The sequence below is a fragment of the Paenibacillus sp. Y859 genome (assembly GCF_056786405.1).
The window spans coordinates 1-114,262 of the sequence record NZ_JBXCIZ010000014.1; the positions used below are offsets into that span (position 1 = coordinate 1).

105 protein-coding genes and 1 pseudogene are annotated in these 114,262 nt (G+C 40.5%); 7 read left to right on the plus strand and 99 right to left on the minus strand.

All coding sequences use genetic code 11. From position 1 onward, the window contains the following. From AC1TO8_RS20265 to AC1TO8_RS20330, 14 genes are all read right to left on the minus strand, one after another. The coding region (locus AC1TO8_RS20265; RefSeq protein WP_482057437.1) for a helix-turn-helix domain-containing protein at positions 1-320 on the minus strand (320 nt) is incomplete at its 3' end. Positions 321-750: 430 nt separating this feature from the next. Then, entirely contained in the window at positions 751-1,539 is a 789-nt protein-coding gene (locus AC1TO8_RS20270) for a sugar phosphate isomerase/epimerase family protein (protein ID WP_482057438.1), read from the minus strand. Positions 1,540-1,799: 260 nt separating this feature from the next. Next, positions 1,800-2,798 (minus strand): NADP-dependent oxidoreductase, encoded by a 999-nt coding sequence (locus AC1TO8_RS20275; RefSeq protein WP_482057439.1) that lies wholly within the window; start codon positions 2,796-2,798, stop codon positions 1,800-1,802. Positions 2,799-2,914: 116 nt separating this feature from the next. After that, entirely contained in the window at positions 2,915-3,988 is a 1,074-nt protein-coding gene (locus tag AC1TO8_RS20280; protein ID WP_482057440.1) for an alkene reductase, read from the minus strand. A 38-nt stretch (positions 3,989-4,026) separates the two neighbouring features. Then, complete coding sequence (locus AC1TO8_RS20285) at positions 4,027-4,725, minus strand: SDR family oxidoreductase (RefSeq protein ID WP_482057441.1); 699 nt, start codon at positions 4,723-4,725, stop codon at positions 4,027-4,029. A 260-nt stretch (positions 4,726-4,985) separates the two neighbouring features. Further along, positions 4,986-5,564 carry a TetR/AcrR family transcriptional regulator gene (locus tag AC1TO8_RS20290; protein WP_482057442.1) on the minus strand — a complete coding sequence of 193 codons (579 nt, stop codon included), beginning with the start codon at positions 5,562-5,564 and terminating at the stop codon, positions 4,986-4,988. Positions 5,565-5,781: 217 nt separating this feature from the next. Then, positions 5,782-6,675 (minus strand): hypothetical protein, encoded by an 894-nt coding sequence (locus AC1TO8_RS20295; protein WP_482057443.1) that lies wholly within the window; start codon positions 6,673-6,675, stop codon positions 5,782-5,784. Between the two features lie 188 nt (positions 6,676-6,863). Continuing rightward, positions 6,864-8,174: an MFS transporter gene (locus tag AC1TO8_RS20300; protein ID WP_482057444.1), complete on the minus strand. Its 1,311-nt coding sequence runs from the start codon at positions 8,172-8,174 to the stop codon at positions 6,864-6,866. Between the two features lie 205 nt (positions 8,175-8,379). Beyond that, positions 8,380-9,561 (minus strand): MFS transporter, encoded by a 1,182-nt coding sequence (locus AC1TO8_RS20305; RefSeq protein ID WP_482057445.1) that lies wholly within the window; start codon positions 9,559-9,561, stop codon positions 8,380-8,382. Between the two features lie 300 nt (positions 9,562-9,861). After that, positions 9,862-10,953 carry a phosphotransferase enzyme family protein gene (locus AC1TO8_RS20310; protein ID WP_482057446.1) on the minus strand — a complete coding sequence of 364 codons (1,092 nt, stop codon included), beginning with the start codon at positions 10,951-10,953 and terminating at the stop codon, positions 9,862-9,864. 344 nt (positions 10,954-11,297) lie between these two features. Next, positions 11,298-11,888 carry a hypothetical protein gene (locus AC1TO8_RS20315; protein ID WP_482057447.1) on the minus strand — a complete coding sequence of 197 codons (591 nt, stop codon included), beginning with the start codon at positions 11,886-11,888 and terminating at the stop codon, positions 11,298-11,300. 319 nt (positions 11,889-12,207) lie between these two features. Continuing rightward, positions 12,208-12,780: a DUF305 domain-containing protein gene (locus tag AC1TO8_RS20320; protein WP_482057448.1), complete on the minus strand. Its 573-nt coding sequence runs from the start codon at positions 12,778-12,780 to the stop codon at positions 12,208-12,210. 143 nt (positions 12,781-12,923) lie between these two features. Continuing rightward, positions 12,924-13,631: a DNA alkylation repair protein gene (locus AC1TO8_RS20325; RefSeq protein WP_482057449.1), complete on the minus strand. Its 708-nt coding sequence runs from the start codon at positions 13,629-13,631 to the stop codon at positions 12,924-12,926. A 2-nt stretch (positions 13,632-13,633) separates the two neighbouring features. Beyond that, the gene (locus AC1TO8_RS20330; RefSeq protein ID WP_482057450.1) at positions 13,634-14,596 is read right to left on the minus strand and encodes an ArsR/SmtB family transcription factor; all 963 of its coding nucleotides are present in this window, start codon (positions 14,594-14,596) and stop codon (positions 13,634-13,636) included. Between the two features lie 454 nt (positions 14,597-15,050). Here AC1TO8_RS20330 and AC1TO8_RS20335 point away from each other — a divergent pair, with 454 nt between their 5' ends. Further along, the gene (locus AC1TO8_RS20335; RefSeq protein WP_482057451.1) at positions 15,051-20,027 is read left to right on the plus strand and encodes an endo-1,4-beta-xylanase; all 4,977 of its coding nucleotides are present in this window, start codon (positions 15,051-15,053) and stop codon (positions 20,025-20,027) included. 611 nt (positions 20,028-20,638) lie between these two features. Here AC1TO8_RS20335 and AC1TO8_RS20340 read toward each other — a convergent pair. Continuing rightward, entirely contained in the window at positions 20,639-20,857 is a 219-nt protein-coding gene (locus AC1TO8_RS20340; protein ID WP_482057452.1) for a hypothetical protein, read from the minus strand. Between the two features lie 150 nt (positions 20,858-21,007). Next, positions 21,008-22,711: an ABC transporter substrate-binding protein gene (locus tag AC1TO8_RS20345; RefSeq protein ID WP_482057453.1), complete on the minus strand. Its 1,704-nt coding sequence runs from the start codon at positions 22,709-22,711 to the stop codon at positions 21,008-21,010. 188 nt (positions 22,712-22,899) lie between these two features. On the opposite strand from AC1TO8_RS20345, the gene AC1TO8_RS20350 reads away from it, so the two are divergent. After that, positions 22,900-23,760 (plus strand): helix-turn-helix domain-containing protein, encoded by an 861-nt coding sequence (locus tag AC1TO8_RS20350; RefSeq protein WP_482057454.1) that lies wholly within the window; start codon positions 22,900-22,902, stop codon positions 23,758-23,760. 78 nt (positions 23,761-23,838) lie between these two features. Here AC1TO8_RS20350 and AC1TO8_RS20355 read toward each other — a convergent pair whose 3' ends face one another. Further along, positions 23,839-25,362, minus strand: coding sequence for a glycoside hydrolase family 43 protein (locus tag AC1TO8_RS20355; protein WP_482057455.1), 1,524 nt, complete (start codon positions 25,360-25,362; stop codon positions 23,839-23,841). A gap of 696 nt (positions 25,363-26,058) precedes the next feature. On the opposite strand from AC1TO8_RS20355, the gene AC1TO8_RS20360 reads away from it, so the two are divergent. Beyond that, positions 26,059-27,555, plus strand: coding sequence for a glycoside hydrolase family 43 protein (locus AC1TO8_RS20360; RefSeq protein WP_482057456.1), 1,497 nt, complete (start codon positions 26,059-26,061; stop codon positions 27,553-27,555). A gap of 280 nt (positions 27,556-27,835) precedes the next feature. On the opposite strand, the gene AC1TO8_RS20365 is transcribed toward AC1TO8_RS20360, so the two are convergent. From AC1TO8_RS20365 to AC1TO8_RS20455, 19 genes are all read right to left on the minus strand, one after another. Next, positions 27,836-28,288, minus strand: a complete 453-nt coding sequence (locus tag AC1TO8_RS20365) for a hypothetical protein (RefSeq protein WP_482057457.1) — start codon at positions 28,286-28,288, stop codon at positions 27,836-27,838. A 230-nt stretch (positions 28,289-28,518) separates the two neighbouring features. Further along, entirely contained in the window at positions 28,519-28,653 is a 135-nt protein-coding gene (locus AC1TO8_RS20370; protein WP_482057458.1) for a hypothetical protein, read from the minus strand. Between the two features lie 143 nt (positions 28,654-28,796). Beyond that, positions 28,797-30,854: an iron ABC transporter permease gene (locus AC1TO8_RS20375; RefSeq protein WP_482057459.1), complete on the minus strand. Its 2,058-nt coding sequence runs from the start codon at positions 30,852-30,854 to the stop codon at positions 28,797-28,799. Positions 30,855-30,862: 8 nt separating this feature from the next. Next, the gene (locus AC1TO8_RS20380) at positions 30,863-31,885 is read right to left on the minus strand and encodes an ABC transporter substrate-binding protein (RefSeq protein WP_482057460.1); all 1,023 of its coding nucleotides are present in this window, start codon (positions 31,883-31,885) and stop codon (positions 30,863-30,865) included. A 152-nt stretch (positions 31,886-32,037) separates the two neighbouring features. Then, the gene (locus AC1TO8_RS20385; protein ID WP_482057539.1) at positions 32,038-32,625 is read right to left on the minus strand and encodes a sugar O-acetyltransferase; all 588 of its coding nucleotides are present in this window, start codon (positions 32,623-32,625) and stop codon (positions 32,038-32,040) included. A 36-nt stretch (positions 32,626-32,661) separates the two neighbouring features. Beyond that, on the minus strand, positions 32,662-33,219 hold the full coding sequence (locus AC1TO8_RS20390; protein ID WP_482057461.1) for a CueP family metal-binding protein: 558 nt from the start codon (positions 33,217-33,219) through the stop codon (positions 32,662-32,664). Positions 33,220-33,290: 71 nt separating this feature from the next. Beyond that, a complete protein-coding gene (locus AC1TO8_RS20395) occupies positions 33,291-35,681 on the minus strand; it encodes a polyprenyl synthetase family protein (RefSeq protein WP_482057462.1) in 2,391 nt (796 codons plus the stop codon). An 81-nt stretch (positions 35,682-35,762) separates the two neighbouring features. Then, positions 35,763-36,083, minus strand: a complete 321-nt coding sequence (locus tag AC1TO8_RS20400) for a CHY zinc finger protein (protein WP_482057463.1) — start codon at positions 36,081-36,083, stop codon at positions 35,763-35,765. Next, on the minus strand, positions 36,084-36,887 hold the full coding sequence (locus AC1TO8_RS20405) for an energy-coupling factor transporter transmembrane component T family protein (RefSeq protein WP_482057464.1): 804 nt from the start codon (positions 36,885-36,887) through the stop codon (positions 36,084-36,086). Further along, positions 36,888-37,736: an ATP-binding cassette domain-containing protein gene (locus AC1TO8_RS20410; protein ID WP_482057465.1), complete on the minus strand. Its 849-nt coding sequence runs from the start codon at positions 37,734-37,736 to the stop codon at positions 36,888-36,890. It lies immediately after the preceding gene. Continuing rightward, the gene (locus AC1TO8_RS20415) at positions 37,721-38,521 is read right to left on the minus strand and encodes an energy-coupling factor transporter ATPase (RefSeq protein WP_482057466.1); all 801 of its coding nucleotides are present in this window, start codon (positions 38,519-38,521) and stop codon (positions 37,721-37,723) included. Before AC1TO8_RS20415 ends, AC1TO8_RS20410 begins: the two co-directional genes overlap by 16 nt. A gap of 27 nt (positions 38,522-38,548) precedes the next feature. Beyond that, a complete protein-coding gene (locus AC1TO8_RS20420) occupies positions 38,549-39,103 on the minus strand; it encodes a biotin transporter BioY (RefSeq protein ID WP_482057467.1) in 555 nt (184 codons plus the stop codon). Between the two features lie 357 nt (positions 39,104-39,460). After that, entirely contained in the window at positions 39,461-42,262 is a 2,802-nt protein-coding gene (locus AC1TO8_RS20425; protein ID WP_482057468.1) for a glycoside hydrolase family 2 TIM barrel-domain containing protein, read from the minus strand. After that, positions 42,240-43,391, minus strand: a complete 1,152-nt coding sequence (locus AC1TO8_RS20430) for an NAD(P)/FAD-dependent oxidoreductase (RefSeq protein ID WP_482057469.1) — start codon at positions 43,389-43,391, stop codon at positions 42,240-42,242. Before AC1TO8_RS20430 ends, AC1TO8_RS20425 begins: the two co-directional genes overlap by 23 nt. Before the next feature lie 92 nt (positions 43,392-43,483). Beyond that, the gene (gene metE, locus AC1TO8_RS20435; protein ID WP_482057470.1) at positions 43,484-45,772 is read right to left on the minus strand and encodes a 5-methyltetrahydropteroyltriglutamate--homocysteine S-methyltransferase; all 2,289 of its coding nucleotides are present in this window, start codon (positions 45,770-45,772) and stop codon (positions 43,484-43,486) included. Positions 45,773-46,312: 540 nt separating this feature from the next. Continuing rightward, a complete protein-coding gene (locus AC1TO8_RS20440; RefSeq protein ID WP_482057471.1) occupies positions 46,313-48,382 on the minus strand; it encodes a serine hydrolase domain-containing protein in 2,070 nt (689 codons plus the stop codon). Between the two features lie 149 nt (positions 48,383-48,531). Then, a complete protein-coding gene (locus AC1TO8_RS20445; protein WP_482057472.1) occupies positions 48,532-49,671 on the minus strand; it encodes a toxic anion resistance protein in 1,140 nt (379 codons plus the stop codon). Positions 49,672-49,695: 24 nt separating this feature from the next. Beyond that, positions 49,696-51,384: a vWA domain-containing protein gene (locus AC1TO8_RS20450; RefSeq protein ID WP_482057473.1), complete on the minus strand. Its 1,689-nt coding sequence runs from the start codon at positions 51,382-51,384 to the stop codon at positions 49,696-49,698. 12 nt (positions 51,385-51,396) lie between these two features. Beyond that, positions 51,397-52,134: a hypothetical protein gene (locus tag AC1TO8_RS20455; protein WP_482057474.1), complete on the minus strand. Its 738-nt coding sequence runs from the start codon at positions 52,132-52,134 to the stop codon at positions 51,397-51,399. 365 nt (positions 52,135-52,499) lie between these two features. On the opposite strand from AC1TO8_RS20455, the gene AC1TO8_RS20460 reads away from it, so the two are divergent. Further along, positions 52,500-53,303 carry an alpha/beta fold hydrolase gene (locus AC1TO8_RS20460; RefSeq protein WP_482057475.1) on the plus strand — a complete coding sequence of 268 codons (804 nt, stop codon included), beginning with the start codon at positions 52,500-52,502 and terminating at the stop codon, positions 53,301-53,303. A 170-nt stretch (positions 53,304-53,473) separates the two neighbouring features. Here the strand turns inward: AC1TO8_RS20460 and gshAB are convergent, their stop codons facing one another. The 19 genes from gshAB to AC1TO8_RS20555 all read right to left on the minus strand — a co-directional run bounded on the left by gshAB (position 53,474) and on the right by AC1TO8_RS20555 (position 73,581). After that, positions 53,474-55,801, minus strand: a complete 2,328-nt coding sequence (gene gshAB / locus AC1TO8_RS20465; RefSeq protein WP_482057476.1) for a bifunctional glutamate--cysteine ligase GshA/glutathione synthetase GshB — start codon at positions 55,799-55,801, stop codon at positions 53,474-53,476. After that, positions 55,801-57,129 (minus strand): MATE family efflux transporter, encoded by a 1,329-nt coding sequence (locus AC1TO8_RS20470; protein WP_482057477.1) that lies wholly within the window; start codon positions 57,127-57,129, stop codon positions 55,801-55,803. Before AC1TO8_RS20470 ends, gshAB begins: the two co-directional genes overlap by 1 nt. A gap of 293 nt (positions 57,130-57,422) precedes the next feature. Beyond that, positions 57,423-58,472 carry a 16S rRNA (cytosine(1402)-N(4))-methyltransferase RsmH gene (gene rsmH / locus AC1TO8_RS20475; RefSeq protein WP_482057478.1) on the minus strand — a complete coding sequence of 350 codons (1,050 nt, stop codon included), beginning with the start codon at positions 58,470-58,472 and terminating at the stop codon, positions 57,423-57,425. Between the two features lie 35 nt (positions 58,473-58,507). Then, the gene (locus AC1TO8_RS20480) at positions 58,508-58,732 is read right to left on the minus strand and encodes a type II toxin-antitoxin system Phd/YefM family antitoxin (RefSeq protein ID WP_482057479.1); all 225 of its coding nucleotides are present in this window, start codon (positions 58,730-58,732) and stop codon (positions 58,508-58,510) included. 93 nt (positions 58,733-58,825) lie between these two features. Then, a complete protein-coding gene (locus AC1TO8_RS20485) occupies positions 58,826-59,392 on the minus strand; it encodes an NADPH-dependent FMN reductase (protein ID WP_482057480.1) in 567 nt (188 codons plus the stop codon). A 66-nt stretch (positions 59,393-59,458) separates the two neighbouring features. Then, positions 59,459-60,514 (minus strand): LLM class flavin-dependent oxidoreductase, encoded by a 1,056-nt coding sequence (locus AC1TO8_RS20490; RefSeq protein WP_482057481.1) that lies wholly within the window; start codon positions 60,512-60,514, stop codon positions 59,459-59,461. Positions 60,515-60,540: 26 nt separating this feature from the next. Then, entirely contained in the window at positions 60,541-61,482 is a 942-nt protein-coding gene (locus tag AC1TO8_RS20495; RefSeq protein ID WP_482057482.1) for a ring-cleaving dioxygenase, read from the minus strand. A 52-nt stretch (positions 61,483-61,534) separates the two neighbouring features. Continuing rightward, the gene (locus tag AC1TO8_RS20500; RefSeq protein ID WP_482057483.1) at positions 61,535-61,978 is read right to left on the minus strand and encodes a MarR family winged helix-turn-helix transcriptional regulator; all 444 of its coding nucleotides are present in this window, start codon (positions 61,976-61,978) and stop codon (positions 61,535-61,537) included. A 136-nt stretch (positions 61,979-62,114) separates the two neighbouring features. Then, positions 62,115-63,335, minus strand: coding sequence for a VWA domain-containing protein (locus tag AC1TO8_RS20505; protein WP_482057540.1), 1,221 nt, complete (start codon positions 63,333-63,335; stop codon positions 62,115-62,117). 2 nt (positions 63,336-63,337) lie between these two features. Further along, entirely contained in the window at positions 63,338-65,713 is a 2,376-nt protein-coding gene (locus tag AC1TO8_RS20510; protein ID WP_482057484.1) for a DUF5682 family protein, read from the minus strand. Then, on the minus strand, positions 65,671-66,774 hold the full coding sequence (locus AC1TO8_RS20515; RefSeq protein ID WP_482057485.1) for an AAA family ATPase: 1,104 nt from the start codon (positions 66,772-66,774) through the stop codon (positions 65,671-65,673). Before AC1TO8_RS20515 ends, AC1TO8_RS20510 begins: the two co-directional genes overlap by 43 nt. A gap of 14 nt (positions 66,775-66,788) precedes the next feature. Continuing rightward, positions 66,789-68,636 (minus strand): HEAT repeat domain-containing protein, encoded by a 1,848-nt coding sequence (locus tag AC1TO8_RS20520; protein ID WP_482057486.1) that lies wholly within the window; start codon positions 68,634-68,636, stop codon positions 66,789-66,791. Positions 68,637-68,654: 18 nt separating this feature from the next. After that, positions 68,655-70,094 (minus strand): SWIM zinc finger family protein, encoded by a 1,440-nt coding sequence (locus AC1TO8_RS20525; protein WP_482057487.1) that lies wholly within the window; start codon positions 70,092-70,094, stop codon positions 68,655-68,657. 6 nt (positions 70,095-70,100) lie between these two features. Then, positions 70,101-70,286, minus strand: coding sequence for a hypothetical protein (locus AC1TO8_RS20530; RefSeq protein WP_482057488.1), 186 nt, complete (start codon positions 70,284-70,286; stop codon positions 70,101-70,103). Next, positions 70,279-71,169 carry a PhzF family phenazine biosynthesis isomerase gene (locus AC1TO8_RS20535; protein ID WP_482057489.1) on the minus strand — a complete coding sequence of 297 codons (891 nt, stop codon included), beginning with the start codon at positions 71,167-71,169 and terminating at the stop codon, positions 70,279-70,281. The genes AC1TO8_RS20530 and AC1TO8_RS20535 overlap by 8 nt, the downstream gene beginning before the upstream one ends. A gap of 406 nt (positions 71,170-71,575) precedes the next feature. Then, positions 71,576-71,668, minus strand: a complete 93-nt coding sequence (gene comI / locus AC1TO8_RS20540; RefSeq protein WP_482057490.1) for a competence inhibitor ComI — start codon at positions 71,666-71,668, stop codon at positions 71,576-71,578. Between the two features lie 169 nt (positions 71,669-71,837). Beyond that, the gene (locus AC1TO8_RS20545; protein WP_482057491.1) at positions 71,838-72,641 is read right to left on the minus strand and encodes a GNAT family N-acetyltransferase; all 804 of its coding nucleotides are present in this window, start codon (positions 72,639-72,641) and stop codon (positions 71,838-71,840) included. Positions 72,642-72,717: 76 nt separating this feature from the next. Next, positions 72,718-72,879 carry a hypothetical protein gene (locus AC1TO8_RS20550; RefSeq protein WP_482057492.1) on the minus strand — a complete coding sequence of 54 codons (162 nt, stop codon included), beginning with the start codon at positions 72,877-72,879 and terminating at the stop codon, positions 72,718-72,720. Between the two features lie 123 nt (positions 72,880-73,002). Then, positions 73,003-73,581, minus strand: coding sequence for a GNAT family N-acetyltransferase (locus AC1TO8_RS20555; RefSeq protein ID WP_482057493.1), 579 nt, complete (start codon positions 73,579-73,581; stop codon positions 73,003-73,005). 186 nt (positions 73,582-73,767) lie between these two features. Between AC1TO8_RS20555 and AC1TO8_RS20560 the strand changes: the two genes are divergently transcribed. Beyond that, on the plus strand, positions 73,768-74,496 hold the full coding sequence (locus tag AC1TO8_RS20560) for a CAP domain-containing protein (RefSeq protein ID WP_482057494.1): 729 nt from the start codon (positions 73,768-73,770) through the stop codon (positions 74,494-74,496). Positions 74,497-74,614: 118 nt separating this feature from the next. Here AC1TO8_RS20560 and AC1TO8_RS20565 read toward each other — a convergent pair whose 3' ends face one another. The 3 genes from AC1TO8_RS20565 to AC1TO8_RS20575 all read right to left on the minus strand — a co-directional run bounded on the left by AC1TO8_RS20565 (position 74,615) and on the right by AC1TO8_RS20575 (position 76,389). After that, the gene (locus AC1TO8_RS20565) at positions 74,615-75,202 is read right to left on the minus strand and encodes an HAD-IA family hydrolase (protein ID WP_482057495.1); all 588 of its coding nucleotides are present in this window, start codon (positions 75,200-75,202) and stop codon (positions 74,615-74,617) included. Between the two features lie 329 nt (positions 75,203-75,531). Continuing rightward, positions 75,532-75,894 (minus strand): VOC family protein, encoded by a 363-nt coding sequence (locus AC1TO8_RS20570; protein WP_482057496.1) that lies wholly within the window; start codon positions 75,892-75,894, stop codon positions 75,532-75,534. 219 nt (positions 75,895-76,113) lie between these two features. Next, entirely contained in the window at positions 76,114-76,389 is a 276-nt protein-coding gene (locus AC1TO8_RS20575; protein WP_482057497.1) for a hypothetical protein, read from the minus strand. A 110-nt stretch (positions 76,390-76,499) separates the two neighbouring features. On the opposite strand from AC1TO8_RS20575, the gene AC1TO8_RS20580 reads away from it, so the two are divergent. After that, positions 76,500-76,742 carry an NAD-dependent epimerase/dehydratase family protein gene (locus AC1TO8_RS20580; RefSeq protein ID WP_482057498.1) on the plus strand — a complete coding sequence of 81 codons (243 nt, stop codon included), beginning with the start codon at positions 76,500-76,502 and terminating at the stop codon, positions 76,740-76,742. A gap of 33 nt (positions 76,743-76,775) precedes the next feature. Beyond that, on the plus strand, positions 76,776-76,973 hold the full coding sequence (locus AC1TO8_RS20585; RefSeq protein ID WP_482057499.1) for an NUDIX domain-containing protein: 198 nt from the start codon (positions 76,776-76,778) through the stop codon (positions 76,971-76,973). Here the strand turns inward: AC1TO8_RS20585 and AC1TO8_RS20590 are convergent. The 41 genes and pseudogenes from AC1TO8_RS20590 to AC1TO8_RS20790 form a co-directional block, all read right to left on the minus strand. Next, positions 76,956-77,465, minus strand: coding sequence for a GNAT family N-acetyltransferase (locus tag AC1TO8_RS20590; RefSeq protein WP_482057500.1), 510 nt, complete (start codon positions 77,463-77,465; stop codon positions 76,956-76,958). The genes AC1TO8_RS20585 and AC1TO8_RS20590 overlap by 18 nt on opposite strands. 148 nt (positions 77,466-77,613) lie before the next feature. Then, positions 77,614-78,654 carry a phosphotransferase enzyme family protein gene (locus tag AC1TO8_RS20595; protein ID WP_482057501.1) on the minus strand — a complete coding sequence of 347 codons (1,041 nt, stop codon included), beginning with the start codon at positions 78,652-78,654 and terminating at the stop codon, positions 77,614-77,616. A 99-nt stretch (positions 78,655-78,753) separates the two neighbouring features. Continuing rightward, positions 78,754-79,410: a hypothetical protein gene (locus AC1TO8_RS20600; protein WP_482057502.1), complete on the minus strand. Its 657-nt coding sequence runs from the start codon at positions 79,408-79,410 to the stop codon at positions 78,754-78,756. Between the two features lie 121 nt (positions 79,411-79,531). Beyond that, on the minus strand, positions 79,532-79,888 hold the full coding sequence (locus AC1TO8_RS20605) for a ribonuclease E inhibitor RraB (RefSeq protein ID WP_482057541.1): 357 nt from the start codon (positions 79,886-79,888) through the stop codon (positions 79,532-79,534). A 36-nt stretch (positions 79,889-79,924) separates the two neighbouring features. Then, positions 79,925-80,296, minus strand: a pseudogene (locus tag AC1TO8_RS20610) (DUF695 domain-containing protein); the annotation flags it as partial. Positions 80,297-80,418: 122 nt separating this feature from the next. Further along, a complete protein-coding gene (locus tag AC1TO8_RS20615) occupies positions 80,419-80,904 on the minus strand; it encodes an NUDIX domain-containing protein (RefSeq protein WP_482057503.1) in 486 nt (161 codons plus the stop codon). A 343-nt stretch (positions 80,905-81,247) separates the two neighbouring features. Continuing rightward, complete coding sequence (locus tag AC1TO8_RS20620) at positions 81,248-82,063, minus strand: GNAT family N-acetyltransferase (protein ID WP_482057504.1); 816 nt, start codon at positions 82,061-82,063, stop codon at positions 81,248-81,250. A 284-nt stretch (positions 82,064-82,347) separates the two neighbouring features. Beyond that, complete coding sequence (locus AC1TO8_RS20625; protein ID WP_482057505.1) at positions 82,348-82,617, minus strand: hypothetical protein; 270 nt, start codon at positions 82,615-82,617, stop codon at positions 82,348-82,350. Between the two features lie 22 nt (positions 82,618-82,639). Then, on the minus strand, positions 82,640-83,257 hold the full coding sequence (locus tag AC1TO8_RS20630; RefSeq protein ID WP_482057506.1) for a M24 family metallopeptidase: 618 nt from the start codon (positions 83,255-83,257) through the stop codon (positions 82,640-82,642). A 113-nt stretch (positions 83,258-83,370) separates the two neighbouring features. After that, positions 83,371-84,237: a serine/threonine protein kinase gene (locus AC1TO8_RS20635; RefSeq protein ID WP_482057507.1), complete on the minus strand. Its 867-nt coding sequence runs from the start codon at positions 84,235-84,237 to the stop codon at positions 83,371-83,373. Positions 84,238-84,338: 101 nt separating this feature from the next. Next, positions 84,339-85,025, minus strand: coding sequence for an ABC transporter ATP-binding protein (locus AC1TO8_RS20640; RefSeq protein ID WP_482057508.1), 687 nt, complete (start codon positions 85,023-85,025; stop codon positions 84,339-84,341). Positions 85,026-85,038: 13 nt separating this feature from the next. After that, positions 85,039-86,442: an FtsX-like permease family protein gene (locus tag AC1TO8_RS20645; RefSeq protein WP_482057509.1), complete on the minus strand. Its 1,404-nt coding sequence runs from the start codon at positions 86,440-86,442 to the stop codon at positions 85,039-85,041. Positions 86,443-86,474: 32 nt separating this feature from the next. Beyond that, complete coding sequence (locus tag AC1TO8_RS20650) at positions 86,475-87,869, minus strand: ABC transporter permease (protein ID WP_482057510.1); 1,395 nt, start codon at positions 87,867-87,869, stop codon at positions 86,475-86,477. Continuing rightward, positions 87,866-88,009 (minus strand): hypothetical protein, encoded by a 144-nt coding sequence (locus AC1TO8_RS20655; protein WP_482057511.1) that lies wholly within the window; start codon positions 88,007-88,009, stop codon positions 87,866-87,868. The genes AC1TO8_RS20650 and AC1TO8_RS20655 overlap by 4 nt, the downstream gene beginning before the upstream one ends. Positions 88,010-88,142: 133 nt before the next feature. Beyond that, the gene (locus tag AC1TO8_RS20660; RefSeq protein ID WP_482057512.1) at positions 88,143-88,355 is read right to left on the minus strand and encodes a hypothetical protein; all 213 of its coding nucleotides are present in this window, start codon (positions 88,353-88,355) and stop codon (positions 88,143-88,145) included. 190 nt (positions 88,356-88,545) lie between these two features. After that, positions 88,546-89,634, minus strand: a complete 1,089-nt coding sequence (locus tag AC1TO8_RS20665) for a glycoside hydrolase family 11 protein (RefSeq protein WP_482057513.1) — start codon at positions 89,632-89,634, stop codon at positions 88,546-88,548. A 415-nt stretch (positions 89,635-90,049) separates the two neighbouring features. Next, positions 90,050-90,751, minus strand: coding sequence for an HAD hydrolase-like protein (locus AC1TO8_RS20670; RefSeq protein WP_482057514.1), 702 nt, complete (start codon positions 90,749-90,751; stop codon positions 90,050-90,052). A 128-nt stretch (positions 90,752-90,879) separates the two neighbouring features. Further along, entirely contained in the window at positions 90,880-91,671 is a 792-nt protein-coding gene (locus AC1TO8_RS20675) for an aminoglycoside adenylyltransferase domain-containing protein (protein WP_482057515.1), read from the minus strand. A gap of 27 nt (positions 91,672-91,698) precedes the next feature. After that, positions 91,699-91,998 (minus strand): DUF5316 domain-containing protein, encoded by a 300-nt coding sequence (locus AC1TO8_RS20680; RefSeq protein ID WP_482057516.1) that lies wholly within the window; start codon positions 91,996-91,998, stop codon positions 91,699-91,701. 70 nt (positions 91,999-92,068) lie between these two features. After that, a complete protein-coding gene (locus AC1TO8_RS20685; RefSeq protein WP_482057517.1) occupies positions 92,069-93,097 on the minus strand; it encodes a homoserine kinase in 1,029 nt (342 codons plus the stop codon). Beyond that, on the minus strand, positions 93,094-93,615 hold the full coding sequence (locus tag AC1TO8_RS20690; RefSeq protein WP_482057518.1) for a DNA topology modulation protein: 522 nt from the start codon (positions 93,613-93,615) through the stop codon (positions 93,094-93,096). Before AC1TO8_RS20690 ends, AC1TO8_RS20685 begins: the two co-directional genes overlap by 4 nt. Positions 93,616-93,669: 54 nt before the next feature. Then, positions 93,670-94,545 carry an aminopeptidase gene (locus AC1TO8_RS20695; protein ID WP_482057519.1) on the minus strand — a complete coding sequence of 292 codons (876 nt, stop codon included), beginning with the start codon at positions 94,543-94,545 and terminating at the stop codon, positions 93,670-93,672. Between the two features lie 52 nt (positions 94,546-94,597). Beyond that, entirely contained in the window at positions 94,598-95,374 is a 777-nt protein-coding gene (locus AC1TO8_RS20700) for a Cof-type HAD-IIB family hydrolase (RefSeq protein WP_482057520.1), read from the minus strand. A 186-nt stretch (positions 95,375-95,560) separates the two neighbouring features. Beyond that, positions 95,561-96,427 (minus strand): aminoglycoside phosphotransferase family protein, encoded by an 867-nt coding sequence (locus tag AC1TO8_RS20705; protein WP_482057521.1) that lies wholly within the window; start codon positions 96,425-96,427, stop codon positions 95,561-95,563. A gap of 108 nt (positions 96,428-96,535) precedes the next feature. Continuing rightward, on the minus strand, positions 96,536-97,573 hold the full coding sequence (locus tag AC1TO8_RS20710) for a phosphotransferase (RefSeq protein ID WP_482057522.1): 1,038 nt from the start codon (positions 97,571-97,573) through the stop codon (positions 96,536-96,538). A gap of 27 nt (positions 97,574-97,600) precedes the next feature. Then, entirely contained in the window at positions 97,601-98,065 is a 465-nt protein-coding gene (locus AC1TO8_RS20715) for an NUDIX domain-containing protein (protein WP_482057523.1), read from the minus strand. A gap of 169 nt (positions 98,066-98,234) precedes the next feature. Continuing rightward, positions 98,235-98,522, minus strand: a complete 288-nt coding sequence (locus AC1TO8_RS20720; RefSeq protein ID WP_482057524.1) for a hypothetical protein — start codon at positions 98,520-98,522, stop codon at positions 98,235-98,237. A gap of 97 nt (positions 98,523-98,619) precedes the next feature. Further along, complete coding sequence (locus AC1TO8_RS20725; protein ID WP_482057525.1) at positions 98,620-99,057, minus strand: GNAT family N-acetyltransferase; 438 nt, start codon at positions 99,055-99,057, stop codon at positions 98,620-98,622. A gap of 300 nt (positions 99,058-99,357) precedes the next feature. After that, the gene (locus tag AC1TO8_RS20730; RefSeq protein ID WP_482057526.1) at positions 99,358-100,632 is read right to left on the minus strand and encodes an MFS transporter; all 1,275 of its coding nucleotides are present in this window, start codon (positions 100,630-100,632) and stop codon (positions 99,358-99,360) included. A gap of 74 nt (positions 100,633-100,706) precedes the next feature. Then, entirely contained in the window at positions 100,707-101,864 is a 1,158-nt protein-coding gene (locus AC1TO8_RS20735; RefSeq protein WP_482057527.1) for a winged helix-turn-helix domain-containing protein, read from the minus strand. A 190-nt stretch (positions 101,865-102,054) separates the two neighbouring features. After that, positions 102,055-103,041: a phosphotransferase enzyme family protein gene (locus AC1TO8_RS20740; RefSeq protein WP_482057528.1), complete on the minus strand. Its 987-nt coding sequence runs from the start codon at positions 103,039-103,041 to the stop codon at positions 102,055-102,057. A gap of 176 nt (positions 103,042-103,217) precedes the next feature. Then, complete coding sequence (locus AC1TO8_RS20745) at positions 103,218-106,124, minus strand: glycoside hydrolase family 3 C-terminal domain-containing protein (protein ID WP_482057529.1); 2,907 nt, start codon at positions 106,122-106,124, stop codon at positions 103,218-103,220. Positions 106,125-106,318: 194 nt separating this feature from the next. After that, the gene (locus tag AC1TO8_RS20750) at positions 106,319-106,759 is read right to left on the minus strand and encodes an NUDIX hydrolase (RefSeq protein ID WP_482057530.1); all 441 of its coding nucleotides are present in this window, start codon (positions 106,757-106,759) and stop codon (positions 106,319-106,321) included. A 290-nt stretch (positions 106,760-107,049) separates the two neighbouring features. Further along, positions 107,050-107,811 carry a class I SAM-dependent methyltransferase gene (locus AC1TO8_RS20755; protein ID WP_482057531.1) on the minus strand — a complete coding sequence of 254 codons (762 nt, stop codon included), beginning with the start codon at positions 107,809-107,811 and terminating at the stop codon, positions 107,050-107,052. A 484-nt stretch (positions 107,812-108,295) separates the two neighbouring features. Further along, the gene (locus AC1TO8_RS20760; protein ID WP_482057532.1) at positions 108,296-108,727 is read right to left on the minus strand and encodes a GNAT family N-acetyltransferase; all 432 of its coding nucleotides are present in this window, start codon (positions 108,725-108,727) and stop codon (positions 108,296-108,298) included. Positions 108,728-108,928: 201 nt separating this feature from the next. Further along, entirely contained in the window at positions 108,929-109,261 is a 333-nt protein-coding gene (locus tag AC1TO8_RS20765) for a DUF3024 domain-containing protein (protein WP_482057533.1), read from the minus strand. A 251-nt stretch (positions 109,262-109,512) separates the two neighbouring features. Beyond that, positions 109,513-110,094: a hypothetical protein gene (locus AC1TO8_RS20770; protein WP_482057534.1), complete on the minus strand. Its 582-nt coding sequence runs from the start codon at positions 110,092-110,094 to the stop codon at positions 109,513-109,515. Positions 110,095-110,372: 278 nt separating this feature from the next. Continuing rightward, complete coding sequence (locus tag AC1TO8_RS20775) at positions 110,373-111,419, minus strand: serine hydrolase domain-containing protein (protein WP_482057535.1); 1,047 nt, start codon at positions 111,417-111,419, stop codon at positions 110,373-110,375. 113 nt (positions 111,420-111,532) lie between these two features. Further along, the gene (locus tag AC1TO8_RS20780; protein ID WP_482057536.1) at positions 111,533-112,099 is read right to left on the minus strand and encodes a GNAT family N-acetyltransferase; all 567 of its coding nucleotides are present in this window, start codon (positions 112,097-112,099) and stop codon (positions 111,533-111,535) included. A gap of 170 nt (positions 112,100-112,269) precedes the next feature. Then, the gene (locus tag AC1TO8_RS20785) at positions 112,270-112,800 is read right to left on the minus strand and encodes a GNAT family N-acetyltransferase (protein ID WP_482057537.1); all 531 of its coding nucleotides are present in this window, start codon (positions 112,798-112,800) and stop codon (positions 112,270-112,272) included. 199 nt (positions 112,801-112,999) lie between these two features. Continuing rightward, a complete protein-coding gene (locus AC1TO8_RS20790; RefSeq protein ID WP_482057538.1) occupies positions 113,000-113,776 on the minus strand; it encodes an alpha/beta hydrolase in 777 nt (258 codons plus the stop codon). Positions 113,777-114,262: the final 486 nt, after the last annotated feature.

Here is a 114,262-nt window from a genome sequence, read left to right on the forward strand (position 1 = left end):
TGGAATGAATCTGCTAAGTTCTCGACCGATTTTTGAAGGGAAATACTATCTACTTCTTTAAGAAAAGAATAGTGTTTTTTTAATTCACGGACAGCTTTGACAGACTCATATTTATTGAAGAAGGTACCCTTCCAGTTGTTGGATGGTAGTTGACCATTCTGTTTCATTTCTTCAACGATGTACCAATAGGCATCTTTTTCTTTCTGTTTGGCAAGGAAAAAGTTGAAGACGAACCTTGAACAACCGATGGTCTTATGTATGAGTACTGCTTGTTTTCTGTTTGGATAGATACGAAATTTGTATGCTTTATGTACTAACATCAGTCATACCTCCATCATATCGAGAACGTTTGTTCTATTATATCATACGAAGGAAGTATTTGGCTATCGCCAACCGAAATTCATCTCCCACCTACTCATTGAGCTTCGCCCTTCACATTCATTGAGGTGGAAGTCTTCTTTCGGAAAATGATAAATATTAGGAGGGATTTCCGTGCATACGATCTGGAAAGGTGCGATCAGTATATTCGGCTACTGAAGAAAAGGTCGTGAACGAAAACGAGGCCGAGTTCCCCTTTATCCTGTTCCCCGTTTTCGTCAAGGCATTAAGCCTTGACTGGCTGGATAGGCGCAGCGGCCTGAATTACGAGCAATTCTGTACTTGCACCTTCACTTTATAGGAAAAAGGTGAAGATGCTACTAATTACGGTATCCTGCATATATCAATGATTGTTGCGGATTATTTCTGTTTTCATAGATTATAGAGCTTTAATGCTTCCAGCCTTGTTGCTCGCTCAAACGCTTTATGTAAAAATTCTTTAGCCGATAAATCCTCATAATCCCAATTCATGGCCTCTATTGCAGTCGCGCCTGAATAATCCGTTTCCACAATTTTTTTCATGGTTGTAGACCAATCAATCGTACCGTCAAAGGGTAACCCGTGTTCGCCATGACTTCCGTTATTATCATGTAAATGTACTGCCATCAACCGAGAACCGTACTTGGATAATAAATCATTGCCTGGATAGTGGCGGTAGTGATGTCCACAGTCGTAACAGAATCCGATACGCTGGGAATCCACTTGCTCCAGCACATATGCCAAATTGGTAAGGTTCCATAAATTCTCCAGTGCAACATTGACACCAAGCTGTTCAGCTTTTTCAGTGATTCTCTTGATTCTATCCAGTCCCAATGTGTTATATGGATTGTTTTCGTTGGGCAAGTGCACCACCATTGTCGGGATCTCAAATTCGGCGCAATCTGCAACACATTGCAAATAGCAATCAGTTACGGTTTCACCGTCCAGATTGTCAAGCCAAAGGTCGTTTTCGTTTTGGACTGGTGTGTGGATATTTTCTATAAAAAGACCCGCTTCTCGCGCAATTTGCGGTCCGTTGCGGTAATCGTTCCGACCCAAGCAGTCACGACCAAAGCCATCACTCCACCATAATAAAACGCCATCAAATCCAGCTTCTTTTATTAACTGATAACGTTCTTTAATCGGCAATTCATAGCCAAACCAATCATAAATAGTAAGCATAAGCCTCTTCCTTTCTGAATTTTCCCGTTATAGCTTTTGTATAATTCATAGACTTCACCCTAGAAAAGTCTACTAATAACATTTTATACTTATATTGCGGATAAAATCAATTAGATTTCTTAAGCAATCATGCTTACAGGCCGAGGAGCTTCCCCCTCACTACAACCGGCTCTACTTTCTACGTATATTACATAGGCGGTAACATTCTAGCTAGCATAATACCATGCTGAAGTTTTAACTTGTTTATACTGTACACTATTTTAAAAGGTCACAATCACTTTTCCCTGGGAGTGACCCGTCGAGACCTTAACTAACGCCTTATTAATGTCATCCAATGTATACGTTGAATCTATAGAGGGCTTAATATTTTCCTTTTCAATAAGTTTAGTGATTTCCTGTAATTGACTTCCATTGGCTTGCACGAATAAAAAACGATATTCATTTAGATTCTTACGTGCTAATGAATCTAAGCGAGCACCCACTAAACCAAACAATGCTTTTTTCCACATCGGAAAATGATTGTCAACCGCAAAGCGATAATTAGGTCCAGCTTTCAATGACACCAATTTCCCTTGTGGTGTTAAAATACCCAGTTCAGCTTTAATCTCTTTGGTACCTAAGGTGTCGATCACATAATCGATATCGGATAGTATGTCGGCATAGTTCTCTGTCTTATAATTAATGAATTGATCAGCCCCGATGGACAGTGTACGTGATCTGCCTCTTTCACTGCCACTTGTAATTACATATAACCCCATTGATTTGGCAATGGGGATTGCCATAGCACCGAAACCGCCGGTTCCTCCGGGAATGAATAGTTTTTTATTCGGCTGGGCATCGAGTACGACGTGTAACGCTTGATAAGCAGTCAAGGCAGTAAGGGGCACCGCAGCAGCTTCAATGAAAGTTAAATTTTCAGGAATGATAGATAAGGCATCTTCATTCACGGCCGCATATTCAGCAAAAGCACCGATTTTAGCAAGTGGTAACCTCGTATATACAGGGTCACCAACCTTAAAATTCAAAACATCATCACCAACAGCTTCAATAACACCACATAGTTCATTTCCTAAAGTTAATGGCAACTCATAGTCGGCAATCAATCGAACGCTGCCATTCAAATTAAGTATATCGAGTGGATTTACACCGGCAGCTTTTACTTTTACAAGGACTTCGTGGCTATTAATCTCTGGTATTTTAACATCATTCAGTTCCACTTGGATTTTTTTTGAATACTTCTGTATTTGTGCTGCTCTCATGTTTCATCCTCTTTCTTTGTTAATTTTGGGGCTTTTAAAACATTGAGTATTTGTAGATAAAGCATGGCGCACAACTTTTCCGTTGTACGCCATGCTTTAGTGTCTCTATTACTACCTTATTGGGATTCTAATTCTACCATTGTGGGATAATCCGTATAACCTTTACTTCCCAGATCATAGATTGTTGTGGGATCTGCTTCATTCAATGGCGCACCTTTTTGAAGTCGTTCCACTAAATCTGGATTAGCTAATGACCATACACCAACAGGCACCAGATCAGCAAGGCCATTATCAATATCCACGCTGAGATCCTCCAGAGATCGCCCAGCACGATTGACTAACAAAGGATTCGTCCAGATTGAGCGAATGTCTTGGAGCAGTTCTTCGTTTCCAAGATGCATGATATGGAGGTAAGCTAAATCCAATTTAGCTAATTCTTTTACAAGATAACGATAAAGTTCAGGACCTTGTTCACCATCTTGTATCCCACCAAGTGGTGTCCCTGGCGAGATCCGGAAACCTGTTCTTTCTGCTCCAATTTCTTCGACGATGGCTTTCGTTACTTCAATCGCGAAGCGAGTACGATTTTCTATAGATCCCCCATATTCGTCCGTCCGTGTATTCGAATTTTCTCCGATAAATTGATTAATCAGATAACCATTTGCTCCGTGAATTTCAACGCCATCCGCACCTGCTTTAATAGCCGCAGCTGCTGCTTTTCGGAAGTCGGCAATGGTCGTCTGAATATCCTCTTTACTTAACTCACGCGGAACGGGGATGGCCTGCTTACCTTTAGCGGTAAACATTTCTTCACCTGGCGCGATTGCAGATGGTGCAACAGGTTGACGATGATGTGGTGTATTGTCTGGGTGCGACATGCGACCGGCATGCATTAATTGGATATACATATATCCACCTGCTTCATTCACTGCATTGGTAACCTTTTTCCATTCTTCAATATGCTTATCCGTATATATTCCAGGTGACAATAAGTACCCTTGACCATCATCAGAAGGTTGTGTACCTTCTGTAATAATGAGTCCCATTGACGCTCGTTGAGCATAGTAAAGGGCTGTTAATTCTCCCGGTGTACCATCTTCATTCGATCTACTACGTGTCATTGGTGCCATTGCTAAACGATGAGGTAATTCCAAATTCCCAATTTTTGTTTTGCTCCATAATTTATCCATTTTTAACACTCCTCTTTAAAATTCGTTAACATTTTGTATTAGGACATATGTGGATATATCGCAGATACTCCACCGGCAAGAATACTTTGGATATGTCTACTCGTGTCATCCGCAACAATTTCAAAGCTGTCGGATTCTATACCGTCAATAGCAATTTTTGCGATGTCCGCAGGGTTGGACTTGGGAACTTCTAAGCCAGACATCATGTCTGTTTCCATAAAGCCCACGTGTAATCCAGACACTCGCACATTTTGAGGATACAGATTTATTCGCAGGTCGTTCGTCAATGCCCACTCCGCTGCCTTTGCAGCCGTATAAGCGCCGGCAGTTCCTGAACTAACCCAAGATAATGCAGAAAGAATATTCAGAATCGTGCCACCGTTGTTATTTGCTAGAATCGGTGCAAAAGTTCGAACCATTAAAAGTGTGCCAAAGAAATGCGTATTAAACTCCAACTGTATTTGGTCAAGATCACCGTCAAGCAAAGAAGCGCCTGTAGACGATCCTGCATTGTTGATTAAAAGTGTAATATCCTTAGCAACCTTAGAGGCTGCAGCTACCTCTTGAGGGTTCGTAATATCAAGCTTTACAGGTATTACACCGGGAATATCAATGGACTCTGGATTTCTTGCTCCGGCATAAACCTTAGCCCCTCTGGATAGAAGTTCAAGCGTCAGAGCTCGGCCAAAGCCTCTGTTCGCACCGGTGACAAATGCGATTTGTTTAGAAATTTCCATTTTTAGGTATCTCCTTTTGTTATTTGGTATGGGTACAACAAATTCCTTAAAGTATTGGGCGGAGGGAAATCCAAGCATATGGGAATGATCATTCTAGAATAAATATAAGAATGATCCCTTCATGAAGAGAAGTTTGTAGACTCACCATATGAGAACGATCATTCTAAAAACGATATAAGGAATGTTATCCTCTTAGGAGTAAGCTTCACAACACAGCGTATACTTACACCTATAAGAACAATCATTCTAACGATATTCAACTATTTAGTTAAAAGTTTGATGGATATATTAGCTGTACGGTGTAGTTTTTCTTTGGCAATGGAGGTTCTTGTCATTACCCTCAATCCAACACATACGGCATGCATATGCTCTGCCAGCTCTGCGGCATCGTAAGCTGAGGTGAATTCTCCATTCCGCTGCCCCCACAGAATAATATCCATAAACATTTGCTCTGATAGTGTAAACGATTCAGTGGATCTGGAATCTACTTCGGCATCGCGCATTGCCAATTCCACCGCCGAATTCACCATTAAACAACCAGAAGGTGAGTCTTCTTCACCATATATCATGGAATTAATAATCAACTGAAGAGCTTCCTCGGCAGTCTCGGAGCTTTTAATTACTCCTGTAAGTTCCGTATTGATTTTAGCACGAAAACGATCCATTGCTTTAAGAAAGAGCATATGTTTGTCGCCAAACGTGTCATACAAGCTTCTACGATGGATCCCCATATGCTCCACCAGATCAGTCAAGGATGTCTTCTCATAACCTTGTTCCCAAAAGAGCTTCATCGCCTTATCCAGTACGATGCTCTCATCGAATTCTTTGCTTCTTGCCATTCCAATTCCCTCCTGCCATTGTCAATATAACATATTGAGAACGATCAGTAAAGAATAAATAAATCATAATGCTCATTCAAATATTCTCCCGGTAAATATACATCATTTGAATCCATGATAAGCTAGATTCAAGGTAGACTTCTGACTCTTTCCTCGTGAAACAACTTTTTGTATATAACAGTTTACTTGGAGTTCTCCCCCAAGCCGTGAAAATCTTCTATATACTCAACCTCTGTTGAAGTATAACTGCTAGATCTTCAGCCGTTTCCCAAACAATTGAACGGATATCTTTTATTTGTACAAAAAGCTTATCGGCATCTCTACTGTTCACAGTCCATATCACCGGGATGTTCATTCCGAGAGCATATCCCGCCGTAAAATACACTTCAGGGGATTGTCCGGTTAAATCCGCGATAATCAGTTTACTGTCAGCAATAAGCTCTAAGGAATACTTTTCGCGATTATGAGTATTACTATGTGTAAGTAAGCGCGGTTGATAACCGCATTGCTCGATTTTAGGCAATAGCTTGTCCAGCCAGACTGTGCGCAAATCCTCCTCATCTGAGATGAGAACGAAGCATGGCTTCAATTTTTTTCTTCCGGTGCTTGCGGCGGCTTCACGCCATCCCTTTTCCGTTAGTTTAAAGGTCATACCTTCCCTGATGAGCAGTTGCTCGTTACTCAGTTTATCAATGATATATACCAGCTCTTGCAGATTGAGAGAATACGTCAGGTTATAACTTCTGGAGAGTGGTTTAATAACAACCGGTTCCCCAGAGCCTTCGGAATGTCTGTACAAATATTGCAGTAGACGGTTTCCCTTATCTTCAATGGTCATAGGAATGTTCGGAGAATTTGTAATAGATTCCAAATCGTCAGCCGATAGGGTGACCTTTTCATCACAATCTGTCAGCTCCCGAATATAAGCCGATACTAAATGAAACATGTTACGTTTCTTTTGGTGCGGGAACGAATGAATAGGTTCGTAGCTGTCTCTCAGTAGGCAATAGAACCCTTCGGGTGAACAGGAACAGCCTATATATCTATCGTAATCGCCTTCCGATTGAATGGAGACAATCTCATCGCAGAACAAACAAGCTTTCTTAATCATGACAACTCATCACCTCTTAATCAATTGATATCCACTACCTTAACAATATTTTTTTGAAAAGTAGACAAGAAGATATTTCCTTAAGTAAGGAACATATGTCATTCCAGACGAGGGAATTGATTTTTTCGTTACCTAACGACAATGATAATATTTAAGCAGATAACATATAGAATTTGCAATACCGTTGATTAGTTAAACGGAATATTTTGCGATGCTGTTACATTTCGTTTGCTTAGAGACCATATAACGATTGGAATAAGTAACAGTGCAAGTCCACCCCCAGCAAGTGAAAGGGTTGCATAACTTGAATATGATACAACCATACCGGACAGTGCTCCACCTGAGGCCCCAGCAAGTGCAATTAACACATCGATGGTACCTTGAGTTTTTGCACGAGTTGTTGGATCAGTTGCATCTACAATGATTGCGGTACCGCTGATTAAGCCGAAATTCCAACCGATTCCCAGTAAAGAAAGAGCGACGATGAGTACCAGCATCGAATCTGGAGGAGCTATTGCCGCCACAATACCTGCAAGTAATAGAACCACTCCAGAAGTAATTGACATGGCAGTACGACCAAACTTATCTACTAAAACGCCAGTTATAAGTGAGGGTAAATACATCGAACCTATATGGATGCCGATAACTAGTCCGATGTCTCCTAGGCTATGACCATGATGTTTCATATGTATCGGCGTCATTGTCATAATCGCGACCATGACGATTTGAGTCAATACCATTACTGCTGCCCCTACAACCAGTCCACTGTTGTTATTAATAGACGTTTTCTTATTGTCGACTGCCGGTGCACGATGTACGTTATCTTTGGCTAGCTCTCTGGCGACAAGCAATGGATCGGGACGGAGAAATATTAATAAAACTAACCCCGCCAAGATGAAAGCTAAGGCAGCTAAAAGAAACGGGCCAGTAAGTGCTGGAAAACCAATTGCTGTGGCAAATCGGCCAGTAACTTCCACTGTATTTGGACCCGCAACTGCGCCGAATGTAGTCGAAACCATCGCAATACTAATTGCTTTGGCTCGTTGGTTCGGCATTGCCAAGTCTGTTCCTGCATATCGCGATTGCAAGTTCGCTGCCGTCCCTGCTCCATAGATAAGCAACGATACGAACAAAAGCGCTACACTATTCACTTGTGCGGCCGCTATGACGCCGATCGCTCCAAGTCCTCCGGTTATAAATCCTCCGGCAAGTCCCAACCGGCGCCCATGTCGTTGTGACAGTCGTCCTATCAGTAAAGAAGCTACAGCAGAACCAAGAGTAAGCAATGCGGTAGGAATACCTGCATAGCTTTCTGAGCCTAACATATCCTGCGCAAGCAGCGCTCCTACCGTAACCCCGGCTGCAAGTCCTGCACCTCCAAAAATTTGTGAAAGGACAATGATGAGTAAGGATCTTTTATATAGCTTCCGTTGCATATCTGTGGAATCGACGTATGTACGATTACTACTGTTTGTTGTACTCTGGGGTTCATGCGTCATCGCTTAGAACCACCTTTCTAGTTATTGTTAATATCTTACTATGTACGTTATTAGATCATTATAACAGCTTATCTACATGGGGGAAGAATTACAAAAGTGAAATACTTTCCGCTGAAGTTTCGGAGAGTGGATCTTAGTTGAACAAAACACAAAGCTGCCTCTTAGATGCTGATGAGGCAGCATTGTTATTAAGCCTTCTGCCATTTTACAGATTCAATCGAATCTTACGGTTATAAGCTACGTTAACCATTTCAGAAGATATCAACATGATACTAAAAAGGATGAGCAGAATAATAGGTACCATAAACATTCCAAATTGGCTTGCTATAATGCCCATACATAATGGAATTAGTGTTGAACCCGTATAAGCGCTTGCCATCTCAAGCCCAATGACACTTGAGGAAGCTTTTTCGCCAAAACGTTCTGGAGTTGAATGAACAATACTTGGATAGATGGGTGCTCCGCCCAAACCCACAATTAATAGGGCTCCCGCAGAAACCCAGTACGGAACTGGCAAAACAAGAATCAAAAGTCCAAAACAGCCAACGATTCCACCATATCTTATCAGGTTTTTACTAGATACGTTAGTCGAAAGAAATCCTGAGATCATTCGTCCAATGATGATTCCAATAAAGAATAAGGAAGAAAAAGCTGCTGCTGTCCCAGGAGAAACCCCTTTATTTCCTATAAAAAAGGATGCCATCCATAAACCAGCGGCTGTTTCCGAACCATTGTAACAGAGCATGGTAACCATGGACATCTTAACGCCTGGGATTCTTAAAGCCTCCCTGTTGCTGATCAGTTTCTTTTCGTCGCTTCCTTCTTGCATTCTCCCCTTCTCGAAGATCTTCCATAAAGACAACGACGCCAATAAGATCACCGCTATAGTAAGCATAATTAAACCTACTGTAACGTAACCTGCACGCCAATTGTTATCTTTGTTCAGCCAAAATGACATTGCCATTGGACCCGTAACCGCTCCAACTCCCCAAAAACAATGCAACCAACTCATATGCTTGGCTTTGAAATGCAGAGCTACATAGTTGCTCAATGCAGCATCCACGGAACCTGCACCTACGCCCAAAGGAATAGCTAGCAGAATTAAAAATATGAAATCTTCTGAAATAGAGAATCCAAACAAAGCAATCGTCGTAGAGAGTATACTGAACAATGTTACCTTTCCCGTGCCGTATCTGTGCAATAATCTGCTAGCAAATAAACTCGATATCACCGTACAGAATGAGACGATTAACGATATGTAACCTGCCATTTCTGCTGTGGCACCAATATCATGTTGCATAATGGGCCAAGCGCTTCCTAGCAAAGCGTCTGGCAATCCTAGACCTACAAATGCGAGATAAATAATTAGTAGTAGTAACGTAACCATCTTGCTTCTCTCCTCAATTTATGTAACTTTATTACATTATTTATGTCATCTATTGGAATTCACTTCTGATTCCAACTTAGAATTGAAACACAAATATAATAATATTGATATTTTATTGTAGAATCTTGCTATATTTTGATTGAATACTACACTATTATGATATTCTTGATTAAATAAAGTATGGGGTCTTGGGCGAGGATAGATTGCTACTTTCATTCTTTGATGAAATGGATCGGTACCGGTAAACTTGAGATACGATCATGAGGCTGCAGCGACTAACTAGCTGCAGCCAATGGTTGTCTACTCACGAGAATATGTTCCAATATCTCGTTCCTCATATTCAAAGGGTTCTTCACATGAGTAAATTTCATGAAAAAATCCCATATACGGAATATCGTCTTCAAAACATTTTATGCGATATGACAGCTCCTCATCGCACTCTAGCGCTTCATCATTGTTCCGCATAACCTCGAATGCGTCTACTATATTTTCTAGGAGAGTTACTTGGATAAATAATGGTAATTTATCCAACATTGAATTTTCGATCCTGGTCTCGGAACTGTATCCCTCGACTACTGTTTTAAAATAATCATCCATAAACTTTTTACGTTTACCGGCGTCTTGTTCAAATTGTATCCAGCCCACTCCATGTGTCCAGAGATTTGCCAGGTCATACATATACCAACAGAAACATGAATTATCGAAATCAAAAACAGTTATTTGTCCTGTATCAAAATCTATCATATAATTCCCATCGCTATAATCAAAATGGACCATACCGAAAGACTCACGATTCCCGCCCAATCCTTCTACAGTTTTAAGGAGCTCTACCATCTTCTCCTTCAGCAGAGATAACGAGTCGGGTATCAATTTGTCGATATATTCGGCATTGTATTTATCAAAAAAACTATACCTACAATGAACAGGAGTATATCCCTTCGATATTTGGTGCATTTTCCCCAGAACTTTACCACAGTTATAATAGTATTCAGTAATAGGAACGCCTTCCCGATACCGATAATGATTATCCACGAGCATTTTTCCCTTGGCCTTTTCAAATAGGCAGACAAAAAAGGTGTGATCATGATGAGTTATTTCTTCCAGCAGATTCCCCTTCTGGGAGTTGACCACATTCGAAACACTGCCGCCATGCTCGAATAAATACCTGATATATTCAACTTCGCCCAGGAAATCTTCCCGGCTCCTGTCTTTTAAGAAGGCAATTCTGATTATTTTTGCACCGATGCCCTCCTTCTCGCAGGTATAAGCGACATTCCGCCCTCCATCATGTGCCTTGATAAGCTTGATTTCATAGCCTTCCAACTCGTACAACTCCGATATTAATGGAAGTAAATGTGCCTCACCGATTTTAACAACCTCGTTATAAAACATAGCATCTCTCCTTTAGCTCTACTGTATTTATAATAACATTTGTTCCATACTGGTTGGATTTAACCCTTACCCCAAGTGGCTGAGACATCAAGAATGAAAATATATGTATAGTTTACCAGCTTCTACTGATAAAAATCGATGGTGAAAATAATTATAATTGAACTATCCTAATTTTAGAGATGGCCGTTATTGTTTACGTAAGCACAGTCAGCGGTTTATTAACTTGTATTTATTTGATGATAGTCTTTCGTTGGATTTCATTAAAAAAAACGCTGCTAGCAGCGTTCCAAGATGAATCTTGTTGTCTGGTTGTAGAAATTGAATCGGTACTAAAACATTGTTTATCATGGATTACTTTGAACTGTAGATAATGAAACGAGGACCGGACCGGCAAAATCCGAAGCTTCCTCGCCTTTTGGATTGTGCAGACGGAACAGGAAAGCGTCACCCGTTTCTGACTTCCACACGATATAATCGTTAATCCCTTCACCACTTGAGACTTGAAGATAGATCTCGGCAGAACCCAGTGGATGCTCGACAAGCTCACCACTAAAATCGGATACTTCGCCGAATTTTTCCAATTCCTCTTTTCCTGCAGTTTCAAGCTGCGTTAGATCATAATTTGCAGGAAGCGATTCGATTTCGACATCGTATTCCGAATTACTGCTAAGAAACAGACGTCCTTTGTCAGCGTCGAAAGCAAACTTTTCAAATACGTATAAGGAGAAGCCCTGACCTTGATGCAATGTAGCCCTATGTGATTGGTTACCCTCACCCGTCATCAAATCAAAACTTTCGACCTGGAGACGCGTCACTTCGGGAGCTTTCTCGTTCTCAGATGCAGGAGCAGTGACCGCTTCATTAACAGGTGTTGAAGTTTCAGGGCTGGTGGAAGGTTCAGTTGCTCCTGAACATGCGGTAAGCGATAGAATCATTACGAAAATTGAGATTTTTATGATAGCAGAATACTTTTGATACACGTTTGAACACGCCTTTCTATTGTTAGTCAATATATAAATATGATTTTTCTAATTTATGATTGTATTTATCAAAAAATTGATTCTTTTGAAGTTAATAAGCAAGGGATTTCGCAAAAAGATTGTTGCCGTTACCTTGTTGAAATAATAGTTATTATTACGCGATGCAAGTTATGGAATCTGCGAGTTAAGCAGAGAAAAATGGGTCAGCACCTTAGTGGGATCGAACCGCTGACCCATGCCCCTTACTTCCATACATTTTAGACACACGGTTATATTAACAATTATAGAGGCGATGAAGCAGGTGTTTCAATTGTTGTATGCCTTCGCATTGGGTAGTTATGATGGCTTCGAGAATAGGTTTTAGCCCTGGACAAATATTGAACTGAAGTGCGTTATTTGACATTCGTACCGCACCCTCATGATGAGGAATCATCTCTCGCACAAAATTAGGATTCACCCCATTAGTTACAGGAGCTGATCCCATTTCAAAAAACATCGTTTGCGCTATTTTCTCGAATCTTCTCATATATTTACATAGCTCGTAATCTTGATTCGTCAGCATTCTGCATTTAGACTGGATGGCTTGCATATTAGAGATACTTTTAGTTTGGGCTGAAATAATATTTGTAGCGATACACTGAACTTCAAGATTTGTTGTGTACTTTAGTATATTCTTAGACATCTCAATGGCTGCTAAATGATGAGGGATCATCTGCTGAATAAAGTTATCTGAGATACTATGCGTAAGCTGTACACTAGTCATCCTTCTAATCATAGTGTTGAGGATGTTGCAGTAGGTATTCAGATAAGCTTGCGTCACATTACTTAGTTTGCAGTTTCTATCCATAAGGTTTTTAGCTCCTTTTTGGATAGTATATGTGAGGTGTTATGGGTATGACCCTAAGACTATTTGAGCTTTCGTTCATCTTCTTGCATGTTTAACCACCGTCGTAGTAAATGAGGTCATATCACTTGTCGCGAAGCAATCCTTTAACACCTTACGTATTTGCGTTTGAAACCAAATTGCCCTTTATCTACTGCCTTTTGTATATTTTCGGAAGCAAGTAGAACCTTGCTTTTTGTCTTGTCCCGTTGGACTTCAACTGGACCTACTTCCTTGGCGGTCTCGATAGCCTTATCATGGAGAGGCAAATAGGATACTCCCACGGTGTAAAGAAAATTATTCATAGCGTATTTTGTTCGTTCTGGAGAATCGTGAATCGTATTTTGTACAATTTCAAGCATATTGGCAAGTTTGCTTTCAGAAAATTCACCATCCGGTCGATTACCCAAAAGCCAGCAGTAACAACTCCAGCCCGCTGACATCTTCAGTTCTTCGCCGCTTGCGATCCATTGATCGGCAACTTCTTGTGCAATATCTGTTTCTGCCAAAGTTACCGCCACGACATAATCGGAAAGCATATAAAAATAAGCCGAATCTATCCATCGCTCAAAATCAGCTTCAGTCATTGCTTTTGGGTCTGCAATTACGCCAGCAAAGTACATGGCGTCATAATTCCCCGTGCTGTAAAGTTGCTCAGCCAGAGATTGGTCTTTTTTAATTTTCTTGGCAATGGGCTTCATTTGACCTGCAGCCACACCAAAAAGCGGTTCGTGCGCACCATTGGATACGTATATTTTCTTTGTTCGTTCCTTGCTAAGAGCTTCAAGCTCCTGCATAACTATTTCGAAATTCATTGTTAACACTTCCTTATTTGTTGAAGGTTCTCATCCATCTTATCATAACCACATACTGGAGAGCGATCGTATACACGAATCACAATATCCTGATCATGATTACCGAATCCAGCTCCAAAGATCGTCAATCCACCAACGTTTACGGAATTCTCATTAACCGCGAAACGAAGCGTCCAGAATTTTTCCCTTAGCTTGATATCCTCAAGGGTCACGTCCGACATGTATTCTCCATCCATAAATGTCCCTAAGGCATCAATACGGATCGTTTTCAACAATCCGTATTGATTCACATTTCGATGCCACCATTCCGGCGTATATTTACCTCGTGCCGCTCTTCCGAAGTCTGCTGGGCTTGTCCAGTTTCCAAGCGAAACACCGTTTAATGTGAATTGGATATCTGAAGGCCAATGATCTCTCAATCCTGGCGCTTCAGAAGCAAGTTCCATCGAAATTTCGATCGCCTCTGGAATTTGATCAGGAAACAGATAGTTAGGAGTTTTGTACTCTACATAGCCCTTTCCAAACCACAAAATGGCGGCGTGAACCCGCTCGGGATCGAGAAAATAGCGAGGATCGTCCCAAATCCCGATTTCTTTTTCTCGAGTGCCTAGTCCGCATGTAGGATGGACTTCAAAAGCGGTATAATGACCGACAGAAATCGTCTGCTCTCTTATCCTTGTGGTTAGGCTGTTGGATGGTAATTCGATCTCAATGTTCTTTTGTTTAAGGAAGCACATTTTATGAGTTCCTCCATTTAGACGTACCCTGCGACTCCCAATTAACTCAGCTTGTTCGAGTTTTCGTATGTGCATGGTGACGATGGAGGGGCTAAGTTCTAGCATTGCCGCAATATCCTTCACATTCATTTCGTTATCGGCAATGAGGTTCATAATTCTCCATCTAACATCGCTTGCCAGAGCTTCATATAAAGCCATGAATTTCGGTTCCCCGTTCGCTTTTAACATAAACATAATCTCCTAACTCATAGTTATTGAATTCATATATATATTATTTTAAACCCGTAGCGATTAAAGTATTCAATGGTTGTCTCCGCAAGCACAATCTCATCATCCACAATTAAACAATCATAGTCCATACAAGCTCTCCGGTAGGAAACAGAATGAGAAGCAATTCTCCATTAATCAATGAATACCGTTTAGTTTATTAACATAATAAATTTCGACACCTTGACCCCATATCCTTCCGTGAGCACTTCAAGAAGTGAAGTTTCATTTAGTTGTGTTGGACCCATATTATAGAAATATATTTGCTAGGCTATATAATAATTACTGTACAATCTATAGTTCTTCTAGTGAAACATTTATTTACTAAACCATATAATTAAACTTGGGAGGAACAATATTCCAATTAAAGTGTAAGCGCTTCAATAGCCTTTAAACATTTAGGGAGGTTCAATGAATGAAAAGAAGGTCAAGACAGATTATAGTTGCTATTCTGGCAACGGCACTGCTCATACCACAAATATGGACAGCACCATCAGCTCAGGCGTCTGTTGGGAATGCAGTAATCACCAACAATTTTGACACAGGTATGGATGATTGGTTTAAGAGGGGCGACGGGTCAACTACTCATACAACCGAAGATGCTCATAGCAGCCCTGGGAGTCTAATCACAACCGGCAGAACTGATTTTTGGCATGGACCGGGCACTTATGTAAACGCTCTCACAAAAGAAGCGACATATGAATTCTCAGTTTTCGTGAAACTGTTAGCAACAGAACCAGCACCGGCTACAATTCAGCTAACGGTAAACCAAGAAGGCTTAGTTGGTGATAATAATCCACTGTCATATGTAAGCGTTGACTCTAAGGAAGTATCAAACACAAGTTGGGTCGAACTTAAAGGGAACTTCACTTTAGACAAGAATGCCACAGGCTACCAGGTGTATGTTCAATCCACTGACAGCAAAACGGTATCTTATTACGTTGATACCTTTACGGCTAAACCGGTTACTGAAGATGTAACTCCTTTTGTACCTACTGAAATCAAATTATTTGATTTCGAGGATGGGACTGTCCAAGATTGGGGGACAAGAGGAGCAGGGAGCCCATCTGTAACTAATATAACTTATGAAGGAACAGGCGCCCTCCTGTACACAGGTCGCACTGATACATGGAATGGACCCGTAAGAAACATGAGCGGGGTTATGGAAAAAGGCGCGAAATACGAAGTGTCTGCCTGGGTGAAATTGGTGTCTGGCGAACTGGAAAGCCAATTGAAAATCTCTGGATTAGAGACAGTTGCAGATAAAGAAGGATACCCGGGCATCTCAGATCCTGTGGCGGTAACTGACTCCACTTGGGTTCAGTTGAAGGGGAACTATATTCCAACTGAAACAGCAACAGCTTACTCAATCTATATCGAAAGCACAGATAGTGTAGATGTTGAATTTATCGTTGATAATGTACGTATCTTCATGCTTGAACCGGCTCCAGAAATTGTAGAAGAACCAAGCAATCTTGACCAAACGGGCGTAGAAGTAGACTTCGAAGACGGTCTTGAAGGCTTTGTTGCTCGAGACGGTAATGGAACAGTCAGTTTATCTACGGCTGATAACCATACTGACGGTGGTTATCAAAGCTTAATAATGACCGCTCCTTCTCAATATAACGGTGCATTATTAGATGTCCTTGGGAAGATGCACAAAAACCATCAATATGAATTATCTGCTTGGGTCAAGATGGCTCCAGGACAAGCTGCAACCACACTACGAATCAGTGTGCAATCAGGTGCTAGTACATTTGCCAACGTCTCGCCTAATGTATCTGTAACTGATGGTGAGTGGTTTGAGCTTAAAGGCACCTACACAGCAACGAACACTCCTACCGTTCTAAACGCATATGTTGAACTTGCTGATGTTAATGGCGAACCAAGAACCTTCTATGTAGATGACTTTAAGTTGTCTCATTTGGGTTCAGTCGCTGGTCCATCACCTGCTGATTTGGACCTAGTTCAGCTTAAAGAGGTTTATAAACGCTACTTTGAAATTGGAGCAGCCGTAGAACCATCACAATTCGAAGGTGAGAACAAGAACCTTTTACTTCACCATTACAATTCCATCGTAGCTGAAAACTCTATGAAGCCAGATTCGATCAGCAAAAATAATGATCCTAGCACATGGACTTTCGAAAGTGCCGATGAGATTGTCAATTTCGCAAGCGAAAATGAACTGACACTTCGTTTCCATACTCTCTTGTGGCATTCACAAGGCGCAGATTGGATATTGAAGGATGCACAAGGTAATTGGTTAGCAGCTAATGAGACGAACAAGGCCCTTGTCTTGCAACGTCTAAAAGATTATCTCGAGATTGTTGTACCTAAGTATGCAGGTGTTGCCAATGCTTATGACGTCGTAAATGAGGTTATCGATGAAGGTCGTCCGGACGGCATGCGTGATAGCCAGTGGTATATTATTACTGGTGATGAATTTATCCGTACCGCATTCACCCACACTCGTCATATCCTAGATAATTTAACAACCTACGATATAGGTGCTACACAAGCTGAAGTTGATAATGCAAAGAATGCAAAACTCTACATTAACGACTACAGCACACACAATCCTAAGAAGCGTGACTTCTTGTTTGAGTTGGTAACTAAACTAAAAGCTGCTGAAGTTCCGATTGACGGTGTTGGTCATCAAACCCACATCAATATTACCGGTCCTTCGATTGAACAAATCTCGGACTCGATCCGTATGTTCGGCGAAGCCGGTTTTGACAACCAGCTCACTGAGCTTGACGTATCCATATACACAAACAACACGGATTCATATGCAAGCAGTGAAGCTATTCCTGCTGAGGTTCTTAACAAACAAGGCTGGCGTTATAACGAACTATTCGAAGCTCTGAAGGCTTTGGATAATGAAGGTCGATCTGATGCGAATCCAGAGGGATGGATTAGTAACGTAACAGTGTGGGGTCTTGCCGATAACCATACATGGTTGGATAATCGTCCGATCACAAGAAAAGACGCGCCGTTCCCGTTTGATAACAAGCTTCAAGCCAAACCAGCATACTGGGGAATGGTAGATTCCACTCAATTGCAGATTTCACCTAAAGAAGGCTCAGCGTATCAAGGTGCTGCATCAGAGTCTGCTTGGAAAATAGTCCCTTCCACAACTGCTGCAATCGGCACATTAAGCGCTGATTTCAAGACATTGTGGGATACTACCAATTTATACGTAAGAGTCGCTATAAAGGATAGCTCCATCGCAATCGATGATAAGGTTGAACTATTCGTAGTTGAAGGTGGCGTAAGTAAAAAATACCAAGTTGTTCGTAATAGTGCTCATAATGTTAAAGAGGTAAGTGACGGCTATATTGTTGACGTTACTATTCCACTTAGTGAAGCTAACAGCTTGGGACGCCAGTTACTGTTCGACCTCCGCGTATCCGATAGCGGAGTGAACGATGGTTCTGAGCAAGGTGCTAACGGAATAATCGCATCTTGGAGTGATCCTAGGAACGCTCAAGAAACAGATGCGCTTGGATACGGCACACTTGAATTTGTTGAGGCTCCTAAATCCGCGACATCACAGTATGGTAAGCCTGTTCTTGACGGTGAATTAGACAATGTCTGGAGCACTGCTACTGAGCTTGAAACGGGTATAGCAACGGAAGGAACAAACGGCTCTTCCGCTAAATTCCGCACCTTGTGGGATGAAGAAAATCTATATATTTATGGAGTTGTCACCGACAGATTGCTGAGTGATCAAAGTCCAGATGCTTATCAACAAGATTCTGTTGAGATCTTCGTTGATCAGAACAATGGAAAAACAGCTACTTATCAGAACGATGATGGCCAATATCGCATCAACTTCAATAACGTTCGTTCTGTCGGAGGACATGCTGATGAGAGTAACTTCACATCCGTAACAAAAACTGTTTATGACAGTGGGAACAACCCTACTGGATATGTTGTAGAAGTAGCAATTGCACTTGATACTATTGATCCAATCAACGGACATCTTCTCGGTTTCGAATTCCAAGTAAACAATGACGAAGATGGTATCGGAGGCCGTGACACTGTTAAGAACTGGGCAGATGCTTCTGGGCAATCCTATCAAAACACTTCTAAGCTTGGAGTGCTTGAGTTGATTGGTAAACCTACAGCTCCATCTAACCCGTCTAACCCACCTAGCAACCCTGGTCCTGGTCCTGCTCCTGGCCCTACTCCTACACCGGAGCAAAAGCCTGTGATCGCGGTAAATGCAGATGGTACAGTTACAATCAATCTTCCAGTTAAAAATGAAAATGGTCGTACAACAGTCACAATTACTAATGCTGCAGCTGTAGAAGCTCTTGGCAAAGCAAAAGCAAACGCAAGCGGCAAAAAAACAATCATAATCGAAATTCCAGCTCAGGTAGGCTCAACTTCATACGATCTGCAGTTACCTACTGAGATCCTACAGAGTAAAGAATCATATGTCATTGTAATGAAGACAGGTAATGCAACAATTGAGATTCCAAGCAACATGTTGTCCAATATGAAGGGGAATGCTGAGCAAGTATCTATCCGTGTAGCCAAGGCTTCTACAGATAACTTGGATACAGCTACTCGCGAACGAATCGGTAACCGTCCGGTACTGGATTTGAACGTGATAGTTGGTGACAAAGTCATCGCTTGGAACAACCCGAATGCACCTGTAACGATCTCTGTTCCTTATACACCGACAGCGGATGAGCTTAGTAATCCGGATTCAATCGTGGTTTGGTACATCGATGGCAATGGCAAAGTGACATCGATCCCGAACGGCCGTTATAATGCCGCAGCCAGATCGGTTGTATTCAAAACGAAACACTTCAGTATGTATGCTGTAGCCTCCGTCGTCAAAACCTTCGGAGACCTGGAGAACGCGCTATGGGCTAAACAAGCAATTGACGCAATGGCAGCACGCGATGTCATCCAAGGAACATCCACTGACAACTACTCTCCTCAAGCTTCCATCAAGAGAGCAGACTTCATCGCTCTCCTTGTAAGAGCGCTTGAATTGCAAGGGACAGACAATAATGACGCCATGTTCAGTGATGTCAGTCAAACCGCTTATTATTATAATGAGCTGGTCATCGCGAAGGAACTGGAAATCGCCTCTGGCTTTAGCGACAACACGTTTAAGCCAGACAGCAACATTTCTCGTCAAGATATGATGGTGCTGACGACACGCGCGCTTGCAGCAGCCGACAAGCAGCTCGAAGCTAGCGGAACTTTAGACGCTTTTCCTGACGCGAAGAGCATTTCCGATTATGCGAAAGACAGCGTTGCTCGTTTGGTAAACTACGGGGTTGTGAACGGCAAGAACGGCAAGATTGCGCCGAACGATTCACTCACCCGCGCTGAAGCGGCAGTCATCCTGTACCAAATCTGGAAGCTGTAATCACAGCTAAGAAATTCTATGTTTAGATAGAACAAAAACTATTCCTAGCAGATTTCAGCTAGGAATAGTTTTTGTTCTTATGTCGTAGACCACATTTAATCTTCCACAGTATCTGAATGACCCAAGCCTACAACTTTTGCCTACTCAATCGTTCTCCCATTTAAGAAATCACTCATTAACTCATTTGAAATTTGTAAGGCTTCCATCCTATCTGTTGCAGGCGCGGCAATCAAAACTCCTTTTCCTCCTGACCAAGCACTACGCCTTGGGTCATTTGCGCAACCGCAGGAAGGTCAATGGTCAGATGGCAGATATCGATGTGATTCTCCTCCAAAGTAGCGCGTCCGAATCCAATTTGTAGTCGATGGTAAACTCACCCGGTGAGATTGCGAACTCCTGCTCTTTCACCGAATGTGCCGTCAGGCTGTTAAAGCTTGTACCGGTCACAGCCACAGGTCCTTCAGCCGTTCCTTTTAGGGTTGCTGTGATTCTGACCGACCGGGCGGACAGATCCGGATCAAGTCGAATACTGCTCAAATACGATTCGCCGTAAAACTGAAGCTCGATTCGGCCGGTAATACCGTTCCAGTTAGTCTGGGTATCCGGAGAAGTTAAATGACCGCCTTTGGTCGGATAATCGGTATTGTCGACCCGGACGGTGATCGTCTGAATACCTGCCCTTCAAACAGGTATTCATCCGTCAGGGCGCTGACTAGAATATTCTCGTTCTTCGGTCCCTTACGGGCATGCGATGTCGTGCCCGGCAATGTAATGACATCCGAAAAAGGCAACTGCCTTCCCTGTTTCCCCGTTAACTTCTCTCTAAGCATATCAGTTTCCTGCTCAATCTGGTCTTTCTTTTCGGCATTCTATTCACCCCCTCACTTTAACCTTTTAGGATAATAATCGCAAAAAAAGGCGATTTTCTCTTCACAATTCGAAGAATAAGTCGCCTTTTCTACTTACTAATATTTTTGATATTACTGAACGTCCTTGCCTGTGAAGAGCGATACTCTTGCTTTGACTAATTCGGTATATTCACTTTCCATTTTTTCTGCTCCAGCTTTGTTCAACTCATCAATAAAAGCATCATAAATTCCATCAAAATCAGCTGGTTTGGACATTATTGCTTCTGGAATCCGTTTGCGGATAATATCTTGTGTTTTCTGAAAAATAACTTGATAGTCTCCCTCTGTTGGAACCTGCATATTGTATAATGCTCCCCACTCTTTGACAGGAAATTCATCTTCGCTAGGAAACAAGTCTTTCCAGGTTGTCGCATCATAAGCTGCTAAAGTTTCTTTCTCGACATCAGAGTAACTGGCTATAATTTGTTCTGGGAAGTTGGTTGTATAATAGTTATCCGTAGAATCTTTAACGCCATCTCCATAGTGGGCTCCAAAGATGGAATACAGACCGATACCGGTTTCTTTCGTGAAATTCGATGCATCGTTTACTTTTTGATTAAGAATATCGTCAGGTATTACACGATTCCCATTCTCAACATGATATTGTTTGCCTTCAATTCCCCAGTTGCTCAGCACTTGGCCTTCTTCAGAGGCTAACCAGTCAAGGAACTTGATCGCACGGATTGGATCTTTAGCAGCGGTTGTAATGCTGATGCCATACCCGTCTACGCCGACAGACTGCAAAGAGTGATCTTTATACTGTTCATTTAATGTCACTGGGAAGTGGCCGTAAGTATACTCGTCTTTGCCTTCTGCTTTCAAGGCATTTTCAGCGTCCTGATATTCCCATTCCACAGAGGAGAGACCCAGTACACGTCCACTAGCAATTTTAGATTTATACTGATCTTCTTTTTGGACAAAAGAATCTTTGTCAAGCAGTCCTGTATTAAACATGTGATTTAACCAGCGGAAGTAATCTTTTTCTTCCGGACGTTTTAAGTGAAGCATAGCTTCATAAGTATCCGGGTTTACATAGTACTCTCCGTCATTTGTCCCGCCCGTTGTCACATCAGCCTGATTGGTTACGGTAATCATGATCTTCCAATCATCCGCGTTTATTAAAAATGGAATGGTAGGTAGCCCGTTCGTTGTCGGATGTTTGCTCACATATTCTTTGAGTACGTTTTCAAAATCTTGCACCGTTCTAATTTCTGGATACCCCAACTCTTTTAATACCCGAAGCTGGACCTCAAAACCGTTGGTAACATCAAAGTTCTGTTGATCTACACCAATGTTGGTCGGAATAGAGTAGATTGCTTGATCATCCAAGCTATATTTCATTCGATTCATATTATTACTCATCACTTTTTTAATATTGGGAGCGTGTTGTTCGATAAGATCTGTCAGATCAAGTATCGCTTCGGCATCAACTAGTTTGTTTAGCTCGCCTTTGCCATATACCATATCTGGGTAATCGCCGCTAGCCGCCATCAAAGCGATTTTGGTTTGTCCACCACCGCTGCCTACATCATATTCCGCATTTATAGTAACACCTGTTTTTGCAGTAATTTCTTTACCAACATCATCCTGCATATTGTTCCAGCTAGGACTGGCATCTGCACCAAAAAAGGAAAACGTAATCGGACTTAAATCTTCTGCGCTGCTTTTAGGTACGTTACTCGCAGAATTATTTCCCACATTGCTACAACCTGCCGAAATAAGGAACGCACTCGTTAAAAAGAGCATCCCAATTTTTTTGGATAAGCTTTTCTTCATCTCATCTTTTCCCCCTAATAATAACTAGAATATGACTTGCGTACTAAACAACGAAGAACATCACAATCATTTATCGTTTCCCTGATTCCCTTTCATTTTATCTATTAATTTGGTAGATAACCTTGATTTTCAGGTCATTAAATAGCATGATATAGACATAGTATAACGTTTTGGAAGGTGGGAATCGATTGAGTAATGTATATTTGAACTGGTTTACGAGGGATGAGGATTTCCCCTTTTTCATTCAATATGGAGGGCATGAGGAGGACATTTCTTTTCATACACATGTAGACTTTTCTGAACTGGTCATTGTGCTTAATGGACATGCAACCCATATCGTCAATAACGAAGAATCATTTATTAAAAAAGGGAATGTTTTTGTCATTAATGGCGGAACTCCACATGCTTATAAGTCCCCATATGAATTCAAAATTTGCAATATTATGTACAAACCTGAAATGCTCAATTCTGCTGGTTCAGATCTACGGACGTTGAATGGTTTTCAGGCTCTTTTTATTTTGGAACCGTTTTATCGCAGTATTAACCCTTATAAAAGTAAACTTAACATGTCGATCATAAGCCTAGAGTATGTCTCATCCCTCATTTCATATATGATTAAAGAATACGAAGAGAAAATTCACGGTTATAAAACGATGCTAGCTTCCCGGTTTATGGAGCTTATCGTTTATTTATCAAGACAATATGACTATCAGGAGAAAGGGGCAGATAGCAGTCTGATGCACCTAGCAAATGCGATTTCTTTCATTGAGGATCACTATCTTGATCAAGTAACACTGGATGAAATCGCGGCCAAATCAGATATATCCGTTAGACATTTGAACCGAATATTCCGAGCATACTATCTGACAACGCCGATAGCTTATCTTCAACGTCTTCGTTTAGAACGTGCCTGCACGTTGTTAAATCAAAGTAATCTTTCAATTACGGAAATCTCATATGAGTGCGGATTTAACGACAGCAATTATTTCACTCGCCAATTCAAAAAAACGTATGACATGTCTCCTAAATCATATAGATCTAAAAAGTAAATACGTTAATCTCCTACTCCTCATAAAAAAAGCAGCTGGCTCTAATGAGCCGCTGCAGCAATCGCTTTAAATATGTTGTTATTTCTCCATTAATTCTAGTGGCTCATAATCGAACCAATCAAAACAAGCAGGGGTGGATTGTCCCGTTTCAGTGGTTGCATACATGGCGACAAATACCCCTGTAAAACCTCCTGCCATTTCTGTACTAAGAAAATGAGTTTCTCCCCACCCCATTTCGATCGGTTCGATTTCTGGAGTGCGGATAGAAGCTATAATCTTATCGGGGAGAGCTTGAATTTGAAGTACAATAGGTCCCTCCGGACAATCACGGATTTCTTCTACTTTTAGAGAACCAACAGTTCGCCGAAAGACTATCATTTTACGTCCTTGTATAGACCTAACCGCAAGGTCATAATGGTGTTTTTGGTTCATAAATACGGTTAATCCTGCTTCTTCCCCATCATTCAGCGGTTCAAATTCCATCTTTGCTTCCATTTTGCATGTGAAGTGACTAAGACGTCTGCCCACAAAAGCGGGAGAACCGGTTTCATTTAAAGACGTTTGTTGTCCATGAAGTACTAGGTATCCTGGTCGTTCCTGCAATGACCAGCTGCTCTGAACCGGGTTTCTTAAAAAAGTCCAATCCAAGCCTAGCTTTGAATCGTCAAAGTTGTCTCTTATCGGCTTCACAGGCCACTGCACTTCGGGTAGATTCGGTGCCTCCATGACTGTATTGATATGCGTATTATTGCCGATTACCGGCCAACCATCAGATGTCCAGCTTACAGGAGCAAGATATACCTCTCTACCCAAATGATGAGCCATAGGATATGAGACCGGTCTAATTCCCAAGCAAACAGCCCACCAGCTCCCGTCCTGAGTCTCGATCAAATCTGCATGACCTGTTGCATGTATGCTACTTTCCATGCTTCTGTTCGAGAGAATAGGATTATTTGCATAAGATTCATAGGGTCCAAATGGATGTTTGCTTCTTGCGATGGTTTCCATATGTCCATATTCTGTGCCACCTTCAGCGATCATCAAATAGTAGTAACCGTTTGTTTTGTACACGTGAGGGGCTTCAGGATAAGCGCCGCCACTTCCTTTCCATAACAGACGGCTCTCCGTCAACATGGTGCCGGTTTCAATATCGATTTCACACTGATAAATACCATGACCCTGATCGCCGTTGCTTGAAGACTGAAAGTATACGCGTCCGTCATCATCAAATGTAAGCGATGGATCTATTCCGTCCTGTGCAACAAGGATCGGATTTGACCATGTTTCTGCTGGATTTTTCGTTTTAACAAAGAAATTCCCGACTCCGCTTACGTTCGTTGTCGCCATATAAAACCAGCCGTTATGATAACGGATTGTCGGTGCGAAAATCCCTCCTGAGCTCCATGAGTTAGCTAATGGTAACTGCTCCTCTGTTGTAAGACAATGACCGATCTGACGCCAGTTGACAAGATCTTTGCTATGGAAAATGGGAACTCCCGGAAAATATTCAAATGAACTTGTGACCAAATAATAATCGTCCCCAGCTCGGCAAATACTTGGGTCCGGATGAAAGCCCGATATTACGGGATTAGTATACTGCATTTAACTGCACTCCTGTCTATTTTAGCGTTCGACTACAAAAACATTAAATACACTCATGTTTAAAACCACATTCATTGTAATTCAAACCAAAATAGTAAACCTTCATTTTCAAGTCTCAAAAGTAGCATTATTTAGACATAGGATATCTTGAGGCGGTTGTCTGTTAAGAGTGCTTTGTGTCGGTTATGATTTATTCCTTAATGTATACACGAATTTTAATATCCTGATCATGATTACCGAATCCAGCTCCATAGAGCGTCAATGCGAATTGTCTTCAATAATCCGTATTGATTCACATTTCGATGCCACCATTCCGGCGTATATTTGCCGCGCGCCGCTCTTCCGAAGTCTGCTGGGCTTGTCCAGGTTCCAAGCGAAACACCGTTAAACGTGAAACTAATATCTGAAGGCCAGTAATCTCGGAGGCCTGGCGGTTGGGAGCTCGATTTCGACAGTTTTATGTTTAAGGAAACACATTTTGTGCGTCCCTCCATTTTTGCGTACCCTGCGGCTTCCTTATCATAGAATTATCTCCTGCCCCATATATATTGAATTCACATATATATTAATTTAATAAATATAAAGAAAACCTTCAACCCTGTTTCATTGAAAGTTTCTGCTCAATAGTGTTTAATTTTCTTAGGATGTAATCACAATGAATTCTTATTTATATAAATTTAAAGAAGAGGTGGACAAATGAACTACAATAACCCAGTCATTAAAGGCTTTTACCCCGACCCAAGCGTTTGCAAAGTGGACGACACCTATTATCTGGTCTGCAGTTCCTTTCAGTATTTCCCCGGCGTTCCGATTTTTGAAAGCAAAGATCTGATAAATTGGACTCAAATCGGTCATTGTCTAACCCGAAAGAGCCAGATTCAGTTGGAAACCGTGAACAGTTCAGGTGGTGTATTTGCTCCCACCTTGCGTCATAACAATGGCCGGTTTTACATGACTACCACAAATGACACTACTCACCAAAACTTCTATGTCTGGACTGACGATATTTACGGCGAATGGTCTGAACCGATCTACGTCGATCAAGGCGGAATCGATCCAGATTTATATTTTGAAGATGGAATAACATATTTCATGAGCAATGGGACTGACGATTACGGAGTTGGCGGTATCATCCAATGCGAAATTGAAATTGAATCTGGCCGCAAGTTAACGCCAAGTCGTTCTGTCTGGCAAGGCTCAGGGGGACGTTATTTGGAAAGTCCTCATCTTTACAAAATGAATGGGCGCTATTATCTGATGGTATCTGAAGGCGGAACGGAATATGGCCATATGGTCACTTATGCGCGTGGAAACTCACCTTCCGGTCCGTTCGAAGCCTATAACAACAATCCTGTATTGACCAATCGTAATTTAGGTGGTTACGAGCTGCAAGGAGTCGGCCACGGTGATCTGGTTCAAGACCAGGAAGGGAATTGGTGGATCTTCCATCTCGGATTCCGGCAGACCGGTCAGTATCTTACGTTTCATCACTTAGGACGCGAAGTTTTTCTAACTCCGATTACTTTTGATGAAGACGGCTGGTTTACGGCAGGTCATAAAGGCACCACTCTTATGAGTTTCGAGACTGACCGTATCTCTAGCACAATCATTCAACAAGAGAAAAAGGCCTTCACGTTCGAGAACACGGATTGGAATCTAGACTGGTGTTATCTTCGACATCCGGTTACAGAAAATTATATGTTAGAATCCGATAAGGTAAAGCTTAAAGGAACGGAAGTGACGCTAGATGTTCCAGCATCACCAACCTTTATAGGTATTCGTCAAAAAGACTTTAACGCGGTCATTACTTGCGAGATCAGCCTAACCAATGGCGAAGCCGGCATTACACTCTACATGGACGAAAACCACCATTATGATTTAGCCTTGCGTAACCATCAACATGGATACGAGGTCATCGAACGACTTAATATTGGAGATATCAAATCAACTGAAAAAGCTATAGATTTGGGCCATTGCAATCATGCTACATTGGTTATTAAGGCCACTCCTACTCTTTATCACTTCTATGTTCAGATTGGAGATGCTGAGACGTTACTTGGATCCGCGCAAACGAAATATCTCTCTTCAGAAGTAGCGGGAGGATTTACAGGTGTACTTATAGGTTTATATGCCACTGGAGAAAGTCCTGACTACAATGCAGTATTTTCACATTTTAGCTGCGAGTACTCATAATGCATTTATCGTTTACTCTAGATAAATTGTAATCAGAGTTGCAATACGGTTATCGGCTCTTTGTGGCAGATTTCACCATTTCTTATCAGGTTTTTACTAGATACGTAAGTCGCAAGAAATCCTGATATCATTCGTCCAATGATGATTTCAATAAACAATATACTAGCAAATAAACTCGATGTTTGATTTTGAGAATCATACGATTGATACTCTTTTGGATTATAGATGGAGCATCCCATTCATTCCGTAGTTGGAATGCTCCTTTTGTGTCGAGGAAACATTATTTTTTATAAATAGCTTGAACCGCAGGCAATAACGTAACTACCTGTATCGTTAATCCTAAAGTAATGTACAACATATGCAAAAGTTCAACCGCATTAATCACATACACTTGTACCGTAATCCAGATAATAAGTGCAAACCCACTATACAACGAGAATGTCCAACTCCAATGTCGATCTTTAATAATATTTATTTTATCCGCTATCCTCCAATCCCATCTTGTCATGAGCGCAATGGATAAGAATAATGGGAATACACCTAAGACAATGAACAAAATAATACCTGGGATCAAGAAATCACTAAATGGTGACCTTTCTAAAATCGTCGAGGGTAGTCCCACTAAATTCCCTGTAGGATCAATCATTAATACCACACCACCGAATACAGCACCCACGCCTAAAAATAACTGTAAAATAAACAATACCCATGATCGTTCATGTTTAGACTTCACGATCTAACTCAACCTCCTCACGCATAATTGACCTTGCCTCATCCAATTTTACTGTTCAATTTGGTCCTATTATAGTTCATCAAGATTTCGGGTGAATGTTATAATTGTTACACTCATCATGATGGGGACACGTAATCCACTGCAGAGTCGACTTCTTGAACGCACCCGGGTTGCAGTAAGGAAGTCCAGCATACCCCGTTGACGTTATTGAACAAGAGAACGCGCATTAGTCATGAAGGTACATTAAATACATCTAAATTCAACCAAATCCCTCTGAAGCTAACTTTAGTTGCATGGAGTACATCTAGATTACTGGAATCCTCACTTTTCAGCGTTAGCGCCATTTTTAACTGCAGTTTTGACAACTAATTCTCCCCCCTTCTCTCTCACAACACACATAATATCAACGATAAAAATTCTATAACATTAGAAAAATTCAAATCAAAAAGCCCTGATGCATCAAGATTTCTTGATGATCAGGACTAAGATGTCTGCCTTGTTAACCGTCCTACCCTTTTCTAACAAGCGTGCGGTACATTAGAAACAGGAAATATGGAGCTCCAATCAGCATAATAATCAGACCTGATGGAATCTCTTTCGGTGCCATTATAGTTCTTCCGATCGTATCAGCAATGACGAGTAGCAATCCACCAAGAAGTCCCGACAAAATAATGGAGCGTCTTGTGTGATGCCCGATCATCATCCGTACGACATGCGGTGCCATGAGTCCGAGAAAGCCAATCGTTCCGACACTTGCAACAGCTCCTGATGCAAGCAAAACCCCGATAATCATTGCCCAGAGCCGCGTTCCCCGGACTGGCAAGCCAAAACCTGTTGAACTCTCATCGCCAAACGCCAGCAAATCGAATTTTCGTCCCAAATAATAAGCAACCGGTACAAGTACAAGTAGAAATATAAACAGGCTATAAAACTGACCCCAGCCTCGTCCATAGGTCGAACCCGTCAGCCAAATAAAGGAACTGCTACTATAGAAGCTTCCCTTGACAATCATGACCTGAATGCCTGCAGAGAAGATTGCTGATACGGCGATTCCAAGCAGGATGAGAACGGATGGATTTAATGCTTTCCGCCATGCTAGAAAAAACACAATGGCTGCTGCGACAACTCCACCCGTAATGGCCGCAAAGGGAAGTGCAACTATCGTCAATCCGGGCCATGCGACCAGCACGATCATCGCGCCAAGCCCAGCACCCGAAGTCACTCCGATAATGGAGGCGTCTGCTAATGGATTTCGGACAGCACTTTGGATTAAGACACCACTAATGGCAAGCGCGATACCGCCTGCAGCCGCAACGAGTGTACGCGGAAGTCGTAAATTTAGGAGGACGGAATATGATTGATCTCCCCCGCCAACAAGACTGCTCAGCAAATCGCTAATCGGTATTCTTGTTCCCCCAAGCGACAAGCTCACGAGGATGATAAAGATCAGTAGTATCGTCATGAATGTCGCTGTCGGAGCAAAGCGCATACGCTTTGCTGCCCCTCCTATACTCATGGATGACTGTACAGAGCCTGAACCGGATATGTTTTTCATCTTGGTGAGTACCAGCCAAATGAGCCATGGTGCTCCAATTATCGCCATGACCGCACCAACTGGCATTTCTCCGAAACTTCCTCGTACCATACGTGCAATCGTATCCGCTGCTGTAATGAGCAGTGCTCCCCACAACGCACTCGCGGGAATCAACAGACGATGCTTGCTTATTCCGCTAAGCCGAACAAGATGAGGTGCGACCAGACCGACAAAGCCGATAGGTCCGACCACACTGACTACGATCGCAGCCAGCAATACCGATAGCCCGAGGCCTACCGCCTTAATTAACCCTACACGCTGCCCAAGTGAGCGGGCGGTAGACTCATCAAGCTCGAGCGCATCGAATTGCCGTCCTGCGAACACCGCTACCCCAAGCAGTGCGATAACGAAAGGCCAGGCATATTGAACACCGTCCCAGTCAAGCTGGATTAAAGAACCCGCGCCCCATAAGAATAAATTTTGCGTTTCTGTTGTTTTGAAAATATGAATGGCCGATGTAAACGCTCCAAGTACCATGGATACAATCATACCTGATAAAGCAAGTCGAACAGGCGTGGCCGTTCGACCTCCGCTCAGGAAATAAGCAGCCAATGCCGCCAGCAGTCCACCCGCAACTGCCAACAAAAATGGAAACTGTTGTTGCATAACAGGGAATGCAACTACGCCAAGCACAACCATAAAATAAGCACCAGCATTGATTCCTAGCGTATCAGAAGAAGCTAGCGGATTTTTCGTTATCGTTTGCAATAAAGCGCCAGCCGCAGCAAGGGCAGCCCCGCCCAGAATCCCTATAACAGTGCGCGGCATTCGGATATCCCAAAGCAGATTATGCTCCATTATATCTCGACGGTTCAGTAATCCCTCGAATATGGTGGCGATCGGGATTTCGGCCTCTCCGAAACAGAGGCTCAGCACGAATAGAACAAAAAGGACGGCAATGCCGCCCCCAAATATTCCTATAAGCCGCCAGGTCATTCCGATAGGGACTTCTTTCTTATTCGTTTTGGTCATTAAGGCGCTCATTTTGTTAATGTATTTACAACTTCATCCACGATAACTTTGGAGGAGATGGGACCGCCGAACACCCATGTCGCGCTGTCCAATCCGAAGATGCGTTCTTCTTTAACGAAAGTAAGGCCGTTCCAAACAGAATTATCTTTTAGTTCATTCGAGAAAATATTATCATTCTCTTGCACGATATAGATTAGATTTGTGTCCTGGACCGCAGGTAATGATTCAACCGTTGATGTGCTGAAACCCCACATCTCGAATTGTTGAGATTCCCAGTCGTTCTTTAGGCCAATCCGGTTCAACGTTTGTACGGCAAGTGAGTTATCCGTAAAAAGACGTAACTGTGCTGCATTCTGATAGCTGTATGCCTGCGTCAGCACATAATTCAAGCCTTCCTTGCCTGCTGCAGCAAGCTTCGCCTTAGCATCTGCATAATGTGCATCTAGATCAGCAAGAACCTTGTCGCCTTCAGCTGTTTTTCCGACAGCCGCTGCAATTGTTTTGAAGATATCTTCCATTTGTGTATAATGATTTCCTTGCCCTTCAGGCGGGTAGAGACTGAAAATCAACGTTGGCGCAATACCTTTCAATTGATCATATATCGCGTCATGGCTATCAGTGATGGCAATAATCAAATCCGGCTGTAAAGAAGCAATTGTCTCTAGATTCGGTTCACCACGGGTACCGACATCCGTCACGCCTGCATCTAATGAAGCTTCAGAAGTTACATAAAGCTTATAGTTTTCATTATCGGCACTTCCTACTGGCTGCATTCCGAGCGCAATAATATCTTCTGTAAATGTCCACTCCAATACGACAACCTTTTGCGCAGGCTTATCCAACTTAAGCTCGCCTTTAGCATCTTTCAGTACAATCGGCTCGCTCACAGCTTCATTGCCTACATTTGTAGCGACTCCATTGCCAGTTGCCCCTTCGTCAGTTGCCGAACTATTCGGTTGGTTAGATCCGCAGCCCGCTACAACCAGTGTGAAAACGATAACCATAATTAAACTCAATAACTTTTTGTGCATTTTTATTTCCCCCTAGGTATGTATATAATAATTTTACATGATAATGATTATCATTACTAATGACATTCATTATTTTATATTCGTTTTCCCGGAAAGTCAACTTAAATTAATTATAAAAAGCGACCCTAGGGGCCGCTTTCTCTTATCTTGTATTATTCTTGAGTATACTTATCTTTATCTGATTCCGTAATTTCTCGGATGACTCTACAGGGATTACCTGCTGCAATAACACCAGAAGGAATATTTTTGGTAACGACACTTCCTGCACCAATAACTGTATCATTTCCAATCGTAATACCTGGAAGGATCGATACACCCCCTCCAATCCACACATTGTTTCCTATAGTGATGGGGTAAGCAATTTCCAATCCTTTATTCCTTTGCTCCCTATCAAGTGGGTGGCCGGCAGTATAAAATCCACAATTAGGTGCAATGAAGACATTATCTCCAAACGTTATTTTTGCAGCATCAAGCATGACACTATTATGGTTGCAGTAAAAGTTCTCTCCAATTTCAATATTATATCCTTGATCACATACAAACGGCTGTTCAATAAGAAAGTTACTCTTGGTTTTACCAAGTAGCTCTTTTATGATCTTGTTCCGTTCAACAATTTGCCTAGGACGAAGATGGTTATAATCGAAACATAATTCTTTCGCTCGCATTCGTTCTGCTAAAAGTTCTTTGTCATGATTATTATCATAAAGAAACCCTTTTTTAGCTTTTTCTTTTTCAGTCAATTTCATGAACTCAAATCTCCTTGAATAGTTATCATTTTACAAACTCTGGCTTTTGTCCTCAATCAATTGCATCGTTGTAATGCAAGTATTATCGTCTTTGAAGGTGGAAATCTCAGACTCTGCTGTCTTCCCATCGTGCTTGATCGTTATGCGGTACGTTGTATCACGAGGTAACCAAAAATCGATAAATCCGTTAGTTTGGGATGTCATTGTTTGATCTAATATCACGTTGCCTTCCATATCTGCGATGTGAACGTCAAACTCTTTCTCTATCATTTCCCCTTGACAGCCCGTCAAGCTATGAATTGCACAGGGATGAGTTTCCTTGACAAACGGTGCGATGGAAATAAAAAACTCATTTTCAGGTAAAGCATAGGTTAATTTCTTCTTGTTGCTCGCAGTTACGATGAGTTGCTCCGATGTGATTGAAGCGGACTGATCTTGTATGTTGTGAGCGCTGTACTCATATACCAATTGTTTAATGTCTTGCGTATCACTTTCATTAAGCGATTTTTTTTCAACGCCTCCAGCGAGTATATATGCCCCTAGCGCAACCACTACTAATCCAGTAGCCACCAATATCTTTTTTCTCAACTTCTACTCATCCCCCTACATCTACCACTTTCTTTAGTATAACTATTATAACTGATCTATCACAAGTCCAGTTAACTCTCTCGACTAATCATATAATTCAACAAATGTTTCAGAAACGCAGTATTTCGGGGTATTTCTTGCAATACTTCCATCGCAAGGCAGTAGTGCTCCCACATTTCTTTCTTGGCACCCTCCTGTCCAAGGACGGACACAAAAGTCGAGCTGTTGTTCTCTACGTCTTTGCCAGCAGGCTTACCCAGTGTAAGCAGGTCGCCTTCCATATCAAGCAAATCATCTTTAATCTGAAAAGCAATACCTGCATGATAGGCGAATTTCTTCAAATCTATGATTTCTGATTCCTTAACCTCAGCGAGAATAGCAGGCATAATGAGAGAAGCTTCAAATGCAATGCCCGTTTTGTAAAAGCACATCATATTCAATTGCTCTAGTGTCAGTATTTTCCCTTTCGATTGCAAATCCATCTCTTGTCCCATACACATCTCTGCTGTCTTGTCGGCTGAATACTGCATTAACGCAAGCACGCTTGAGGCATTGAAATGCTCAAGTGACGCTTGTTCTTTAATTGCCTTCTGCATAAGGAACAACCCGGTTAATTCTGCAGTAGCAATATTATGAACCTGATGCAAAGTTGGACGACCTCTACGGGTAGAAGCGTTATCCTGGGAAGGGAGATCGTCGAAGATTAGGGAGGCCGTATGCATATATTCCAAAGATCTCAGAAGCGGAGCAATTTCCGAAGCCTGTAATCCATATTCATTCACACCCATGACCCAAGTCAATATAGGTCGGATACGCTTGCCATCCCCTTCGAGACTGTAATTTGCAGCATCAATAAGCGGCTCCTTCATGGGTGAGATCCCATTAGGTTTGGGTATGTGCAACATGTTGTTGATCTGCTGACGAACCACTTTGATCATATCGGAAAAGTCTTCTTTTTCCTTACGGTTGTTTTGTAGAGCCGTAACCATCTGATCCCGAAGCAGCTTATCGAAGAAATCCACATCATCCACTTTTCGAACGATATGTTGGATAAGTCGATTGAATTCTGGATGGCCAGAAGCAAAAATCTTCATTATTTCATTATACTTTTCAGTACCCAGGCGGCTTTTACAACGTTTAAGTCCATTGATTGCACGATCTAGAATGACCTCACGGGTCTTGGCATCCGAATGATGCACGTTATGGATCAAATGAGAGATAACCGTCCAGTATAATTCAAAAGGGTTTATTAGATCAGGACGCTGATCATGGTGTTGCAAATAGTAGGTATAGGGGGTTACTGCGCCATCTTTCATATCATCAAACATATCCGCGAAATCATCAGCCAACTGATTGTAGATGCCATAATAGAAAGTTCGCTGATCAAAGTCTTCATCTACTGGAGCACTAATGACGGAACGGACGATTAAGCGGGAAGATGACGATTTTAAAATAATGGGGATATATAACTCTTCATTAGAGTAATCCGCATGAGACAGATCCTTATTCCGGTCCATTTCCTGAGAATGAAAGAACACATAGGACTGCTCGAAGAATGCACTCTGTGTATCAGATCGTTGATAGTTATGAATATATTCAAAAGCTTCCCCTAACTCGGCATGTATATATTGAATCAGTTCCATATTACTTCCATCCCACTTACTTAAATCCGGCACAGCCCCCATGAGAAGTGCGGTACGTATCATATGGGAATATTGTTCTTTCTCTTGAGTGGTTAAAACTTGCGAATCGAGAAGATCGTCAACGAAAGGATAAGACAGACCATAGGAATAACCAAGTCTAATGGCTTCACCAAGTCTTTGAGAACGCTCGGCAGGCGTGATGTTAGCCTCCATCTCTTCAACGACATGCAACATAACCCCAATAATGATCTTGATCAGCTTACGCTGGGAGTGCTCTGCATTCATTTCCTTCGGTATGTTGGAAGATACAGTTCTGAGTTTGTTAATCACCCAGATCATATCGGTTTCTATGCCTTCCTTCTGAGCCATCCGATACAACGTAGCCAAACTCATAACATCCGGTTTATTCCCCTCATTGGTTGTCGAATGTATCAAGTGACTTTTGATATCGGCAACTACACGTTGAATCCTGCTCTGTGTATCAGGCGAATCCAATGCTTTACCCAGATCCCTCATATACATATAAGAAACACTTCGATCTAAGTAATCATCCAATTTTCCTGTATCATTCAACCACCCTATATATCTATGGTAATCCGTAGAATCCGGCTTGCTCTTTCCCTTCGAAAAAAAGGATAGCCATGAATGTTGGTGAATATGGCTCTTTTTCCACAATTGGATATCTTCAGTCAGAATAGGCACATAAGTCTTTGCTCTGACTTGCTCATACAGTGTTGCAAAATACTGAGCTGCTTTCTGCTCAGCTAGCCGATACACTCTATCGGCATGGTCTATCATTTCCTCATTCATACGATACATTACCTCAACTTCTTTTTTTAGTTATTCCTCGTATCATGTTCATATCTTATACGGGAAAGAATGAGTTTGGTTACGAAATCGTTATGAGGGTTTTAATTCAAAATAAATAGGATAATGTATGGCACATTTCTCATTAAAGATAGCTTGGCAATGTGGGCAGCTAGCTGTATGCATATACTGTTGAATCGTCAACTCCTTGTGACAGCTACCGCACAGGATTGCCAATTCGTCAAACTGCTCCTGCGGCCAGCGCTCGATGTTGTGATCTGCATGCTCTTCATGGCATTTGTAGCAAGGATAGTAGCGGTTGCAGCATTTAAACTTCATAGCGATAATATCCTTTTCTGTATGATAATGAACACAACGTGTTTCATTGTCCACCACTACCCCGTAAATGTTCACCTAAACTCCCCCCATTTTTAATAGTAGCAGAGTCACCGTCATTAGAACGGCGATTCCCGCTACTAGAGCATCGAGTTGCTGAAATTTCAATTGTTTATAGGCAGTTCTCCCTTTACCATTACCATAAGCACGCGCTTCAATCGCGTAAGTCAACTGCTCGGCGCGTTGAATGATCGTGAAGAGTAAAGGGATGAGAACCGGAATATAAGCGAGAATACGTTTGGGTAACGTCAAAGCCGAAATATCATAACCTCTAGCCTTTTGTGCCAGAAGAATACGATCAAGTTCCTGTAAGATGGTCGGTATGAACCGTATCGCAATGACGATCATTAATGAAAACTGCTCCACAGGCACATGTATTTTGGATAACGGTGCTAATAACTTTTCTAGACCATGGGCTAAGGTTAGCGGTTTTGTGGTTAACGTTAATATGGAAGCGAGTAAGATGAGTAAAATAATTCGCCAGACGTAACGTATCCCGTTCTGCAATCCATCTAGTGTCACCTCAATGAATGACCAGGACCAAATGACATTTCCTGTCGTGAATAAGACATGGTATACAAAGGTGAACATCAAAATAAACAAAACAGGCTTTAACCCTTTCCCAAATACGTGAAATGGGATTCGGGATAGCAACAAAATGCCTAAAACGAAGAGGGTTGCAACTGCATAGCTCATGAACGATTCTAACATTAGGAAGCTCAATATGATGATAATAATGCTTACAATCTTTGTCCGTGGATCTAGACGGTGAAATAAGGAATGGGTCTCCAAATATTGTCCTATTAATACGGTATTAGACATTTAGCAACTCCTAGTGTGCCATATTGGCCACACTTTCTCGATAATATCCTGCTCTCTACAGCTTGCGACTTCAATTTTCTGACCAGATAATTCCTCCACTAAATGTAAGAGTTGCACCGGTTCTGGCAGTGACAATCCGAATTTCGCAAGCAATTGCGCCTGTTCCAGAAATAAAGTCCTGGTATCTAAATGCCCCATTAGCTGTCCTGCGTGAAGTACCATGACCTCATCCGAGTATTCAGCAACATCGTTCATTTGGTGTGATACGAAGAGAATAGTGCGTTTTTCTTGTTGTTGCCATTCTTGTAGTAATCGTAATAAAGCGACACGGCTTACGGGGTCGAGACCTGCTGTTGGTTCGTCTAATATAAGTAGCTTCGGATCCATCATCAATACCGAGGCGATCGCTACACGGCGTTTCTGCCCCCCGCTTAATTGAAACGGAACCAAAGGAAGAATCTCTTCCGACAAACCCACTTGCGGTAAAATAGTTTCTATTGCCTTCGTTATCTGCTGAGGTGAATAACCGCGCAGCTTCGGGGCAAAGGCAAGCTCCTTGTACACGCTCGTTTCAAATAATTGATGCTCCGGATATTGAAATACGTAGCCTATGTCAGAAACGACCTTTAGTCGACCTTTGCCATCCCTATGAATGGGCTGCTGATCAATCCAATACTCACCATCGACGCTAGGAATTAGACCCTTCAACACTTTGATGAGTGTAGACTTGCCAGCTCCCGTGTGTCCAATGATGGAAATCCATTTTCCTTCTTGGATAGTGCAACTGATATTCTGCAAAGCCACTATATCAGCATAGTTGACGCTCACATTGTTTAGTTGATAGACCATTGTAAGGTAATCATCTCCTTCCAATCTGCCGTTAAAGGGGTTGATTGATGGAACAGTTTATTTAATCGTACCGCAAAGGGCGGTTCTAATTGATAGTCCACGACAGGCACGGTTTCAAAAAAGCTTGAAGGATCGCCATCAAATTCCAATCGGCCATTATGTATGAGTAAAATACGATCTACAGAAAGCACTTCCTCCATATGATGTGTGATATGAATGATGGTCATGCCTTGGCGGTGAAGCTCATGCATAATGGAAAGTACTTGCTCCCTTCCCTGTGGATCAAGCATGGAGGTAGCCTCATCAAAAATAATGATCTGAGGGCGCATCGCCACGATAGCCGCAATCGCTACGCGTTGCTTTTGACCGCCGGATAACTGATGTGGCATCGACTCCAAGTAATCCTCCATCTGAACAGCTCGTAGTGCATGATCCAAGCGACTGCGTATTTCCTCCCTTGGCACACGAATATTTTCCAATCCGAATACGATCTCATCCATAACCGTTGTGGTGATGAATTGGTCTTCTGGATTCTGGAATACAAAGCCTATGTGTTCATGGATCTTATCAAGATCTGCTGGCCTTGACGTATCCAGACTCTTAAATGTGACACGGCCTTCCTTTGGAAGCAGCAATCCATCCATTAGCTTGGCAATCGTAGACTTACCGCATCCATTAGCTCCGACAATCGCCACAAACTCACCTGTTTCAATTGTAAAGCTCATATTGTCTATGACAGATTGTCCCTTTTTATAATAAAAATGAACATGATCGAATGTAAGCATGTAGATACTTCCCTTCTGATGCTACCATTATGAGTTATTCACTTTTTCTTCAATCGGACTGACTGCTTTTAATTGTATTACGATCATCGCTGCGATAACGGCTTTAATGCAATCTCCAGGTAAAAATGCGGTAGCACCCACAAGTCCTGCCCATACAGATGTATGTGTAATGAGGGCCATGACTGGTGCACCGATTAAACTTACAAGTATAACACCACCAACCAAATTAATGATGATAACTTTCCATAATTTTAACTTGGACCATATCTTTTCTGTCATATAACCGATACAGAATACGGCTATTGGCCAGCTTAGAAAGTATCCAGCAGTCGGTGCTATGAATGCAGAGAGCCCTCCACGTCCTCCAGACAATAAAGGTAAACCTAGAGCGACTAATACGATAAACAAAATCAAGCTAAGCGTACCCGTTTTCTTTCCTAAAAAACAACCGGTTAGCATGACGCCAAGTGTCTGTACTGTGATGGGTACGGGGATAAAACCTAGTGGAATCGGTGGAATCATACCTAATACTCCTATTAATGCAGCGAATAATGCAGCAAATACCATCTCTTTTGTCTTCATCTTACGACCTCCGTTGTTATCATTGAAATTGAAATTGAAATTTCTACTAGAGTCGACATCTATGTATTAGCTAAATCATAACTTGATAATTCCTTGTTGTAAACCTAAAAATTATTATAGGTTAACAATCAATGACGCTATTTGAGCACTAGTAACAAAAGAACCGGCAACCACTCAAAAAGTTGGTTGCCGTTGCATTGGCAGGGATCGAACAATGATAGGTTACTTCGTCCTCTTCAATGGTATAGCTGACTGCCCTATCTACGAATAAGCCTTGTTCATCACGGTAGTCTACCGATTGAACAAGGCTTATTCGTTATTATTTACTCCTGTTGGAGTTGCTCGGGCAGCATCCGTTTATTGGATGAACTGATGAAGCTCTGCCGTACTTGCTTTATACTGTGGTTTGAATTCCTCAGATGTCATATAACTAGTTAGGCTGGACAGGAACTGTCTTCCTTCCGGTGTTTCCCCTACTTTGCTCGCGTCCAATGCACATATCATCAGGTTGCCAGAACCTACTTGACACTCAAAGAGTAAACCTAGTTTATGATTGCGCTCAAAGTTGTCAATCGTCTGCACGATGGGACTCCATTCTCGATTCGTTCCATCCAAAATGATCGACTTCGAGTGTTGAACGATATTCCACCATGGATAGGTAGAGAATTCTTCACTTGGGAAGTCATGGAATACAGGGTGGCTGTTGTCGATCAGCAGCCCCATAGTGCCGATAGGTACTGGGCGGTTCATGCTCTCGGAGATAGAGCGGAACATTGGGTAGCACCAGAAATCAGTACAATAGGTGCCTTCGACGGCGTTGTGGAGAGACTCCGGTCTCGGCATAAGCAACACATTTTCACCTTGCTCCAGCAGTGCAAGCGCCTCTTCGGAAAGTTCCTCGAATAAGTGGATGCCCTCAAGCACGCTACCGCTCTTCTGCGGATAGATCCACAGGTCGTAGGTCTTGCGGATATCCGTTCCCTCTATCCACAAGGAGAATACGACTTTATTCATCCGCTCGACGACGGGAAGATCGATAGCCACCTGGCAGATATCTATGTAATTCGCCTCTGCTGGGACTACTGCTGTGGCGCTGCCTTCCGCCAGCGTTCCTCCGTCTGTGCTCAGCTCCCAGTGAAGTGCAAGCGTATCAGGTGTCCCACTCCGGTACCAGCATAGCTCGACGTCGGCGCTGAACCGTTCACCGGAGATATAGTTGTACTTCGGAAATCTCGCCATGAGAACCGCATCACTGCAGAATGTGCGCCATTCCTCCGCCGTTATCATTCCCTTGGAATCCATAAAGGCGTCGAGGATGCCAACTAACGCCGTTCCTTGTCCGCTGAAATCCTGCAGATCCAGCAGTTGGAAGCCGGCAAGTTTCCGGGAGCGGAATGCGGCCTCTAGTTCCTCTTTGTAGCAGGCTACAGCCAGCTGACCTGAGCATTCGAAGTATTTGTCAGCGAGGTGGCCTAGCCCTTTACTTTCCAGTCGTTCTCGGAAAATCTTGAAATTCTCGGCTTTGAGTGGCCCATTGTATTTCTCGATTTCCTTATAATCTGGATAGGTCGCATATTGTCCAATCTCATGAGAGATAACCGGAATCTGCGGAATCCATTCCCCTGTCGCATCACCAAGCTCTACCGTCTTGGCTTCAGTGCCGTACTGGATCTGGATCGTACCTCCAGCTTCTGCGGCATCCCCATTCTGTAGATCGGGAGGAACAATCTGATCGTCATAGTCCTTCATCGTTCCTGGCAGATCCGTCTGGATATGTCCTTGGGGTGCGTCGCACATCGCATAGGAGCCCCTGAATAAGCGATCCTTGGAAAAGCGTACTCCACTAAAGAAATCGTCATGCTCCAGAATTTCCGGTACAAATTGATGGTTATTGGATCCCTGTGTGTACAGATGTCTGTTATCGAATGCTTTATAGTCTTTCAGAATAGAATCTATCTTAGTTCTGCTACCCCATAGCTCGTTACCGAGTGACATCATAACGAAGGATGGATGATTACCGAACGCTTGCAGAATAGCATATCCCTCACTGATCAGATAATCCTGCTCCGCCTGATTATGACCCTCATCGGTTTCTTCCGTAATCGTTCCCCAGAACGGCAGCTCCGGTTGCATGTAAATGCCGAGCATATCCGCTGCAGTAAACGCTGCTTCAGGTGGGCAGCAAGTGTGGAAACGGTAATGATTGATGCCGTAGGTCTTCGCAATCCCAAGGATTCTCAGCCATTCCTCTACGTCAGTCGGCGCATACCCGGTCAACGGGAAAATCAAGCCATCATGTTTGCCGCGGAGAAAAGTCTTCTCTCCGTTGATTGTAAACTTGTCACCTTCCGTTCTGAACGCGCTTAGCCCAAAGATCAAGTCGTGTCGGTCGATGGCTACCCCTTCTCTGTCTTTCAGAACGATGCTTATGTTGTAGAGATTGGGTGCGGCTTCGCTCCAGAGCAGCGCGTCCGTTCCCAACTCATAGACGATAGAGAACTCGCCCGATGATATTGCAAACTCCTGCTCGGACACGGAGTGTGTCGATAGACTGTTAAAGCTTGCAGCTGTTACAGCAACCGGGCCTTCAACCATGCCTTTCAGGGATGCTGTGATTTTGATCGACCGTGTGGATATATCTGGATCGAGCCGGATTTCGCCCAAATATGACTCACCGTAAAATTGAAGTTCGATCCGGCCGGTGATTCCATTCCAGTTAGTCTGCGTATCTGGCGAAGTTAAATGTCCTCCTTTGGTCGGATAACCAGTATTGTCGACCCGGATGGTAATTGTCTGACTGCCTGCCCGTAGCTGGTCGGTCAATTCGTAAATATGAGGGGTGTTCAGACTATCACGGCTGCCAATCTCTTGATCGTCCAGCCAGAGCGTCGTCAGCCGTGTTCGTTCCAGATATAGAAAACATGCCTTTCCGGCGAGTTCATCCGGAATGACTACCTCCTTCGAATACCAGGCCTGTCCCTCAAAGAGGTATTCATCCGTCAGAGCTCCGACTGAAATATCCTTGTTCTTCGGTCCCTTACGGGCGTACGATGTCGTGCCTGGCAATGTTATGACATCCGCAAAAGGAAGCAATCTTCCTTGTCTCTTCTCATCTAATTGCAACTTCCATTCACCTTCAAGGTTGATCATTGTCTGCATAAATATCACTCCTAATCGCTGTTTGAATATCATAATCACTTATATGGATGTCCAGAGCAATACCTAAAGCCAGCTTAGCAAGCTGACTTCCAATAAAAGGGCCCATTGTCAACCCTGACGCTCCTAATCCGTTAGCGGCAATAAGACCTTCCCAGCCGGGAACAGCACCCATCACGGGGAGAAACCCCGGGGTAAATGGGCGGAATCCAACACGCACCTCTTGAAAGGTGCTATTTGCTAAGTCAGGTGCCAGAGCTAATCCTTTATTCACAATTTCTTGTATTCCACCTGCGGTTACTCTTGTATCATAGCCTTCAATGTCATTCTCATGAGTCGCACCTATTACGATTTTCTGATTATCAAAAGCGAGCAAGTATTGATCCGTAGGTGGTATGATGACAGGCCATATGCCTGTATCTTGTTGATTTGGAACTTGTAAATGCATAATTTGCGCTTTCTGATAGCTAACTTTAAAGTCAATGCCTAAGGGCAGTAGCAATTGATTTGCCCATGCACCTGCACATACAATGACTTCGTTAGCAGAGTAACTTTCATTCCCAACCGTTACGCCTGTTACACGATTGGATTGATAATTAATCGTCGCATCCCCGTTGATTAGGACAGCCCCATTTCTTTGTGCTGATCGAACCAATGCATCGCGAAGTGCCCGACCATCTATTCGGGCGGCACCGCTAATATGTACAGAATGATAACCTTCCGCTAACAAGGGAAACAACGCATGTGTTTCTTGTTCATTATACCTTGTAATTTCCCCGACTTCTGGTGCATCCTCTCTTCGTAGATATGCGCGCTCCTCCATCTTTCTGATTTTCTCCAAATCATCATGAATACATAGCGCACCAACTTGAGCATAGCCTGTGTCTGTTTCACCCTCTTTTTCGAGTTCCTTAATCAACTCTGGATAGAAGCGCGCACCTGCTTTTGCCAACTGGTACCAAGCTTGATTACGTCTTTGTGATAGCCAAGGGCAGATAATTCCTGCGGCGGCATCCGTCGCCTGTCCTTGATCTTTGCGGTCAACAATAATGACCTCTGCCCCCATCTGGGCTAAATGGTATGCTGTCGATGCCCCAAGAATTCCTGCTCCAATGACGATGACTTTCCGCATGTTTACATCCCTTTCCTAGATCAACTGTTTCTAGTATAACAAATAAAAGACGATCACTCCCCATCATTCTACAGGGGTGATCGCCTTTTGTATTATACCTTCAGGGAATGCTGTGCACGTGCAATCTGTGTTGCTTCAACCATGTTGCGTAAGGAATCCACTGTTTCGTCGAATCCACGAGTCTTAAGTCCGCAGTCTGGATTGATCCAGAACAATTCCGGATCCAACACTCGCAAAGCGCGATCGATCATACTCGTCATTTCCTCTACTCTTGGAATACGCGGACTATGGATATCATATACGCCTAAACCAATTCCTAGTTTGTACGTATTCAACTCGAAGCTATGAATCAGCTCACCATGACTACGTGAAGTTTCGATTGAGATGACATCAGCATCCATCGCTTCAATTGAATATATCATGTCATGGAACTCGCAATAACACATATGTGTGTGAATTTGAGTCGTATCTTGAACGGTACATGTCGTCATGCGGAATGCCTTCACAGCCCATGCTAAGTAATTCGCTTGCTCTTCTTCCTTCAATGGCAACCCTTCACGAACGGCAGGCTCATCCACTTGAATCATTCCGATACCAGCACTCTCTAACGCCTCAACTTCTTGTCTAAGTGCATAAGCCAATTGATAGGCGATTTGTTCACGGCTAATATCATCGCGAACGAATGACCAGTTCATGATCGTAATAGGGCCTGTAAGCATTCCCTTAACAGGACGATCTGTCTTCGACTGTGCATACTTCGTTTCTTCCACAGTCATTGCCTGCTCAAACGCTACATCTCCAAAAATAATAGGTGGTTTCACACAACGAGAACCGTAAGACTGAACCCATCCGAACTGTGTGAACGCGAAGCCAGCAAGCTTCTCACCGAAGAATTCAACCATATCTGTACGTTCAAATTCACCGTGAACAAGAACATCCAATCCGATCTCTTCCTGTAGCTTAATCCATATATCAATCTGCTCTTGGATGAAGCCAACGTACTTCTCGTTATTCCATTCACCCTTACGCCATGATTGACGGGCTTTACGTACTTCAGCCGATTGGGGGAAGCTTCCGATCGTCGTTGTCGGGAACAATGGTAATTGCCATTTCTTCTGCTGCGCAACATGACGCTCTGCAAAAGGAAGATGACGTTCAGGATGCTTCGAACTAATCGTAGCAACTGCGCTCTGAATATCGTTACGATTACGCTCACCGGATTGTTTAAGTACCTGTAGGTCAAGTTCACATTGTGCCAATTCGTCTGCAATGACCGCTTGACCTGAAGTCACTGCTTTTACTAGAAGAACAAGCTCATCTAACTTCTCATCCGCGAATGCAAGAGCACCCTTAAGCTCAGCGGATAGCTTCTTCTCATTAGCCACTGTAACAGGAACATGAAGTAGACTACATGATGACTGTACGATAAGTTGCTCAGCTGTTACAATTCCAGATAGTTGTTCCAATAGTCCCAACTTCTCTTGAAGTGACGCCTTCCAGATACTACGGCCATCGATCACACCCGCTCCTAGAACCTTATCTGCTGGGAAACCAAATTCCTTAATGGATGACAAGTTGCCCGACAATCCATGTACGAAATCAAGACCTAATCCTTTGACTGGCAACTGGATGATATCTTGATAGTTCTCTACTGATTCGAAATACGTTTGCAATATGATGTTCAAGTTAGGCACAGACTTAGCAATCGTTCCGTAGATAGTCTTCAATCTTTGGATGTCGTCTGCGCTTAATTTCTGAACAAGAATCGGTTCATCTATTTGTACCCATTGCACCCCTTCATTCGCAAGCTCCTGAAGGATTTGCACATACAGTGGTAGTAAACGATCTAGCCATGCATCTGTTTCTGCAACATTATATCCTTTGGATAGTTTCAAGAATGTTAATGGTCCTACGATAACTGGCTTCCCTTCGATTCCAAGCTTTTCCTTAGCTTCACGATAAGCTATAAGAGGTTTATTCTCCGTAAGTACTGGTGTAGCATCATCCAACTCAGGAACGATATAGTGATAATTCGTATTAAACCATTTGGTCATTTCACTTGCTGTTGCATCCTTCGTCCCACGGGCGATAGCATAATATACAGACAATGGTACAACTCCGCCATCATAAGGAAAACGCTTCGGAACAATCCCGAACATAGTAGCTGTATCCAGAATATGGTCATAATAACTGAAATCATTCACTGCGATCAAATCGATACCCTTTGCCTGCTGTTTACGTAAATGATTCAAAGTGATCTCTTGTAATTTACTATGAAACTCTGCTTCCTCAATCTTGCCAGACCAGAACGCTTCTAACGCCTTCTTCCATTCGCGATCCGCACCAATACGTGGATATCCCAATACACTACTCTTTATCATTCTATATCTCTCCTATGCACATTACTTGTTAATAGAAAGATATCATGTATTAGCTGGTATAGTGTAACCGTATTAAACTATATCTAGTTATATCCTAGAGCTATATCAGGGATTTTGTTGCAATATCACAACGATATCTAATCAGAGAAAAAGCTGCTCGGATTATTCGAAGCCACTGAAAAAGTCCACACATTGGTGTAGGATACCGCTGCGATGACGGATTGTCCTTACGATCGCTGTTGCCCTCTGATTTCTTGATTATATACCGCTTAGCGGTTGAAATCAGAGGGCAAAGGCGAACGCTATCGCTTCTTCAGGACAATTCCGTCAACTGCGCTGCTTCGAGCATATGGTCTGTTTTTTTTTGTAAATATCAGTTTTATTTAGGGCATCTTTTATGCAATTTATTCGCGAAGAATGCACCGCTGACAATGCCAATGACAAGCGTTGGAAGTATCTATAAAAAAAGAACACCAGTAATATTGAGCAAGCTCAAAATAACCGTGTTCTTTCTTTAAACTAGCCATTGTTAGAATGACACTACTTCTCCAACGTAATTCCGAATGAAGAACCAGCCTTGGCAGCAAATACAATCGTTCCGTTCTCAGGGAGCACCACTTCATTAATACCGCTGATTACGGTGTAGTTCACGCATGTTCCATTTCCGTCGTATACCGCATAAGCTCCTTGTTCAGGCATCGATACTATCATCTTCTTACCAGCAACTTCTTGGGATATGCTATACCATCTGGCGTTACCATCCGTTTGCACAGTAACCGTAGAGTGTTTCCCTTTATAGATAGGTATTACTTTATCCTCACTGACATACAAACTTCCAGCCGACTCAAAATATTCGATACCATCTTTCGTATAAAAACGGAATTCAGCCGTATCCCGGCTTCCCGTGCCAGGAACTTGATGTTGGCTCACTGCAGTATTCGGTCCAGTAATTTTCTTATCCCCTAAATAATCCTTTAATTCTGCGGTACGGGAAATCTTGAGGGTTGAATTAAGCATGTAAACAAGAGAACTATACTTCTCACTCACAGGGTAATATGATTTGCCTTCTCTCTTTGCCCATACATCTTCCGTCTCTTTAGATAGGGCCTGAGTTTCCAGCTTCTCGGCTACGTACTGAGATATTGCCAATTGTCCCAACCCCGGAACGGTTGCATATTCTCTATTCCACAGGTAGGTGCGTCCATTTTTTTCGGTTACAATATTGATCTTCGAACTCCCAACTTCGTTAACAAAAGACCCTTCCGATGTATATACATATTTCTGCTCTGGATACTCGGGGACACTCGGCACTGATAAGGATAGCTCTCCATCCTTTATAGCAACTTTAACTTGTTGACCGGTAGCACCATAATAGCCCGAGTACTTTGTGATGTCGCTTGGCATGTCAGCCTTAACAGGTGTGCCGAATGATTTCTCCGGTTTAATGTCTGTGATTGCACCCTTCTCTTTCAACGCCTGAAGAAGAAGTTCGTGTGCCAAAAGCTGGTTCGTCGAACTACTTCCGCCTGATGATAGAACTGCAGCAGCCATGTTCTGCTCTGGAAGCACTACGAGAGAAGCATGATACAAAATTGTGTCTCCCCCCTTGCTGAGACCCTTTATTTTATAATCGCTGAACGGATATAATCTTACACTATCCCAACCAAGCCCGTAGTCAATTAAATTATCCGCTTCTTTGGGCCACATTCCCTTGTTGTATTCCTCTTGCTCCATTGCTAATACCGCGCTATCCGAGAGAATTTCCTTTTCACGTCCCATAAATATTTGTGAGAATTTTACCAAATCCTCTGCTGTAGAATAGATTCCGCCCGCTCCAATCGCGTTTAATGTTTCATTTGGAAGCTGCTTTTGAATCGTTGGATAATAAAGACCAGGAAGTTTGCTTGAATCTAATACGTCTTGCGGTGTCTTTGTATGCTTCAATTCTAATGGTTCGATAAAATATTGATGAATGAATGCAGTAAATTTCATACCACTGACTTTTTCTACAAGAATCTCAGCTAGCGAAAATCCGTCGTTGCAATAAACAGAGAATGCTCCTGGATCAGCTTTCAAACTCTGTGTAGACAATTGCTCAAGCAGGTTGTCATGCGCATATGTGTCATTATCGTTGAACAGAACTGTACTACCTAGGCTCGAACCTTGAAGTCCAGAAGAATGGTTCAGCAGCATACGTGGCGTAATTTGCTTATAACGTTCATCTATCATCTTGAAATCAGTTATGTACTGCACCAAGGGGGTATCCAGATTGATTTTTCCCTCATCTACCAATTTCATGACGGCAACTGTCGCAAACATTTTGCTCGTTGATCCGATACCATACATGGTTTCTGTGGTCAAAGGGATTTTCCCTTCTATATCGTTTAATCCCTTCTGTCCTGTCACTGTAATCTTGCCGTTGTCGATTAGTGCATACTGTACGCTAGTCGTACCGTATTGTTCGGTAAGCAGTGCCGCTTTCTCAGAAGCGATCGTCGCCTGTGTCTGATTAGAAGTTGCAACATTCTCGTTAGACGCTAGTGCTGCAGTCGGAATAAGTGGTGTTAGTGCAATAGCAGCACTCAGAATCCATATCAACCTTTTTTTCATTAAAAAACCTCCTTAGTTTTCAATCTATGATATATTACGGTTCAATAGATAAAAGGGTTCAAATTTCCAGATAAAATATATCTGATACTATTTAAATAAGCCCGCGAGTTGCGCGGACTTATTGATAAGCTTATATATTTACTCAAATCTTACAGACCTAACTTATGGCCTTTCTCCAGACGTAGAATCTGCTTCTCACCGCTATCAGCCAATTCGCGGAACTGATTGATCGTATCACGCATTTTAGGCAGAGCTTCCTGCTTGTAGGTGCTGATCGAATCTAGAGCAGACAACACATCAGTAAATGCTTCCTTCATGGTGTCTACCGAGATACTAGCTTCAAGCGATTGCTTCTGGATCTCAACACCTTGATTCTTCAACATTCTGGATGTGCCAGCAATCAGATCATTCGTCGTTTGGTTTAAGAGCTCAATCTTTTTCAAGACAATCTTCTGATTGTAGAGAGCACTTGCTACAGTTACGGAAATCTTCAACGCCGAAATCGTAACATTTTTAGCTCTATCTACCCCACGAATCAGTTCTTTGTTGTTCCTGATCACGACTTCGATCGCCATAATTCCCTGTTGGTTAACAACTAACATTTGCTGCAAGTCCATCACCCGCTGACGTAGCGGGAACAGCACTTCTTCCGTGATGAAACGAATTTTGTCAGGATCTTCATTACGAAGTTTGGCAGCTTCGATTTGCGACTCGATGGATTCGTCCATCAACATGCCAAGCTGAATTTCCTTTTGAAGCTTTTTGGTCAATTCTCGGAGCATCTGTTGTTCAATCTCTAGTGTCGTATTGTCGTTCTTGAGGGTCGATTTCCCCTTATCTAAAGAGATCACTATATCCGCAATGACAACATCGGCTTTTTGATACTTGAGAAAGTATCCACGCAGCGGATTGAACAGTTTACCGAGGAACCCAGTCTTAGCAAAGTCTATTACGCTCGGGTCCAAGTCCTTTAGTTGAGTATGCAGTTCAGATAGACCTTTAGCTACTTGACCACCCTCATCTCCCGTTTTCGAGAGGTTTCCAACGGATACTTGCAGTAGAGAATTTTTATCAGAGGAACTTTTCATTGTATTGATACCGAAAGAATCAATGGATTGCAGTATTTCTTTCCTCTTCTCAAGCGACTCGAAATCTAGTGCCATGATCGTTGCGACGTTAGCCTCGGCTACTTCTTTAAGCTTTGCCACTTCCTCGGGAACGGGTTTAACCTGCTCTTCGATAGCAACTTGAATCTCTTCCTGACTTGGTATTTCCATTGTAAAAGACATCATAACCCTCCCTATAGTTGACCGTTACATTTGAACGTTGAATAAATTTCCAATCTTGTAGACAACATCATCTGTATCTGCATTAATGCTCGCTGCTTCATTAATTTTCGAAATACTTTGTAAGGCCTCTATATTGGCATTAAATCCGATCGTGTAAATTGGAATCTTATAGGTCTCAATTAACCCACTAATGTCCTTGAGCGAATGACCCTCAGTTGTCTCGCCATCACTTAAGAGAAAGATGATCGGCTTTACATTGGGATTAAGTGCTAATTCATCTTGAAGCAATTTCAAAGCTACAATGATACCGTCAAAAGTAGCCGTACCTCCACTAGCTTGAAGACTGTTCACCGTACCCACAAACATAGACTGTTGGTTCGTGTCGTACTTCCCAATAGGGAGATTAATGGTTACACCACTTGAATAGGATACAAGACCGATACTATTATCTTTTCCTAGATATTTCTGACCCTTCAATAGGGACTCTTTCAAGCGATTTAGAGGTTCTCCTGCCATACTACCAGACACATCGGTCACGAACACAGCCGCAATCGGTTTACTTCCATCCTTCTTTTCTTTCCATAACTTTTGCGCGGAGGATAGTAGACTACCATCGACTACTGCAAGTTCCGACTTGTAGTCCTCAAGATTATTGAAGCCATTTTTCTTTGCTGAATTCTGGTACTTATCTTGTTCAACAAACTCAGCGAACTTCTGAATGATGTTTAATTTATCTTCAGGTACATCACCTAATGCGTATAACGGACTGTCATGTCTTACGCCAAAGGGAGTGAACACATAACTATCTTTTAGGTCAGCAGCATTCAGATAGGTCTGATACTCCAGAACAAATCCATCCAGCATACCGGACTTCGCCGCATCACGCATTTGTATCGTTGTAGATGCAATGAAAGGCACATTGACTTGGAATTTTTCAAAACCCTGCACAGCTTTATCTCCTAAAATATTAGAACTATCGAATGTATTAAGTGCGGTAATAAGAAAGTTCAATCCTGTAGAACTGGCGAACGGGTCAGTGTATCCCATAGAGAATTCATTATTAGATATAGCCTCGGTAACTGTTTTGACATTCACTGATCCATACGTATCTATTAGGGCATCGTATTTCGCCTTGACAATGACAATGCCAGGAACGTTTCCGACGAGGCGCTCAGAGACAAGTTCAGTCTTAACACCACTCGCCTTGACCATTTCACCCCAGAATTCGTTAGAAGGTGTGAAAGCGTCGGGTACATATTTACCAGATTTGATGTAATCCGTAGCTGTACCGGAAGCGATATTCCGTACTTTAACTGAAGCAGATTTCCCATGTATGATGACATTAGCTTTGTTGAATTCTGTCGCTACCTCAGTCAACCATCCATCGACACCCGTACCTGATTTCTCAGGAGAAGAGAAGATTTCTACAAAAAAGTCACTCGTGTTGTCTACGGTTATGGGGAACTTCGAAATATCCGGTAACGACTCCGCAACATCAGCAGGATTAAGATCAATCTGCCCCTTTACTGGCGCCTCCGTAGTTACTGAGATATTGGAGTAAAGCTTACTTAATCGCTTACCTGCATCCTCGGAAGATACTTCTGTTTTTGTTTTTCCCAAATTAGAGGTCAGATTTACCCCTACATATACAATGCCGAATACTAATATCACTAGAATACCCGATAATAGAAAGAATTTACTTTTCTTTGTCATTCTTTACACCTCTCACTGTTTATAATATTTGGTTTGCTTAATTAACATGTCTATTTCTTGCATGCAAGGCATATTTTCAATATCCCCTGGCTCAAAACTATCTAAGCGGGATATTTCTAACAGTAACTTATCTAGTTTCAGCAAGATTTCCTCGTTCGTACCTAGAGAGCTTTTCATGAAAGACAGATACTCCTTATATACGATTGTCTTTTCTTGAAGAAGTTCCTGAGAAAAGGCAGTAGATTTCTGATTCATGACCCTCTCGAATTCCGACTCGTCAAATACATTGAGCCTATTCAGGATACTTCTGACATTAAGGTAAAATAGCTTTTCTACCTCCTGAGTTACGGAAGCAAACTTCTTGTAACTTAACTCCGTTGGTTCGAACCTCTGATGTAGAACATTTAATAAGGTATCCTTCTTCTTCGTCATTCGTTCCAACTGTTCTAAGGCAAGCGCAATATCATGCGCTAATGTTTTTACATGACGGTAGTGTGTCAAAGCCTCCACGTAATCTTCATACGTTTTAATCTGTTTGACAGGTAAAGCAACGGGCTGCTTAAACAATAAGATATAACTCCAGTAAAGCACCACTAGCGCACTTACGAACAGCAATGTTACTCCAAAGGCTGTTGCGAAAGCACTTCCTCCGATCTCTAGCCCCAAAAATCCGGGCGAGAGCACTAGGATGTTCAAAATCACCACAGCCACAATAATTCCTATAAGTTTTATGTATTTTGTATTAGTCAATTGTTGTACCTCCTCTACTGACACAGTGACAGGAAAATTGTACCACAAGTTACGAATTCGTGACAATAATCTATTAAAACATCACCTTTGAGAATTCGTAAAGCAAATGAAATGTACCATCATCGACATAACACTTACCACTAATTCATACTTTTGGAATCGAAAATGTTACACTTGTTATACAAACATTATTTATTTTCAATAAGATCAATTTTCTACAAACGGACCAGATTGTGTAGTAAGCCTTATTGAACTAACGGTCAGTTTAGTTGAACAAGGAAGTTTTTTAAAATTGTGATATATGTATGGAGGATTAAATGTCCATGTCGAAACATCTGGTTTACAGGGAAAGGGGAAACAAATACATGTCGATTTACCATAAAGTAATTGGAGAAGGGTATCCCATCGTTATGTTGCATGGTTGGACACTCGACCATCAAGTGATGTTCCATGCAATGGAACCGTTATTCGAGAAACGAAGCGGTTGGAAGAGAATATACATAGACTTACCAGGTATGGGGCATTCCGAGTCACAACCATCTATTCAGAACTCTGATGATATTTTAGAAGCGATATTACGTCTTTTGGACAAACTTATCCCTGATCAACCGTTTATTATTTGTGGTAATTCATATGGCGGGTACATTGCCAGAGGTATAGTCCGTTCACGGCAGGACACAGTTCGTGGATTACTACTGATGGCACCATTGACTATACCTGAATTCGATGAAAGAGTAGTACCACAACAGACCGTTCTAAAAAGAGACAGCAATTTGATATCACATTTGTCTTCAGAGGATGCTGATGAATTTTGCTCCATGGGAGTAGTGCAAGGTCCAACTGAATGGGAGAGGTTTCGAAATGAAATTTTACTTCCTTCTAAACAAACAAATTATGAATTCTTAAACCTTATTCGTCAAAATGGATATGGCTTTACCTTCGATATTTCATCTAAACTTGAGTATCCCACGCTAATTATCACAGGGCGTCAGGACAATGTAGTTGGATACCACGATGCGTGGCGACTAATTGAAGATTACCCAAGGGCAACTTTTGCAGTGCTTGATATGGCTGGTCACAACCTACAAATCGAACAAACCGATGTATTTAACGCATTAGTTCATAACTGGTTAAACAGACTTGAGTCTGAAAATTTTCGACTTGCATAACTTTTCATGAATTTCAGTTTCCTGTTGCACTAACAGATTCCTAATTTAACAAGATAGTTAAATTAGGAATCTGTTAGTCTTCGGTGAATGATAGGGTCTTCTGTTCCTGCAACTGAAGGCATTCTAGGTTTATCTTTTCGAACACCTCTTACTTCTCTATGCAGAATGGCTTATCCAAACAATAAATCTAGAATTTTCTCATCAGCTTTACGGTTTTCCCCTTTATAAGGGTAGCAGTGAATATGAATGGCTGGATTAAAATTGATTTCAATAATGCTGTAATTGGTATGCGTTGCCTCTAGACTAATATCATCAATCATCATGTCAACACCACAAATCGTTGCCCCTGCAGCTTTAGCAGATTGAATGGCCAATGTTTTATAGCTATCTGGAATGTCATCCGTAAAGTCAATACTGTCTCCACCTGTACTAATATTCGAATTTTCCCGCAGATAGACGATCTCATCTAGTTGGGGTATATCACCCCAGCTTTTCGATTGATTTCTCAAGAACATCTCTTCTGCATCACCGATCTGAATTCTTTCAAGGGGTGTCTTATATCCCTTACCTCTGAGCGGATCTTTGTTCTTCTCATGAACTAGCTGCTCAATCGTGTGAACCCCATCTCCAACTACATTGGCCGGAACGCGATGCAATATCCCGACAACCTCATCCCCCATAACAAGGAAACGATATTCTTTACCAGTAATGAACTCTTCGAGCAGGACCGTCTGATCATGTTCAAATGCCATTTTGAATGCTTGTTGATAATCTTCTTTCGTGAAATCACCATGAAAGATCGTAATGCCCAAACCAAAGTTTGTTGATTTGGGTTTAATCACAATGGCGTTGTCACGATATATTTCATATACGACCATAGCTTCTTCAAGATTCCGAAATGCTTCGCCAGTTGGAACTTGAATTCCGTGTTGCTTGAGAACTCTTTTCGTAACTACTTTATTTTCCATAATTAATACAGTGCTATAGGAATCTAATGATGTTTTCGTAGCTTGCTTAACATATTCTTGGTGATCGCCTTGTGTAAGTAACACGAAGTTATCATCTCGATCAATCAATTGAAATTTAATGCCGCGTTTAACTGCTGCCTTCAGAAGTAACTGTGTGGATAGCTCAAGGTCCTCATATCCTACGAATCGGTATCCATTATGAAGACTCTCCTCAGTAAATTGTTTCGCTTTATCCAAGTGATACGTCAGATAAGATGATTGTTGAATTTCTGACTTTACAATAGATGCAAAACTTTTATCTGGATGAATAATCTTTTGCTTCTCACCATTCAATATGTGTGAGAACTCCTTATCATCAGGCATCAAGAGCTGGACCATTTCTTGCATCTCATGGATACAAGTTAAGGCCATCTCCTCCATCGTCACACAACCCTCTTCATGATCGTGTAAGTATCCCTTTATACCTTCCATGATAAGTTGATCATGATTCATGTCTGCCCTCTTTTGATCCTCTACACCGAAGGTTTCATCCTTCTTCAACAGCATGTAAACAATAAACAAATGAATAAATTGCATCGTTTCTTTACTGATTCCAATTTTATGAAGTGGATTCAAATCCAGGAAACGAAGCTCCAAATAAGCGATTCCATCTTGCATTAGTTCCTGTAATGGATCTACACCTTTTGCTGTTTTCACTCTAACGGGGCTGTAGAATTCTTTTACACTTAATAATTCCTCGGATCGAATCAACTCATTCAGATCACGAACGTAGTCATTCATCGAATGATAGGACACATATAAAGGTTGTTCATTGCGATAACCGCATTCGCTATTACGAAGTGAATTCATGTTCGGGAAATAATAGCTTTTCTCGTCATCGGATTGCCCTCGGGCAACGCATTTCTCAATATATGTCTTATCAAAGACAGGACTTGCACCTGTTAAATAGATGAGCAGCCATCGATACCTCAATAGATTACGTGTTATTTTAAAATAAGTGGCATCTTTGAAATCTTTGAAGTCTTCATGGTGAGCTATTAATTCATGTAGCCTTCGTAGAAATCTATCATTGAAAGAAAAGTTATAATGGATACCGCTCAGTAATTGTCTTTTGCGACCATACTTATCTGCTAATTGATTCCTATAGTTGTCTTCTAACGGATCGTTCATTTTCGCAATTGGAATATCTTTATCATTGGGTAAAACAGGCGGATTGCTACTCGGCCATAAATATTCCCCATTCAATTCTAGCGAAACTATATCTTGCAGTGCTTCCATGAAACGATACGTTTCATCAATCGAGTTGAAAGTTGGAGTAATCATTTCGATTTGACTCTCTGAGAAATCCGTTTGAATATATGGATTTTCCATTTTACTTCCAAAAGCTTCTGGATGCGGTGTCACCGCAAGTTTCCCCTCTTGATCGACCCTAATATTTTCTTTTTCCAGACCAAATTGACCTTGTAGAAGATCTACATTTAACTTTTTATCGACCAGAAGCTGTATGAGTTCACGATTTAACAAAGCCATTATAACGACCACCCTTTATTTAAATGTTCCACTTGCGGACCCATCATTCTGCGCAAAGATCCCCTAAACCAGAAGACCAGAATGACTCCCTTGAAGACACTACTCAGAGCAATCGCCATCCACACACCGTTTAGACCAAATGGTTCGGATAATATCAAGGCCAGTGGTATCCTGAGCGCGGTAAATGTAATGCTGAATATCGGTGGGATATGTGTCTTCCCCATTCCATTAAAAGCACCAACGGTCATTAGTTCCAGACACATGAACATTTGTGAAAAACCGAGGATACGCATATAATCAGTACCTAACTCTACAATGGCCACATCAGACAGAAACAGTGAAAAGAGTTGCTGTGGGAATAAGATGAATACAAGTGATATGATAATGCCAAAAATGGAAGTTAGCAACAGAGCATGATGATAGCCCTGTTTAATGCGATCTAATCGGCGTGCTCCATAATTTTGCCCAAAGAAGGCAGCAATCGCTCCTTGGAGTCCTCCGATTGTCATGTATGAAATGGATTCAATTTGAATCCCAACTTTTTGGACTGCAATAGCATCAGCTCCAAAACGTATAATAATCTTGGCAATGATGATCGATATGATCGTAAATGTGACACGCTGGATCGTAATCGGAAGCCCCATGGTGATCACTTCTTTCATTTGACGACTATCCCATCGGGACGATCTAGAGATCAATTCTGAATTTCTTGTCTTCATAATAAATATACTTGTCACTAATATATTGGCGGCTAATGTTGCAATCGCCGCCCCTGCAACTCCCCAACCTTCAAATTTGCCCACACCAAAGATTAAGAGTGGATCGAGGACGATATTAACAATAAGACCGATCGAGAAGATTTGAAACGGCTGCTTACTATTACCCATGGCGTTCAAAATGGTAACAAAAAACGTATTTGTTATAGAAAATATCGTTCCAATAATTGAAATCATCAAAAATTGTTTCGCCATCAGCTCAACTTCTTCACTTCCAAGATCAAAGAACGCAATGAGTTGATTCTTGGTAAACATGACAAAACCCATATAGAGAAGCCCCAATAAGATAGACATCATAAATCCGTTCTTAATATACGTTCTAGCCTTATCTTTCTGACCAGATCCCATACAATGTGCAACTTTGATCCCAGTACCGATCGTTATCATAGTGGATAAAGCAATAGCTAAATTAATGAAGAAGCTGGCCGTGCCAATTGCTGCTACAGGACCACTTCCTAGCCTTCCAACCCAAAGCATATCGACAAGCCCATATGTAGTTGAAATGAAATTGGTTGCAATAATTGGAATCGTTAATTTCATTAATGTAGGCATAATTGGGCCTTGGGTCAAATCATTTGTGCCCTTCATATCTAGTAACACCCTCTTGATCTAATAAAATACCTTACATTTCTAAAATAATTATATACCACTCCCTTATATAAGCAAGTGATTATATGTTTGACACAATCTATTTATTTTGATAGTTGGCTAATTTACCCCCGCATATCGCGTCCACTTCTAGGGTGACTATCGTCAATCTACAGACAAAAAAAAGCCACTAGAGTTTTCTCTAATGAGCTTATATTCATATCCAATTAACATTACATTGCTTGATGGTCATTGAATTAAGCTTTTATAGCCCATCTCAATTTTGCTGAACGAGCACGACTATTCAGATTACATTCTTCTGTTGATGGCCGGATTACCTCGGTTGAAATCTCACTGTAAACTCCTTCACGCAACAAATTTTTAAAAGATTTTTTGACAAGTCTATCTTCTCCGGAATGGAAAGACAGTATGGCAACACGCCCACCTTTTGTAAGGACGTTAGGAAGTTTGTCTAAGAATTCATATAACACTTCAAATTCACTATTCACATCAATACGCAATGCTTGAAAGGATCTTTGACATGATTTCTTAATCGCTTCTACCCGTTTATCTGCAGGAATAAATTTGAGGGCAGCTTCAATAATTTGTCGAAGCTGAGTAGTCGTAGAAATAACAGTGCCCTTTCTACGTTCAGCAATAATAGCACTAGCGATTTGTGCAGCATACGGTTCATCTGCATTTTCAATTAGCATACCTTCTATTTCTTCTAGAGTCATACTTCTTAAGCGCTGAGCACCAGATATCCCTTTTTCAGGATTCAATCGCAAATCCAATGGCCCCTCTTTTTTATAAGTAAATCCTCTGTCAGGATTATCTATTTGCATTGAAGATAGGCCTAAATCTGCTAACACAAAATCAAACGGACCTGCCTCAGCAGCAACTTGATCGATATTCGCAAAGTTCAGTTGCCTGGTAGTCAATAGATTTGAGCCATACCCTAAATCCTGTAAACGTTCTCTAGTTTTGGATAATTCAATAGGATCTGCATCAAGGGCATATATATGACCCTTTGATTCTAAACATTTTAGCATTTCTAATGTGTGACCACCATATCCTAGGGTTGCATCTAAACCAGTTTGTCCTGGTTTTATTTGCAAAAACTCTAATATTTCTTTGACGAATATGGATATATGCATACCGGCTGGGGTATTGCCCTTTTCAATTACTCTCGCTACAGTATCTACATACTTCTCCGGTTGAAGCTCCTTGTATTTTTCTTTAAAGTTTCTTGGATGAGTTCCTTTATATCGAGCACGTCGTTGGTGCTTCTGTTCTGGATAATCCATTGATTGGTACCTCCCTACCTTTTCCTATGTTATCTTTATCTAAATTGCGGATTGTTTGTTTGAGCTTCTACCGCTGCTTGTTTCAATTTATCACAAATCAAAACATCCAACTGCATCTTTTCATACGCTTCAATGCTCATAACAACCATATCACCATATCCATTCTTTGTCAGAAATACAGGTTCGGCTGTTTCATGCACTACTTTGGAAATATCAGCAAAGTTGTTCCTTAAATCCGACACGGGCCTTATATGTGGCATGTTCTTTCCCCCTGAATTTATTTATCATAATTTTATCATAATTATGATAAGCGTTCAATGAGGTGTAAGCCCTATACTCATTCCCTTATTTCATTAAAAATCATATTCCGCATCTTTCGCTTGACGAATCTTGGAGTACGCATCAACTAGTTGCACGGTGTCTTCTACTAAACGCTCCATACGGAAAAGAACATCGTCGTTGATTATTTCTTTTCTGAGGAAATCTTTCTCTTCGATAAATACGTATGTTGGCACGATATGCGCTTTCATATAGGATAGAATTGGTTTCAACTGCTGCTCCGCCATTAAATAATGCTTCGCTGTTCCAGCTGTAACAACTATACTCACCACTCTATCTCGGAATGCATTGACAGGTAATAAATCGAAAATATTTTTTAACGTCGCTGGAATAGAGGCTTGGAATGTCGGTGTACCGATAATAATGGCATCTGCCTCCATGATCGCCTCCGTTACCACTTTGGTGTCCCCTTGGTATTCCCAATAGTTCCGTCCATCACTAAACACCATTTCATACTCTGCTAGGTCTAGTAACGTAACTTCGGCATCAGGATATTTTTCACGTGTCATTTTGAGTGTGTAATCCATCGCTGTTCTTGTTTTAGACCCTACTTTTGAGCCTGCAATCCCTACATTTTTCATCCTAATCACCCCTTATATTTCCGCTGAAACGGGTGCCGTCCTTGAAATAAGACGCCGAAGCCGTTTCTACTTGGCTGTATGTTTCTTAATCGCAGGCATAATTTCCGTTGCAATCAGTTCAATGTTTTTCGCAATCTTATCGAAAGGTACACCGCCGAAATCAATTTGCGCCATAAAGCGTTGTTGACCATACAATTCATATTGATAGAGCATTTTCTCGATCATTTGTTGTGGACTACCGATCATTAATGCATCGCGATAATCTGTCGATTGCGCAAATTGTTGTTTAGGATAACCACCACCACGTAATGCCTGCATACCTGAATTAATATGTGGATAATACTCACGAAGTGCATCTTGAGAATTTTCTGCTGTATAGAATAAGCTTGTTGTAGCAATGGGAAGCGTTGCTGGATCAAACCCACGCTCGGCTGCTGTTTCACGGTATGCATCAACGGAAGGCTTGAAATTGATTGCAGGCCCACCAAGCGTAGTTAGCATCATCGGTATACCTGCATATGCAGCCTTAATTGCACTAGAAGGAGGTCCACCTACTGCACGCCAAATGGGCATATGACCATTGAGAGGTTGTGGCAAGATAGAAGCATTATTCAACGGTGCACGGAATTGCCCCTCCCAAGTTACCTTTTCCTCGTTATTTAACTTCATTAGAAGCTCGATTTTCTCTTCAAATAATTCCTCATAATCATGCACGTCATAACCAAGTAAGCTATATGCCCCTACACGTGATCCTCTCCCAGCGACAATTTCAGCTCGCCCTTGTGAGATCAAATCTAATGTTGCGAAATCTTCATATACACGGACAGGATCGGATGTACTTAACACCGTTGCCGAGCTAGCAATTTTAATGTTGTTGGTAGCCTGTGCAATTGCCCCCAAAATGACTGTATGTGCTTGTGTTGTAAAATGTGCTTGATGACTTTCTCCTACAGCAAATACATCAAGTCCAGCTTGATCAGCAAGCTTACTTGCCTCAATTAATTCGCGAATACGTTGTTCAGGGCTAATCATCGAGCCTGTATGTGGGTTCGCCAAATGATCACCTATCGAATATAAACCAAATTCAAGTCCTTTATTTGTATCAATACGATATTTTTCCATGTGAATTACTCCTTTGAAGTCAAATTTTAGTCAAGTGGTACGAGCTTTGCTTCTATTGCTGCACGTTGCCCTTCTAGAAATGGTGGCAAATCTAATTCCTTACCAAGCGCTTCGATCGTTGAATCTGCGATGAATCCAGGACCATCTGTTGCAATTTCAAATAAAATACCGTTGGATTCACGGAAATATAAGCTTTGGAAGTAGAAACGATCCACAATTCCTGATGAGTGAAAGCCACGTTCTTTAACGACCTGATCCCAATAGCGTAACTCCTCTTCGTTCTTAACACGGATGGCTACATGATGAATGCTTCCTCTGCCGGGCTTCTCACTAGGTCCTTCCTCCTGTTTGACGACAATCTCACCTAATGACTGTCCAGCAACAGACTGATAAATCCCTTCATGATCGGAGCGGGATGCCTCTACATAACCGAATATGCCCGTTAATGTTTTGGCTAGACGATCCAAGTGACGCACCGTTATTTCGACTGTACCCATTCCCAGAATACGATGCTGTTCCTCGATAATGGAATCTTCCCACATGGACCAATTTTCAGGAACCTTTTCGTCGTTATTATTTAATAGAATCATTCGTAATCCTTCGGCATCTTCAAAATGTAAAGCATCTCGGCCGGCATAACTTGTAATTTCACCATGCTTTACATCCAATACTTCAAAACGATTTTTCCAAAATACTAGACTTTCAAATGATGGAACAAGTAAGCCGATTTGTGTAATGGCATTGGTGCCACGAACCGTTCTTCCTACCATGGGCATTTCGAAAAACGAAAGCTCCGTTCCCGCACTACCCGTTAAATCCCCATAAAATAAATGATACATACTAGGGTCATCCTGATTAACAGTCTTTTTCACTCTCCGTAGCCCTAATATATTTCTATAAAATTCATTGTTCATTTTAGCGTTTTTTGTAATCATCGAAATATGATGATGTCCAGAAATAGTATACATAGTAGTTCCTCCTCTATTTTAACTTGATTAGTCAAATGATATTACAAAAAAATTACTCAGGCGGCAATTCTTTCTTTTGGCTATGTTTGTGTACACGTGTCATTAATGTATATAGTGTTTTTTGTTCTTCTTCGTTTAATGCATCATCAAAAAATGATGTTTGAAATGCCAGTTGTTCCGGCATCGCTTGGTCTAGAATAGATTCAGCTTTCTCTGTGAGACTGATCGTTTTCGTTTTCCAATCTTGCTTACGTACAATGTAACGTTCTTTCTCAAGACGTACGAGCATACGCGAAATACCACCTTGTGTAACCGTCACTTTCTCGGCTAACTCCATTTGCGTGAGTGGCTGATAAATACGAATTTGCATGAGTACATCAAACTGAGCAGTCGTTAGATCAAATCGTTTCAGAAAGTCATTCGACATCTGGTTACTTTGGTTCGTAAAACGCATTAAACGTAACCAGATTAATGAGCCTATCGTATTATTACGCATGTCGTTTCCCTCCCCATCGCTAACCTCAACATCACTTTACTACGCAATTGATAAAGAAGCAAGTTAATTTGACTATGATTTCAAATTCTGCAGTAGTCATAAAAGACACGAACCCTCAATAGGTCGTGTCCAGATGTTAGACTTTATTGTTTGTTCCGACCCGTTTCGCCAATTCGAATAGGTCATGGCCTTTTAGTGCCCCGGCAACTAATTCAGGAAGTAAGGCAGGTGTACATGCGAAGCAAGGAGTTCCATCACGAGATAGTAGCTTGGCAATATGCTCATTGTAGAATGGCTGACCTTGATCGGATAATGCTAGCAAGCACATCGTTTGCACACCTGCTTCTCGCATTTCACGCATACGACGAATCAAGCCGGCTTGATTGCCTCCTTCATATAGATCAGAGACAACAATAAATAACGTCTTCTTCGGCTCCTCGATAAACTGCTCACAGTAGGCAACCGATTTATGAATATCAGTGCCACCGCCAAGCTGTATACCGAAGAGCATATCGACAGGATCATTCGCACATTGCTCCGTTAAATCAACGACTTCCGTATCGAACACAACGACACGGGTACTTAATGAAGGGATACTGGCGAAGATCGATCCGATCACAGAAGCCCATATGACCGAATCAGCCATCGAGCCGCTCTGGTCAATATCTAAGATGACCGTCCATTCTTTATTTCTCTGCGCACGATCGAAGAAATAGAATTTCTCCGGAATGATTTGACGACGCTCTGTATCATAATGCTTTAAATTACGTTGTATCGTTCGTTTCCAATCTATTCCGCTCACAGACGGTAGTGGAGAATGCTGCCTTCGATTCAAAGCACCTGTTACCGCACGACGTATGTCTTGCTCTAGCCGTTTCACCAGATCATCGACTACTTCCTGCACGAGCATTCGTGCTGTGTCTTTCGTTTTCTCAGGAATTTTTCCTTTCAAAGATAAAAGCGTTCCAATAAGCTGAATATCCGGCTTTACTTTAGCCAAAATTTCAGGCTCAAACAAAAGCTGCTTCCATCCCTTTCTTTCCATCGCATCATTTTGAATGATCGAAACGACGTCCTCCGGAAAAAAAGTGCGGACATCTCCAAGCCACTTCGCTAAACGAGGTGCTGAGCTCCCCAGCCCTGCTCCCCTCGCCGCATTGGTTCCACTACCACCTTTGCCATCCATGATTTCGCTTGTGTCATCATAGATCGCAGCTAGCGCCTGATCCATAATCAGTTCTTCTTCAGTTAAGCCAATGCTTCCATAACCAGATGAGCTCGCTAACTGCCCTTCAGCCGCTTGACCAAGAATAAGTCGCCAACGTGACACTACTTGGGGTTCAATAGCATTGTTCATAGTCAAAAGTCCTCAAATTCAAAATCATTCAACTCGTCCAGCATCTGTACTTCGTCCTCCTTCAGCTCGCCCATCAATATCTCCGCAGCCTGTTCCGTATTCACACCCCATAATTCACCAAGTAGCTCGGCAATCATCATTTTCTCTTGGGAGGAAAATGAGCTTAATGCCCGTCGTAGAAATACGAGCGCACGAACAAACTCATCATCCTCAAGTGAAACGATATATTCGTTTAACTGCTCCCACAAGCTCATACGAGATAGAAGTGCATAGCGATTACGCAGTGACAGCCCTTCAAACCAACCTGCACCGAGATCTGCAGGTATACCCGGAGATAGACGCCGTGATACTTCTGCTGCACATTGTTCTGCTGAAATCGCACCACGTTCCATTAATATCGCACATGCGAAGCCCGAAAGACGTGGATTGCGATCGTCTCTCTCCACAAGCTGCAACAGCTCTTGAAGCCACAGCTGCTCATCTACCTGCTCGCTATGATTCAGAGCTATACTGTTTAGTTCATTCATTGCTGCAATCATTCCGTTAGCTACTTCATCGTTACAGCCGCTTGCATCAAGCAAGAACAAGCAAGCTCGCATAAATAACTGCTCAAGTAATGGTAATAATGGTTCCATATTTATTCGTCTTATATCGCCATAGTTTATAATCGTTGACAGCTCGTATGCCGCTGAGGCTATCTGTACGACATCGCCGCTATCTACGGCAAGCTGCTGTAGCTTCTGACGGGCAGCTTCCATCTGTACCAGCATCCCGCATTCACAGGCAATGCGGATCAAATCAGAAGCCTCCGTAATCGTACCGCAACCTTCAAGCTTCTGCTGAAGCACGTAAGCAGATGCTACCTCTATTGTCTCTCCAAGCAGAGTTGATTCGACAATCTGAATCTCTACCTCCGGTGACCATTGCATTACCCAATGCTCAGCCCATGTTGCACGCTCTTGCGAGCTTGGCTTTATCTTCACAAATGCAATGGCTAACAGCTTTAGGCGATGGAATAAAATAGATCGGTTTAAATCCAAAAATGCCGCTTCTTCAGATGCGACGCGCCGATTCTCGCGCAAATCCAACGTTAAATCCGTTGCAATGGTCGTCTTATATTTATCGAGCTTCAATCTCTTCAACAACCGATTCAAATCGTCCTGAATCGGCGTCTGACTAACACCCTCAGCTAGTGAGCCGATAGCTGTGCCAACTTCTGTTCGCATCAGAGCTTCGGCAATGATCGAAAGGTCGCCACGGCCAAGCAATGTTTGCGCTGCATCCCGCAAATCGCGCAATGTGGGTGCACTGCCGTCATGAAGAGCAGCGAGAGATTCCGCAAGCCGGACCGCTTCAATGACCTCTGCTGTGGATCGATGATTCCCCGTATCCCGCATCAATCTAGCAATGGTCGATAAATAATGATTAGGCAGATCTTCAAGCGTATCTGTCCTCATCCGCTCCCACATCATTTCAAAATAATTCGGAGCTATGTTCCCCGCGCCATAACCAGACATCGTTGAAAGCTTATAATAAGAATAAGGCATGAGTGTCAGCTTCGTACTGCGAGCAGGCAAATCCTTCAATTCTTGATCTGTCATCGCTTCTGTAAGATTGGACAATGCAGCCGCATGATATGCCCCGCATACGACAACAATCTTACCCGGTTCGTGTCCAGTATGAATGATGTTCTGAATTTGCCGACGCATATAAGCTTCTCGAATCGCATTATATGCGTATTCGGTTCGTGCATCCCGCCATTCCTTTCCCTCGGATAGCTCACGCATTTGACTAGAGAAAGCAACAATCGCCTCTTGGTATGCACCCGCATTCAAATTATGCTCGTAATTTCGCTCCCAATACATATCATAATCGTACTCACCGGACAGATCAGCAATCCTCTCATAAATGGAGCGTTGATCCTGTTCTTCCTCTAATAATTCGGTTGGAACTAGATCGCTATCTTCTTCCTTCTTAGCTGCTACATTCATCCGCACATCCTGCAAAGCAAGTATCGTGGAGGAAGGCAGATCGATGAAGGCTGCCAATGCTCCGTTGTCCTCAGCCCATTTCATCGCTTGGTACTCTGGCGAATAATCAGCGAAAGGCCATAACACCGTACGTACGGGTAGGTCTTCGGTAAAGGCCAATATGGCAACAGGAGGTTTCGTCACCTTATGTGTTAGATGACGAATTTCTGCCGTTGCATCGGATGGTCCTTCAATGAGTACCGCGGTAGGCTTATGCTCATTGAGAAAGTCTAGCAAATGCTTCGCGCCGCCAGGTGAAAGATGTCTTACGCCAAAAATATGTACATCCGCATTAGCTGCTACACTCACTCGTTCAACTCCTTGCAAGCCATATACAAGCCGCGCCATTCGGCTCCGCGCTTCTTCATGACATTGTCGAGATATTCCTTCCAAACGAGTTTATCTTTATCATCATCTTTCACAATGGCTCCTTGCAAACCTGCAGCAATATCCTCGTCAGTCAGTTCTCCAGTACCGAAGCTGGCAGCAAGTGCCATACTGTTCGTAAGCAAAGATATCGCTTCAGCTGTTGAAATAACACCTGCAGGTGACTTCACCTTTTCTTTCTTATCAATGGTCATCCCGCTACGCAGCTCGCGGAATATCGTGACAACCTTCAACAGTGCCTCTTCTGCAGGTACAGCAGCCTGTAGCTCGTAGGATGCAGCAATTTCACCGACTCGTTTTTTTACGATTTCAACCTCTGTATTCATATCCGCTGGAGCAGGTAGCACAATAATGTTAAAGCGCCGTTTCAATGCTGCCGACATTTCGTTAACGCCACGATCTCTCGTATTAGCCGTAGCGATAATGGAGAACCCTTTTCGGGCACTCACTTCTTTGCCTAATTCAGGTACTGATACTGTTTTCTCGGACAAAATCGAAATGAGCGCATCCTGAACCTCCGACGCACAACGAGATATTTCTTCGAAGCGCGCAATTCCGCCCGCTTCCATCGCCCGCATGATCGGGCTTTGCACGAGTGCTTCCGGCGTAGGTCCATTCGCTAATAGCATCGCATAGTTCCAAGAATAGCGGACATGCTCCTCGCTCGTTCCAGCAGTACCTTGAACGACGAGTCCGGAATTGCCGTATATCGCTGCGGATAAATTTTCAGATAGCCATGATTTAGCCGTACCAGGCTCTCCGATTAGCATCAGTGCTCGATCTGTTACTAAGGTAGCAATCGCCATCTCAATTAATCTTTTATTACCAATATATTTAGGGGTGATGACCTTCGTACCCGCTTTGCCACCTGTAATGAACGTAAGGACAGCCTGTGGAGACATTTGCCAGCCTGTAGGAATTCTGCCCTTATCTGCCTTGCACAGCGCCTCTAATTCTTCCTTGTATAATTGTTCCGCGGGTAATCGCATCATATCCTGTAGCTGCTCTTTGTTAATGGACATTCACTTATTCTCCTTTAAAGTTCATTATTGACGACTCTGGCAGCTCGCATCTGCTCGATCACATAACGAAGTATTTCAGCCGATGTATATCGAGTTCCCAGCAGAATAGTAGCTAATCGATCGCAGTAACTCGCCGGCAGCTGATACAGCTTTTCCAAAGTATAGCCTTCATAGGAGTAACGACTGCTTTCTAACACTACCTTGAGAGCTTCCCACTGATCGTCATCATTTGCACCAGCACGCTCTAGTCCTCTTAAGAGCATTTCTCTAGACGTAGTGTTTAACTTCGCATCTTTTGATGATTTGTTGACTAAGTACCGCCGGCATCCTGCATGATCAGGGCGTGCAAAGGCACATACAAGCGCAGAGGCATCTTGCTCGATGGACCAATCTAACCAACGCACATCCCATTCACCTGCAAGCTGTTCTATCGATGGTACTTTTATGTAAGTAAGCGATGTTGTCTCATTCGGATTGCTCCATAATGTTGGATAAAGCTTATACTCATGCGAAATAATAAGCTGTTCAATCGTTGATATGAGTTCCTTCGTTCGTTGAGTCAGGTCCTTGCCCTTCCGCAGCTTCCATTTACTATGCATGGATTGAACATATCGCTTATACAACTGCTCTGGCGTGAGCAATCGGAAGGATAAGCGGAACGCATGCGGCATATAAAGGACACTATGCTGTTCTAGCTGATGCAGCAATGCCAATGCAGCTTCTGTATTTGTGTTCTCCAAGTAGTAAGCAGCATCGTCGAATAAATCGGACCATCCCAATGAATGATACAATTCATAATGGTTCGTTGCATATTCATACACATCATAAAGCGCTTGACTTCGCTTAGCATCCAGTGCTTTTAAGTAGTGCCTAACCCTCACTCGCGAGGCTTCTAGTTTGGTCTTATCTGCTAGTAATTCTGAAGCTTGCTTCAGTTCACTGTTTAGATCCCCAACCAATTTGGAGGTAAGCTCACTATGATCACATTTAGCGGCCGCTCTAGAAGCAATCTCAACATCTTTACCGGAAAATGCTTCATAAATCCGCTCTACTGCCCGCGTAGATCCGCCCTCGGCTAAGGCGTAATAAGCAGCTTCGCGAATCGTCTTCTTCTTGTCCTTCGTCCAGCCTACTAACGCTTCTTCATACGGTTCATGACCTGACAACAATTCAATAGCCGCCACTCGTACATCCTCTGTGCCAGATTCCGCAGCATGGAATATAAGCTCAGTTACCGCTTCTCCGCCTAATTGTCCGATGACCTTCAGCCTTCTAGCCTCTACTTTCCCTCCAGTAGGATCGAAAGCTTCGATTAAATGTGGAACGATCTGCGCTCCATAGGAAGGCAATATATGTGTTCTAGCAAACTCTGCAATTTCAATATAAGGATCATGAAGTGCTGCGAAGGCGTCATTCAGCAAACGAACATCTTGAAACATTTCCGCCTCAAACGCCTGTACGATAATTTCGTATCGACCGCCCCCAGTAGTTGTTAATGCATCCTGAACTTCCGCAAGCTTCCGAAACGGGAGGCTCGTCGTTAAAGTAAGTGGACGATTCTTCAATGCTATAAGTTCCCCATCTGATGAAGTTGAGCCTTGTGTACGAAGAACAGAATTTAGTAGCAAACTTAAATCTTGTAATTTCTCTGTAGAAGTAGAAGTCCTCGTCTGCTGAGAGGAAGGCCCTATCAACATCGCAATGCCTTCTGCTAATCTTTTAAAAACAGGTGCCCTCTCACCTAACTGCTGGAATTGAGGTAGCAAACGCTTTAAGCGAAAATCTCCAACTGCTAGTTCGCTTCCTGCAATGTATAGTCGTCTAACTTCTTGTTGAAGCTCTTGCAGCAATGATGTACTCATCGGTGTTCCTCCTAAATGTCAAAATAAGAGACGGATGATCTCCGCACCTTTTATGATGCTCAATGGTTGTGCAACAAGTCGCCCGTTATCCATATGATGTTCGAACATAACAAGCATTGTCGTATCTATTAAACTAGCAGACGGAATATGCGACAACAAGGATACTGCAGAATGTCTAAATGTAAACATATCTTCTAGTGTCAAATGCTGGCCCGAATGATCTATAATTGCAATTTGTCCTTGCTCCGTCTGCTGTATCTCAGCCACATGAAGTAGCATAACTGGGTTTCTATCACTAAGTGGATTTTTCAATTGATTTTTTACCTGCTTCACAACATCGGCATAAGAACGGTGGGCTTTGCTAGAAATTAATTCTAAATCACGCTGCTCCAACGGTCGCGGAATCATTTCCTCAAACCGAACTCTTCGGTTTATATTACCTGGGTAACGATACAATGACTTTACAACTGCAACGTCAAAAAAACTGTCTTCCTCTCGCATATGCTTAGCTGCTTTATAAGGACGATACTGAACCGTGCCATGAATTTCCCCACTCGCAATCTCGAACCAATAGCCCAGATCGATGTACTCTTCTCTTGCTAAATCTGAATAGCTTATAAAGACAAGCTGAATCAATTCTGTTTCTTCGGTCATTAGACCGAACTCCTTCAGTTCTTTTAACTGCCACGCATGTCCAAGCCATTCCTCCATCGTTGATTCATGATCTAACGTCAAGTTTGGATCGGCAAGCTTCGCAGTTAAATGTGTACGCCCTTTCTTAATAAATGCGTGAATAAGTGTCAATTGTTCCACAGCATCTGTATAAGCCATTTCCTGATCCTCTTTATTGGAGAGGAATACGTGGAGTCTACGCAATTCCGACTGTGCTCCCGTTAAGTAATAGTTTCCTAGCTGCTTTATATGCTCTTCAATCATTTTAAGCACTTTTTGATCAACGATGGCTAACCCTCCGCGAATAAGTGAAAGTGTTAGCTTTTCAAGTAAATCCAACCCTTCAAGCTGAGACAGAATCTTTTTCTTTAACGCGGATTTATTTACTTTTTTCGGCTTTGCCTCTACGCCCTCAGCATCTTCCTTTAATTTCTTTTCTTCCCGCTTCTCTACTTTTTCACGTTTAGAAATGATATCTTCCGGTACAGCAGCAGTGACGAACGTTGCCCCTCCATTGTAGGCGTACAATAAGCCTAGGGCATGCTTGCACGGAATTTGACGACTTGGACAAGAACAACGTAGTACCGGCTTCTCTGGATGGATGAAATCGGCCGAGCATTTATAATGAGAACTTCCGCTTCCAGAGCAATCTCCAAATAACAATGAGCCATCTTCTGAGAAATTTAACTGGACGAAGCTATTCTTTTTGACCAATCCTTGGGCATTCTTAATAGCTGCGCTGTTTGGGGCCAGTGAATCGACATACGCTTCTGAAATTTCAATCAAGGTTATTCACTCCAATGTCTGTTTCTTGATTTTATTAAGATATTCCTTTCTTCCAATGACAATGCCTAGATGTGCTTCTAGGTTTAATCCTCTTGCCATATCATGGTATATCACAATCTTTTCACTAAACGCGTCTTCACTAGTAGTATAAAGGCTATTAACGAACCCGTTCTCTTTTTTTTGATTAATCATACTCAATCTCTAATTCTCTAACGAAAACAGCTGTACCTGATATAAACACATCCATATTATTGGGTTTTCTTATTACTTCTACATGTACTCTTCCATTCTTATCTATCTCTTGCCCCTGCTCTACTGTAAATTTATAAAGTCCTAATTCCTGATCAATATAAGTTAGATAATAGGCTCCCATTACGCCTGATGCAGTTCCTGTTACAGCATCCTCTGTAGTACCTGAATAAGGTGACGAAAAATGTCTTGCATGCATGAATGCGCTCTTATCATACGTTTCAAAACAAATCGGATGTATAGATGATCTCGGATTCTCGGTCAGAATATCTGGAAATAACTTATTTTTAGGCTTCATGTCATGAAATCTTCTTAGCTCCTTGACAGGTACTATTAAGGTCCAGGCTCCAGTACTTCCATACATTATTGGTTTTGTTTGATCTAGATCGTCTTTCGTCAACCCCATTGATGCGGCTAACTTTTCAACATCTCCATTAAAAGAATTAAATTGGGGTTGGTCTTGCTTCATTTTTATACTTAGTTCATCATTCACTATGCTAAATGTAATCGGTAAAATCCCTACATTTGTCTCGATCTGTATAGTTTCCTTATCACCTAACAAGCCTCTTGTTTTTAGGCAGTATAAAGATCCCATAGTAGCATGACCACAAAGGTTTATCTCGTGACCTGGAGTGAAATATCTTAATCTTAAATCAGCGTTCTCAGAATCCAAAACAAATACAGTTTCATTAAAATTAACATGATAAGCTATTCGTTGCATTTCCATTTCAGTGAGATGATTCGCATTTAATACTACACCAGCAGGATTTCCTTTATCAGGTGTTTTTGAAAATGCATCGTAGTGAAAAACTGTAATTCTTGCCATCTTAGTACCTCACTTTCATTAGTATATTTAGCAAATGTCCTCTAATGTAGTTGTGTTCCTAACGTCAATACATCTTAGTTAGCCCCTATCTAATGAGGATTTAAATAGAACTTGGTCAAATGCGGGATACTATAATAATTCTAAGTCCTTAAATTTCTTTTGAAGTTTTGGGATAACAGCATGTGTCGCCTGAATTCACTTCTACGAAACTTCCTCCTGGTAACCAAAGGAGCGACCGCTGTGGTAATGAAATGTTTGTTGCAACTACTTGATTGTGTTATCATATTATTAATAAAGACCAAGTGCTGCTAACACTTGGTCAGTACAATTGGCTTGGATGGTTAATCCCTTCTAAGTCACATAGGAACAAAAACCCACCTTTGGCTGCTAATCTTTGGGTGGGTTTTTATTTTCTCTTGTTGCTGTTAATGTATGTTAAAAGAGCAAGAATGAACATTCCAAATAGGAACATAATCGTTATTGCATCTTTTACTTCCATGGCTTCACCTCCTTTCGAAGGGAAACCATACCCACCCAAGATTCAATTGTATCTATATTTTACCTCTTATCTATTCCCCGTACAAGTGTTCTTATTCGTTTTAATCTGACGTCCAAACGACCAAAGCTGTCCCCCGCCTTCTGAGCTTTACAATAACTCAATTCTCCAGTTAACTTTCATTTATAAATGCATAGACTGGATAGTCTGCTTTTACTTCAAAACCTAATTTTATAGCTAACTTGTGAGATGGTGTATTCTGATGGGTCGTCTCCCATAAAGGAAATTTACGATTGTGTAATAAATGATCAATCAATTTGATTGCAGCTAATGTTGCGTAACCTTTTCCTCTCTGATCATGAACAAATGTATCAATGTCTATAAAATATTCATTATTGAGCACAAATCCATTATTTTTACAAATTGTAATCACTTCGTGTCCCATCCTGATTTCAACTCCCGGATAAGATTTAGTGAAAAACCTTTCATCAACATATTTTAAATTCCGATATTCTTCTGGCATTATCTCAAACTCCAATAAGTTAACTTCAATATCCTCAATTGGCGGAGAAAATGTTTCCTTGATCAGCTTAAACTTATCCAAGTTCAACGTATAGACTGATTCATAATGCTTATCTACTTTTAGAAGGTGTAATCCATCGAGAAGAAGTTCATCCCAGCATTCAACATCGGCAGTATAAATTTCAAACCAATTTACATTACGTTGTTTACAATCTGGAATGACTACCTCATAAATAAAACTAATGAGTTCCTTCTTCTCCTTCTCGCTATTTATATTGCCCTCTAAGTACATCCATCTACCGATTGCCCAAACAATTACTAGATTAGGTTCAAGATCATTCACAAATACTCTTCCAGGATAGTGACCATGAATAACAGACAATGCAGGAATATATTGTTTCTTCTTAAAAAAAGGTTCTGCAAGATGATACTCATTAAAATTCAATTCAATCATAGTCAATTCACTCCAACTCTACTTTTTTCTTTTCTTTTACGCAGCTTAAGTAACCGAAGGAGACGGGTCGCTAAACTTAGCCAGTCGATTGAACTAGCGGAAAAGTGTCATATATATTCTTAATGCGTTTTAGTATCAATTGAGCGGTTTCATTAACTTCTTCAAGCTCTTCACCTGTAGTTGGATCATACGCTATTCTTGTTAATTCTCCTTTAAATTCAATAATTAAATTCTCCACAAATACCCCCAAATAGGATCAGCTTTTATATGTTTAATAAAACTACGCAATCATTTCCGATAACGTTGTGCATTCCCGACGTTCAAGCAGCTAAGAACCGACGCGGTTGGGTGTGTCTCATTGTTATCCTTCATTGAATTCACCTACAAAATCACTCTTTAGTATTGAATAAAGCCTTTGGTCCATAAATGTTCCCTTGATCTTTAATTGTTCTCGTAATATTCCTTCTAGTTTCATACCGAGCTTCTCCATCGCCCGAGCAGAACCCGCATTATTGTAATTACATCTGCCTTCTATTCGGTTTAATTCGAGTTTCTCGAATCCATAATTAACTACTACCTTAGTTGCTTCTGATATAATATCTTTGTTCCAGTACTGACTAGCTAGAGCAAAACCAATTTCTGCTCTGCTATGCATCACATCCCAATTAATGAAGCCGGTTCTTCCAATCAGCTTATTACTTGGTTTATATATAATTCCCCAACGAAATGCTTGCTTGAATTCGTATTTATCCAACACTTTTTGTAAATAATCTTTCGTATCTTCAATTGTCTCATGTTTATTCCAAAGAGTGCTAACAGACACAATCGGATCCGAAGCAAATTCAAAATAATCGTTTAGGTCATTCATACTTAATTTTCTCAGTATTAATCGTTCCGTTTCAAAAACTGGCGACTCAGAGAATAATATATCTATTTTCATGACTTACATCCTTCCTCAATCATCTTTAATCATTGCTCCGTCCTTACCATTTTGACCTTATAGTTCTGGATAGAAGGCAATCCAACCTGATGAAGGAAAGGGTTGCCTTTTATGAATAAGTAGAGGGCTTGCAGGAAATCCTAAATCCGGTAACTTCATTAATTAACGGACCGAGGAGGTTGGCTTATGGTAAAAATCATCGTATTGGCAGTCATATTATTGGTGACCGGCTGTTCGGCCGGAAACAATATGACACAAAAGCAAGTGACTCCTGAGCAAACACGAATCTCAACCCATGCTCACACTGCTACGCCAACTCCTGCCCTAACACAGGCATCATCAACAGCTACGCCTGCGACAGAGAGATCATCTATTACAACAAAAGGAGCACAGAATGGAAATATCTCAGATTGGTTGAATCTGATTCAAACACCGGATCGAAATCCAGCAAACCAAGCACAGACCGGAAATCCTGAAAAAAAGGAACCGACAGGTTCAACAGAACAAGCACAGAATGGTACAAAGAATACAAATATTAGTACGGAGTCATCCCAATTTGGACAGCAGGTTCTGGAGCTAGTAAATCAAGAAAGGTCCAAAGCAGGATTAAGTTCCCTAAGTATGAATGAAGAATTGTCAAATATGGCTATGGTCAAGGCACAGGACATGTACAATAACAATTACTTTGATCATAATTCACCAACACATGGATCCCCTTTCGATATGATGAAGGAGTTCGGGATCACATACAATTCCGCTGGAGAAAACATCGCAAAAGGGCAAACTACCCCTACCCAAGTTATGCAGGATTGGATGAATAGCCCTGGACACAAAGCAAATATACTGAGTAATAGTTATACTCAAATTGGAATTGCTTATTATAACAATGCATGGGTCCAGGAATTTAAAGGATAACGCCATTCATCCCCGACAATAAGGCATCAAAAAAACGGCATTCATGCGATTTTTTTGATGCTTATTTAGCCGTTCTGTCATACACCAATTGCTTTGATCTAATGCTGCTGGAAAGTCTTTAATCAGTACTTAATATTTCATTCACTTTTTCTATCCAAGCACCATTCTTATCTGCTAGAATTGTTCTCCATAATAAATTTTGTGCAGGTTTAAAGTTTTTCTCCTGATCATCTACAAACAAAACTTGTTGTGTAACTTCTAGTTTTGTTTGTACTATCTCATATATTTGAGGATCGGGTTTACACACTCCAACGGAACTTGAGATTGTTATGCTCTTCGTATATTTTTTTATTGGGTCTAACAGAGGATCTAACCACTCTCTACGATGATTACTTAGTAGGTGAATATCAGCTGCTTTACTCCAGATAGGTATATAATGAATTGCAGGAAGGTACCTAAGATGTTTCAACATGATTGATTGTGCAGTGTGTAATTCTATTGATGGGCATTGTTTATTTAGCCAATGCCAGAATTCATTTTCACTTATCTTGCCTGTCCAGAGTTTTTCACGCAATTCCTGTTTGAATTGTGATCTTAAATTTTCATAAGAAACAGATGCTAATTCTGCGATCTCAAGCCAAAATGCTGGGGAAATATTTGTTACTACTACTCCCGCAACATCAAGAATTAATTGATGTTTAACCATGGAAGATCTCCCCCTGTTCTTTAATTTTCATAGGCACTTTCATCTAATGTTACGATTTTCAATCCGTCCTACAACTTAAGCTTACATAGTGCCCGGCCGCTAAGCGGTTTGTCGGTAGCGTGTCTTCCTACCAATTTTTATTCGGCAAATCAACCGACCCTTTTTTGTGGCAAGTTAAACGATGGAACTTTGGAATACTCGCATTGTGTGCTAATTATTAGTATTCATAAATGTAAAAATCACTACCATGATTAGTATTGGCCCCTTAAGCTACCCACATGATTTAAGTCTTCCTCAATGTTCACGATTCTCTTAATAAGTTTGTCCCCTTAATTTGGTTTAATGAATTCCACTCGATTTCCAAATGGATCTCTAAATTCAAATCTTTCATAACCCGGTATTGCTATAGATTCTAATCTTTCGATCCCACAATCATTTAATAGTTTTTCCATTTCACATAAGTCGCTTACTTCGTATGCGATATGTGCTTTGGTATTATTTCGATCAATATGTTCTTCCGCCCCTATATGAAGTTCCTTATCTCCAACCTGAATCCAGAACCCACCTCTTCCCTTCAAAGAATTCGGTTTTTCAATCTCTTTTAATTTAAGTACTTCGCAGTAAAACTTCTTAGCTTCATCTTCTTTGCCTTTAGGTATTGTTATTTGGGCATGATGGATTCCTTTAATCATTAGTAACACTCCTTTGGTATTGATACATTATATTGGGCTCGTTCTTTCATCTAACAATCAAGCAGCTTAAGTGACAATAGAGAACGATTCGTCAAACTTTGCTAGTTGGATGTGTCATCTGAATTAGCTTCTGCGAAACTTCCTCTTGGTGACCAGGCGAGCGTAGCGACCGATGTGTTAATAGATTGTTATCAGATGTCGGCTGCTTATTAGAACTATTTAATGTCCACAATACGTTTTCAAAAACTCATCTTCGATTTCATAATCAAACTTTGGGAAATCTTTAGGATGTAGTTTTTCAGGGGGGTTATTAAGTTCCCATGTGATTGTTCTTTCTAGTCCATCCACTAATGTAATTGGTTCATTGTAATCCAATTCTTGTCTAATCTTTGATGTCTCCAACGCCCAGTCTTGATGAAGATTTAAAGTTTCATAAATAAGTTCTCTGGGAAGCTCTTCCCTGGGAATTGACAATATCTTTCCGTGCCAATTCATTGTTCTGGTTATATTATTCAGCCATTCATACTCTGTTTGTGTATTTTCTTCACCAACATTATAGATACCACACGTTGGAGACCATCTTAACAATAAAGGGGGTGAATTCAATGAAGATTTTGATAATCGGTGGAACTGGATTTATAGGGCCATATGTTGTAAAGGAACTTATTGAATTGGGCCATGAAGTAGCTATTTTTAATAGAGGTAATAACATTCCAGAGGAGAGGATACAGCAACCTCTATTACAGGTGACAGACAACTTCTTAGTAATTACAGACAAGAATTCATTAAATTTTCACCGGAAGTTGTTATACATATGGGAGAACATTTCATTGTTGGGTTATCAATAAATCAGCAAGGAAGGAGGGAGTTTACTTTTACAATTGCGTCATAAAGACAAGGATACATATCCTGGATTACTGGATATATCATGTGCCGGGCATCTTCAGTTCGGTGAAACAATTGAAGATGGAGTTCGTGAGTTGGAAGAAGAACTAGGCATTTCAGCATCCATTAATGAACTAATCTTTTTTCATCTATTACGACTCCCTCAATCCAGAAGATTATACCGAAAACTCTAATTGAAAATCCCTAGGGTCGTTTTCATATAATTTCTTATTTATTTCTACCGCCTCTTTACAACCAATCGCATAATAAAATGCAATGGTCTCTTCAGCAGAACCTGCACAAATATATATTTTATCTGCGTGCCACTCTTTCGCTTTTTTTGCGATTATCAAAAACAACTTTTTACCTATTCCTTTATTTCTATGTTCTAATGTAATAAATAGTTGGTCTAATAAAACATAATTATACTTTTCACCAAAGAACTCTCGATTTATTGTTGCAAAACCTATTAACTTGTTATCGCTATCAAAAGCACCTATCGCTTCACCTGCACTTACAATAGTTACTTTCAAACTATTAAAATGGTGTTCGTAACCATTAGCCCAATCAGAATCTTGATAATTAATTTCGACTAGCTGGCGTTTTCTGTTGACTTCTCTCCACGCCTTTTTAATATATTGTGATGGATTCATATCATTTATCAGTTCACAATCTTCTACTGCCAATTTCCTATACTTCACATTCAACATTACTTTCCTCCGATTGCTCATAGTATAAAAGATCAATTAAGTAAGTCTAACAACGAAATTGGGGAACACCTTGCGGTTTTCTTGTGATCAAAGATATTCACTTCCTCCTTAATTCCAGAGTTCACTATACTGAATAACCCTCTCCTTCATCAATTTCTACAGGTTCGATCACCTGAAACAGAAATGAATGACCACTTAAATACTCTTTTATATAAGCCTGAGCATATTTTTGTTCATTTATTAAACTAGAGGTTTCTCTAGGATCAGACGAGTGATGGCAATAATTCTCAATCATGCACATAATAAAAAAACATTCTAAGTCGCGGATGTAATCATTATCCAAACTTTTTACGCTTTCGTAACCTTGAATAAAAAACGATCGATGCTTAGGATAAAGCTCTAACAATGCACCTGCCATATCATATAAATAGTAACCATAGCCGCATCTTCCGAAATCAATTGGCAATGGTTGATCATTACAGAAAACAACGTTGCCAGAATGTAAATCAGCATGAATAAGTCCATAATTCTGATCATCTCGGTGCATACCATCAAGTTGGAGTTTTATCTTATTTATCGCAGTTTGATATAGACTCCATGCCCTATTCGATAAAAATCGAGAATAATAACGTTCCAGTTTCATGATTTCTTTACTAAAACTATTAATACCCCAATGCGGTCGAACAAAAGTAGAGGGTGGGACATAACGTGCAGAAGTAGCATGAAGTCTCCCCATCATAACACCCATACTAAATACACGACTATCGGTGAATTCTCCACTTGAATGCTCCCCCTCGATCCAACTCATCATTGTGACATAAGGTTTCCGATAACCCTCTTCAGTTTCAACCTCCAATACGTATGAACCATTACGACTTGTAATTCCCTTAGGAACAATTAATCCATCTAAGTTCCACAATTCATTAAGAAAAATAATTTCGGACTGAATTTCTTCTTTGTTCAACCGTTCCGAATGAATACGAAGTAAATATCCTTCTGTTGTGTTGGTTTCAATTTTATATGTAATGGTATCGGATAATTGAATAAATCGGATAGCATTCCATTCAAGGTCATACTGTTGTAAAGCCGATAGAGCAACGTTCCTTGCTCGCGACAGTAAAGATTGTCTGTTTTCCTCTGTATCATATTGAAAAAAGCTATTCATCAACGATCACCTTCTCAATCATTTCTAATGATTTCATCGTATACCCATATATATTGAAATGTAATAGTTTATAAGAAGTTCCCCGCCTGCTTCGATAATCTATACAAGAGCTCTTGCAATAAATTCATATTCCTTTGTTTTTAAGTTAATTATCCTTGTTCTTAAATCATTCTTAGCAATGAAAACAGGCTCTCCGACTCTATCAATACAGTAAGCTATTGGTATTGATATACCACAGTTTCTATATGAACCATCTGCATGACTTGTACCTAGTATCATCGTATTATATTTAACCGCGATTCTCTTAGCCTCAGAAATCCACTCATCAAACTGTTCCTCACTGAACATTCCAACACCTATCGGATGTGCAATATAAGTTAAACTTGTACCATACTCTTCTAATCCAAGCAATCCTTGCAATAATTCTACACATAACAAATAGCCAATCTTAGAACCGTTTACCTCAACTGCAGAAGGAGTATATAAACGAACATTCATAGGTGACTTTGCACGTTCTAAAATAATCTCGCCATACTGATTAATTATTAATGCTCTATCTTTATTGTTAGCTCTATAGCCTGTAATGATCATTTTCTTATATTTCTTTGCTAACTTACATGCTCTAGCTACATTATCTTTATCTGTGATGTAACCCTCAGGAAATAACACAGCATCAAAATCATAATCTAAAGCTAGTTCAGTTTGGAGTTGTTCAAGACTTCCTTCATGGATTGGCTGAGAGATAAGTATCTTCATACATTGTTTCCTCTTTTCAATAATTTCGCGGGGATTCCTTATAAAGTTCGCACATTTCTGACGTTCAAACGACGATGCAGATATATAATATTTTCGGATGTCAGCGCGCTACTATTTCAGGCTATTTCTTCGACTTGAACAATCTTTTCAACCTGTTCGTAAAACCTTCCTGTTCTTTTATTACTTCAGTTTCCCAGCCATCATAATCTCCATGAAATTCTTGTGCCGCACTTACTAAATAATCGGTTACATCACCGATGGTGAGAAGTTGAACAAAGTCACTTCTAGATATTCTCAACGAGTACTTGTTATCTTGAGTAACCTGATCCTCGATATGAAAACCATCTTTTTGAACTTTCTCTTTGAACAGATTACGTGAATCTGCTGAGTTGAAATATATCCAGTGATTCACTGTTCGCAATTTTTCTGAATTGTCTCCAAGCTCAATAAGTTTTTCTACCAACTGCCTGTTAACCATTCGATGCCAATCGGATTTGTTCGGATATAGAAACTCATGATAGAAGTCCCTTGGATTCTGTTCTTCAATGTGGTTAACGCTGTACTTAAAATTTTCAAGAAACTTTTCGGCAAGACACTCCAATTTGCTTCCATCCACTGAATCCGTATAGTAAAAGAAATCTCTCTTACCATCCGTGGTGCTCCTTCCGACAAACATATAATCACTATCTAAGGATTCGTGGATTGAATCCTCAATAGCATACAAAACTGTTGCTTCTTTATCGCAGGTAAGTCCATTTTCATTCGGTTCATTTAATGTGACCCTGAGCCGATACAAACGGATTAACATCTCATTTGCACCATGTTTCCAAGGTTCTAAATCCAACAAGATTGAAGCTGGTTTATTGTCGATCAAAGTAAAGTAAGTATTCCAATTGTCTGACGTTTCTACACCGCCTTAATACTCATGTTGATCTGATTCTACCATTGTCCACCGTCAAATAATCTTTTAGTTTCAACCCTCACAATTAATCATTCGACAAATATCCCTTATTCTCTTTCGAATACTTGTCTTTTTAATTGGTGATCTTCTACTAATTCTATATTTTTCTTATTTTCTACAAATGATTTGATCTCTTGCTTGATGTTAGGAAACAACAAAATTGAATCTAAATCTTGTATAGGCATCCACTTTACTGCGGATTGATGAGGATCGGGTTTCAAAGGTAATTGTGGTATTGAATTCACCTTTAATTTGCATTCAAATATAAGATGTAATCCATGTGGTTCTTGATTACTATATTCTCCTGATTGTTTGTATGGAGCCATTTCATAAATTAAAGCAAGTGATCCGACTGTTACTTCAGCTGTTGTTTCTTCAAATACTTCTCTGACAACGCCCTCTTTAATCGTTTCACCAGGCTCTAATCCTCCACCAGGAAGGTTATAATGAATTCCATTGTCATTATATTCAACGAGAAGAATGCAATCTTTCTGTATGATTAAGCCTGTACATCTTATTCTAACATGTGCCAAAAGTCAGTCCTTCTTTCTTAAGTTATTTATCTGTTATTTTTCTCAACACCTCTAATTTATTCGCCTCCCCATCCCCATATCCTCCAAAACATACAAAAGTAAGTCACAATGTTTGAAGACACTGCACAAGGGAGACATCCAATGGTTTCATCCTCAACCTCAGCAAAAACTTGAAGTCGATCTTGTACAAGTCATGGAATCCGAAATCCATGAATAAGTAGCGCAACAAGAACAGGATAATAAAGACGATCAAAAGTAGAACATATACGAGGGTATGTTCTAAGATGCTAGCAAGTACGAATCGTCCCTGCAATTCGAAATCGAATATCGAACAACAAAACTATTACATCAGATTATACCAGAATATTTTATAGTTAAAATAAAGGGACATTCCAACACCCTTCGCCAACCGAATTGAGCCCGTGTTATCAGGAGAACAATCCCAGTAAGGGTTTATTCCTTTGAGTTTACATTCTTCTACAAATGCCCTAGCTACTGATGCACCATAATTTCTTCCTCTATACCCTTCTAACGTTTCTATATCAATGGCATGGGTTTGATCAGCAACAAATGCAGAAAAGCACAAACTCACGACGTCATTGTTATCCTCAGCAATATACCCAAAACCATGTTGTGTGAAATCATCTATGCTATCCCAGAAATGAGAAATCTTATCCTCTAAAAAAGATTGGTTTCCAAATCTTCTCGACTTCAATAGTTCCCTATCTAGTCTTCGAATAGTTATATTCTCATCTTTGATCTCACTTGATTCCATATCCCCTGTAAGTTTAAACACATGTTGTATATCATTCGAAATATTACGCTTATTAAATATCGTTTGGATCGTTTCAGCCCAACTTTCATTTTCTCCGCTTATTTCAACCCAATTTATATTTAGTTTCTTTAGTTTGGGTTCAATATAAGTTGTCATATATGCGTCCAATCCATTTAGAAAATGACTACTTTTAGAATTTCCAACAACTTGAAACCCTGTCTGACCACGAGTCCAGATTAAAGCTGCTGTAATCTCTGTTGGATGATCTACATAGACCCAACCAGGGTTAATCCCATTAACTACCGCTCTTACCTCAATATTATTGCAACGATCAGTGATATGCCTTACCTTATAAAATTCTTGTTTATTTAACTCTGTTATCATATGTACACCTCCAAATTGACTATAACGTTGATTACTTAGCAAATAACCTATTGATTTCATTCATGATATATTTCATATAATTTACTGCATCGAATTTTCGTTTAAATCTTGATAGATAGAGGGATTTAGTTATTCCTCTTCTCTTGAAAAGTATAATATAGTCTTGTAATGCCTAAAACGCCCCATTCAATATCATTTCTTCTGAAATAAAGAGCTAATAATGTAGGAACACTTTGTTAGGTGATGTTTCTGACTTCTGGAGACACCTTCGTAAATATTACTCTTTAATTAGAATCTATACCCTCGACAATTAGTGTTTCATAATGTTGATTGTCTAAATAGATTTCCAGTTTCCAAAGTCCTGTTGTGTTTATCTTTATTCCTGAAGGTAACGATGTTGTTGCTCCTAAATTTGGAGCTAATGTAAGCGGATGTGATTCAAATATTGAACTAAGTTCCCATTCAGAGTCATTATTCAAGCTTTCTTCATTACAACCAGTTAAGAATCCAATACTCAAAAACAAACTCATAATAATTAATAAGAACTTCCTCATCCGCATTCCCACCAAATAAAAGCTAGAGATCTATTACGTTCTCAAACTTCGCCCCGTACTTACCAAACCCTATATGCGGTTCAATAGCCCATCTCTTTCCAGATAATCTCTCATTTTGATTATCGGGACTTATGTATATTCTCTTGTCGTGATTATTATAGTTCTCAATTGAATGCCCAATATTACCATTAGGATCAAGTAATTCATATCCATTCGTTATTATAAGCTCGTTACAATAATCAAATAATTCCCCTATCGTCCTACACTTCTCAGAATATTCATAAGTCTGTTCAAATATCTTTCTTGCATCTTCTACTAATCTACAAATCGCTTCATCAGAACCTATTACAATTGTTTCAGAGTAATCACCCCATAAACCGTTAACCATCGGACTGTAATCAACAAGGACGATATCAGTTTCTTGAAGAATAACACTCTCAGAAGGTAGATGATTTCCTCGGGTACAGTAAATAGAATTCGTATTGAAATTTACTAGCATAGGATACCACAGTTCTTCTGCACCGAATGAATACATTATCTCCTCACAAATAGTAGCAAACCTCTTCTCTGATATTCCTGGCTTCAAATAATTTATAGACTCTTTACATGCTTTAATCGCTACCTCTTGTGCATTCATCATTATTATCTCCTTTGTAATAGATCTTGTAAGAGTTCATGAATATGTCCATTTGGATAGTGTTTATTTGGATGCTTGAACACTTTATGCGATGCCTCTGCCTTCATCGAGTCACTTCAATATGCCTTATTCCATGCATTATAAAATTCTCTTACAGATTGGTGTCTCTTTTCTCTGTCATCATTAATAGCATTGCATGCGACATCATAAAGCTCTTTGCTGGCTTCCCAGATCTCATAAGATCTATCAAGTTCTCCACCTAATAGCCCAAATGCTATGGCACCCATATTATAAACATTCGTTCTGCCATCAATTTCAGCCCCTAATTCAAACTCTTCGGGTGACATGAATCTTGACGATCCCCACAGTCTTCCCATATTATTGTGAAATGGTCTTTTTTGATAAAAATCGATATCACAAATTTTAGTTTCATTATTTAAGAAATCATAAAGAATACTTCCATCATAGAAATCAATGGCTACATATCCCTTCTCCTCTACAAACACGTGAAAATTAAAGATTCTTTCTAATGATTGTAATCTCTGATTGATTGATAATTGCTTATATTTATAAAAAGGAGAGTTGGAATCTGTGTATTTCATTGGAGGTGGATACGACCAGTGAGAATGAAGACATTCACCATTAAACCACTTGAAAATCGCAACATAACCATCATTAACACTAAAATGATCCAAGATTTCTATTAAATTCGGATGTTTGAGTTCATCATAAATTGGAATTGCGGTTCTCAATCTCGATACAGCGTCAGTAGGATTACCTTGATAATCAACTGGTCTAGCGCCAGCATATTTAACAAATTTCTTCTGCCCTTCTCTCTCCACTCCAAAACAAATATTACCTGAATCCTGTTGATCGAATACTGCAAATACATAGCCCAGTTCTTGTAGCCAGCGAATATCTACGTATTCCTTCAATTGAAATGTTACGTCATCAATATTATAAGTATAAAAGTTACTATTCATTTACTCCTCCTGAAATTTGGATTTATCGCCTGATTTGACTTCTCGATAAATCCACTTGGTGACCAAGAGTAATCTTGACGATGTGACCTTCTTAATCTTGATTACAACTCTTTAGAATTGTACCGTATTAGTTGTCCATGCTGTAGAGTAACTACCTCATCTGACGCATCCGCAACCTGCTGGCTGTGCGTCACTACGATAACGCATTTATTTTGTTCATGGGCAAGAGCACGGAACATATTCACAATACTACTAGCTGTCTCTTGATCTAAATTACCTGTAGGCTCATCGGCTAGAATGAGATTGACATCACATGCTAAGGCTCTAGCAATCGCCACACGCTGCTGCTGCCCGCCCGAAAGTTTCAACACATTACGTTGTGCCTCTACCTGAGTAAGCCCAACATTTTGTAGAATCTCAAGCGCTTTCTTCTTTTTTTCCTTTCCCAAGTTACCACGAATATCCATACCTACCAGCACATTTTGAAGAGCAGACAAGTAAGGAATTAGATTATATGATTGGAATACAACCGCTCGATGCATTTTTCGGTAGTTAGATAAACCAATACGAGTAATATCTTGACCCTCATAGAGAATTCTGCCTCCATTAGGGACATCCAGTCCACCAGCCAGAGCTAGAGCTGTCGTTTTACCTGAACCTGACGGTCCTAGAATGGCATACATTTTCCCACTGCAAAAATTATAGCTCGCCTCATTTAGTATATTTACCTTCTGTTGATTAACCTTATAATAATATTCAATCTGTTCAAAGGCTAACAGAACACCCATAACTAACACCCCTTTAACCTGACTTGGTAAGTATTGCTTTTGGCTTTAATCTCAGTATGCTCACGATGGGTAGGGTAGTAGCGACTATGACTATTAGTAAACCTACCAGACCCAAATCCTTCAACGTCTCCATGGTAATCACTATATCAAATGTATCAACGATCTCTATCTCATCATATGTTGCCATAAATACCGCGTCCTGAATAAAAGCTTCCTGCTCTCTCTGACTAACAGCCACCTCACTGGCTAATAGCTCGTTACCTAGTTTTGTCGACACCATATCACCGATTAACGGGGATATAGAGAAGGCAAGCAATGCCAGTAATAGCATTTCCAACATGAATTGGCCTATAATCTTGGTTCTACCCTCTCCTAATGACAATAGAATGCCGATTTCCGATATTCTACCACGGACAGAGAGCAATATGATTAAAGTTAAAATTAGTGCTCCAGAAACGGTAATAAGGATAACCATCATTTGAGCTGAGTAGGAAACACTATCTATGGCTGCAGTCATTTTCTTATACGCTGCCTCATTAGCATTCAGTTTAAATATATCGAAATTAACAGTATTACCTGCTTGAGCCAACTTCACAAACTTTGAAATGTTAGCAGGATCGTCTAGATAATAAACTGCGCGCCCTACCAGCACATTGGGATCATCCTCATTCTTTCCAGCCAGAGAAAATAAAGAACTGTAGATTTTGTTGTAAGGCATATCGACAGCAGAGACATCAAAAGTATTCAAGTCAGCAGGCGTCCTTGATGTACGATATATGCCTACAATACTGTATGTTGATACCTCTCCTTCTCTAGACCTTAATTTAATTGGGTCTCCAACTTTCAAACTATTCTGTTCGGCCAAGTTACTTTCAATTAATACAACTTGTTGATCCTTATCATCAGGATTAATATGCCTTCCATCTATCAAAGTATGAACGCCATCTTTAAACTCTTTTAACAATGATGTATTCCATATTTCTTCAAAAGAAATGTCATTCTTAAAAGGGTTGCCTGCTTTGGTCGTCTTCCCCTTGTTCTGTTGCGTTGGACTAGGTATAGCGTTGAAATCTTCTGCAGCAAATAGATAATAATTTATATAATTATAGCCGATGACATGCTCTAGCTTTGTTAGAGAATAGGCCTTGTCCATAGTTACAGGTGTTACTTCTGAAGATGCTATATCTTTTACTCCCACCTTCGCCTGATTATTGCGAAGTGCTTTGTCATAGTCAAATTCCAGCACAACCTCACTACCAAGCTTTTCTCTTGTCAACTTATTTGCTCGCTGACTGGCGGATTGAATGGCCAATGCAGAAAGCACAAAAGCAAAGATGGTAATGAGTACGAGAAAAGTAATGAGAGACCTTCCAGGCCTCTTATAAATGCTCCACAACGCTCTCTTAGCGAAATTCATGAGATCCTCCCCAGAAATAAGATTGCAGAAATTTAATCGGTCAATATTTCTTTCGGATGAAGACGTAAAATTAAGAGAGCAGGAAATATAGTAGCTATCATAGTCAAAATGATACTTACTGCACATAATCCCAACAACACGGGTAAAGTCAATTGAACATCCAACTTCTTAATAGGCTCTGCCCCATCGTTTGGAATAACAATAATTTTAGCTCCCTCAGTATAGGTCTCCTGCTTGAGTTCTAAATTATTCACTTGTTTAGAGAGTAAATGATCACCCGTCTTAGCACTAATTAAATCCCCACCCATTAGAGATAGAACCAGTGAAATTAACAGGACAATAAGTGTTTCTGTAAGCAACTGAGCTATGATTTTCCCCCGACTTTCACCTAATGATAATAAAATTCCCATTTCCGTTTTACGCGAGCGTATAAATAGGAATAGCAATAGACTCAAGATAATCGCCCCAGCAGCAAACACCAATACCAGCATAATCTTTGAAAAAGAACTTACCTTATCGATAGCAAAAGTCATCGTTTGAAGGGCTCTCTCATTCGTATTGAGATAATACGTCTCATAATCTACAGTGTCTAATTGATGTGCCGTTTCAACAAATGCAGCAATATGTTCAGGATCATCAATGTAGTACATAGCTTTTGCAATGGTTAGATTTTGCTCATCTGATGTAATCTCACCTGCACTTAACTCGAAAAAGGAACTATACATAATGTTATGCTGGATTTCTGCCGTTCTAATAAAATTGGTAGTTATATCCCCAATGGTCCATTCCGTTTTGTAAATTCCAACCATTTCAAATTGCTCTTCACGATTTGTAATTTCAGCCTTTACTTCAATGATATCCCCAACGCTCAAATTATTCTTGTCTGCTAGTTTGCTTTCGATCATGACCAATCGTTTCCCAATATCTTCTCTCTTAATATGCCTACCACTTATTAATGTATTGGTTCCATCGTTAAATTCCTTCATCATTTCAGTTCCTAACACTTCATGAACAGAAACATTAGCTAATTCAAAAGCAGGTCCACTAAACGTAATCTCAACATCTTCTGTCATTGTTTCATTATCTACAGCACTAAAGTTCCCTGCCACAAATGGAAGCGGTCTTAGATAATTATAGCCTGTAACATGATCCAAACCACTCAAAGATTGTGCCATCGCTATCGTTGACCACGTGTAATTACCATTGACACTGGGCTGAGTGTTCTTCAATGATTTCTGATAATCATATTCAAGTCTTACCTCACTACCCAATGTGTTCCGAGCGTGAGTCTTAGCTTGAACTGATGCATAGTATAGCGATAAGCTAGTAAAAACTAAGGTAGCGATAATTGTTAGAGTCAACAACAGTAGCAGTGTTCTCCGTTTGTTGTTCCAGACACTCCAAATTGCTCGACGCAAATAACTCATTTGACACCTCCATGTACTACAGACTGGGCTTCCTCATCCATGTACCATTTTGCTTGTGTTTGAAACATTTTTGCATATTCCCCGCCTAAATGAATTAATTCATCATGGTTTCCGATTTCAATTACAGTTCCTTGCTTCATAACCAGTATCCTGTCTGCCCTATGCAGAAGAATCCTCTTTCCTCGCGCTAATAGATGGACTCTATGAACCCGATGGGGTCGTCTATTGCAATAAGCCTTTCAAGAATTGGATGCCTGATCTGGGAGGGGGGAGCTATGTATTTATCCGTAGATGAACACGCGGACCTTTAGAAGTTTGAAAGTGAAGTCTCATATATTGTGCTACAATAAGAGAAGGAAGTAAATAACAAAACCCATAGGCTAGCAAATATTCGCGGCATCGTCCAACATGGAATGCTACTTCGTGATCGATCCATACTGGAGTTCCACAATAAGGCTCTACCGTTACAGGCTTGGTATATGGCATACCGTCCTTGCACCTCAATATATTTCAATGATAAGAATTAAGTTTTTCGGGTAGCCGCTTTATTCTTTTCCTTAAATTCTTTCCAGGATACCTAGAAAAATCCCGGCGGGGAAGATCCCGCCGGGATTTTGTTTGAAAAAACGATCATCATTCAAATCAAAAACTCACAAGCATCATTTACCGCTTCGAGTTACTGAATCTCCAAATAATCAATGTAAGCATCCCATGTTCCGTCATCAGATGTTACAACGAGTTCAATCTCCTGATTTCCGGTTCCATGGCTGATATTGTCTAGGGTATAAACTGCAGGATTACTTCCGCCGTAGTAAAAGGTCCCCTTCGTCTGTCCACCTATTTTCAAGTCAACTCTGGCCATGTTGGAGTTATCCGAAGCACCACGGAGTGAAAAACTATGGGTGCCGCTTGCAAAATTCTGCGTGTATTTCACTGAATCATTGTTAGCGTATAAAGCGACTCCAGAGAACGGTGAGCTAATATTCCCGGTGTACTGACCGCTTTTGGTCATACTCTCAGCTTCTTTTTTCGTAGCTGTGGTTGGAGGAGGAGTTGTACCTCCTCCTCCGGAGCTGCCGCCTATACTAAGTGTATTACTATACACATCCGCACTTCCACTACTTTGATAACCCTCTACCGTAAGCGCGACTTCATACATCTTACCCATCGGCATTCCTCTGCTCTCCCACGCTTTAAAGTGTTCACTAACAGATATGGTTCCGCTCGTACGTTTCGACGTCCGGACACTCCAATACTGCTTAAAAGTTGCAGTACCTTTTATGGATGGCTGGTTAACTCGGGTAGTCTCATATATATCATAAGTACCCCCGTCTACATTAATGGTGCCCTTTGACGATCCACCTGGCGGACGCCAGCTGCCCCAGCTATCGACGATGTAATATTCTACGAGTGGGTCAACCGCCCATCCATACACAGTTAAATACGAATTGCCGTTTGGCTGGTAGTTGGCACCGTAGTTTATTGATATGTTTCCAATTTGCTGATGTGTCTGCGTCTCGTTAAATTTCTTACCTTTACGGAATAAAATGTTATTAATATTACTCCAATCGGCACTGAATGTGCCACCACTATTGAGCGTCATGCTTCCATTACCGCTATCTTTCCAGAATTCATAGTCATAGCCTTCATGAGTGCCAATTGAATTGTTGGTGATCGTTGTTGCCGCCTGTACGCTTACTGCAGGGAATATAAGCGCAAAACAGGTTGAAATTGCGACAAATAACCTCAAGCTTTTGGGTTTCATTACACATTCCTCCTTATTGGTTAAATTACATTTAGCCTTACTATGATGCAGAGCAGCCCGTAGTGGGCCGCCGTTCTCATATCACCACTTCCTTCCATAACTATAATTGAAAGCGCTTGCATTAACTAATTTATCATAAATTTAAATAGTATCCCACTTGTAAACTATAGATTATACTGTAAAAAGTATAGTTTTCTAAGGTATCTACTAGATTTATCCATCGATCTTGTTTTCTCTCCATCCATCAAATAATAAATAAAAATCATATTTGTTAGATGTTGGAGATCAGTGGAAATTTGCTAACACATCAAAACCACATTTTCCTGTCAATCAAGCGAATTTCGGCCTAAGCGACCTAAGGGTACGGATCGTCAGACTTAGCTGTTCTTACTAATAACATCTATTTATAATTGATTTATAATTGATTTACAATTGTTTTTAATTCAATCAAGTCATCAATTACAATGTCAGCCTGTGAAAGTTCTTCATCACGAGCAAAGTCAAAATTACATCCTATAGCCACTAAACCATTTTCTTTTGCGGCATTTATATCAGATAGACGATCTCCGATAACTGCTCCCTTTTGAATATTATATTTTTTTATAATATCCTTAACTAAATCTGCTTTATCTAATGATTGTATTTGTTCAATACTAAATGTTTCAACAACCCAGTTATCTAAATGATAGAACTTGACAATAGCCATTAAGTATTCCGTTAAACCGTTACTTGCTATATATATTGGGCAATTCATCTGTTTTAAATAAATAAAGACCTCCTCTACATGGGGATATAAAGCACCTTTACCATTTCTAATGTTCTCTACCAAACTTTTTAAAAAATAAAAATTTGCTAGTTCTCGTATCTCTTTCGAATGATCTGGTAACAACGTTTCCCACACCTTCGGTAAAGGCACACCCATTATTTCGCGATATATCTCTATCGGAATTTCATTATCCCATTGATTCAGTAAAGTTAAATGATTAAAAGTATCTTCTAGTGATATTTCTAAAATCTTAGCTGTTTGAAAAAGTGTTCCATCCATATCGAAGATAAGTGATTGTTGTACGAAATCTCGTTCACAATAAAAATTTTCAACCATTATACCCCATCCCATCTATCTTTATGCCGAATTCCGATAGCGCTGTTGTATTCACAATGTCTCACCATCTTAAGCCTGCATTCCACCATCTTCATTGATCTTCATTGAGTAACTTAAATTAGTAGTCTAATTCTTTAGATTAATCACTTTATTAATTCTTCAATTTCTTTCAGCATATAATTCGTGTAGTTTGAAAGTTTTTTCTGTTCGAGGTTTATGTTCTCTGTTTCATTTTCATACTTTGCAAGACACTGAGAAATTGTATTTTTATATTCATTGGGCACCTGGTTTAATGCCCATTCTCCTGCTTCTTTTTTTGAAGAAATAAATGATTCTCTTAAATACATAAGAACTCTTGCTAAATTTAATACATAATAAGGTGGATTATCAACAATTCCTTCTATAGCTCCATCAACATCCGACTTTATTGAGTCAATATAATATTGTTTATCTATCGGCTTGAATACTTCCTTTATTGGACTTCCGTAAAGTACAATTCCACGATTATATATCACTACAAAATGAGCTGCTAAATCAGGGTCTTCATACCCACCACAGAAATAGTTCTCTTCTGTTTGATACTTATCTTTGTGAAATAGAGAGTAATGAAACTCAAACGGAGTTGGGTATACAAAATCGACAGCGTAGGCTTCCAATACGATACTTAATTCAAATCCTTTAATGATCTCCAGTTCTTCTTCAAGCTTAATAAGTTCCTTAGCAATTTTCTTATAAGCGTCTATAGATTGTTTTTCTTTAATTAGTACTAATACATCAATATCACTTTGATTGGGATTAAAGCATCCCATGGCCATGGAACCATGTAAATAAATACCTGTAAGTGATTCCGATAACTCATCTTTCAAAAGACAAGTTAATCTGTCTAATATAAGTTTTTGATTCAATGTGTTTCCGCCTTTTCGTTTATTTTCCACTTGTGCTGATTTCCTATGTTGCTCACTTTATTGGGTTATCAAATTGATTATTATTGCAGTTATGAGAATTGGTAGACCAAATAAAAATAACACGGATGACTGTTTGTTTCTTAATTTTCTATCCTCTGTTGTTTCAAAATTATTATTTACTCTTCTTCTATCTCCATTAATAAATAATCCTGAGAGTACCCCCGCTAACAGCAACGAAATAACTCCGATTCCCCCAGTTACTTTTATTGCCAATCCCCAATCACTAAAAAGGCCTAAAAATAAAGCAATAACAACACCTACCGATGTTCCAATAATCAAACTTCTAATAGTAATCATCCCTTTTTATATAGCTTCTTACTTAGCCAGTACCAATGTGTCCAGCAGTCGCTCACAATTCATCTTAAAATCAAGTCCAATACTCCATTTTCCTGAAGTAATCTAGTTCTTCTTTAAAATATTTCTCCTCTGCATCAATAGAACCAATAATATCTTGATCTCTAAAATATTGAAGTGACAATTTCATAAGCCATAATTGTCTAATACCACAAAATATCGGTATTGCATCTATATCACTTTGATTTAGATTTCGAACTGATTGATATCCTGCCAAAAATGCGTTCCAGATGTTGTTGAATTCTATTATTTTTTCTCTTTCATTACTAATTTCAAATTCCCTAGTAAATTTAAAGACTGCTAAATCATATGCTCTCCACCCATATCCGCAAATATCAAAATCAAAATGAGTAAATGTATCCTCTTTGAAATGAGCATTAGCACCATGTAAATCTCCGTGACAAATACCCCAATCTAATCCTTTCATTTGTAATTCGCTAAGTTTTTCAGACATCAATTTGCCTATATTGCTAAGGTAATCATAATCCGCTGGACGATAACTTAAATAATATTTGATAATTTCTAGTGGCTCTTCAATTAAATAATGAATATCCAAATGTGGGCGTTCATAACTCGTTATGAATCCTTCACTCTTCAAATGAATATTCGCTACCGACTTGCCATAATTAAAACTAACATCTTCAGAATCCATAGATGGTGTATCACCTTCAGCAAAGCTAAATAAAGCCCCAAATCTCATGCCTTCAGGTGCTTCAAATCTTTGAATGTAATCTTGATTAACCGTTCTAAGGGGATAAGATACGGGGACACCATTATCTTTAAGATAATTCAAAAGATCCATTTCAAATGCTACCTCTGAATAATTAGTACGCCAAGGTCGCCGATATACTCTGAACACATAATTATTATTTTTTGTCACAATGTAGTATGTATCATTCATTCCTCTCAATAATAACCGACAATCTATAATCTCTTCGATATCATAATTAATACTAATATAATCACTCAATGCTTTATCACTTAAAGTAGAATACATTACCGGAAAACCCATAAATTTCACCTCTTCCTGAGTTATTTTCAAATAGGTTTCTTCTCTTCTAGTCTTTCTATTAATTCATTTACCTGTCTTCTTGTATTCACAATTATTACTTGTTGATGTTCTTTTGTCTGATCGAGTTTCTTTATTGTGTTCATTCGACTTCTTGTTCTATAATTCCAAACCCATTTAATAAATTCCCAATCTAATTTTTCTGGGCATTCTTCATTCATATCAGGTCTAGTTTTCTTATGATACATAATACGCCGTTTAATAATTCTATACATACACAGAAGTCTTGGCATATCCAAAAAAATGATTAAATTCGCTTTCTCAATCCTGATATCCATTGTCCTTGAATAGTTACCATCAATGATCCAATGATCTTCGTTAGTAAATTGTTCAACAATCTTATCCCACTCTTCATTTGGTTTAGGGACCCAATTGGGATTCCAAAAATAAGTATCCAAATGTATGACTGGAATATCTAGTATGTTACTAAGCCTTCGTGATAAGGTAGATTTGCCTGATCCACCTGACCCAATAACTAATATTCGCTTCATATTCTTCTCCTTCTACTATATTAAATTGATATCATCACTTTAAGTTTTCTGGGTTTAAGCAATGTAAAGGTTAAGGCCTATTCCAAATTCACCAATATACCTCGCACCTTGGTCCGTGTTCAGTAATTTATTAATTCGTTCTGAATCATTTCCAGTTGCATGGATAATTTTTCCATCTTTAATTTCAAAACGAATGTTCTCATAAGTAAAGCCCTCTTTTAATGAAGGTGTATTATAAGAAATAACTCCGTTGACGGAGTCTTTAACTGGCATTGTGTATACTTCTCCATCTGGAATATTCATGATTCCAGCGTCTTTAATTGTTGGCATGCCTTTAATAGAGAACGTTAGATCTGTTCCTATTCCAGTAATTCTAACTTTATCTGTTTGGTCCATTAGTTCAACTAAATGATCCATAGCTTTATCCATTTTTGAATAGTCCAAATTACAAACATTGAAATACAAATCCTCAAATTCCTCCGTTGACATGTTCGCCTGTTGTGCCATGGCATGGTTAGGATAACGAAGAATACACCATTTCGTATGATTATAACGTCTGCCGTTGATCTTTTGCGAATAATGCTTTCTATACCATCCCATCTTTTCAGAAGAAATGCCACTTAATTCGCTCATATTCTCTCCAGCTCTAATAAGTATGTAGGCTTGCATATCCTTCACTCTATTTAAGTCGTAGGATGCCATTGCTATCAATTGTTCTTCCGTACAGCCAATTAATATCTCTCTCAATAATTCATGATTATTAATTACTAGAAAGGGAACTCCACCCATACTATAAGCTTGTCTCACCAATTCTTTCGCCAAAGGAACTTCCAGACCATCAACCTCAATTAATATTTTTTCCCCTCGTTGTAGCTTCACCGAATATTGAATAAGATTTTTAGCAAGTTGTTCAATTCTTGGATCTTTCATGGTCAGTCTCCTTCAGTAATCACCTTCAAATTATGTTGTACATGTTTTAATATTAAATAACCCCGAATGTTTTTAATGCGTACAAAATACCATCTTCACTTGCTCTTCTTGTAACAAAGTTTGCCTTCTGTTTCAATCGATCCTCAGCATTTCCCATTGCAATTCCCAAGCCAACATACTCCAACATATCTAGGTCATTTCCTCCGTCACCGAAAGCAATAGCTTCAGATTTGTCAATTCCCAAATAATCAAGAACCTTTTTAATCGCTGTTGACTTAGAAACTTCCGTTTCTTCAAGCACATTCATGACATAGCCGTGAAACCTTATGAACCTGAGCTTAGGGAAGTTAACAATATATTTCTGAGCTTCACAGCTATCTGCATATAGGCACATGCAGTAAACTTCCTCTGCCATTGAACTTATTTTTAGGGGATATTGAGTAATACTTAACGTCTCTTTCAGTGCCTCCATGACTCGTTTATTATCTGAGCCAATTCCGTTCATGACGAATGCCTCCGTAAAGTAAGAAACGCTTTGTCCGTTCAATGCAGCAAATTCCGTGATGTCTCGAACGGTTTCTGTCGAAAGTACTGATTTATAAACGACGTCTCCATCACATGTTATAAGTGCACCGTTTGCAGAAATTATGGTGTCAATTCCCATGGATACAAACTCTTCACACAAACTGTATGGTCTCCCTGTCGCAACCACAACTTTTATTCCTTTGTTAATCAACTGACTAATTGCTTCTTTCGTACTTTGCGGTATGGTCCCATCAATCTCACTTACTAGAGTTCCATCAACATCGAAAAATACAACCTTATACATAATATCTTGATCCTCTCTCTAACTGTAATATTTGAATGTTAACTGTTCACACAACTAAACGTAATTACTTAGTTCGTACAGGTGTGTCTGCTGAATATATGTTCGAAATCTATCTAGCAAACCAAGATCAGCGCAGCGATCCGCTGTGGGAACATGTTGTAATGAGATTTCCCCTCCTATTTAGAGTTACCCAGATATTGCTGAAATTTCTTTTAAATATTTATTAGTTTCTAACATGTTATTGATTATTCTCACTGTATTATAATTCTTAGGCAATGTTACCATTCTATTAAGTAGAATCCATCTCAGACAAGCGATAGCTTCAAATAATTTCAGCTGCTCTTCTGGAAATCCGTTCATTTCCATATATGTCTTAATAAAAGAATGATATGATTCTTCGTTTGTATATATCAGTATCAAAAAACCAGACCATGCCACATCATATCTGACATCTCCTAATTGTGCATTAGTCCAGTCAATGATGGTATATCTTCCTTGCTCTTCTACAATGTTCCCCAGATTATAGTCACCGTGTATAATGCAATCTTGTTGCATATTTGATTGTTCTACAAGTCTTCTAAGTGTATTGTAAATGTCTGTATGTTCCATTATTCTCGGAAAAAAATAATCAATAAAATCAAATCTTCGATGCATCGATGCATCCAATTGATTTATTGATGTTCTGTGTATTTCAACTAACAGTCTCGAGATCATTCTTATTGTTTGATCATCTATTGTAGAGACCGAATTTCCGTCAAAACTTGTAACTAATACTTTATTTGAATCCTCGTCATAGCCCCAACCGTATGGCTTTGATACAGATATTCCGTTATCAAAAAGAACTTCGAGTAATTTATACTGATAACCAACATCTGCACTTGATCCTTGATTCCAAATCTTGACTACCGCGGTTCCACACTTAGAATTTACTCTAACTACTTCGGCTTCTAGTCCTGGTGGTAGATGACTCACTGTTATTTTAGTTGATTCATTTAGAATATCATTCAAAATCGCGGTTCGTTCTATCCATTTAAACTGTTTAAAGTTTTTCATGTTCAGCATCCTTTCACAGGGATTTCTTATAAAGTTGATATATTCACAAATCGTTCCATCGGGTTAAAGGATTTATGTTTTATATCTACCAAAAGAACTATGAAAGGATCAAAAAATTACTTTCCTGAAATACTCCATCTTACTGTCAATAAATCCATCATCGAAGTCAGCGCACCCTATTAGCTCTGATTCACTAAAACATAAGCCAAAGAGCCATAGTTGTCTAAGCACAACAAATATAGAAACCACTTCAACATCATTTTCATTGAGATCTCTTACTTCCCTGTACCCATTTAGGAATGCTTCCCAAAGCCTTTCAACTTCGTCCTCGTTATGACCACTGTGAATTTCTCTCGCCAATCTAAACTCTGCGATATCATAAGATCTCCACCCATAACCAGAAATATCGAAATCATAATGTGTCAATTTCCCGTTGTCCGTAAATGCTACATTTGTGTTACCATGCAAGTCCCCATGACAAACGCCCCAATCTAAGCCTTCTTCTATCTTCATCAATAACTGTTCCTTTAATCCTAAGATTAGTTCACAAATAAAATTGTAATCCTCTTGACGATGTTCCATATGTAATTTGATTATAATAAGCGGTTTCTCAATTAGGTAATCCAAATTAAGATTACCTCTTACGTGTTCACTTCTAAAACTTTCAGTAACTTTATGAATTTGAGCAACGGATTTCCCATATAAATAACTATCTTCTACGGCATGAATAGGCTTTTCATTACCTTCTGCAAAACTAAACATAACTCCATACTTTACACCTTCAGTGACAAAAAACTCATTTATGAGGGTGCCATCTTTTTTTGCAATAGGTATTGATACGCTTACATTATTCTCATTTAGATAATTCAATAAGTCTAATTCAAAAGAAATCTCTGATTTATTTCTTCTATCAGCACGATAAACTCTAAAGATATATTTACCTGATCTAGTCTCTAAAATATAAGTATCGTTCATGCCTCTAAGGAAGTATTCCAAATTAATTGGTTCATGAACTTCATAATTGTCTTTAATATGTAATGTTAATGCTTGCTTTGACAAGAGTGAGTATGCAACAGGAAATAAACTCAAATCTACACCATCCCTTTTTATTTTATTTATTTTTCGAATGCATGTTTGTAATTCCAATGATTTCTTTGATTGATCTTACATTTCTTAGTTCCTTAATATTTCTGTATTTCCTTCCTTTAAATCTTTAAATACAGGTTTTTGGACGCTATTCATTCTCTCTATTTGTATGTCTTCAATGTACATAAATTTCAATTGTAATGATTCATTATTCTTGTCATTGTAGATTAGCGTTCCCTCATCATCTACGAGTCCATTACTTAAATCAGCCGTAACATTAAACAAGAACATAACAAAAACAACATTATTTCCGTCTGGATACTGATATTCCATTCGGGGACCTGTATATACTGAAGACAGTTCATATTTTTTAATATCTAAACCAGTTTCTTCTTTAACTTCCCTAATCATTGTTTCTTCTATCGTCTCTCCAGCTTCCATACCACCTCCAGGTAATCCCCAATCTCCATAATCCGATCGTTTCTGTAATAGTATTCTTCCTCTATCATCTTTAATAATTGCTCCACCCGTAACAATAATATTTTTTGTCATAATTTAGTCCTTTTACGATTTTTTTATTTGTCTTATTCCCACCATTTCTTCTGGCAATCATATCATACCAATCTACTCCCATGAAAATACTTTGGGTAATTTCAATTGCTAAACAATCACTGTGAGAAGATCTTGTTTGACTTGTGATGTGAAATGTTTACCATTCAGTTCAATAGCATTTCGGTGCTGACATAACACCAATCATGTAAGAACCGATTGGGTAAAAGGCAGGAATGGATAAAAAGCTTGGAAGAGAGAAAACAGTCATTTTTTCTCCAAGTGCCCCATTAATAGTTCCGGGAACAAATATCAAACCATATTCTGCTAGATCTGGTTTGATCTTGTTAACTTTAATTGTTAATCCTAATTCATCGGATATTTCTTCTGAAAGATCACAGATATCCCAGGTTGTTCCCTTGGTTTCTTCAGATGAATACCCTCCCGTATTTAATCTCATTTCTTCGAAGACCCTACGGATGACCGAGGAGCGACAGCGACGATGCTGAAAAACATTGTTATGCGATGTTACTATCTCTTCAAAATACTTTCGAATGTTATTCTTCAAATTTCTTTACAAATCTATATCCATTAATATCGAATCCCATTTTCTTGTAAAACTCGTGTGCTTCCATTCGCTCTGGTTTAATACCGCTTGTTAGGAAGAGACTTTTTGATCCCTTCTCCTTTGACCAACTTTCAATAAATCTTATTAATTCCTTCCCAATTCCCTGACCTTGATAACTTTTCCTAGTAACTAATGCTGAAACCTGTGTTGTAACTCCATCTCCTTCGTAGTAATACACTAAACGAGCACCTATCATCCCTACTACTTGATCTTCTAGAGTTGCTACAAATGTAAAGTACAATGAATTTGTTTCTATCGATTTCATTCTATTCCTCATACTATTAATATCAGTTGGATACCCTAAATCAGTCATTAATTCTGTTAAAGCTTCTAAGTCACTTGAATTGTATTTGCGTATAGAAGCCAATTTTCTCTCTCCTCTTCTGGAAGATGAAATTCTTAATTCGAATCTCCATTCAACAAACGCTGCATTACGTACTTCACCGACATTATAGATATCATACTTAGTTCTTTTATCAGTTGCAGCTACAGTTATAGCATGTGCAACATTCTCAACATACCCATGACCTTATCAGCTTCCAGAGATTTCACTAATTTGATATCCCTTGCTCATCGGATTGTGGGATAAGTACGCAAAAATTGGTTGTTACTCGTCGTTCCAAGGTTTCTCCCCCCCTATTGCCTGCTCCAGAGAGCTAGCGCTGTCTTACACTTTTGACGCAGGCCACAGCATCCTTCCGAACAAAATTCCCAGCAGGCCGATCACAGTAATCACAATGCCGAGATTCAGGAAGGTACGCTCGGCACCAGCAACTTGTACCAGAAGTCCTCCAAGCAGTGGCGCTCCAATCATTACAATCCCTAGAACTGTGCTCTGTATTCCGAACACACGACCGGTCATATGCGGAGGCGTTTCTTTTTGCAGACAATAGTTGAATGTAACCATGAACATACCGTTGCCAATGCCCAACACGAACCCAAGTACCAGTACGAGAAACACAGAAACCCCGACAGGGAGCAAACCCAGCCCTCCAACGGATGCGCCGATCAGTGCGTAACCACTTCCAAACTTCCAACCATAACGCGTTGCTCGGTTCATCTTGTTCATCTTGTTCATCACTACAATGATCAGTATGGCACCTGCACCTGATGCCGCCACCATCCAGCCGAGCAACGATTCCTGATCCGGTGCAACCTCCCGGAAAAGGCTGGTGAACTGAAAGTCGATCATCTGGATTGCAAGTGTCCCCATTAACCCGTACAACATGGTGTTCAACAGCAGTCGGTTGCGCAGGATGAAACTCCATCCTTCTATCCACTGGGTACGCAGCTGAACCCCCTGCTCCGCGCCAGGCACGCATGGATTCTCATCTTCAACAGTTCTTCTGCCACCTCCCGCCTCTGCATTCTTGACGGTGAGCAACAGTAGATAAGAACCTACCCTAAAGAAGGCATTCAGTAAAATGCACCACTGCGGCGACAGGAGCGTCAAGGCGAATCCACCTAATAAAGGACCGGCGATTTTGGAGCCCTGGTTCACGATTCCATTGAGTGAGGTAGCCTGAAGCAGTTGATCCTCCCTTACTAACCTGCGTGTCAATGACTGTTGTGCGGGCACATTTAAGGTAGAGATAGCCGCACGTAGCATAAGCAGAGGTAGTAGCCATAACATATTGGGAGCCAATAACACTAGTAAGGTTAGGACTGCCATAAGCAGATCGCAAATACGCATTAGCTTCAGCTTGTTCAGCCGATCGGCAAGGACTCCCGCAACCGAACCGAGTAAGATACTGGGCAGAGCATTGGCGACCGGTATCAGAGCCAGCATTAGTGGACCGGCCTGCCAGCGATACCCCACAAGCACCTGAATGGCCAACGTATCGAACCAATCGCCAAAAGTAGCTGTAGCAAAGGCGCTATATACGCGCATGTATACTTTGTTACGAAGTAGGCTTGCTCCTGCTTGTTGTGTAGCTGTCATTATTAATTCCTCCAAATCACAGTAATATCGAATAGAGCATGATATTACTGTAGCGGAGAAATGTCAGAGAATGATCAGAGACGATTTAGCTCGTTCAGAATGATATCTTCCAGCAACCTTAATAGCTTTTTGAGGCCAATCCGCTCCTGTTCTTCTTCAAAAATATCTATGTATTTCTGTTGCAATTTTTTGTTCGGAGGAAACATGCCGCAGTATTGATTAATCCGGTACAGGGCATACAGCCGCATTGGCACAAAGCCAGACCTGTCCAGCACATGGAGCCCCTCGTCCAGCAAATTCTCTGCTTCACGCCATGCCTGACGCCGCAACACCCACAGTCCCTTGACTACCTTGTAACTGCCAATCTCCCGCAGAAAAGGCTTGGTGGACAATATCTCGGCTTCAATAGCTTCCGCCATCTTCTCCAGCTCGTGATCTTCTGCTCCTGCAACCAGATGGACAAACATCTCCGTAATGGCCGTTTGCGGGATGAAATTCTCATAATCCAGTTCGGCGATCACGGTATGACTCATCTTCAAGCGTTCTAGCGCTTTATCAGGCTTTCCCGCCAGTGCATACAAATCAAGAATGTTGAGGATCTCCATTTCTCTGTGTTGCATCGGAGACAATAGTTTCTTCTCAAGCACTTGCTCACAGAGTAGCAGTTTCTGCTCCGGGTTCCCCGTGAAAATATAGAACAACAGCAACGAATATATGCGTTCGCTCAGCGGAGCCTCCTCCGTATTCATTAACCACTCCAGATCTCCTTGCACAAAACGGACATAGACGGAATAGAAGGGATCCAACTCATATCCAAGCACATCTTGTTGACGTGCAAGGGTCAGCATTGAGTGGCCCTGGCCGTATTGCTGGTATTTTCCGAATACATCCCGTATCGTCTCATGCAGCTCCCGGTCCCGAGTGCTCGGGTTCGATTCACCTACGTTCTTTGAATTCTGCACAGTCAGACTATAGCCGAATCCCCGGACCGTCTTAATTCCCAGACCTGCAAATGGGACTAGCTTCTTACGCAGCCTGTATACATGGTCATCCACCGTCCGCTCAACCGGATATTCCAGCATCCACACTTTATCGAGCAGTTGTTCACGGCTGAACGTACGACCTCTGTTGTAGTAGAGAAATTGTAAAAGAGCGAACTCCTTAGGTAGCAATTCTACCGTTATGCCTTCGGCAGTCACCTTATATTCACTTGCATGTAATTCAAGTTGCATACAAATAACCCTTCTTCCCATGGACCAACTTCATGACCTCAGTACCATCCAACCTTCGCGTGCTTTAGAAATAATGCGCATGAGTATCTATCGTCTAATCTATGAATCTGCTTCTCGCTATCCCTCCTGGCGCCCAAGCTGCGAATGCGAAGATGCAGAAATGTTATGTTTATAGGATGTCAGCACCTTCTTACATTCGTATATCGCAACCGTCAAAAGGTAGACCGGCTTGAACAAGCTCAACTGCATCGACAATTGATTTTTGCTGAAATTCCGTCAGACGACTTTCATCTCCGTCCCAGTTGTTGAGCCACCAAAAGAATGAACATATATTTCGATATTCCATAAACATTGGGATCTGTTGAACCCAATATCCGTCAAGATGATTATGTTTAAAATATCCTAGTAAAAATTCACTCAAGAATTGTTTGGCAAACTCATTTTTTGCTTCTCTATCATCCTTTGGTGCTCCCCACCAAACAGCATGAGTCGCTGCTATTGCAATGTCTAAGGCAAACCATCCATATATACAATCATCAAAGTCAAAAACTGTAATGTCTCCCTCATTAATATGAAAATTATAGGGGTGAAAATCATTATGAATCAATCCATATGAGTGTAAATCTTTAGGGAGAGCAGTAATACTGCTTTCAAGCGATTTTAATTTCTCCAGTAAAATCAGATAATTTCCTTTATGTAGATAGCGATTCTCAATGTTCCATATGCTCCAGTTATCTCTTTTCACAACAACATCATTAGCATCATACTTTTTAGTAATTAAGTGCATTCTCCCCATGGTTTCACCCCACTTGCTAAATATCTCTGGTCCCCACAATTCGGGATTGCCTTTATTAAAAAACTGCCCTGATGCAAAATGGAATACTGTTGCAATAAAACACTTATCCTGTTCCCTGTAGACGGCGGCTAATTGATGGTCTTTTGTTTTAATTGGTAACGAAACACGTACTCCCTGTTGTGCCAAATAGTACACCCAGTCCACTTCCGCCTTTATCTTCTCCGCATATTCGAAAGTTTTCTCAGATAATCTTAAAATATATGTTTGGTTATTTTTGGTGAACCGGTAAACTTCATTACATGAATTACTGAGGAACACTAACGTTTCTACATTAAACTGAAATGATGCCGCCGCCCATTTTAATAGCTCCTGACTTGCCACTTCATCGCCACCTTTCTTGTAATGTGGTTTGAGCACATTCCGCTAATCTATCGGAATATCTTTTCTTCCATTTTATCACAACTTCCTAACGGAGATTCATTATTCCTCAAAAAGACCGAGCCCCCAAAAAGGGAACCCGGTCTTTCACATGATCTTCTATGATTGGTTGATGATGATTACACAAATTGAACCGTACTCAACGAGACTTTGCCTTCGAGAACAATAAATACGTCCTGACGACCACTTACTCCGCTCACTTCAGCGGTATAGTCGCGCCATTCTTGGGCACCACCTGCCAACAGTTCAACTCGGCCCACAATCGGACCTTCCGGACTCTTCAGACGAACCTCGACTGATGCTACTGTCTGGGAAGCTGCACGAAGCCGCACTGTATTCACTCCCACACCAAACTCAGCATCTTCAAAAGCAATCCAGCCGGATTGATCCTTAACTTGGGTAGCACTGCCGCCTTCACAACATTCACCGATCAGCACGCCTTCGTAATCGTCATAGTTAATCGCCTTCACAGACTGCTTCAAATCACGCGGCGGAATAATTTCGCCTTGTACATCGAGCGCAGCACTCAGCGGCAAGTTTGCTGATGAAGGACCAGCCATGAAGATGTACGTGCCGTTCTCAATTGCAAAACGCTCACGAGTAACATCCCACATCGCTAGCTCCGACATTGGCAGCTTGAAGCTCACGTCTACTGATTCACCTGGCTGCAACAGTACCCGACGGAACGCAAGTAGCTGTTTCAACGGACGTTTTACACGTGACTTCTCTGCATGGCCATACAGCTGCACCACTTCTTCTCCTGTACGATCACTGGTATTTGTCACGCGAACCGTAAGCTCGATTTCACGATCTTGATCCACAGAAACCTGCTTACGATCAAGGATCAATTCATCATAACGGAATGTGCTATAGGACAATCCATGTCCAAACGGATAGAGTGCATCTCCTTGGAAATAGCGATAGGTTCTGTCACCCTTAATAATGTCATAATCCATAAACTCTGGTAGCTGATCAACCGATTTATACCAAGTCATGTTCAGACGTCCTGCCGGGTTCACGTCACCGAAGAGTACATCAGCTACGGCATTACCCAGCTCTTGACCTGCATGCGTAGTATAAAGAATTGCTGGAACGTTTTCGTCCACCCAATTCAGAGCAAATGGATAACTACCCACCACGACCACAATCGTGTTCGGGTTCACTGACAGAACTTCTCTAATCAGTTGCTCCTGAGATTCAGCAAGTGTGATATCCGGGCGGTCGACCGTCTCTTTACCATTGATGAGCGGATGATTACCGACAAATACGACAGCGATATCCGCATCGCTAGCCACTTCTTTTGCCGCCTGGAATTTATCTGTGACTGTCTCCACTTCAAAAACATCGGCTGTAATCTTATCTTCTTCGCCAGTTGCCACAGATGCCGCACCCGCCACATTGATCTCGTTAGCGGTTTCTTCAGCGCTACCGCTGCCCACGAGCAATTCTCCGCTATCAGAATTGACCGTAACCGGCGTATCATTCCATGTTGAGAAGGTTACTTGATCACTTCCATCTTCCGAAGGACGAACAAGGAATACTTCTTTGGTGAACCACTCCCAGATTTTATCAGCTGAGGCTTTTACGATCCGGTCATCCGTCGTTAGGTAAAGTCCGTTATTCTCAGCGATAATCGTATGGCTATCCCAGCCCCAATCCGTTAATTCAAATACAGAAGCTTGTTCGCCAGCATCGCCAGTTGCAGCCAGAGCCGCTTGTTCGCCAGCCTGTACTTGAACATAACGTCCATTGCGCTTCGCTTTCAGCTTGACTCGATCTGTACCACCGGAGAATGTCGTTTGTCCTCCATGTGCGTTCAGTTTTTCTTGAATACCTTGCAGCGGCGTGATCGCATAAGGCAGTGAACCGCTGTACCAATCTCGATATACGGTACCACCAAGTGGTCCAATAACAGCGACTTTTTTCACCTTATCTGCTTGTAGCGGTAATATGCCACCTTCATTTTTCAGAAGAACAACAGCCTTTTCTGTAGCTTCACGTGACAGCTTCGCATGCTCTGGATGTAAAATAATTGACTCATCAATTGCAGCGTACGGATTGTCTTCTTCAGGATCGAACTCACCCAAACGGAAACGAACGCGGAACGTGTTACGCAAGGCCACATCTAAGTCGCCCTCCGCGAGCAATCCTTCAGCCAACGCTTCGCGTAGCGATTGCTTAATCAACTCTCCATCGTCAGTGATACTATCGATGCCGCCTTCCTTCACGGAACGGGCAACGGCTTCCTTATGCGTCTCCAAATAACCATGATCGCGCACCGTACCAGACACGTCGTAAGCATCGCTGACGACAAAACCGTCCATTCCCCACTCTTGCTTGACGATTTCATTCACTTCTGGCATCAGATTCGCAGGCACTCCATTAACGGCATTATAGGCCGTCATCATGGACTGTGCGCCGCCTTCCTTAAACGGAATTTCAAATGCTTTCAAATAATATTCGCGCATATTACGCGGATCAATACTAACCGATTGGTCAGCGCGACCTACTTCATTATTATTGGCAATAAAATGCTTTAGCGTGGCAATCGCTTTCAAATATTTCGGATGATCGCCTTGCATCCCTTGAACAAGTGCCGACGCTAACTTACCAGCAAGTATCGGATCTTCACCGTACGCTTCCTCAGTCCGGCCCCAACGTGGGTCGCGCTCCATATCGACGGTAGGCGCCCAAAGCGTCAAGCCGTTAATCTCCGGATTCTGTTTATAAAAGCCTCTTGCCTCATCACCGATAGCGCTACCAATTCGCTGCATAAGCTCGGTATCCCAAGTACATCCTAGACCGATCGGTTGCGGATATCCTGTGGCTTCGCCAAGCCAAGCCATACCATGGGCAGCTTCCGTACCATGTTTATACGCTTTCACACCAAGCCGCTCAACGGCTGTTTGATATTGGATCATAAGTCCCACTTTTTCTTCCAACGTGAAGCGAGAAACGAGGTCGTTTACACGTTCCTCCAGCGGAAGAGAAGTGTTCTGGAATAGATATTCGAATGTTTCAGTCATGTTGATCCTCCCTTTGTCAATTGCCTCTTGCGTAATTTTAACTAAGATTGCCTCCTCTTTGCTACCCTAATAATTAGAGACGTTTTCATAGATTATTAGGGATATATACAATAACAAGTGAAAAAAGAAAATATAGCTTCATCGAATACGATCAAATGCAGACATTCTATTGTAAATCCAATATTTCAATACTGCTATCTGACCCTAGCTCTTCCTTCATCAATATATTTGATTCCAATATTATTTTTTATAATTGCACTTAATCCTTCCTGGTAAGAGGGTAGGGGCATTAATAATTCTGCTTGGTCTATAGCTATCCATGCAATTTCACTGATTTCATCTGGTCTAATAATCTCTTCTTGTCCACCAATGATCTCTGCTCGAAAAGTAATGAATATAATGTGTTCATTTCTCATCTCCATCACACATTCATTTACAGCAACAATTTCAAAAACCTCTATATCTAATCCGGTTTCTTCTTTCGCTTCTCTAACAGCTGCTATATGCAATGTTTCATTTTCTTCCACTGCTCCACCCGGAAGAGACCAACGTCCATTATCGTTATTCTTTACCATAAGAATTTTTGATTGATCTAAATTTGTTATTAAAGAGTAAACAACATCTGTTCTTTTCATCTTCAACCTTCTCTTCTGGTTTATATATTTTTAACCCAACTTTCGCAGCTTAAATTAGGGAGGTAACCTCTAATATAACTGGGTAAACCTGTAATCCATTGCTGGAGTTGTGTTTGACGTACTAAGTTCAATACAGAGTCCCGATTTGATTTGAAAGATCCGCTAGAAGAGATCATCTGTAGGTGATCCACCACAATAGACAGCGAAAATCTATCATATCGGGGTGGAATGGAATTTTGTGCGAAAAATCGTATAAATTGAGAGTTCAGTCATTATTGGATTAGCATCGATTATTCTACAGCTTTTCTAGCTTCATATGTTATCATCTGTCCATCACTTGTAGGTCTATTCTTGAACTTATAATCAGCTGACTTTATAATCTCTTCATAACCTAATCTCTCAAGTAATAAATCAAATTCATAGTTTCCGTACCAACTTAAAGGGAACCGCTGTAATTCTGTTTGAGTTAGATTCCCATCTCTCCACTTCTCATATTTCAATAAAGACACTATTTTCTGTTCAAGTATATTAAGTTCGGTCCGCCTTTCTTCTAGAATAATCACTTCATTATTAGGAGTATTCCATGTCTTAGTAGACGTAGAGTTTGCATTTAAATCCGTGGGAATAAATAAATCGATTATCAACCTGCCGCCAGGCGTTAAATAGGAGTAAAAATGATTTAATGTGGTGATCGCTTGTTCTCGACCTTCTATTAATTGAAACGATCCCCCAGGAATGATAATAGCATCATATGTATTCGTCAAAGAAAAATCATGCATTTCATTTTTATACAATTTAGCAGTAAGGTTTAATTCATCACATCTTCTTCTACAGGAATCCAGCATTGCTTCGGAATTATCTAACCCCTCTATTTCTATTCCTGCCTGAAGTAATGGAATTAAAACTCTTCCAGATCCGCAACCAACTTCAAGTACTTTACCCTTAATGTTTGATAACCGTTCTAAATAAAACTCTACATCTCCAAAAGAGTAGCCTAATGGTTTACTAAGATCATAAACTTCAGTACAAAGTTCTCCGTACGAGCTATACATATTGTTATTTCTCCTTTATTTTGAAATTAATCTTCCCGGGTATTTCACCTAACGTTTGGCCTTCTTCGAGTTTCCTTAAATAATTGATATCCTCTTATATATTTTTGATATGTTTCATATTTTATAGCTCTTTTCAATATTTTCATTACGAGGATTTCTTATAACATTTGGCATTCACAACGTTCAAGCAGCTTAAGGACCGTAAGGCCGGGTCGATAGACTTAGCTGGTTGATTGTATCGTCCGGTCCACTTCTCCGAATATCCTCTTGGTGACCAAGGGCGCGTCCACCACTTTGGTAATGCAATGTTAGGCGATGTATGTTCCTTCGTTAAATTGACTGTCATTACAATTACTTCTTCTTGATAATCTTAACGATAGGGTTTCTTCATCCCTGAATCTATGGAACCGTACGATAATATCAACATCATGAAAAGTTAAAATCACACTAAATTTATAATTAGTAAAATCAAGTTTAAGATTTGTTATTGTAAATATTTTTTGAATCCCTTACTTACTGATCCACTGTAACCTTCTCTCTCGAAGAACTGATGTGCTCTCTCACGCTTTGAGTTACTAAGAAGCATAATCCTATGACAATTTCTTGAAATACAATATTCTTCAACATGTTGTAATAATGATCGTCCAATATTTATATTTCGATAATTCTCATGAACAACTATGTTTTCGACTACTCCATAGGGTCTCAGACCATGTAAGGCTTGAGGACATATATTTAGCATTAATGTCCCTAGGATTTCCCCTTCTTCTTCACAGACAAGCAAAAAATTATTAGGATCCATTCTAATATTCTCTATTTGTTCTGCAAGAACGTTCATTTTTCTGCTATTTGGAACTAACATTTGATAGAGTATGAATAATTGATCTCTATCTCTTTTTTCCGCTTCACGAATCAATAGAATGCTCTCCTTTAATTTATATGGTAACGTTGCGTATTTCTGACGTCCAAGCGGCTTAAGGACTATAGTTCCGGGTGGCTTCGCTACTTGGCCGGTTGGATGTGTCCGGTGACCTAGGGAGCATAGCAACCGCTGTGGTAATGCAAAGTTATCAGATGTCATTGCCTTCTTCGAGATATTTGAAAAACACTATTATTCTTACCCCCAGAATATCCTTAGATCATCCTTATCAACAGTTTTTAATTGTTTTTCAAAGTCTTCCTCCGGTGTGATATCTTCAACGAAATGCCATTTATTCTTACTGTCTCTCCAGTACACTTTCCATTTATTTTGTTCTTTTCGAAATTGAGCAATGGGCGATTCTACCCACTGATCGCTTTTATATCCAATTCTTTCTTCAATTAATGTGACGCTATCAGCTCTGAACTTATAATTAAGTTTCACTTGGTTTCTAATGTGTTTTGGCACTTTCTCTTCAATGTAATCTGACAATATCTTATTAATTCTCTTTCTAGTGAATTCATCTAACATATGTATACCTCGCTGCTTTTATCATTTTTTTATATTTTTCAATTTTAACATACTGCAATGATTTCTGATAACGTTTTGTGTTCCCGACGTCCAACTCCCTTAAAGTCCGTAGGAGCGGCTGCGACATGATTAGGGAGTTGGATGTGTCTGCTGATTCACTTCCTTGAAATCATTCTGGCAGACCTAGGTAGCGTTAGCGACCGCTGTGGTAATGTAATGTTTATACGATGTGCTCTGTTCCCTCGAATCACTTAATATCGCTCTTTAAATCTATTTATCCACCAATCTTTCTTCATTAAGTAATCACCTTTTATTGGCATAATCACATATTCTTCATTCACTTCAATTGGCTCACTACCGCCCATATAGATTAAATCAATATTTAAATTAAAGGTTTTTATTTCTCTTCCAACCTCATCTTCAAATTCTTTCACATAACTTATAATATCAGGTTTGTCTTCCCAATAATTCATTGCGTTATTACCACCCGCAGGCATATACCACCAACTTATAAATGATGGCCACACTTTAATAAATGATTCTCTTAGTTCTTGTTGATCAACTGCCTCAAAATTTGGTAATCCTAAAACAAAGGATGCTTGTTTATTATTTTTATGTACCTTTTTTTGAATGCTTTGATCCCAGAAAAGCTTCCATTGTGACTCAAGTTTTTGAGTAATATGATCTGATTCAACAAATTGCTTAGAAGGCCAAGCATTATTTCCATCGATCTCTTCTTTAATAAGACCATAAGCATTCGCTACATATATCAAAAAGTTCAATTCAAAATCACTTGAAATACAAACAGACCAAGATTGATTATTTCGAATCATTGATTTTTTCCTTTCTTTTAGCCTTTAGAGCATGTCGTATAGCGTTTGGCATTCCTGACGTTCAAGCAGCTTAAGGACCGTAGCAACGGGTCGTCAGACTTAGCTGGTTGAATGCATCGCCTGAATAATCTTCTTGCAAATCCTCCTAGCGATAAAGGGGGAATGCCCGCAGTAGGAATGCAGTGTTTATTGGATGTCTGCGTCTTCTTCGATTAAACTAAAAAATCATAATGAAACAACTCTGTGGATACAATTGAATGTATACTTTTATAATTTCTTTAAATTTCATAAGAGCTACCTAAAGATTTAATTATTTCACCAATGATTCCTTTATTCTGATGTACACCTAAATTAGAATTTGTCATAATAACTCCACCATCTCCGGAATATGGATGTACAATCATCATACATTGGTATCCGACGCCCCAACCAAGTGAGGTAACTTCTAGCTCACTATCTGACTTGTCAAGAAAGACCCCTAATCCAGTCCAGCTTGAGCAACACTGCGGGGTAATCATTTCTTTGATTATTCTTTGAGAAATACCCAGTTTTCCACTTCCGTTCATAGAATTAATCATTTCAATTGCCAGAAAAGCTAAATCTCTGGGAGTTGACCAAAGTCCAGCTGCTGCTGGATAAGGATATATTGGATACTTGCTATTAACTAAATTTCCATCTTTATTATGACCACAAGCATAACTAGTATCTTCTTCTAGGATTGTATCTTCATATGTACTGTTATTCATCGATAATGGTTCAAATATCATCTCGTTCATAAGTGTTTTAAAAGATTTTCCAGATACATCTTCAATCAGTTGCTGGATTACACAATAACCAGCGTCCGAATATTGAAATTCACTATCCGGTTCGTTCATAACACTTAAGGGCTTTGGGGAATATGATTTTCTGCCTTCGAGAATCTCCACCATTGTGGGAGTCCCATCATTTGGATTGTATTCACTAAAGCTCCCCTCGGAATCAATTATTCCTGAATGATGACTGAGTAGATTTCGTAAGGTGACTTTTTTATTTTGTGTAAATTTATTATCAAGAACCTTCCATGAAATTAGATTCTGATTTATATCCTGATCTAAATCAAGGATTCCTTGCTCGATTAATTTCATGACCAACATTGCTGTGGCAAACTTACTTATTGAACACGCATTAAATATAGTGCTATTACTTATTATATTATTGGTATTCACCTCTGTTAGGCCAAATCCCTCTGCTAAACTCAGATTGTCATTATTAAACAAAGCAATGCTTAAACCTGTTACATTATAATGGTTCATACGTTCTTGTATTTCATTCTTCGTGAGCACCAAAAGAACATCTCCTTGCTTTTTGGATTTGGTTTGTAATTATTTGCGCTGATTTCTTATAACGTTGGTGCATTTCTGACATTGATATCCCTTAGATAGCTCTTATCTTAGAGATATCAATGTGTCGCCTGGCTTTCTTGAATAGATCTCCATTCATCAGCCTTCAATCCATATATTATTCTATCAATAAATCCACCATTGATATATTCGTAGTCTCGTAGTTCACCTTCATGCTTAAACCCTAATTTCTCAGGAATAGCTCGGCTCTTTAGATTATCAGTAGCCACTCCTATCTCAATTTTATTTAATTGAAGTTCGTCAAAGGCATATTTCATTAGAACTTCGATAGATTTAGAGACTAATCCTTTACCTTCATATTCTTTACCAAGCCAGTAACCAATTTCTGTTTTTTTATTCTCTCGATCTATATATAAATAACCAATAGACCCTACAAGATCATTCTCATGCCAAATTCCTAACCAGTACCCTTCTTCCTTAGCAAATTTTAACCGAGTTCTTTCAATAAAAGTTTTTGAATCTTCAACTCTTAAAGTAATATTAGGAAACTGCAACCACTCACTAATATGAACTCTGTTTCTGTTAATTAGATTAAATAGTCTTTCGGAATCTTTGATTTCCAATAATGATAAAAAAGAAGAATCATCAACTTTATAGTTAAACATTCGTTATTTCCCCTTTGTTTTTATCGTTTTTCACATGTGATTTCTTATAACGTTTGTACATTTCTGACATTCAAACGACTTAAGGACTATAGGTCCGGGTAGCTCTGCCACTTAGCCGGTTGGATGTGTCGCGAGAATCCTCTTAGCGACGCAGCCGAAATGCATTGTTATCAGTTGTCTCTACCTTCCTTGAGCTTGCTATATTCGTGGTCTAATATTGCTAAAATGATTAGTGATTCATAACGATGATCTACCTTTATACATTCTCTTAAATAACCTTCTAGCTTAAAGCCTAAAGATTCATATATGTGTTTTGCACGTTCATTATGTACCTTCACATCTAGCCACATCCTATGAGCCTTTAGATCTTCAAATACGAACTTCTGTATTGCTCTTAACGTTTCTTTTCCAAATCCCTTTTCTTTTTCAGCTACTATGATTCTAACTAGCTCAATATTGTTATGGTCATTATTAATTCCGGATAAAATGAAATATCCTATCGGTCTTCCTTCCCCGTCATCCATCATTACATGTCTTTTATCTGTATCAGTCATGGTATCAATGTGTTTTTCTCTTGACCAAGGAATAATATACCTCTTATTGTCAACATGATTCTCCATAGATAGAACCACATCAAGATCATTTATATTTGTATTTATATACGTTAGTCTTTCTGAACTGAAAAGTATTTCTGGCTTCATTTGGAATACCTCCCAGTCATTTATTACAGAGATTTCTCATAACGTTTGGGTATCACCACCTTAAAGGAGCATAGCGACTGTCCGCGATGCGGTTAGGTGATGCAGGGTTATCTGCTGAAAAGTACTCCGAAATCCCTCTTGCAAACCAAGGGGCGTGTGACCCGCAGCGTAGATACGATGTAGACGAAGGTGCCTTGAGTTACTCTAGAATATTTATTTCTCTTAAAAATTCTTCTGTATCTTTAAGTATCTTCTTATATGGTTTATTGTCCATATTTCCATAATTAAAAAATCCATGCCCTAATCCCTCAAATGATATTAGTTTTGAGATATTACCAGCAGTTTGCATTCTGTCTGTAAAATTGATTACATTTTCTATTGGAATGCTCTTATCATCTGTTCCATGAAAAAACAAACTGGGTGGTAAGCCTTCCTTCACTACTTCAACAGGAGAGGCTACTAATAATGCTTCTTTCAATTCAGGAAAAAGGTCAATCAGTAAATTAGAGTTAACACCACCATTTAATATAATCATTGCATTCGGTTTAGAGCTAACCATTACATTATCCATTGGGTCATTAAATTGCTCAATCATCGCAGAGCATAAGCATAAATATCCTCCAGCGGAGGCTCCTACAGCGATAATCTTGTTTGGATTAATACCAAGTTTTTTTGAATTCTCCCTTGTCCAGCGGATTACGGACCTCGCGTTTTTGAGGCTCTCAATTGGGGAAAATAGTCCTTCGATTTCTAACGGTCTATATTCGGCAAGTATTGTAGTAATGCCCAGTGATGAAAAATGTGAAGCATGATGTTTAAACTGACTTGTATTTACTTTGTTATTTGTAAACCCTGCTCCATGAAAAAAAATCATGGCAGGACAACTATCATTGGGCTTTATATTCTTGTCTACATACACTCTAAGATTGTTATACGGTTCTGATTTCTTGTATTCAAATATAATTGCATCTTCCATTTTTTTCAGTCCTTATTAATAATCTCTTCGCACTTTCGTCTAACGTTGCTGTATCTACGAACCCGAAAACCCTCGGGCAGACTAAGGAGCGTTAGCGACGCTGCGTAGATACATTTGTTATCTGATGCAATATGACATCTTCGAATCAGCTTTCAGAGAGTACTTGGTTAACTATACCCTTAATTTTTTCCGTTACCTCAGAAGGAGAAATTGAACTTGTATTAATTAAAGGCATATTAGGATTGAAAGCCGTTTCTGCATTATTCAATATCCATTCGTTAAATTCTTTATGGTTATTAATGAGCTCGTCAGACCACCCTCTTGCTTGCAACCTTAATTCTCTCGTTCTATCATCACAATATAGACCATTGAACTACTCACCACTTAACCGACCTTACGGTCTGTTTGAAGTGGGAGATTCCTAAGAACACCAACCTAACGGTTCGTTTTTGATTAGGCGATCCCCGTCATTCCAACGGTTAGAAG

Excerpts from the sequence above, each read along its gene's own strand:
- AC1TO8_RS20270 (WP_482057438.1), bottom strand. The coding sequence starts at position 1,539 with ATGCTTACTATTTATGATTGGTTTGGCTATGAATTGCCGATTAAAGAA.
- AC1TO8_RS20275 (WP_482057439.1), bottom strand. The coding sequence starts at position 2,798 with ATGAGAGCAGCACAAATACAGAAGTATTCAAAAAAAATCCAAGTGGAA.
- AC1TO8_RS20280 (WP_482057440.1), bottom strand. The coding sequence starts at position 3,988 with ATGGATAAATTATGGAGCAAAACAAAAATTGGGAATTTGGAATTACCT.
- AC1TO8_RS20285 (WP_482057441.1), bottom strand. The coding sequence starts at position 4,725 with ATGGAAATTTCTAAACAAATCGCATTTGTCACCGGTGCGAACAGAGGC.
- AC1TO8_RS20290 (WP_482057442.1), bottom strand. The coding sequence starts at position 5,564 with ATGGCAAGAAGCAAAGAATTCGATGAGAGCATCGTACTGGATAAGGCG.
- AC1TO8_RS20295 (WP_482057443.1), bottom strand. The coding sequence starts at position 6,675 with ATGATTAAGAAAGCTTGTTTGTTCTGCGATGAGATTGTCTCCATTCAA.
- AC1TO8_RS20300 (WP_482057444.1), bottom strand. The coding sequence starts at position 8,174 with ATGACGCATGAACCCCAGAGTACAACAAACAGTAGTAATCGTACATAC.
- AC1TO8_RS20305 (WP_482057445.1), bottom strand. The coding sequence starts at position 9,561 with ATGGTTACGTTACTACTACTAATTATTTATCTCGCATTTGTAGGTCTA.
- AC1TO8_RS20310 (WP_482057446.1), bottom strand. The coding sequence starts at position 10,953 with ATGTTTTATAACGAGGTTGTTAAAATCGGTGAGGCACATTTACTTCCA.
- AC1TO8_RS20315 (WP_482057447.1), bottom strand. The coding sequence starts at position 11,888 with ATGATTCTATCGCTTACCGCATGTTCAGGAGCAACTGAACCTTCCACC.
- AC1TO8_RS20320 (WP_482057448.1), bottom strand. The coding sequence starts at position 12,780 with ATGGATAGAAACTGCAAACTAAGTAATGTGACGCAAGCTTATCTGAAT.
- AC1TO8_RS20325 (WP_482057449.1), bottom strand. The coding sequence starts at position 13,631 with ATGAATTTCGAAATAGTTATGCAGGAGCTTGAAGCTCTTAGCAAGGAA.
- AC1TO8_RS20330 (WP_482057450.1), bottom strand. The coding sequence starts at position 14,596 with ATGTTAAAAGCGAACGGGGAACCGAAATTCATGGCTTTATATGAAGCT.
- AC1TO8_RS20335 (WP_482057451.1), top strand. The coding sequence starts at position 15,051 with ATGAAAAGAAGGTCAAGACAGATTATAGTTGCTATTCTGGCAACGGCA.
- AC1TO8_RS20340 (WP_482057452.1), bottom strand. The coding sequence starts at position 20,857 with ATGCTTAGAGAGAAGTTAACGGGGAAACAGGGAAGGCAGTTGCCTTTT.
- AC1TO8_RS20345 (WP_482057453.1), bottom strand. The coding sequence starts at position 22,711 with ATGAAGAAAAGCTTATCCAAAAAAATTGGGATGCTCTTTTTAACGAGT.
- AC1TO8_RS20355 (WP_482057455.1), bottom strand. The coding sequence starts at position 25,362 with ATGCAGTATACTAATCCCGTAATATCGGGCTTTCATCCGGACCCAAGT.
- AC1TO8_RS20360 (WP_482057456.1), top strand. The coding sequence starts at position 26,059 with ATGAACTACAATAACCCAGTCATTAAAGGCTTTTACCCCGACCCAAGC.
- AC1TO8_RS20375 (WP_482057459.1), bottom strand. The coding sequence starts at position 30,854 with ATGACCAAAACGAATAAGAAAGAAGTCCCTATCGGAATGACCTGGCGG.
- AC1TO8_RS20380 (WP_482057460.1), bottom strand. The coding sequence starts at position 31,885 with ATGCACAAAAAGTTATTGAGTTTAATTATGGTTATCGTTTTCACACTG.
- AC1TO8_RS20395 (WP_482057462.1), bottom strand. The coding sequence starts at position 35,681 with ATGTATCGTATGAATGAGGAAATGATAGACCATGCCGATAGAGTGTAT.
- AC1TO8_RS20405 (WP_482057464.1), bottom strand. The coding sequence starts at position 36,887 with ATGTCTAATACCGTATTAATAGGACAATATTTGGAGACCCATTCCTTA.
- AC1TO8_RS20410 (WP_482057465.1), bottom strand. The coding sequence starts at position 37,736 with ATGGTCTATCAACTAAACAATGTGAGCGTCAACTATGCTGATATAGTG.
- AC1TO8_RS20415 (WP_482057466.1), bottom strand. The coding sequence starts at position 38,521 with ATGCTTACATTCGATCATGTTCATTTTTATTATAAAAAGGGACAATCT.
- AC1TO8_RS20420 (WP_482057467.1), bottom strand. The coding sequence starts at position 39,103 with ATGAAGACAAAAGAGATGGTATTTGCTGCATTATTCGCTGCATTAATA.
- AC1TO8_RS20425 (WP_482057468.1), bottom strand. The coding sequence starts at position 42,262 with ATGCAGACAATGATCAACCTTGAAGGTGAATGGAAGTTGCAATTAGAT.
- AC1TO8_RS20430 (WP_482057469.1), bottom strand. The coding sequence starts at position 43,391 with ATGCGGAAAGTCATCGTCATTGGAGCAGGAATTCTTGGGGCATCGACA.
- metE (WP_482057470.1), bottom strand. The coding sequence starts at position 45,772 with ATGATAAAGAGTAGTGTATTGGGATATCCACGTATTGGTGCGGATCGC.
- AC1TO8_RS20440 (WP_482057471.1), bottom strand. The coding sequence starts at position 48,382 with ATGAAAAAAAGGTTGATATGGATTCTGAGTGCTGCTATTGCACTAACA.
- AC1TO8_RS20445 (WP_482057472.1), bottom strand. The coding sequence starts at position 49,671 with ATGTCTTTTACAATGGAAATACCAAGTCAGGAAGAGATTCAAGTTGCT.
- AC1TO8_RS20450 (WP_482057473.1), bottom strand. The coding sequence starts at position 51,384 with ATGACAAAGAAAAGTAAATTCTTTCTATTATCGGGTATTCTAGTGATA.
- AC1TO8_RS20460 (WP_482057475.1), top strand. The coding sequence starts at position 52,500 with ATGTCGATTTACCATAAAGTAATTGGAGAAGGGTATCCCATCGTTATG.
- gshAB (WP_482057476.1), bottom strand. The coding sequence starts at position 55,801 with ATGGCTTTGTTAAATCGTGAACTCATACAGCTTCTGGTCGATAAAAAG.
- AC1TO8_RS20470 (WP_482057477.1), bottom strand. The coding sequence starts at position 57,129 with ATGCCTACATTAATGAAATTAACGATTCCAATTATTGCAACCAATTTC.
- rsmH (WP_482057478.1), bottom strand. The coding sequence starts at position 58,472 with ATGGATTATCCAGAACAGAAGCACCAACGACGTGCTCGATATAAAGGA.
- AC1TO8_RS20480 (WP_482057479.1), bottom strand. The coding sequence starts at position 58,732 with ATGCCACATATAAGGCCCGTGTCGGATTTAAGGAACAACTTTGCTGAT.
- AC1TO8_RS20485 (WP_482057480.1), bottom strand. The coding sequence starts at position 59,392 with ATGAAAAATGTAGGGATTGCAGGCTCAAAAGTAGGGTCTAAAACAAGA.
- AC1TO8_RS20490 (WP_482057481.1), bottom strand. The coding sequence starts at position 60,514 with ATGGAAAAATATCGTATTGATACAAATAAAGGACTTGAATTTGGTTTA.
- AC1TO8_RS20495 (WP_482057482.1), bottom strand. The coding sequence starts at position 61,482 with ATGTATACTATTTCTGGACATCATCATATTTCGATGATTACAAAAAAC.
- AC1TO8_RS20500 (WP_482057483.1), bottom strand. The coding sequence starts at position 61,978 with ATGCGTAATAATACGATAGGCTCATTAATCTGGTTACGTTTAATGCGT.
- AC1TO8_RS20505 (WP_482057540.1), bottom strand. The coding sequence starts at position 63,335 with ATGAACAATGCTATTGAACCCCAAGTAGTGTCACGTTGGCGACTTATT.
- AC1TO8_RS20510 (WP_482057484.1), bottom strand. The coding sequence starts at position 65,713 with ATGGCGCGGCTTGTATATGGCTTGCAAGGAGTTGAACGAGTGAGTGTA.
- AC1TO8_RS20515 (WP_482057485.1), bottom strand. The coding sequence starts at position 66,774 with ATGTCCATTAACAAAGAGCAGCTACAGGATATGATGCGATTACCCGCG.
- AC1TO8_RS20520 (WP_482057486.1), bottom strand. The coding sequence starts at position 68,636 with ATGAGTACATCATTGCTGCAAGAGCTTCAACAAGAAGTTAGACGACTA.
- AC1TO8_RS20530 (WP_482057488.1), bottom strand. The coding sequence starts at position 70,286 with ATGATTAATCAAAAAAAAGAGAACGGGTTCGTTAATAGCCTTTATACT.
- AC1TO8_RS20535 (WP_482057489.1), bottom strand. The coding sequence starts at position 71,169 with ATGGCAAGAATTACAGTTTTTCACTACGATGCATTTTCAAAAACACCT.
- comI (WP_482057490.1), bottom strand. The coding sequence starts at position 71,668 with ATGGAAGTAAAAGATGCAATAACGATTATGTTCCTATTTGGAATGTTC.
- AC1TO8_RS20545 (WP_482057491.1), bottom strand. The coding sequence starts at position 72,641 with ATGATTGAATTGAATTTTAATGAGTATCATCTTGCAGAACCTTTTTTT.
- AC1TO8_RS20555 (WP_482057493.1), bottom strand. The coding sequence starts at position 73,581 with ATGAAAATAGATATATTATTCTCTGAGTCGCCAGTTTTTGAAACGGAA.
- AC1TO8_RS20560 (WP_482057494.1), top strand. The coding sequence starts at position 73,768 with ATGGTAAAAATCATCGTATTGGCAGTCATATTATTGGTGACCGGCTGT.
- AC1TO8_RS20565 (WP_482057495.1), bottom strand. The coding sequence starts at position 75,202 with ATGGTTAAACATCAATTAATTCTTGATGTTGCGGGAGTAGTAGTAACA.
- AC1TO8_RS20570 (WP_482057496.1), bottom strand. The coding sequence starts at position 75,894 with ATGATTAAAGGAATCCATCATGCCCAAATAACAATACCTAAAGGCAAA.
- AC1TO8_RS20575 (WP_482057497.1), bottom strand. The coding sequence starts at position 76,389 with ATGAATTGGCACGGAAAGATATTGTCAATTCCCAGGGAAGAGCTTCCC.
- AC1TO8_RS20580 (WP_482057498.1), top strand. The coding sequence starts at position 76,500 with ATGAAGATTTTGATAATCGGTGGAACTGGATTTATAGGGCCATATGTT.
- AC1TO8_RS20595 (WP_482057501.1), bottom strand. The coding sequence starts at position 78,654 with ATGAATAGCTTTTTTCAATATGATACAGAGGAAAACAGACAATCTTTA.
- AC1TO8_RS20600 (WP_482057502.1), bottom strand. The coding sequence starts at position 79,410 with ATGAAGATACTTATCTCTCAGCCAATCCATGAAGGAAGTCTTGAACAA.
- AC1TO8_RS20605 (WP_482057541.1), bottom strand. The coding sequence starts at position 79,888 with ATGGTTAACAGGCAGTTGGTAGAAAAACTTATTGAGCTTGGAGACAAT.
- AC1TO8_RS20620 (WP_482057504.1), bottom strand. The coding sequence starts at position 82,063 with ATGATAACAGAGTTAAATAAACAAGAATTTTATAAGGTAAGGCATATC.
- AC1TO8_RS20625 (WP_482057505.1), bottom strand. The coding sequence starts at position 82,617 with ATGAGGAAGTTCTTATTAATTATTATGAGTTTGTTTTTGAGTATTGGA.
- AC1TO8_RS20630 (WP_482057506.1), bottom strand. The coding sequence starts at position 83,257 with ATGATGAATGCACAAGAGGTAGCGATTAAAGCATGTAAAGAGTCTATA.
- AC1TO8_RS20635 (WP_482057507.1), bottom strand. The coding sequence starts at position 84,237 with ATGAATAGTAACTTTTATACTTATAATATTGATGACGTAACATTTCAA.
- AC1TO8_RS20640 (WP_482057508.1), bottom strand. The coding sequence starts at position 85,025 with ATGGGTGTTCTGTTAGCCTTTGAACAGATTGAATATTATTATAAGGTT.
- AC1TO8_RS20645 (WP_482057509.1), bottom strand. The coding sequence starts at position 86,442 with ATGAATTTCGCTAAGAGAGCGTTGTGGAGCATTTATAAGAGGCCTGGA.
- AC1TO8_RS20650 (WP_482057510.1), bottom strand. The coding sequence starts at position 87,869 with ATGAGTTATTTGCGTCGAGCAATTTGGAGTGTCTGGAACAACAAACGG.
- AC1TO8_RS20655 (WP_482057511.1), bottom strand. The coding sequence starts at position 88,009 with ATGAAGCAAGGAACTGTAATTGAAATCGGAAACCATGATGAATTAATT.
- AC1TO8_RS20660 (WP_482057512.1), bottom strand. The coding sequence starts at position 88,355 with ATGCCATATACCAAGCCTGTAACGGTAGAGCCTTATTGTGGAACTCCA.
- AC1TO8_RS20665 (WP_482057513.1), bottom strand. The coding sequence starts at position 89,634 with ATGAAACCCAAAAGCTTGAGGTTATTTGTCGCAATTTCAACCTGTTTT.
- AC1TO8_RS20670 (WP_482057514.1), bottom strand. The coding sequence starts at position 90,751 with ATGGGATGGGGTATAATGGTTGAAAATTTTTATTGTGAACGAGATTTC.
- AC1TO8_RS20680 (WP_482057516.1), bottom strand. The coding sequence starts at position 91,998 with ATGATTACTATTAGAAGTTTGATTATTGGAACATCGGTAGGTGTTGTT.
- AC1TO8_RS20690 (WP_482057518.1), bottom strand. The coding sequence starts at position 93,615 with ATGAAGCGAATATTAGTTATTGGGTCAGGTGGATCAGGCAAATCTACC.
- AC1TO8_RS20695 (WP_482057519.1), bottom strand. The coding sequence starts at position 94,545 with ATGAAAGATCCAAGAATTGAACAACTTGCTAAAAATCTTATTCAATAT.
- AC1TO8_RS20700 (WP_482057520.1), bottom strand. The coding sequence starts at position 95,374 with ATGTATAAGGTTGTATTTTTCGATGTTGATGGAACTCTAGTAAGTGAG.
- AC1TO8_RS20705 (WP_482057521.1), bottom strand. The coding sequence starts at position 96,427 with ATGAAAAACTTTAAACAGTTTAAATGGATAGAACGAACCGCGATTTTG.
- AC1TO8_RS20715 (WP_482057523.1), bottom strand. The coding sequence starts at position 98,065 with ATGACAAAAAATATTATTGTTACGGGTGGAGCAATTATTAAAGATGAT.
- AC1TO8_RS20720 (WP_482057524.1), bottom strand. The coding sequence starts at position 98,522 with ATGAGATTAAATACGGGAGGGTATTCATCTGAAGAAACCAAGGGAACA.
- AC1TO8_RS20730 (WP_482057526.1), bottom strand. The coding sequence starts at position 100,632 with ATGACAGCTACACAACAAGCAGGAGCAAGCCTACTTCGTAACAAAGTA.
- AC1TO8_RS20735 (WP_482057527.1), bottom strand. The coding sequence starts at position 101,864 with ATGCAACTTGAATTACATGCAAGTGAATATAAGGTGACTGCCGAAGGC.
- AC1TO8_RS20745 (WP_482057529.1), bottom strand. The coding sequence starts at position 106,124 with ATGACTGAAACATTCGAATATCTATTCCAGAACACTTCTCTTCCGCTG.
- AC1TO8_RS20750 (WP_482057530.1), bottom strand. The coding sequence starts at position 106,759 with ATGAAAAGAACAGATGTTGTTTACTCTTTAATAACAAATTTAGATCAA.
- AC1TO8_RS20755 (WP_482057531.1), bottom strand. The coding sequence starts at position 107,811 with ATGTATAGCTCGTACGGAGAACTTTGTACTGAAGTTTATGATCTTAGT.
- AC1TO8_RS20765 (WP_482057533.1), bottom strand. The coding sequence starts at position 109,261 with ATGTTAGATGAATTCACTAGAAAGAGAATTAATAAGATATTGTCAGAT.
- AC1TO8_RS20770 (WP_482057534.1), bottom strand. The coding sequence starts at position 110,094 with ATGATTCGAAATAATCAATCTTGGTCTGTTTGTATTTCAAGTGATTTT.
- AC1TO8_RS20780 (WP_482057536.1), bottom strand. The coding sequence starts at position 112,099 with ATGTTTAACTATAAAGTTGATGATTCTTCTTTTTTATCATTATTGGAA.
- AC1TO8_RS20785 (WP_482057537.1), bottom strand. The coding sequence starts at position 112,800 with ATGAAGCCAGAAATACTTTTCAGTTCAGAAAGACTAACGTATATAAAT.
- AC1TO8_RS20790 (WP_482057538.1), bottom strand. The coding sequence starts at position 113,776 with ATGGAAGATGCAATTATATTTGAATACAAGAAATCAGAACCGTATAAC.